Raw genomic sequence first — 115343 nt, forward strand, 5'->3', positions numbered from 1 at the left:
ATAATAGCTTCAAGAATTTCAGGTACTTCCAGCTTAAATAGTTTAACTAGCATCTGGTTATCTACTCTAGACAAGAAAATCTGCGGTCCTTTTGCTTCTTGCCTTACATCCTGTACATATGCTTTTATACGATCATTAGGTTTAAAATGCTCACCCTTAATTAATTGATCTTTTTTTATTATTGCTTCAGCACGATTCAAGTCAACTATTATATCACCGTATTCTATTCTCTTAACTATCCCGTTTATAATTTCGCCTTTTCTATCTTTAAAGTCATGATATTGTTTTTCACGTTCAGCTTCTATAACACGTTGAGTTATCACTTGTTTTGCAGCTTGAGCCGATACTCTAGCATGATCAATCGGCGGTAAATATTCATATATCTCATCACCGATTTTAGCTTCCGGATTCTTTATTAAAGCTTCTTCAAGTGAGATTTGCGTTAAGTAATCTTCTACACCTTCTACTATTTTTAAGATCCTTAAAAGATTTATCTCACCGGTTTTCCTATTTATCTGAGCTTTAATATTATATTCATTACCGTATTTTTTTCGTCCTGCTGCTTGTACCGCTTGTTCAACTGTTGAAATCAAAATTTCTTTTGATATTCCTTTCTCACGGGCTACAGAATCTATAATTTGTAAAATTTCTACATTACCTATACTAGACATACATTATCTCTTATTGCTTTAGCAATTTTTTAAATACTTCTTCAGTTAAAACTAGATTAGCATTTTTAATTAAATCATAATCAATTAGTACTTCTTGTTCTTCACATTTTAAATATATTTTATTATTTTCGGCTTTAATTATTTTACCCTGATAACGAGTTTTGCCATTCAATAATTCTTTAAGTTTGATTTTAACTTCTCTTGCTAAAAATCTATTATAATTTTCAAACTTTACTAACGGACGTTCAAGACCGCTTGATGCTACCTCTAAAGAATATGCAGCTTCTATTAAATCTTCAACATCTAGAATAGCGGAGATAGTCCTACTTGCTTTAGCACAATCTTCCACAGATATTTTTTTGCCGTTTAAACTATCAATCAATATCTCGACTACTTTAGGGTTAACACCTTTACACTTAACAAGAACTAACTCAAACCCCATATCCGTCAAGGATTCTTCTATTACGTTTGTTATTTGTTGTTCAATAGTTTGCATATTTGATATCTATAACAAAAAAGGTGGGATAAACCCACCTATTTATAATTTTTATAATGCTTATCCGTAACAAAAATACACTAATTAGAATATATAAGCAATATTTAACTTTATATTTTTGTAAAACAACATATTCATAAAGGGGCAAATATTCGATAATCCCTCCGCTTAGAGATGGATCATAGTCTCCTCCTGATGAACAAAATGCTTCTACATAAATCTGAGTATACATAACCCCCATTTTCGCTTCTAATATATGCTGCACATGATCGTTAAAAGAATGAGGACTACAAATTTCATCAGTTTCACCTTTTAAAAGGCCTAATAAAAATTCTTCAGCTATTCTACCGGTATGATAATGTATATTATCGTTCTCATTAATATTATTATAACTATCTTGAGTATAAAATTTATCAAATGGCTTTCTCCTGACCCGCTGATGATAAGAACAAGGTCTTTATTGTTTTCTATATCCGATGCAATATATGAAGGGGGTACTTTTACCAGCTGATTTTCAGAATCAAATAGATAATTTGTTACAGTGCCATTAGGATTTTGCTTTATTAAGCATTCATACATCATGACCAGTTTTTTATAACTGTAAATTCACTGTATTTTTCTCCTACTTTAACAGTAATAATTTGCCCATGTTTGTGCGGTATTACTTTTTGTTCATTTTGTCTATAAAATTTTATTTTTGCCGTATTTTTTATCAGCACTTTCTATTTCGATTTTTATTTTATGACTTTTAAAACTCTCTATATTATACTTTGCTTTTAATTCATCATATTGCTTCTTTTCAGCACTTACAAAATGCTTTCCTACTATATTTAATATTTCCGTTACTAGCTTGTTACCCTCATCTACATTTCATATAAGCTCTTCAGCAACAGGTTGATATAACTCTGAAGGTATATTACGCCATACATGTGTATACCAACAATTTTTGATACCGCCCTTTTAAATTTATGATCATTCTCTAATGCTGATTGGATCACTTCTAAAAGATCTACTTCATCTGTTTCGCTATATGCACTTAAAACCTTTAGAATACTAATGTCGGTAAGATTTAAAAAATTTTTCATTGCATTTGGCTGTATTCCTTTCTCAGGTTTTTCAGTATTAAAACTATTACTATTAAAAAATTCATTTACCACTGCTTCATATTTAGTTGCTAAATTTCCATAAAAATTTAATTAAGGATAAACTATAGAAAAATAACCGTTTTCCTTTTTCCGCATATTAAAAACTCTTGATTCCCCTGAGCTCCTAGTATTGGACTTGCTATTATACCAAATATTTTAAAATTATGCTCTTTCTCAAGCCAACCTTTGATTTTATCGCATACTTTTTGATGTAAGAGAGGATTTTTAATAATTCCTCCCTGCTCTACTTCATGCTTTTCGACCTCAAACTGTGGTTTTATTAAAGCAATAAGCATGCAATCTTCTTTAACTAAATTTAGTGCAGTCGGTAATATAGTAGTTAAACTAATAAAGCTGGCATCGCAAACAATTAAATCAGGCTTCGTTATTATTTGTTTATCAGTTAAATATCGTGCATTAGTCTTCTCAAGCACCTTAATGTGTGGATTGTCGCGTAATTTAGGATGAAGTTCGCCATAACCGACATCTACGGCAAAAATTAATTTTGCTTTACGCTCAAGTAACACTTCTGTAAAACCGCCGGTGCTACTACCGATATCAATACAAACTAAATTTTCGGGATCAATTTTAAAATAATCCAAAGCGGCAATTAATTTTAATGCCCCTCTTGAAACATAATTATGCTTCGGTAGCTTTACCTTAATGTCGGTGTCATTTATATTAACCTGTATCCCAGGCTTAATTAACTGCTCATGCTTATTATGTACTTTACCTTGGATAATCAAACTTCGTGCTATGGTAATATCTGTTACAAAACCTTTTTGCAGCAAATATTCATCAAGCCTTATTTTAGTCATTACTGTTTAATTTTGAATTTAACTTATGTTATAAGGGCCCATTAGATAGAAAATATACAATTTGTCTAATTGAAAGTTGCAGTTTCAATTAGACATAATATATTTGAGCCATACAATAATGCTGCAACTGAAGGGAGCATGGTAATCTAGGAAAATATTCAAACCCTAACCAATATATGTCTTTTCTTACCGGCAGAGAGCTTTATAACATTTTTATCGAGTAAGAAATTAGTGTTAATTATCATATTTTCATCTTCGACTAATCTATCATTTATCTTAGCGCCATTCCCTCTTATAAGCTTGCGTGCTTCCGATTTAGAAGTAGCAAGCCCTACTTCATGAAATAATTCATATGCACTAATACCTGCTTGTAATACTTCCTGCTCTAAAACAACGGTAGGTAAATTCTCATCGATTTGTCCTTCTTCAAATATCTTTACTGCAGTTTCTAGAGCTGATTTTGCTGACTGCTCCGAGTGACAAAGCTTAGTTAGCTCATAAGCAAGCTGTTTTTTAGCTGCATTAATATCTTCTGCCGCTAAACTCTCAAACCTATTCAGCTCTTCTGGAGTGAACTCGCTATATAATTTGGCAAATCTAACTATGTCGGCATCTTCGCAGTTACGCCAATATTGGTAATAATCATACGGGCTTAGCAAATCTTCATTAAGCCATACCGCTCCTGCAGCAGTCTTGCCCATCTTAGCACCGGAACTAGTCGTAAGTAGCGGTGTCGTCATACCGAATACTTCTTTGCCGCTTATTTTACGAATTAAATCTGCTCCCATTATGATATTGCCCCACTGATCACTACCGCCAAGCTGCAAGCTGCAATTGTAATGCTTGCTTAAATAGTAAAAATCATAGGCTTGCAATAACATATAGTTAAATTCTAAGAAGCTTAAATGCTGCTCACGCTCAAGCCTTAGTTTTACCGCATCCATAGTCAGCATACGGTTTACCGAGAAATAGCTACCGAAATCCCGTAGAAAATCTAGATAATTGAACGAATCTAACCACTCTGCGTTATCTAGCATAATAGCATCACTTTTACCGTCACCAAATTTGATAAACTTCGACAAAGATTTTTTAATACCTTCGGCATTTTTAGCTATATCTTCTTTGCTTAAAATTTTGCGCACTTCGTCTTTCCAAGTAGGATCACCGATTTTACTCGTACCACCACCGATAATTACAATAGGCTTATGCCCGTGCTGCTGAAGCAATCGCAGAATCATTATCTGCATTAAACTACCGATATGGAGTGATGTAGCAGTACAGTCAAAGCCTATATACGCAGCTATTTTTGTTTCTTTCGTTATAGCAGTTAACCGATCCAAATCGGTACATTGATGGAAATATCCTTTATTTATAAATTCTTCTATAAAACGCATATATTATTTCTTATTTTTTAAAAATTCCTTTTTTGCTTTTCTGCTAGGAAATAAAGTGTTAAGGGAAATAGCATCTTTATCACCTTTTATATAAAGTACTGCATATACTTGCGCAATCATTCGAACATATAAAATTTTTTGACCTTTATATTTCTCTTGATTATGATGTAATTTAATATCTAATAAATTACCGTCAGCAATCGACTGTATTATTTCTTCAAAGCCTATACCACGCTCATGCAATAACTTAACGTTCTTTTCATGATTATATCTATACGTGGTCATAATATTTAGAGTTTAGTAGCGTCTGAATGAATTAGCATATTAAGATAGGTCTGATAAGGCAAACCATGCTTAGAAGCTTTAATTTTTATTGCTTCTATGTCATGTTCTGCAATCCTAATAGTAACAGATCTTTTTTTACTAAGATGTGCTTTTGCCAATTTTTGAAGCAAAGCTATTTCACTTCTATCATCAATTTTTTGCTGCTTTTCAAAATTATCTTCAATATCTTGTTCGTAAGAATCTAGTTTGATACTCATAACACAACCATTTTCAATGTTATAATGTTATAAAGAATGTAAGTACTTTGTCAATACTTGATATATTAGATTATCATGCGAATAGTTGTAAATCTGTACATTGGATTTTGTGAAAGAAATTTAATTTAATCTATTTTTTAGTTCTCTTTGCATCATAGGAAGTAAAATATAAATCAAAACAGGTAATAAAGCAAATTTAAGCAAAAGTGTAAAATTAAATAATATTGTTGAATTTTTTATTATAGGAAAAGTTTTATAAAACAAGAATAACAGAATGAAACTAATAATTATACCTATAGTTTTTTAAGCATTATTTAAGATCAAATCAGAATTATATTTAAACCAAATATATACGATACCATAACCCAATAAAGTTCCTATTGGTAATAAAAGCAGTAAGGGAAAAGGACTGTCTTGCCATAAAAAGAAACATATACCTATCACAAAAGCCAATATATAATAATAAGATTTAGCACTATTTTCTCATCTACTTATTTGTACTTGCATAAAATTACTTCTATAAACTAAAACAATTAACACTCCAAAAATCATACCACCTATAACATCATATATACTATGTACTCCAAGATATAGGCGTGAAAGCATAATATTAATAATCATTGTGATAGATATTATTTTTAACGTTTTTGAATTAAATGATAAAAATATTATCATAAAGAAAACAGTAGCCACCTGTACATCTCCACTAGGAAAACCAAATGATCCATCATTAATAGGTAACATATGTAATGTACTAGGTGGACGAGGAATAGAAAAAGCCTTTTTAATAATAACATTCAATAATGTTGCAAATGATATAAGCCAACCTAAATCCAAAAATAATCTCTTTCTTGGATTTAGCCAGTAAGCAATCGCAATAATTGTAAATAATCACTAGCGAAAAAGGGAAATATTTTAAACCAGTTAGTTAACATTTCACTTCTAAAATTCAATATCCATTCAGGATTTATTTTAAATAACATCATTACATATAATATTTTTTAGAATAGTATAGACATAACCATATATGAGATAGACGGTCAATGATAGAATATAGTTGTTAGGTATTGTAGTAAAAAATTTATATTCTCTCTTGACACGCGACAGTCTATTAGTGCGTAATGCACTTAAGACAAAAAAGGAACTATCAATAACACATTATAATATTCAGTTAGAATATATTAATTATTACTTTTTTAGGTAAAATTAAATTTAATCAAAATTTTTAAAAGGTGGATTATGTTTAGCGATCTATTTAAATACAGTTGCTAATAACATATCACCTGAAAAAGTAGTAAATAATTCGACTACATATGCAGGAGTAAAAATGTCTGAAGCAACATTTGAGTATTTTGCTAATGCTACAGCTCATTTTGCAAATGCTACAGAAGCTGCTGTAGGTTGTGCAACGTCTGCTGCTACAGCAGCTGGTTACGGTTATAGAACACTTGGTAGCGCTTTTATGGGCGCTTGTGCTTATTGAAGTAGGAGCCGGTAAAGTAATGACAGGACACGCTTTTGGATGGGCTATACCTACATTTGTAAAAGCATCAATATCCAATGGCTGCATGGAGATTTTATGCTCACCCTACAGTTGATATGGGGATTTGTGTTGGAGCAGCTCTTGCATATTCGCCGGAGAACACATTTGAGTTATTAAAAAATACGACTTATACAGGAATAGAAGCAACAAAATTTGCTTACGAAAATACAGCAAGGATAGTAAACGACATAGCCGGCTTAGCTCATCTTGTGTATGATAACTTACCAAGCTACAGCAAAACTCCTCAAGTGGATCTCGCCGGTAGCATAGAAATTTCATGGGTAGATGCTGTTGCATAAATCTCTAAAATAGCCAATAACTAAAAAAGCTGATTATGTCATTCCTGCAAACCAGGGACGTTGTTGCATAAATCGGCGCCATTCCCCCAAGACATTGTTGCGTGAATCAGTAAAATCCACTGTGTCATACCGTGATTTGACCACGGTATCCAAAAAAATAACTTAAAACACTGGTGGGCCCGTTGCTGCAGGAAGACATTGCCTGCGTAGATCGATTCCACCATTATCACCCCGTAGCCTGTACCTGCTGCTGGATCCAGTTAAAAATACTAGTATTTTTTTATCATATTTATTAGATCCCGTGCGTGGTCAAGCCACGGGATGACAACAAGAAATCGATCCACACAGGCCATACCTCACAGGAATGACATAGAATAAAAACTGTCTGGTTACCTTACTAATATCTGTTATATTTTATAATAATAAAATTTTATTTCGTTGTTTTTAAATGCATCTTTTTTATTCCTAAAACCCTTTTTCAAAGAGCCACAGGAAAAATTAATATTACCGGCTTGAGCCGTGTCCGGTCCTTCATTTTTTATTTTCTCTATATCCTTACTGCTTGGTACTACAACGGCAATATGCCCTGCTCTTTTTGGATTAGCATTTTTATATACGGATACAACAAAATATCCTTGATTAGCAAATTTTTGTGCTTGAATAAAACTATCATCACGATTTCCTGCTTTAACAACATGCCATCCGTTCTTTATTCCGTCTGTTTCAAGCCACTCAGCTTGCTTATTTGATAAAGTAGGTATAAATTCTTTATCGCTTTCAGGATGAGGAAGTAGAGACTGATTTGGAAGCCCCAAGGCTGCACTAGCAGCATACGCAAAACAACTACAATGAGTCAAACGCTTTAACTTAGGAGAGTTATATTGTTCTGTTTCTTCTAATAAAGTTTCTCCCGACTTACAATTTATTACATTACCTTTTTGCCACTTTTCCTCAACATTTAAAGAGTTAATTACCGCTAAATTTTGTTTAGCACTTTTCCGATATATTGTCTGCTTGTACAGTCATATTAATCCAAAGTAAGTAAATTATGATTAATTTTATTTAATTTCTCATATCAATTTATGAACCTCTTTTATATTTTATTATTCAGAGAAACATAAGAACACTCTATGTTTCTTGACAAATGCTATGCTTTTATATATACTTCTTCGTATGTTAGCAACAAGAAATAAGGCTTAGAAATAAGTACTTCAAACTTAGCACCCGTAGCTCAATTGGATAGAGTATATGACTACGGATCATAAGGTTAGGGGTTCGACTCCTCTCGGGTGCACCATTCTTCAATTCATCTTTCAAATTTGCAGCAATGAGATTTCGTATACTCTCTTCATCGTCTACTATTAAAACATCTAGTTATGACATTACAATTCTTGTACTTTTATGAATGAATCAAACGGGTGGATGCAGCATAAAATCAAGTTTTTCAGGTTTAAGTGTTAGGTTAGCAAAAACTAAAGGTGGTAGAAACACGATGCGAGCAGCATTATATATGGCAACTGTTACGTCTGTAAGATATAATTCTGCAGTTAAACTTTTTTATAAAAGACTTGTAGAAAAAGGAAAAGCCCAAAAGTTAGCTCTTATCTTGACTTCTTAAACACAATTACCTATGTAAAGGATAAAGAACTTAAAGGCTTAGTTAAATGCCGTAAGCTGGAACGGACTATAGAACGAGGTGGATTTAGCTTTACCAAGTGAGATTTAAGCAAAAAAGAAACACATTTATTCCCGGGGAATAAAGATTTTTCTTCTATATAGAGTTATCTCCCAGTTGAGATATTTCTTTTTGACTGATCGTTTAAAGCTTTCCATTGTACCATACTATTACCTTTAGTGCTTGCTCTTATGTTAACCATTCCTGTTGGAATGGCATTTCCAACATTTAAAGCTTTCTGTAGTATTTTTCTAGGTATGTGAAATCCTATATCATGTTTTTTACTGTTTTCTAAGTTTTCCTCTAAATTAACCAGATGACTAGAGCCGACACTTGCAATTACATTATATCCTTTACCACGAATCTCATTAATTATGCTCGTCATATATTGTGCACGATTCTCATTATAAAGTGGTGTATACAGAGCTTGGGGAGTATCTTGAGGTAAGCTGCCAAGTGGTTGAAAGCGGGAAGAAGTAGGATTGAGGCTTTTTGAAGGGACTGCCATAATGTTATCATAAAAATTTATAGGTTTACGGATTATACTTAGTTCTTCGTCGCTGTTATTATCTTTTTCTAGGTTTTCATTTTTTTGCTTTTCAGTCAGCTATCGTTTCATTAGATGCAGGTGGGGATGTAGTTTGCATATCCTCATTACTACTATTAGGACTTAACTGATGATTAGAGTCTCCTGGAGAATTTATATCCTTATTTGGTGTGTTAAGATATGGATCCGGTGTTTCTTTATCACTATTCCTAGGACTCAAATGAGAAGATAAATTGAGAGGATTTACATGTGAAGTCGGGACTGGGATACACTCATTGTATATTCTGCTATTATTTCTTCTAGGGAATCGTAATTAACATTCAGAACATCTGGTAGATTAACAACATCAGCTTTATAAGCAGCTTTTAAATTTATCTTAATTTCCTCAATATTCTTTTTTTCAATATGTGATGTTAGTTTTATCAGTGTTTTAATTTTATCAGGAGCTACAGTATAACTTACACCTTCTATAGGCTTAGTCTCTTTTGATTCATCATATGATATACCAAGAACTTTCTCTAATTTTTCTTTTACCGACTTTACATTGCTTATAGGAGTAGATATTTGATATTTATAGCTATACTCACCTGATTTTTCTTTTATTCCCACAAGGTCCAAATATAATTTAGGCTTATTATATTTAGTAGTCGAGAATGTACTATCTAATATTTCACAGTTCTCCATGCCTAATATTGTTTGAAGCATTTTAAGTTCTTCTTTATGGTAGTCAGAGATGTGTTGCGTTAACTGTGATTCTATCTTCTGATCAAGTAACTGATTATATGTACCAATTACATATTTTTTAAAATTGATCATTTCTTGCTGCTTGTGCTTCAGTAAAAGGGCCAAGTTGTAAAATTTTCAATAAAATTTTTTCTTTTTATTTTGATATATTATTTGGGCATTTTTTAAAGCTATATATACCACAATTAACATCAACGCCCTTATTAGTTAAATGTCCTCCTGGTTCTTTTGAGTTATTTACAATGGGTTTTACAGTTTGACCATTAGAATACATTTCTGCCACTTTCTGAATATCTTTTGGACAATCACCGCCCATAGAAGCTTTATAAAGTAGTACCACTTTGATCATTTCGTCTTTTAAAATAGCAAAGCTTATCCAATGTCCTATCCTTCCAGGTATATGATAAATTCCTATTATAGGCTTTTCTTTGATTAATTTTGGAAATGACTCTTGTATATTTTTTATGTTTTCACTCTTCGTTTCATAATCTGGATCATTTTGATCTTGGAAAAAAATTGCCAAATTAGTTTTTGTTTATTAATGCCGGAGCGATTGTTTTAATACCACGAGCCTCATAAAGATATTTAGTATCATTTTTGTGTTATAAGCATTCTCTTTGTCTTCTGCAGTAATACCGTTAGATTTACTATTTGCTCCTTTTCCTTTATTTAGCTGTTGTTTTTCCGAAATAAGAAGTTGAAGAAATTCTACCGACACATCAGGATGTCTTAACAGCTCCTGGTATAACCCCCGCTGAAAGATTTTTTATGGTATTTTCTTGTGCATAAACAAGATCTGCTTTTGTTTTTTCAAAAGCTAAGTTTTAACTTTTAAGTTACTTCACTGCATCGTTTTTTAGCTTGCAATTTCCTACAAGTGTAATAGACATATACTACAATAGGGTCTTGCTATAAACTCTAGCTTCTTCCAACAATCGCTACAAAATTCACCGCTCTCCCCTAGTATTTCCGCACCGCTTAAACATCTCTGCGGCAAGATATAATCTATAAGACAATTATAAGTCTTTATGAACAATTAAAATCCTCTTGAAGATTCATGGTGTTTAGAAGCATTCGGTGTTGATCGTGATGATGGTGAGCTAGCACCATAACGAACCTCCTTGCCGTGTGACAAATTCTCTTGCATATGTTGTGCTTGCTCATGAGCTTTGTTTTGCTCAGGTTTTACTTTATTGCTAACATTTGGAGTTATAAAAGATTGAGATGTTTCTTCTTTTTTACCGTATATTTCTAAATCACCAAATTGCGATTCAACAAAATAACCGACTCCTGCTTTTACTGCCGATTTAACTTTTTCAAAATTAGTTTTTTCAGCAGGAGGAGCAAATTTAGGTCCCGCTGCAACCTTTGCTCTACTTACATTAAAATGCTCTCTTAGCTGCCCTTCACTTAATTGATCAATTTTAGGGGGTATAGTTAAAAATTCTTCTAATGCTTTGCTATTTTTGCTTGCCTTTCTTTTTCAAGCAAGTCTTTCTTATCTTCATAATTTCCTATTGATGTTTTTAAACTATTTATTTGATTTATTTTATCTTTTTTTTCGCTCCATACGCACTAAATTCGCATCTCCTTCACCTATTACATTAGCTCCTCCTCCAATAGCACCGGCTACCAAACCGCCTATAATGCCGCCTACAGAACTTGCTCATGCTACTAAAGATACCGTCTATAAGGTAGTATCCTTGTATTGCTTTTCAAATCTCTTCAGTTCTAGTTGTATTTAATTTTTCAGGTTCAACTTTTTTTTGGTAAATTTTAGGTAATTAAGTATCCAAGAAATTTTTAAGTTCAGAACTATATCTATTCGAGTAGTAACTACTAACTCTGCTTACTTCACATAATTAGCTTTAATATTTTCTAAAGTTTTTTTCTTTCTATCTAAACGCTTATCTTCTTTTACTTCTAAAGTTTCTGTTCCAACATTATAAGCAACGGCTGATAAAGACAATGCAGCAAGCCCAACCCCGATGGGAGTGGGATTAAGGACTAACGATACTGCAACGCCGCCAATTCTAGCCACACGTCTTACTGCTTTACTACCTAATGTTTTATATGTTTTCTCTAGAACATTTGCTGCAATTTCACCACCGGGTAGTGTCCTGATTTTATTTAATGCCTTATTGGCTAAACCGGGACTTGGGGAACCTTTTGCTTTAATTTTTGCACCTTGCTGAAGTTTATCAACCTGATCATAAGTTTTTTCTACTTTTTCTCCAAAGTTAATTACTCCGTCTACTAATATGAGTAGGACTAGCGATAACTTTACTGCCCTCCTGTACCACTTCGATTGCTACTCCAATTGCAACGATTCCAGCACGAGCAACTCTAGCACCGTAAAGTGCCGTATCCTCTTGCAGCGTTCTTGTTCCTGCTAACTTATTTTACGATTGCCGTTCCCGTTGTGGAGGCTCAGAAGCTTTTGTTTGTGTTGCTTCTAAAAGCTCTACTCTTTCAGGGGTATTTATTGAAGATTTAAGCTTATTATCTTCTGCTGCATTATTCCTGCTTCAGGAGTATTAATAGATGATTTACTGCTTAAATTTTCTTTACTCATGCATATCTCATAAAATTATGTTGTATGTTATTTCACATTCTATGTCATTCCCGCGGAAGCAGGAATCCATTTTTTAAAAAGTATAAACAGACAGTATTTTTATCAATTCTTGATTACTGGATTCCCACTTTCGCGGGGATGACATCAAGAACTAGCTAGAAATGATACAAAAGAACACTCACCTCTGCCCCATCGCATAGCTAGTAATCAAGTTTTTTACAGGTTTAAAATTATTTATTACCTTAAATCCTATTTGTCTTAAACATCTTAAATTTTTGGAATAATTTGAAAAAATATTATTTAACTCATCAGTCAGCTTATACATAATAAAATTATCCTCTTGCCTTAGCTTTTGATATTCTTGTAATGTGCCATTATTACTAACTATCATACTCAAAATCTCTATATCCTTTATGCCCTGATTAAGCCCTTGTCCGGCGAGCGGATGTACTGTGTGGGCAGTGTCGGCAATAAGCACTATACGGTTATGAAAATATCTATTTGCTATACGGGCTTTTAGTGGGAAGCTACTAATCTCACTATCAATAGTAATTTTACCTAGGGAATTACCAGCATTTCTTTGAGTTAAAAATCTAACTTCTTCTACAGGCAAATTAACAATTAAAGCAGCCTGATCAGAAGAAGTTGACCATATTACGGATGAAGCATATTGATCTTTTAAAGGCAGCAAAGCAAAAGGACCAAGCGGCAGGAAATGCTCCATAGCACAATTTTCATGCGGCTTTTCATGCTTAATATTAAATGTAAGAGCAGTTTGATAAGGTTTCTCAATTTCATTAGCAAAATAATGAGACCTCACTTTTGAATTTGCTCCGTCACATATAATTAATAAATTACACTTAATTTGTTTATCATCAAATTTTATAATCGAGTAGTCATTATGGCTTATAACCTCTTGATATTGATTATTATAAATTAATGTTATCAACGGATTATTAGTTATTTTTGACAATAGCATTTTTTTAAAGTCGCTATTCTTAACCACATATCCAAGTACAGCATCAGCGTCATTTCGTAAGTCTAATATCTCTGAAGCCTTATTATCTACTACATATATGTCTTGCATTTCTGCTACAAACTTCTCAAGTTCTTCCCATATATCAATAGAGAATAAGAAATTTTTAGAATGCGGTGTTAAAGCAGTAGTTCTTATATCTTTAAAAAACTCTAGGCTTTGTACCGATTTACTCTCGAATATAGTAGTTTTTATACCCTTTTGTGCAAAAGAAAGCGCCGTTAACATGCCGCTCAGACCGCATCCTAAAATTACCGTATTAGACATCTTCCCAAACTCTACTTCTAGAGGTAATTTGGAAAGATGTCTATCAATCTGTTTTGTTTTCATTCGATTCATTTATGAAATATTTTAAATATCCATTTGTTGCTATAAAGCTTAGAAGAAAATAAATAATTGCTATATCCAAATATGAACTATTGCCTGAGTATAAACCTAAACAACAAATAAATAAACTCGCTAAAGTCGTGAAGCTATTTAAAATTAATAAATTTGTAAAAATATCCGTTTTGCTGATAAATAGGTAGGTTATTAAGCAAATAAATAATGAAATAATAATTAAAAAGATGTTAAGCATAATTTTTAAAATCGGTTTTACTGTTGGATACACAATCGTCGTCATTGCGAGGAAATTACGAAGTAATTGACGAAGTAATCTCAGGAACTTGTTATTATTTCATGAGATTGCCACGTTCCCTACGGTCGCTTGCAATAACGACTTGGATATCCTACCCCTCTCATTATATATAATCATTTATCACACTACAAACTGTAAATAAAATTAATTAAAATTCCTTAAATAATTTTAATATTATGTAATCTTAGCCAACCTTTACATATAAATAGCTATTGTGACAAAAATGTTATAAAAAAATGTTGCTTTCTTTTACATTCGGCATTAACGTATATATTTAGGTTCTTACGTACGATTTCTAAAAAGATTTAATTTTGGCCATTTTTTGCTACAAATTATAAGATTTTTTTGAAATATGAATAACTCATTCTTTCAAAAATCTTTCGCTAAAAAATATCGTAAAATAGTAAATCAATTAGAAATCGTACGTAAGAACCTAGTATTAATGTTTTTAAGGTAAATTGTAATGTCACAACTAGATGTTTTAATAGTAGACGATGAAGAGAGTATACGAAATCTCATTGCTGCAAATTTGAAAGATGAAGGTTTTAACCCTAAGGTTGCCGCTAATAGTACTCAAGCCTTTAAAATACTTTCCGAAAAACCGGTCTCTGCAGTTATACTTGATATTTGGCTTCAAGGAAGCGAAATTGACGGGCTTGGGATTTTAGAGATAATTAAAAAACGCTATCCTTTAATGCCGGTAATAATTATTAGCGGTCACGGTACTATAGAAACAGCAGTAAATGCTATAAAAATGGGTGCTTACGATTATATAGAAAAACCGTTTAATAATGATAAATTAGTTATTTTACTTACAAGAGCTTGCGAAGTAACAAAGTTAAAACGCGAAAATATAGATTTAAAATCAAAGGTTATAGATAAAACTGAATTAGTAGGCGGATGTGCGGTAACTTTAAAATATAAAATGGCAATAGAAAAGGCAGCTAGCTCTAGCAGTCGTATAATGATTCACGGTAAAGTCGGTAGCGGTAAAGAACTTGCAGCAAGATTAATTCATAAACAATCTAAAAGGGTTAATAATCCGTTCATTATTTTCAGCCCTACTTGTATGACTACGGAAAAAATCAATCAAGAATTATTCGGCGAATCGGAAAAGCAGGTAAATAATAATAAACGCCCTACGATCTTAGAATTTGCCAATAACGGTACTTTATATATAGATGAGGTCAGTAATATTCCTATCCCTATCCAAGTAAAATTATTAAAATTCCTTAAAGATCAAACTATTACAAAACCTTGCGGAAAAAATATTAAAATTGATATAAAAATTATCACCGGTACTTCTAAAAATATCCAAGATGAAGTTAATAACGGCAAATTCCTAGAAGATCTATATTATCGCCTTAATGTATCCTCTCTAAAAGTACCTTCATTATATGAAAGAAAAGAAGATATACCACTACTCGTTAAGTATTTTGTTAAGCAACTTTCAAAATTTTCAGGTTTAAAAGAACGTAGCTTTGCCGATGAAACTATCGCTGCTCTTCAATCCTATGAATGGCCGGGCAATATTAGACAATTACGTAACGTTGTTGAATGGACTTTAATTATGAATCCGTTAACTACAGATAATAATGAAATTATCAAACCTTATATGATACCTTCTGAAATATTAGCAAATAGTGCTAATCTTAAAAAACTTGAAGATAGCTTTGATATGTTATCTATGCCGCTTAGAGAAGCTAGAGAAGTTTTTGAGCGTCAATATCTATCGGCACAAATGAGTCGTTTTAATAATAATATTTCAAAAACATCCTCATTTGTCGGTATGGAAAGATCGGCTTTGCATCGTAAATTAAAATTATTAAACTTACATATACCTCCTACAAATAGAATAAATGAAGAAGAATATGAGGAAGCAAATGCTTAAAGTCATATCAATAATTACGATTTATTTGTTATTAAGCAGCTGCTCCGAAGCTACTCGTGATGCGAACGGATTACTTACGGATAGCCAAAGCACGGTAATTCAGAATTACATAATATCGCAAAATTCTAAAAACCTTAAAGTAAACCTTAAAAAGAAGTTCGGTTCAAATTTAAAAGGAGTAAAATTAATAGGAGTACAGCTAATAAATGAAGATTTATCAGGAATAGATTTGACTTCTTGCGAAATATTACGTGCTGATTTTGCAGGTAGCAATTTAGAAAAAGCAATACTTACAAATGCTATAATTCAAGAAAGTAATTTTGCAGATTCGGTAATAAAAAATATTTCCGGATATAATTCTGACTTTCAAGGTTCAATTTTTCACAATATAACATTACAAAATACAAATTTTGTTCAATCAAATTTTAGCGATACTGCTTTTAATAAAACTACTATAATAAATGTCAACTTTGAAAAGTCTAAATTTAGTCATGTATTATGGAGCAATAATACTATCGACGGTGTTAATTTTCAAAAAGCTAACCTAAAGAATAATAGCTTTAAAAATACTAATATAACAAATTCAATATTTTACGGTACAGATTTAGAAAAAAGTATAATAAATAATACCAATTTTACTAATAATTATTTTGAATCTAGCGACCTAAGTCAAACTAAATTAACAGCAGTAATAATTAAGGATTCTAACTTCACACAAAGTATTTTTAATGAAGTAAATTTTAATAACGTACAAAGTAATAACTCTTTCTTTTCATACGCTTCCTTTCAAGATTCAACATTACAAAATATTAGCCTTACTAAATGTGATTTACAAAATAGTACAATTAGTAGTTCAGTTTTAAATCATTTTAAAATCGATAATGCTATATTAAATAATATGAGTCTAAACGATAATAAATTTAATAATTTATCAATAAAAAATAGTCATGCTAATTTTGTAAGGATTAATAAAACTAAAGGCTCAAATATTACTTTAGATAATATTAGCTGTACTAATAATATTTTTAGCAATAATGATTTTAAACAATTTATAGTGATTAATACTGACTTAAACAGTAGTGAAATAATAAACTCAAATATAACTAACGGACAATTTAATAATATAAATTTCTCTAAATCTTTAATACAAAATGTAAATTTTGCAGATGTTAAAATTACTTTAGGCAATTTAAACCAAGTAGCTCTAATAAATTCCAATCTAACAAATACTGCGGTTATTAACTCCGTCCTTTCTAATGCGCAAATAAATAATATTAACTACCAAGCGTATTCCGGTTTTATTAATACTAATGTTTCTAATAATATTATTTTAAATAGTGATAATTCGAGCAAAATTCTACCAAATAATATAGTAATAAATTCGGTAAAAGATTTGCAAAAAATAACTCACTTAGCAAATATGAATTTAACAAATTTTGACTTGAGCAACTTAATATTTGATAGAGTAGATTTTTCAAATAGTATCTTTAAAAATGCTAACCTAACAAACACGGTAATAAAAAATTCTATTTTAAAAGAGGCTAATTTTTCTGCAGCAATACTTACTAAAACAGATTTTTTAAACTCAATATTAACAGATAGTATATTTAAATCAGCTAAAATTGATCAGGCGGGCTTTAATAACTCTGACCTAACAAATGCCGATTTTACCGAAGCAGCAATTAAAGATACTTCGTTTGATAAAGCTAAGACAAGCGGAATGAAAGGAGTAGAATAATCTTTAAATACCTTATCCTTATACAAACATTCAGTATGTCATCCCCGCTTGACATTGTTGCGTGGATCACTAAATGCTCTTTATGTCATTCCCGCGAAAGCGGGAATCCAGTAAAACATATAAAAAATTTTTTATATGCTTATTTTGTTAAAGGTATAATTTTATCCAATATTAAGGGGGCTTTTTCTAGATGCATGCTTTCGCAGGAATGATATAGCATTTACCTTTGGTTGCTCTTGGAAGACCTTGCTTTATTAGTAGGAGTATTAGACGGTGTAAATGAATTATTATTTATAAAAGCAGTAGGACTTTGCTGCTTCATTCTATTAATAATTTGTTGTTTAAGATTATTTATCTTTTGTTTTCCGACTATCCTTATAGATTTAGTAATTTTGGCAGTTTCTACAAATATTTCCTTAGGAGTTTGTAGCTGATCAATTCGCTCATAATGTTTTTTAAGAAACTCTTCTTTTATCTTTGGCTTTATTCCTTTCAAATCAACATATGTTCTATATAACTTCTTTAATTTTATTTGTTGCCTGGCAGATTTGTGAGGAAGTGATTTAATCGAACTAACAAGACTACTACCTATGTCTTTTATAATATTAACTGCAGGCGAAGCTATTTTCTTTATTCCTTCATAAATTTTACCTAACCCACTAGCAATAACATCTAATAGTTTAGGCGCATATTCTTTAGATATAGGGGGTATATCCCTAATAATATCTCTCGCTTCAGTTAGATTATTAGCTAAATGGAGTAATGCTTTTTTCTCCTCTAACTCGGTAGAACGATTAGCATATGAACTAGCTATATCTGCCTGCGCATCTATAGTATCGGTAATTATTGATTTAGTATCATTAAAAGAAAGATCTATAGGTGTCTTTTTTTGCGTTATAGGGCTGTCTTCTCTCAATTTATCTAGCCTATCACGTATTGCTTGGTCTTTTTTATCATTAAGGCTTTTACTTTTTTGTTCTAGTTTAAGCTCAGATTGCAGCTGCTCAATTAGATCGTCTACCTCATTACTGGATTTTTTTGTGGGGATATAAGGTCTATCTTGGAGCTTTGCAAACCTTTCTTCTAATTCTTCAAGTGATGGAGGAGTGCCTTTAAGTTTTGCTAGTCTCTCTTCTAATTCTTTTATTATTTGATCGTCCTGCTTTTTCTTAGACATATATACCTCTATAATAATTCCTAGGTTTTGTAAAAGAACACTAATAAGATTTTTGCAATAATAGTTATTCTTATTTCAAAAAAATCTATAGATTAATTTAATTTTCCGCACGCAAAGCCTAGTTATTAATAACACAAACTACTAACTAAAATAAAGTATTTTTTGATATGAGTTAAGATATAATTATATAAAGCTAGCATTACCCGCGTGGATCAGTTTTGCCATTGTCACCTAATTCCTTGATCACGGGGTCTAGTTAAAAATACTAATATTATTAGTATTTTAAGTTGCTGGATACACACAATTCAGCTAATTCTGCACGTACCTTATTTTCTCATATAACTTTAAACATTTTTCTTTTTTAACCATTCCCTAACTTCGTCAGTAGTGTCAGTTTTAAAACCAGGGGCATTAAATTCTTTGCAAAGCAATTTTAGCATCTTCTGAATCTTCTTATATTTCCTGTAGATAACATTCAATTGCTTTACGTACTATATACCCTTTTGATCTGTCTAAGTTTTTTGCTGACTATGCTAAACTATTATTTAGTTCGTCCGGAATAGTTAAATTCAGTCTTGCCATCTTGTGACCTATCTTTAATTAATAACACATTACGACACATAATAGCACAAACTACAAACTGAAAAAAGCTATAAATACTTATCCAACACGTCCGACATAATTTTACGAGCTACAGGGGCGGCGACTTTACTACCGCCTCCGCCATGATCAATAAAGACGGTAACGGAATAACTAGGATCGTGATAAGGAGCGAAGCCTAAGAACAAGGCATGATTACGCCTCTCCCAAGCAATAGATTTACGACTTAAATCATCTTTAGCATTTAGTTTGCCTTGCACCTGCGAAGTACCGGTCTTACCAGCGAGCTGCCTATTTTTGCCTAAAATTCTATTATAATACGCCGTACCTCCCGCAACATTAACGGTATTATACAAACTTTCTTGGATTATTGTGATATTTTCGGGCTTAATATTGACATTATAAAATTCCGGATCATTTTTTAATATTCTAGGCGTATACAGTTTACCGTTACTTGCAATAGCCGTAATAAACCTTGCAAGCTGCATCGGCGTTACCCCTAGAAACCCCTGTCCGATTGCTAAATTAAAACTATCTCCTATTGACCAAGGAAGCTTTAATTTTTTCTTTTTCCACTCTTTTGACGGTACAAACCCGCGACTTTCAGGAGCTAAATCAATACCGGTTTTTGAGCCGAGGCCAAATTCTTTTGCAACTTCAAGAATTTTATCCGGACCTACTATTCTTGCTAATTCATACATATAAATATTACAAGAATGCTTTAAAGCAGACATCATATCTAACGTTCCGTGTCCGCTATGATTCCAACATCTAAAGCTATTAGTACCAAGAGCAGAGCTACCGTCGCAAAAAACGGTTTTATTAGGATTAATACCTACTTCAAGGGCGGCAAGTACGGTAATTATTTTAAAAACCGAGCCTGGAGGATAAGAATTTTGTATTACCCTATTAATTAAAGGCTTATAAGGATCACTCGTTAAACTTTGCCAATAATTTTCCGATAATTTACTGAAATGATTTGATTCAAAACCCGGGGTGGAAGCACAAATTAGTACATTTCCGGTTTTAGTATCCATAACTATTGCCGAAGAACCTTTAGGATTTAAATATTGCTGGATATTTTGCTGAAGAGACGCATCGATATTTAAATGCATATCTTCACCCGATTTAGTAGGGGTTCCTGCTATTTCTCTTACCTGCTTACCGTAAGCATTTACTTCAACTTTTTTATAACCAAATGCTCCTCGTAATTTGTTATCGTAATATTTTTCAATACCGGATTTACCGATATTAAAATCGCTTAGACTATGTATATTTAATTCCTGCTTCTCTTGCTCATTTATTTGACCAAGATAACCAATTAAATGAGAAGTAACGCTTGAAAAAGGATAAAACCTTAAATAACCTATATCAATAAATATTGAAGCGAGTTTATGCTTTTGTTCTTCAATCATTGATACTTGCTGCCAATCAAGCTGATCAAATATTATTAAAGGAGTGTGGCGACTAGATTTTTTAATTTTTCGCTTAATATAATTATATTTTTCCAGAGATAAATTTAGAATATTACTAATTATTTCTAATTCATCCCTATAATTATTATTAATGCTCCTATCTATTACTAGCTGATAACATGGTTTATTAGTAGCTAAAATATTACCGTCTACATCGTAAATTCTTCCTCTAGTCGGTGGAAGTACAATGAAATTAATACGATTCTTATCCGATAAAGTCTTATATTCTTCGCTTTTAATAAGCTGTAAATAAAACATTCTTATTCCAAGCAACGATAAAAATCCGAGTTTACCTAATCCGATTATAAATGCTCTTCGTGAAATTAACTCACCATGTAGTATTTTCTTATTTAGCATACTTTTTAAAGTAATTCATAGGAGAGTCAAGTATAAGACGAATTATATTATAAGAAAATATAGTTGTTAAAAATTGAAAGAAAATTATTAAATATCCGTCTGCTTCTAGCTTCTTGATTGTTATTAGTAAATATTTAAAATTCAATATAAATAAACAATAAACGCAAAAAATAATGAAATTTATTAAATAGTTTTTAGCTACAAAATATTTTGAAGATAATTTATAAATCGTATATGCTGATACAAAAACTAGCGAATTTGTACCGATAGGCATACCACTTATTTGATCTATAAATAGACCGAGAAAAAATATGCTAAAAATATTTAAGGAATATAACGACATAAAATAATAAATAAATATCATTTCCATCGCCGGAAAGATTCTGCTGTGAATATTTATTTTATAACTCACTAACGGAAATAATATTATAAAAAAACATAGCAAAGCACACAGCAATTTTAATATTATTTGTAAGCTATTTTTATATATTTCCTGTTTTATCTTCAACATAAATAGTTTTTTGTTATATAGTTTTGTACTGTGTCATACCATGACTTGATCGCGGGATCTATATAAACAACATTTTGTGTGGTCATTTTTACTGGCCCCCATGGTCAAGCCACGGGGTGACAATAGAAAAATCGAAGTCACCCAACGACCATATCAACCGTATACAAAATATAAATTAATTTTCTATTTTGTACAGTTTTAAAAAATGAATATGGATTCTACAATAACTCACAACAACTAGTGTTAGGTCTTGTATCATTACCGCTAAGCTCTAATTCTTCTTGTGCCTCGGAACTTGTGGATATAAATAGTTGTTTTAATATAATATTATTTAGATCAAAAGACTTAAGCCGCGGGATAGGTATACTAGGTTTATCTGTTATATTTTTATTTTTTGACATAAAAACCTCCTTTTTAGCTTATAAATGCGTCATTGCCAGAAAATTTAGGCTTTTTGTTGCACAGATCATTTTATGTCATTCCCGCATAGACGGGGATGACATCAAGTAGGTTTTACCGATCTACGCAGCAATGCCTGCTCGCAATGACAAAATCTATAATTATTAGGTAATATTTTAACTTTCTGCCTCACTTTGTTCTATCGGTTCTAAACCATATAAAGATATCATACGTTCAAATACTCTACCGGCAGTAGGGGCAGCCGTCCAGCTTGCAGTTGCAAAGCCAAAGCTTTCTTTAGTCGGTTTCGGCTCATCAAATCTAATAAAAATAATATATTGCGGGTTAGATGCAGGCAGCATACCTAAAAACGATGACGCTCTACTATTTTTTAGATATTTCTTTTTTCCCCCTGCCCCTTGTGAAAGTTTTTCTGCCGTACCGGTCTTACCGCCGATAAGATAGCCTTTGACCTCTGCTCTTTTACCGTTACCTTCTTTTACTACCGCTCTAAATAATTTCTTCATTTGGGTGGAGGTATTTTCACTAAAAACTTTTGTACCTATTACTTTTTCATCCTTTCTTTTTAATAAAGTAAGATCATATAAAGTACCGCCGTTAACAACCGGTAACATTGCTCTAACAAAATGCAAAGGACTAATCGAAATGCCGTAGCCATACGACATAGTAACACTCGTTAACTCATTCCATCTTTTCTCAGAAGGAAATAACGGAGTACCTCGTTCAGGTAATTCTATTTGTAACTGATCTAATAGACCTAATTTCTTTAGGTATTTTTTAAAATTGCTTTTACCGATTTCAAGCATAATTTGACTTGTGCCAATATTTGAAGAATATAGAAAAATCTCAGGTACACTATGCCATCCTTGCCTTGGCGTATAATCCTTAAGCTGGAATCCTCCTACTTTCATATAGCTTATATCATAAGCATCATTCATATTTATTACACCGGTATCAAAGCCGACTGCCATAGTTAATGCCTTAAACACCGAACCCATTTCGTAAATGCCAAGACTTGCTATATTAAACAGTTCTTCCGGTTTGGCTAAACTCGGATAATGCGGATCGAAATCAGGCTTATTTACTAATGCTAAAATCTCGCCATTATTTGGATCAGCAATAATGCCTACTGCTCCTATGGCTTTAAATTGCTTTAAAGTTTTATCAATCTCCTCACTTAAAATACTTTGTAATCTGATATCAATAGATAATTGAAGTGGTTCTTTCCGATTCTTTGGTTCGTTTAATTCATAATCAGAATTAGTTAAATACTTATCATACGCGAGCTCTAAGCCACTAAGCCCTACCGAGTCTCTACCTACATAACCAATAACATGCGACAATAAATTAGAAAAGGTATAAATTCGTTTCTGCTCTTCTTCAAATTCAAAACCAAGTAACCCAAGGCTAGTTATTTTTTCTTGTTGACTAGGTAGTAAATCCCTTTTTACCCATATAAAGCTTTTATTTGACTTAAGTTCTGCAAGTAATTTATCTTTATTAATATCAGGTAGAATTTCTGCTAGCTTTTTTACGGAAGTTTCAGGATCAAGTACTATTTGTGGATTAGCAAATAATGAGGCAGAAGGTAGGTTCACTGCTAATAAATTACCGTTTCGATCAACTATTTCTTTTCTAAATTGATGATTTTTTTTAAAGGAATTAATATTTTTATCGTAAACATTCGTAGCAACGATTATCAATCTGTAAGATAAAGTACAAAAAAGAAAAGCAAAGCCACAAATAACCATTAATAATCGGATTTTTGTATTTTTACTACAAACATTCCAAATTGTTAGACTTTTAATTGTAGGTTTCCATTTTTCCAAAATTTGTTTCATATGTTATTTATGGTGTTTCAAACACTAATATTTCCGCAATCCTTATGTCATGCCCGCGGAAGCGGGAATCCAGTACTTAAAAACCTTTTCAAAACTTGATTTGAAAAGTCAAAAATCTTTGAAATCAAGATTTTTTGAAAAGCTCAATTTATCTCACTTTACCCTAGATTCCCGCCTACGCGGGAATGACATCGAACGCTTTTTCCAAACCATGCAACAATCCTACCAAGATACGAAGATCAACTTCAAAAAGAGCAAGGAATCCACAAGACGAGGAACGGAGCGTATACTTAATACGTGAGTACCGTAGTACTTGTAAGATGACGTAGCCAGTTTTGAAGTTCATCGAGTATCCTTCATTCTACTCGAAACAGTCTGTATATACTTATTATTTGTAATTCTTTTGTAACGCCATTTACCACTCTTGGAAATACTAATATTATGATTAAATTTAATATTTTGATCGATATTTGGCCCTAACGGATCTTTTATCATTTGATAAGATTTAACTGTTTCTAATTTTAAATAAGCCGCCGCAAGTTTTGCCAATCTAGCCGGCAAAAGTAGATAAGCTTGCTCTGCTTTTAAAATATGAATATTATTATTCTCACTATTTATCTGTTTTACAACGCTACTTAATTGATAATCAAGAGTTGAAACTCGCTCCTTTATGCTAAATAAACTACATATTACTATAATTGTTATCAATAATGTTAAATAGTGAAGCTTTCTTATACTCATAATTAATTACTCATATATCGCTTTTGCTGCTCGAAGTTTTGCCGATCTCGCTCTAATATTTAGCCCTACTTCTTTATCTGACGGTGCTAGAGGTTTGTTAGTAATAATCTTAAGCCATTTATTTGGATCAATCGTCATGTCGTCTTTAGCATATTTTGATCTTACTACCGGCTTTTCCGAATTTTCTTTAAAGAAATTCTTAACTATCCTATCTTCTAAAGAGTGAAAAGACACCACAACTAAACGTCCGTCTTTCTTTAATATATTTTTTACATTCACTAAAAACTGCTCTAACTCCCCAAGCTCATCATTTACATAAATCCTAATGGCTTGAAAGGTTTTAGTTGCAGGATCAATTTTGCCTTTTCTAAATCCTATACTACTTCTAACAATCTCAGCTAACTTGCCTGTACTATCAATTCTCACCGTTTTTCTATATTCTACAATTCTCTTAGCAATTTTTCGTGAAAAGCTCTCATCTCCGTATTGGTAAATTACGTCAGCTAGCTCGTTTTCCTCTGCCGTATTTACAAACTCCTCGGCACTAAGCCCTTGCCCGCTCATACGCATATCGAGTGGTCCGTCATGCAAAAACGAAAATCCTCTATCTACTATATCTAACTGCATTGATGAAACGCCTAAATCCAGCACTATCCCATCAAATTTTTTTTCCTTAAGCTTTGCAAAACTATCTGCAAAATTTGTTTCTACAAAATCAAATCTCTCACTATAATTTTGCTGAATTTCTTCGGCTCTTTTAATCACGTTTGGATCACGATCCAAGGCTGTAACATAACAGTTACAGCTTTCTAATATTGCTTTGCTATATCCTCCTGCTCCAAACGTACAATCTAAATAAGACTCACCGTCTTTTGGGCTTAAGGCCTCTAACATTTCATTTAGCATTACAGGCACGTGAGATTGTATCATTAATGAGCATTCCTTAGAGTTAACCGCTTTTCATGAGCAATTTTTTGAGCAGCATTTAAATATTTCTCAAAATTCTGCGGCTGCCAAATCTCGAAAATTACCCCTTTACCTACAAAACATGCTTGCTCTTCGATTCCTGCATGCTTCATTAAAGATTGCGGCAATATAACTCTTCCCTCCCCATCAAAGGAAAGTTGTACAGCTTCCCCGAATATCATAGTCTCAAACGCATCACGCTCCTCGGAATAAGGATCAAGCGTCTCTATCATCTGCCTTAATTTCTCGATATGCGAAATACCACACACCTCTATACAATTATTCCTAATCGACGGATAAGCAATTACACCGTTAAATAATTCTTTCCCTAGTACCGCACGGTAATTCGCCGGTACCGACACCCTACTCTTTTTATCAACACCATTTACATACTTAGATAAAAATACATTCACGGGTATAATTTGGGTTAATTTGGGATTTAATGGGAAATTATAGGATATTATAGGAATATCAAGGAGTCAAGGGTTTTTAACAAGGATGAGGTAAATTATTAAGATGTCATACCGTGGCTTGACCACGGTATCCAAAAAAATAATTTAAAATACTAATATTATTAGTATTTTAGAATGGATTCCGCGATAAAGTCGCGGGATGACAGAGGAGAAATTGATCCACACAACAACACCATACAGGAATGACATCGAACCACACAACAAAGCTTAATCCAATGATTTTATGGATTTTTTTTAAGTGATTTTCACCTTGAAAATTCATATTATTTAATATATTAATTTAAGGTAAATGACGACACCCTAACTCCTATTTCTTCTTCCAATTTTATCCCTAGCATTAGTTTATCGGCCATTCAAGAAGTACCACTGATATCTTCATCTTCTGCACAAGACTCCGGCTACATTACACTAGATAAACTATTCGAACAGTTTCACATCACTTACGAAGCATATTCTTTTTACCAATCCAAGCTTTTTCAAACCGCTCAACTAAAACATCTTATAAAAAAGGTTTTAGATCAAGGTGATGATATCAATATTCAAGATTCGTTTAATCACACAGTTCTACATAAGGCTATTTACCGCAAACTTTATGATATAGCTGAATTTTTACTAGAAAAAGGAGCTTCAACAGAGTTAAAAGATTTAGATGGATATACACCTCTTCAATTAGTTACTCATGAAGGCTACATAGAAATGGTTAAATTACTAATAATATATGGAGCAGATCATCGAGATAAAAAACTAATAGAATTAGTACCTGATGATAAACCTGAATTAAAAGCTTTTTTAAGCCTTGTGCAATAGCGTCTCAAAATAATAATTCTAGCACAATAGATCATTCTCTTGTTACCACTAAAGATATAGAAAAATTAAATGATACTACAAATTTCTATACCGGTTCCAGAATATCTAAAATTGTTGTGGTTGCTGATGAAAATCCTGAAGAGTTGGGACTTAAATTAGCTGGTGAAGTACATGAATAGGTTTCTTAAACATACTCAATAATGACCTATAGAACTATTTTAATATAGGTTAATTTAAAAAATATTGACTTATTAATTTTTATTATGTTTTATTTGAAATAATTATTGATTAATGTTAATAATGATTTTATTTTTTACATAAATAAAGGTTAATTATGCCGCAACTTAAAATAGGTATTTTTAAAATACATAAATATTGTAAAAATATAAAAACTACAACTCAATCAAACGCTAACTATCCCCTAAAGAAAAAAACTACTGAAAAAAAATTAAACCCCACGGTAAAATATATAAATATGATCCCAACCAAGATATTTGGACACTGAATACTGAACTTCTTGGAACAGATTATGACACATAATTATAAATCTAGCATTCTTGACTACATATATATTGTGAACAAATGCTAAGTTTGAGCTTTAAAATCTAATTTATGTTTAATTTACCTATTGATAATATTATCGTATTCATATACTTAATATCTATTCTACTTATTGGTATATATTACCGAGCTAAACATAGTAGTTTTAAGAACTATGCAAATGTTGAAAGTAAAGCGCAAAATAGTAAGCTGTTATTAATAGCTACGATATTTGTAAGTTCTGTCGGAGGAGCCACCACTTTCGGCATTATGGAAAAGGCTTTTTTGGGGCATGAATATTATGCTTACGCTCTTATACTTACAATACCTATAGATATATTAATTGCAATCTATATAGTACCTTTAATTGCCAAACATTACGGAGTTGAAAGCATCGGCGATATCCTGAGTACATATTACGGTAATATAGGTCGTTTTATTGGAGGGGTTAGTGCGGTTATCGTTTCAGTGGGATTTTTGGCTGCTCAAATAAGCGTAAGCGGCTATATTTTTCAATATATCTTAGAAATAAATGATGTAAATGGGGTAATTTTAAGTTATAGTATAGTACTTATATATACTACAATAGGCGGTTTACAATCTATTGTTTTTACTAATTTACTACAATTTTTGGCGATGATCATCGCTATACCAACCATAACTTTTATCAGTTTAAATAAAATCGGTTTTGTAGATTTTATTAATAACCTACCTACGGAAAATACAAATTTTGATCAGAGCAACCTATTTTCTTATACAATTGCAGCAGCTTTAAGCTTTAGCGTCATGAATCTATATCCTACATTCATTCAAAGAGCTTTAATTAATAAAAATCCTACACAAACAACTAAAGCAATATATGCAAAATCCGCTATATATTTTTTCTTCTTGATTTGCATTACTTTAAATGGTTTAATTGCTTATAAGCTTTATCCAAACCAACCATCAAATTTAGTATTACTTTATTTAATCAACCAAATCATCCCGACTTTAATTCAAGGGATAGTAATGAGCGGACTCTTAGCTGCCGTTATGTCTACTGCTGATTCTGATTTAAACGTTACTTCTATAGCTATTGTTAAAGATATAATCAATCCTATTTTTAAGATTAAAAATCAGCAAAAATTATTATTAATTGCTCGAATTATTAACGTTATAATAGGCAGTTTTGCAATAATTGTAGCTTTAAAATTTAGTAATGTAATTGACTTAGTAGTATTTTTCACTGGTTTCTGGGGACCGGTAATATTAGTACCGTTAATAACAACGCTTTTTAGTATCAGAACATCTAAAACTATAATGGTCTTATCATCACTTGGCGGAGCAGCTATCTTCTTAATATGGGAATATTATTCTTTATCATTGCAATATTGCAACCTTAGAGGAGTGTTTATAGGGACGATGGTGAGTCTTGTGATATTTATTCTAGGATGGTGGTATTCTAATGTCATTACAAGGAAAGTCATATAAAATATATTATCTATTTACTTGAAGTTTTAATAATTTAATATATTAACTCAAGATTAATAATTGAATTATGAGGATTTTATGTCTAAGCAAAATAGTATTGAAGGAAAATATAGCATAATAATTCCTATTGAAGACGAGAATGGGAGAATAAAATTTAAGCTTAATTCACGTGATGACGTTAATGGCAGCACTTTAGCTGATATAGCTACGTATAATGATGCTGTTAACTCTTTAATGACAGAAGCTTTAAATTATTCTATTCATGGTACAATGACTCCATATTATCCTGACTTAACTAAATTTAATATTAATGATTTATCTCAGAATGATGCACCTAAATTAATAGGCGAAGCATGCCAAAAATTTAAAGATCCTATTGAGGATATAAAAAGCTAGCCTTATTGCATGAATCCAGAAACCTGCTCGATGTCATTCCTGCGGGAGCGGGAATGCAGTGACCAGTAGGAAAATCGAGCCTTTAATTTTTAAAATTTAGTATGTCTAGACTTTTTAGTGACTGGATTCCCGCCTCCGCGGTAATGACATCACGACTCATACAACTAGGTTTTTCATGAGTTATAATATTAATTTTTTCTGTGCAAAACATTAAAAATCATCTCAGCAAGTGACTTGTTAATACCATTTACTTTAGCAAGCTCATCTATGGTTGCGTCGCATACTGCTTTATACGAACCGAAATAATGCAGTAATGCTTTTTTTCGAGTTTCACCTACACCCTCTATATCGTCAAGGCTTGATATTTTTATAGCACGTGATCTACCTAGTCTATGATTCTTTATGGCAAAATTATGTGCCTCATCTCGCAAGATTTGTAAATATTTCATAACCGGCAAATTCTTATCTAGAGTAAATACTTCCTTACCTATCACATGGAACTGTTCAAAACCGGCATTTCTATCTACTCCTTTTGACATACAAACAAAAGGAATATTCATTTCAAATTTATCCATCACCTCTTTAACGACGCCTAAATGCCCTTTGCCGCCGTCTATAATCATTAAGCTTGGCAATTTATACGGCTCTTGCCTTAACCTTGTAAGCCGCCTTGTTAGGACTTGCCGGAGCATCTCATAATCGTCACCTTTTATGTCACCCCCGCAGTTCTTTATGCCATTCCCGCGAAAGCAGGAATCGATTAACCTTTCTGGATCCCTGCTTTCGCGGGGATGACATACGAGAGAGGGAGCATTGACATTAAAAATCCGATATTCTTTTTTATCAAAACCGACTTTACCAGCAACTACCATCACTCCAACCGCAAACTTACCTTGAATATGGCTATTATCATAAATCTCAATTCTTTCAGGAATTTCAGAAAGACCAAATAGCTCTTTAATTTCAAACATAATCTCTTGATTTTTTGCAAATTTCTTCAAATACTGCTCTAGAGAAAATAAAGCATTTGTCTCGGCATTTTGAACTAATTTAGCCTTACCGCCTTTATTAGGTACTGTAATATTAAGCTGAAGTATATTGTTGATTTTCTTAATCGCCTCTATCACATTCTCTTTATCATTAATTTCATGATTAATTATAATTGCCGCAGGCACGTGTTGTTTTTGGTAAAATTGTAATAAAAAATATTCTAATACTTCTTCTTTGGTACTATTTGCGGTAGAAGTAGGAAAATAAGGGATATTACCGCATGCTTGCCCTGCCCTATATAAAAATACTTCCACGCAATAATGCCCGTTCTTTTCCACAATAGCAATTATATCTGCGTCTTTAACGACATCTGAAACCCCTGCCTTAAGCTGCACATAACTAAGTGCTTTAATGCGATCTCTAATTTCTGCCGCCCCTTCAAAACACATCTGACTACTTAGCTCTTCCATCTTTCTAGATAAGTTCTCTTGGAGTTCTTTAGTGCGACCTTGTAAAAAATCTTTAACCTGAGTTACTAAGTCTCTATAGTCTTCCTTGTTTATTTTACCAACGCAAGGAGCATAACAACGTTTTATTTCATATTGTAAGCAAGGGCGAGTACGTGAATTAAAGTAATTATCCGTGCAGGAACGTAATTTAAAAATTTTTTGTAGTTCGGTCAAAGTAGTATTAACTGCTGCACTCGAGGCAAAAGGACCAAAAAACTTCCCGTCACTTAGAGTTTTACCTCGATATTTTAGTAATTGTGGGAAATCATGATCTAAACGTAACTTAATGAAAGGAAAAGACTTGTAGTCCTTAAGAAGAATATTAAATTTGGGCTGAAATTTCTTGATTAGCTGTGCTTCTAAAAGTAGTGCTTCAACTTCGGAATTAGTGATGCTATACTCTAAAAAACAAGTATTTGCAATCATCCGAAGCGTCTTATTATCTAAATTGCTTTTAATGTAATTAGTAAGGCGTTTTTTTAAATTTTTAGCTTTACCGACATAAATAACTTGCTTGTTAACATCAAACATGCGATAAACCCCTGAATGTTCAGGAGCATCTATAAGTTTAGATTTAATTAACTCACTTCCGGTAATTTCTAGGGTCATGTGTATAGTTTCCTATGTCATTCTTAGCTAAAAGCCGGAATCCAGAAAAAATAACCTTAATATTGATATAAAAATTACACATTAAACCTAAAAAAACAAGTTTTTTATAGGTTTTACTGGATTCCTGCCTTTGCAGGCATGACATAGAAGAGTACACCATGTAACATAACCTTCAATTCCCCGTTTTATTATACGGATTGTCATTTGCGACTTTAACATTCACTATTTTTCGTGTATTGTCATCAAAGAAAAAGGTTATTTTAAACTCATCTCCTACATTTAAATCTACTTTTGGGTCATAAAGCATAATATGCATGCCACCGGGCTTAAAATCAACATTAATATTACCGGCAATTAAAAATGGATAATCCACTTTTACCATTTTACTAACCCCTTGATCATTAATTGTTTGATGAATTTCTATTCCACTTATCTTATCTGAAGATATATTCACTAAATTATAACTCTTACTTCTACTATTTATTAATGTAAAATACATAGCAGAATTGCGAACTTTACCTTGCACATTTGTTGTAGGTCTTGCCCAAGGCTGTACAAAGTGAACGGCTGCCTCTGCAGGTAAATCATCGGACTGATCAGAAGAAGAATTTGTAGAATTAGGATTTTGAGCTGTTTGGTTATCAGCATAGCTTACTGCACAAATTAAAGTTATAAAACTAATTAGTAATGTTTTTAGCATAATAATACCCTTAATAAATTAAAATGAAATATTAGCATAGATTAAATATAAATCTAGTTTTTTAAAAGATATTTTTTGTACAATTCTTGTAGTAATCTCTCTATAGCATAACAAACTGCGGTTCTGGGCATTTGCAAAGTATAGCAATCCAAAAAATCTATTAATTGTTTTTCATCTTTTTTCCTGCTTCACGTAGCATCCAACCTACTGCTTTATGCATTAAATCATGTTTATTGTTTAAGAGTAATGTTGCTATTTCAAAAGTCGTATCTAATGTATTATTTTTAAATACCAAGTAGCACAACTATAGCTATTCGTCTTTCCCACAGAATTGCCGATTTTGTTAGTGTAAAGAGATGATCCTTTTCTTTATCCCATAAATAAGCTCCGATTATATGATGAGCTGATGCATCCATTAAATTCCAATTATTTACGTGTTTTATATTGTTTAAATAAAAATTATACAAAAACTCTTTATCTTGTGCTGTCTGATATTGCATAATCAAAATAGCTAACGCTAAAAATCTCTTTTCATTAAATTCTAAAGTAATAAGTCGGCTTCAATCCTCCATATCCAAATTATAATAACTTTTAGCTATTATACATAAAGTCGGCACGGTAGGTCATGCTCTCCATACTCTCCTTCTCTAGTTTTCAAGAATAGCGTTCTACGTTCTACAGGAATAGTAGCATTCTCAAGTAAAATTCTAATTTGTTGTAAATTTTCTCTCATGTTCAATAAGCCATTTTTTGCGGTCTAGCCCTGAACCATAACCGCCAAGTTCACCGTTATTATTGATGATGCGGTGACATGGAATAATTATAGCAAATTTATTTGCTCCGTTAGCATTTGCAACGACTCTATAAGCTCTTTCCATACCTATTAATTTAGCTTGGGTAAAGTAACTTCTTGTTTCACCGTAAGGTACATTCATTAGCTCTTGCCATACTAATTTCTGAAATTCGCTTCCTAAAAGATATATAGGAGTATTAAATTTTTGCAAAGTACCGCTAAAGTAAGATTTAAGCTCCTCTTCAATTGATATAATCGGTCTAGTGCGATCTGCAGTAATAGCCGATTTTGCGTTAATCTTAAGTCTTTTAATTTTATGCTCTAATCCTTTACTTTCAACAAAATCGAGCAAATAAAGCCTTTCTGTATCACTAATTGCCAGCATAGAACCAAGAGGCGTATCTAGCCAAGCGGATTTTAAACTCATTATTTTACCCTAAATATGATTTTTTATTTAACAATTTTATATTTTTAAAACTAACAATTTATAGGTAATCACTATGATAAAAGCTCATGTTTTTAAACAGGTAATTTTAACCAAAAGGGAACTCGCTATAATAAAATTTAGCGAATACAGCGGACTAAGTATATCGGATATTGCTACTATTGCAAAAGAAGAAGAAAAACCTAACGGAATAATAGATCAGTATAAAACTGGTAAAATAACTACCGCAAAATTTCGTAAGAAAATGAATGAGCTTATACAAGAAAAAACGGTAATCCTATACGAGATAATGAGGTATTTGATCAAGGCTGGAATACTATGTGCAAAATAGAACCTGAAAAGCTAACAGAGCTATATAACTTACAACAGACGCATAAATTTCATATCCACATTATAGGCAATACAAACGAATTACAGCATAATTATATTCAATATAAAATAGAAAAAGCTCCAAATCAATCTACCATTTCTTATACACTTTCATACAAACTTGGTAACTCAAGTGAGAGAGAATTAAAACATTATACAAAACATTTTTTAGCAGCTCACGATTATGAACTGGTATGGCATATGGAAGCTCAAAATGACTATGACCAAAACGTTTTAGACATATTAGGGGAATATTACGATAATACGACTACAGATATTATATCAATATAGTGTTTTTTGTCCAATGAACAATTATTTTCTGCTTAATGATGTCATAGGTATCAAGAGCAATTTGAATGGCATTTTCACACTGATTTTGATCTTTTCGATTCTGTAAGAAGCTAAGTGATTTTCTATAAAAAGCTATTATTGTTTTGTTAGTGCCGAGTTCACTTGGCACATCATTTTTAAATTCAGCTCTTATTTTTTTAACTCTATTTAAAAGATCACTATCTGATAAACGTTTATTATGATGCTGTATTATTGTATTATTTATAAGGGTAGAAAATTTTTGATAAAAGGCAGGATCGATATTGACATAATCCTTAATAATATCTTGTATTTGATTAGCCATATCCATGACCGTGATATCTGTCCTTTTGATAAATTGTTCAAACATTTCATCGTCAAAAATGCTAACCGCTTCAGTTTTAGTAATATAACCGGCAATAACATGCTCATCAAGTAACTTCATGATTTGAGCGATATATATTTTTTTATCCGGTTTTTCTTTATAACGCTTTTCCACTATCTCTTTGAGCTTATTAAATTTTATTCATATTGTAAATTAACTCATTCTTTTTCTTCATAAAATTCATAAGAATTAGAAGCTATAGACATCAAACTTTTAAATTTATTCAACAAGAAAATAAAACTTATTGCATATAGCTTCATCGGCTAAATGCTGTTCGAGCTGTTCAAAATCCAAATCGTTAGGCACATTTATAAAAATATTTTAAATTTCTTGTAGTAACGGAAAAAGTGCTTTCAATTTATCATCTACAAAAAATATAGCATCTTCTAAATCTTCTCTATCAAAATTGTTTACACCATAATTTTCATAAAATTGATGTGCTTGTTTTAATTGATTCACCCTACATAGTCAATTATGTAACCGTATTCTTGAGTTTTCCCTTTTTCTTCAAATAGACGATTCACATGAGCAATTGCTTGTAAAAGATTATGCTCTTTTAATTCTTTGCATATGTAAATAACGACATTACGCGGTGCATCAAAACCGGTTAGTAATCTTGAAACTACAATTAAAATTTCAGAATCATCGGAACTTTTAAATTTTTTAATAATTCTATTATTGAATTTTGCTCCATATTGTTCCCTCATGTTTTTATAAATTTATCTACTTCATTTTCGCTTTCAATATCTTTATAACCGTCCAGGTCATCAGTAGAAGATATAACAACTTCAGAACTTACTTGTCCTATATCATCTAAAATCTTTTTAACCCGTGCCTTTAAACGTTTTTAAATAGTGCGTTGAAATATTCAAATGCTTTGGCATAAATAGCTTCCTTTGTTTGAGCAAGCATCTTTAAGCGACTGAATCTTGTTTTCAAAGCTGCTTCTGCTTCTTTATTTAATTCATTAGTAATCATATCAAAATATTTATCAAGCAATGATTCATCTTCAAGATATTGCCGCATAATACGCCCTTCATAAAATAACTGTATAATCATGTTATCTTTTAACGCATCTTTTATAGTATATTTATGAATTAGCCTACCAAACTTTCTCATAGTGTTTTTTTTGCTCTTTTAAAAGCGGTGTACCGGTAAATGCTATATAACAAGCGTTAGGCAAAATAGTTCGCATGTTATCTGCTAAATCACCGTATTGAGTACGATGACCTGAGTCAATAAGAGCCAAAATCTTATCGTTAGAATCTTTATAATAATCTTCAAGAACTATTTTAAATTTATTAATTACCGTAGTTATAATAGATACATCACTTCTAATTAATTTAATTAGCTCTGCCAATGTAGAAGTTTAGGTTCAAATCCACAAGCTTTAAAAGTACTTTCAATTTGTCCATCAAGTTCAATTCTATCGGTTATAATTATGATACGTGGACTCGCAAGATTAGCGGATTTTAGTAGACATTTGGCAATCATTACCATTGTTAAAGATTTGCCCGTACCTTGCGTGTGCCATTACCCTACCTTTTCTAATGTTATGCTTTTCACGTTCTCCTATCCTTTTTATAGTTGCATGCGTGCTGCAAAATTGATGATGACGAGCTATTTTTCTTACATCATTATTAAAAACACAAAAATTTTTAACTAAATCAAGTCATCTTGCAAGACGACATAGAGCATAAAGGACTTTATCTTGCTCGGGTAGGTTCTACGCTACCTGCTAATTGTTGTTTATCAAAATAATTTCTACAAGTAGCAAAATCACCGGCCTAAAGAAGATTTTTGACCTCTTCAGTTAACGGCTTGTTAATTAAATTACGTATAATATTAATATTTTGTTTTTTCTCCCTCTTCTCACCAAATCTCCAATATTTGTCCGAGCGGCCTACAGCAGCATATTTCGCTTCATTTTTATTTATAACAATTAATAATTGAGCATAATGAAAAAGATGCACATCTGATTTTTGATTACGTATATGCTGAGATATAGCTTGATCTAATGAGTCGATAGGCGATTTACATTCAATTACTACAAAAGTATACCATTAACGAATAATACAATATCACATATACGTATACTACCTTTACGTATTTGACTCTACCGGCATTTCAAAAACAGCATGATAAACATTATTTTTAGGCGTTATACCTACAATCCTATCAGGAAAGGCTGAATCGAAATCAAGTATTGCAATAATTCCTAACTTACTTTTAAGCCTTTTTTATTTAAAGTCTGTTTATAATATCTAACGTCACTACTTGACTTAGGTATATCACCAGTTTGGATAAAAGGAATTTCACCACCATAATATCTAGGGTCATTTCTTGGATGAATAGAAAACTTACCATAATACTGGATTTATTAAATTATTCGAACTAAATATAGGGCCGGTAATATTGCATAAGGTAATATAAAACATAGAAATTAGCTAAAGTCGACAAACCAATCTAATTCCTACGCACCATTTGAACAATCAAAACACAAAAAAGCTAATCTTAATAATTCAAGGAATACTTCTAAAGTGACCCAAAAATCACATAATAGCTGGAAACACAAAACAAAGCTTTTACCAGTAGTTGCTAGCTTAAAATCCTTAATGGAAGGTGGTAGCGGCAGAAACCATATACAAGAAGATAATTCAGACAGTGATTGTGATATTCATAAATGTATGATTTTACAAAATGAACTAAGAACCACACAACATGAAGTCATGACTTTAAAAACCGCACAACATGAATTTACTTCACGTTACATCGGGGGACTGCTTTGTTTTTATGAAATGCTACACAATGATATTACTGAATTCTTAAAAAGTTATATTAAAATTAATACTTGCATTATTTATGTCTAACCTAAGCCATTATAGTAATTCATAGTATCGGTGATACCTAAAACAATATTACTATTAGTATCTAAACTAAAAGAGTGAGTAATATCATCACCTACAGTAACGCCAAGCCAACTATCAAGACCCATGCTTGCTGCTCCCTCTGCATTTATATTTTTTGTTGTACCACTCATATTATGTCCTTATTTTTTTGTTAATTTATAAGAAAATAAGTTGTATTTAATAATTTATTATTCTCTTCACTGCTATAATTTTCTCAAGTAAATAGTAACCTAATCTTTTGAGTATGTAGATTATTGTTTTTGCCTAGATTCTGCTGTTGTAAATACTTCCCATAACCAATAGTAGGTACAGAATATTTTTTTTAGCAAGACATGGAACACAAATGAAAACAAAAGGAACATTCAAAGTTTTACTAAATTTCAAAAAGCTTTGAAACACTTATCGGAAGTGGTGGAGGCAAAGGGAATCGAACCCTTGACCCTCTGCGTGCAAAGCAGATGCTCTACCCCTGAGCTATGCCCCCGATTATTTATTGGCGAGGTTTTTGGAAGCAAAAATATTAAGATAAGCTTTTAACTAATCCCCAAGGTAATGGCTGACCATTGCTCCCTACGACTAAATCTCCAGAAGATTCATATTCGGCAGCTAGAAAAGACTTTTGAGCAGCAATAAGCTTGACCGGTTTGATTTTCTGACCATTATAAAAATATTCCTTAGCCTGTTCCCTAGAAGTCGGGTTATTTTTGGAAGCTGTTTTTGCTTTAGACATATACTATTAACTTTTTCTTAAACTTGTGAAGAATATAAAACTTTTTCCTAAACTTGTCAATAACTACCGTGTCGATAAATAGACATTGCCTAGAAAAAGTTGATAATTTGAAAAGTTTACGTCATTACAAGGAAAATTATAAAGTAATTGACGAAGCAATCTAGTAAAATGCGTAGCATTTTTATCATTTTTCTGGATTGCCACGCTCCTTACAGTCGCTTGCAATGACGATTTGGTATCCATGCAACAGGAGCCTACAGCCGCTTACAATGACGGTATCAACGATTTCTAGGCAATGCCTATAAATATGTTAAGATATCTCAAAACATCATTATTCTTCCGTTATTACTTCACTTTCACCGACGAATACTATTTTAAATTCTACTATTTCTGATATCGTTTTTCCATCATATATACTAAACCCTACTCCTTTAAATTCTACTTTTGCGTTGATATCAGCACCATATGATACTAACAGCTTATATATTTCATCATCCTTAATATCTTTAGAAGTACATCGAACGTTTTTAGCAACCGCATACAAAGGTATTCCTCCGGATTTTCTTTGATCCACCTCAGCTCCGTTCTTAAGTAATAGTTTTGTTACATTAAAGTGCTTACCACTTCATATAAAGGTGATCCTAGCCAAGCTCCATCGTTCCCATTTACGACAGTGCCTTTTGATATTAGATATTCTGCTACTTTATAAGTTCCGTGACGTGCGGCTGAATGTCAAGGAGTATCCTTCAAAATATCACTATACATATTAACATTTGCTTTTTTTCTTCAACTAACCATTTAGCAATTTTTAGTGCATTATTTGTAGATACCGAAAATAGTGCAATAGTAGATACTGCACGTGATTCATTTAAACTCCTTACTACGCCCACTTGATCAAGAAAAATAGACTCTTTTAAAACATTTTCAAAGCTACATTGTTTTACATAATGTTCTATACTTGCACTACTCTTTTGACTTTAGCAACAGAGTTAAATTACTATTTAATAGTTCTTTTATCATATTCTACTTATTTATACTTTGTATTTCTTAAAGGTGATAAAGATCTCATTGTCATTCCTGCAAAAGGCTTGCTTGAATACCCAAATCGTCATTGCGAGCAGCCCGTAGGCTGCGTGGCAATCTTATGAAATAATAACAAACTCCTGAGATTGCTTCGTCAATTGCGATGCAATTTCCTCGCAATGACGATTAGGAAGGCACGCAGACAATACTGAGAACTCCTACTGATTAATCCTTACCGTGCAGATTCTTTCGGTGATTTCTTTCAACTTTTCTACTCTCTGGATGAAGATAAAAAGCATTTTTGTTTAATTCGCCTCTTTCAAATGGATATTTGCAATCAATCAAAAACCCGCATCCACTTTTTTAAAAAGGTTGTATTGTCTTAAGAATTAATGGCTTGTTTTATATCATTCCCGCGAAGGCGGGACTCCAGAAAGTATACAAATCTCGAAGAATTTTTACTTTTTCTAAGAATGTAAAGAAATTTTAAGAAATAGCTATAACCTTTTGATTTTTTCGAGTTTTGCTGGATTCCCACCTTCGCGGGAATGACATAGAGTAAAAATCGTAGGGTATTATAGGTTTTCATCTATTCATTTGCACCATGACAATATTTATATTTCTTGCCTGAACCGCACGGGCATAGCTCATTACGAGATACCCTACCCCAACTAGTAGGATCATCAGGGTTTCTATCTTTTGGGTCAATGCGTGATACGACTGGTTTAAGGTCAGTCTCAAGGCTACTTCCTGCGTTATATTTACTAAATGCCGGATCTTCCCGACTCTCACGCATATTTTTCTGAAGTTTTTTATACTCAAGCGAAACATCTTCTTTTTGAACATGTTTTAAGTCAATATGGAAATGGTATACGGTTTGAATAAATAATTCTTTTAAATTATTAAGCATCTGCTCAAATAAGTTAAATGCTTCTCTTTTATACTCACTTAGAGGGTCTTTTTGGGCATAAGCTCGAAGAGATATACCTTGTCTTAAATGATCTAAGCTATATAAATGATCTTTCCAAACTTGATCAAGGGTAGTTAATAAAATATATTTCACGGCATTATGCATTAACTCGCTACTATAGGCTTCTTCTTTTGACTTATATATATCATAAGCCATTTGTATAACGGTCTTCGTGATTTCTTCTCCTGTTACATCATTTTTACTTACTACATTATGATCAAATTTTATAGAAAAAACACGATGTAATTCTACACTTAAATTCTCTATATCCCAATCTTCTCTATAAGAGCCTACCGGCATGAAAGTTAATACTATCTTTTTGGCGAGTTCCTCAGTAGTACTATTCAAGAAACTGTGACTATCTTTAGATTTAATAATTTCAGTACGTTGCTCGTATATTATCTTCCGTTGGTCATTCATTACATCATCAAAACGTAATAAATTTTTACGCATTTCGTAGTTATGTCCTTCCACTTTTTGCTGCGCTTTCTCAAGTGAACGACTAATCATCGGATGGTGGATAGCCTCTCCGTCTTTCAATCCAAGTGTTCTAAGGACTCCTGATATACGATCTGATGCAAAAATACGCATTAAATCATCATCAAGCGATAGGAAAAACTTAGTTTTACCAGGATCACCTTGTCTACCTGATCTTCCTCTTAGCTGATTATCTATCCTACGGCTTTCATGCCTTTCCGTACCTATCACAAATAAGCCGCCTGCTTCAATAACCTGCTTCTTTTCTGCGGCAAATTGAGCTTTTATTTCAGCTATTTTAGCTTCATAATTATGTTCTTTATCCAGCTGTGCTATTAACATTTCAGGATTACCGCCAAGCATAATATCAGTACCGCGCCCTGCCATATTAGTTGCAATCGTTACTGCCTTAAACCTACCTGCTTGAGCAATAATAAAAGCTTCCTGCTCATGAAATTTGGCGTTTAATACTTTATGAGGGATTTTTTCTTTATTTAAAACGCTTGAAAGTTCTTCTGACTTTTCTATGCTTATCGTACCAACAAGTATAGGCTGGCCACGATCGTAACAATCCTTAATTAGTTTTAAGATAGCATCATATTTTTCTTTTTTACTGCCGTAAATTTCGTCATCAAGGTCAAGCCTTGTAACTTTATTATGGGTTGGGACTGCGACCACATCGAGATTATATATATCTTTTAGTTCCGGTGCTTCGGTCATAGCCGTACCGGTCATACCCGATAATTTAGGATAATTACGAAAATAATTTTGGAAAGTAATAGATGCTAAAGTTTGGTTCTCATTTTGAATTTTCACATTTTCTTTTGCTTCTAATGCTTGATGTAACCCTTCCGAATATCTACGCCCTTCCATTACACGACCGGTAAACTCATCAATAATCATTACTTTACCTTCACGCACCAAATAATCTACATTAACAGTAAACATATTATGAGCTCTTAAGGCTTGGTTAACATAATGTACTAAAGTTAAATTCTCAAAATCATATAAACTGGTATCCGGTTTTATAATATTTTCTTTACTTAAAAGCGATTCTATATGTGTAATGCCGGTTTCCGTTAAATTGATAGTTTTTAATTTTTCGTCTTTTTCAAAATCACTTGCATTAAGCAAACGTACTATTTTATCAATTTTACCGTATAATTCTGCATTATCATTAACCGGACCCGAGATAACGAGCGGAGTTCTTGCTTCATCTATCAAAATCGAATCAACCTCATCGATGATAGCAAAATTCAAAGGACGAAGTACCCGCTCCTGCAAGCTATACTTCATATTATCCCTTAAATAATCGAAACCGAGTTCATTATTTGTTGCATGAGTAATATCGGCGTTATAGGCAGCTCGTTTTACTTCATCAGGCATACCGCCAACAATACATCCAACCGATAAACCTAAAAAATTGTAAATTTTACCCATGGAAGCAGAATCACGGCGTGCTAGATAATCATTTACGGTTACAACATGTACACCTTTTCCAGTTAAAGCATTTAAGTAAGCAGGAAGCGTTGCAACCAAGGTCTTACCCTCACCGGTACGCATTTCGGTAATCATGCCTCGATGTAATATCAGGCCACCTATAAGCTGAACGTCAAAATGACGCATACCACAAATTCTTTTAGCTGCTTCCCTAACTACCGCAAACGCCTCATATACTATATCGTCTAAAGTAGCTCCGTTTTTAAGCTTTTCTTTAAACTCCACAGTTTTATTCTTCAACTCCTCATCTGATAATTTTTGTATAGCAGGTTCAAGCGAGTTAATTTTTGTAATTTCAGCAAATAGTTTTTTTACAGTACGATCATTTGCAGTACCGAAAAGTTTTTTTAAAATAGAAAGCATTAAAGTCCTTATGATATTTTTAATATTTAGTACTTAAGTATAGGTATATTTTATAAAATTATCAAATGTTATAATTTTATTTAAATGAATAGTTTTTTACTACAAATATTTGTAAATTATTATTGATAAATAAAATATTCTCAAATAGCTGTTGACGGTTATATATTATTTTTATAAAATTTAAGCTTATATTTAACACAATTATGAGTCATAAATGAAAAAATTATCTGTTATATTTTTATCAGTTAGCATGCTTTCCGGTATTGCTTTTGCTGATAAAGACAAGGTAGTTGCTACCTATAAAGGCGGTGAAGTAAAAGAATCGCAAATTATGAAAGAATTTAAGCCTCAGCTTAATCTTCAATCAGGTGAAACAATCAAAAATTTTGATGATTTCCCACCACAAGATCAGGAAAAATTAATAAAAATTTATGTCAATAATCTTTTGTTAAAAGAAGAAGTTGCTAAGTCAAATATTACTTCTTCTAAAGAATTCCAAGAAAAACTTGAAAATGCAAAAAATCAATTAGCTCAACAAGAATTACTAGCAAACTACATAAAATCTAACATTACAGATAAAATGTTTGATGACGAATATAATAAATATGTCGGTAATCTTAAAGGTAAAGAACAAATAAAAGTTGCTCATATTTTAGTTAAATCTCAAAAAGAAGCTAATAATATAAAAACCAAATTAAGCAAAGGCGGAAACTTTACTAAGCTTGCAGAAGAGTTATCTCTTGATAAAGCTTCAGCTTCAAACGGCGGCGTTATCGGTTACATTCTACTAAATCAACCTGGGCAGTTAGTACCGGAATTTGAACAGAAAGCTTTTGCTTTAAAAGTAAATGAAGTGTCAACTCCTGTAAAAACCGATTTCGGTTGGCATATTATCAAAGTGCTTGAGAAAAAACCTGTGCCTATTCCAACAAAAGAAGAAGCAAAAGTAACTATTGATAATATATTAGCTGCAGAAGTACTAAAGAAATATATTGCTGATTTAGAAGCTAAAGCTGATTTAAAAATCATGTTACCTAAAGCAGACAGCAAAGCGGGATCGTAATTTATATTTTGTCATTGCGAGAGCGGGCATTATCCATATACCAAGTGTCATTACGAGGAAAAACTGTAAGTTGTGACGAAGCAATCTCAGGAGTTTGTTATTACTGCATAAGATTGCATCGCTTCGCTCCTCGCAATGACGGTTTGGGTATCCACGCAACAATGCCTCCGCAGGAATGACATAGGATTCACACAGTAACGCCTCTATCCAAGGATAATATTATAACTACTCTCAATCACAGCAAATGCTACGCATACAGGGTAATCATCCGCAAGAGAAAGGTGAATATTAAAAGGAGAGAGTTTGTTTGTATAGTTTGAGCTAACTTCTACTATAGGCTTACCTAAATCATTATTTAGTATAGTAATATCTTTAAAATTTATACCTTGACCTATACCGACTCCAAAGGCTTTACTAACAGCCTCTTTAGCAGCAAAACGCTTGGCTAAAAAAGCAGCATGGTTTATTTTCCCCAACAAAGCAAACTGTTTTAATTCCTTTGAAGTTAGAATTTTTTTAGCAAAAAATTCTGGATATAAATGTAATATTTTTTCGATTCTAGGAATTTGTACTATATCAGTACCAACACCGATAAGCATTTACTTATCGGTTTCATAATCTTCGCCATTCTCATCAATAAAGATTTGATCATCTAAATCAGAATAATCTTCCCCGATATAAACTTCAGGTAAATACTCAAATTTTTCTTCTACAGCTTCTGATGCATCTTGATTAACAAGCGGCTCTATCATAGTTCTTGTACGCAGACTATTTATTAAATCTTGTTCTAACTGAGCTACTGATACTTTTCCAGCAGCAATTCTACGTAATGCGATAACAGGAGGCTTATCACGCTTTTCTTTTTTGATTTGATTAGTTTCTACTTTATAATTTAATAATTTAGCATATCTTGTTGCTAGGACAACAAGCCGAAACCTATCCGGTATAATTTTATTACAATCTTCTGCTGTAATCCTTGCCATAATCTTTCTCCATTAAAAATAGTATACCACAAATAAATAGGGGACGAGTATACACAGATCAACTTCAAAAAGAGCAAGGAGTTCACAAGGCAAGGAACGCAGCGTATACTTAATACGTGAGTACCGCAGCTCTTGTAGAACGACGTAGCCAATTTTTGAAGTTGATCGAGTATATTATACCCTTTTTATATCTGCACCGCAATTACTTAATTTTTTTTCTAAATCTTGGAAGCCACGGTCTAAATGATATATTCGGTGTAATACGGTTTTGCTATTAGTACTAAGACCGGCGAGTATTAGCGATACCGAAGCTCTAAGATCACTTGCCATAACTTCTGCGCCTTTTAACATTTCTACACCTCGAACAACCGCCTTATTACCTCGTACTACTATATCTGCTCCCATTCTACATAATTCAGGGACATGCATGAAACGATTTTCAAAAATATTCTCGGTGATCATTGAAACACCGCTACTAAGCGTCATAAGGCTCATAAATTGTGCTTGCAAATCAGTAGCAAAGCCAGGATAGGGATTAGTTTCTAAATCAACTGAATTTAACTTCCCTTCATAAGTTACTTGAACTCCATTATTGATCGGCACGACTTTTATACCCGTTTCGATAAGTTTTAAAGCTATATTTTCTATAATATGGTAATCAATCCCACAAATTTTTACATCACCTTTAGTAATAGCTGCCGCAAACATATAAGTACCGGCTTCAATACGATCAGAAAGTACTTTATAGCTCGCTTTATTTAAAGAATCCTTGCCTTTAATTGTTATTTCGCTAGTGCCAATACCTGCAATATCGGCTCCTATTGTGATAAGACAATTACATAAATCAACTATTTCCGGCTCTCGACCGCAATTAAAAAGTACAGTTTCCCCCTCTGCTAAAACAGCTGCAAGTATTGCATTAATCGTAGCACCTACGGAAACTTTATCAAAAACAAAATGAGTACCTTTTAAACGTCCTTTACTTGAAGCGTTAATATAACCGTCTTCTATTTCAATCGTAGCTCCCATAGCTTTTAATACAGCAATATGCAAATCTACTTGCCTTGCTCCAATAGCACAACCACCCGGAAGCGATACTTTTGCTTTACCGTATTTGGTAAGCAAAGGACCAAGCACCCAAATCGATGCTCTCATTTTACGGACTATTTCATAATCTGCAGTAAAGTTATTTATATTTTCGGCATTAATTATAAGCTCAAATTCATCTTGATGTTCTATTATTTCAATATCTGCCCCGTGACTTCGGAGCAAATCTTTCATAGTACTAACATCCGTTAACTTTGGAACATTAGTAATATGCAGTTTATCGGTAAGAATAGACGCTGCCATAATAGGCAGCACGGCATTTTTAGCACCGCTAATATTAATACTACCTTTAAGAGGTGTACCACCGTGAATAATTAATTTGTGCATAAATTATTTTGATAAAATTGTAACGTCATTGCGAGGAGAAACTGATTAAATTGTCATCCCACAACTGGATCCCGTGGTCAAGCCACGGTATGACACCGATTATACATCCAAATTCACGACATTCAACGCATTTGCTTGGATAAATAACCTGCGAGGTTCAACAACGTCACCCATTAAAGTAGAGAAAATGCCTTCTGCTTCATCAATTTCTGCAACTCTTACCTGAAGCAAAGTTCTTTTTGTAGGGTCAAGAGTAGTTTCCCATAGCTGGTCGGAATTCATCTCACCAAGACCCTTAAAACGCTGAATATTTATACCTCTTTTCCCGCATTCTATAATGGTATTTAACAACTGACTCGGTGTTAAAATATCGAATTCCTGACTTTTCACTATAAGCTTTAATTGCTTACTAAATATATCAAAAATCGTTAAAGCAAGCTTTGATATTTGTACAAACTCAAATGATTCTAACTGCTCTTTCAATAATATTTTACTTTCTTTTAAACCCCTACTAAAGCGGAAGAACTCTATTTTATTTTCATGTTTTAAAACTTCCCAATTAGTCTTATCAGGCGAATCTTCTAAGCTATTTAAAACATCTAAAGCTTTTTTAAGTCTTAAATCACTTTCAGGCTCAAATATTTTGTTATTAAGTAAGTCATTAATCACAAGAATTTCAGTAATTGAGCAATTAAATTTTTTGCTAGCATGGTCAAGCAAGCCGTTAAACTTCACTACTTTATTAATTAGCTCTTCTAAATTATCACCCACTAACTGCTCTTTACCGTCTAGAATTAAGGTTGCATCATTAATAGTTGATTTGATCAAATAATCTTGCAGCGCTTGCTCATTCTTTAAATAAAGCTCGGCTGCTCCTTTCTTTACTTTATAAAGCGGTGGCTGAGCTATATATAGATAGCCTTTATTTATTAGCTCAGGCATATGACGATAGAAAAACGTGAGTAATAAAGTTCTAATGTGCGAACCGTCAACATCAGCATCGGTCATAATAATAACTTTATGGTATCTAAGCTTTTCTAAGGAAAATTCTCGTTCAACACTAATTCCAAGAGCTGTAATTAACGTACCGATTTGGTCCGAACCGAGCATTTTATCAAATCTTGCACGTTCAACGTTCAAAATTTTACCACGCAAAGGCAATATAGCCTGAATTTTGCTATCCCTACCCTGCTTTGCAGTACCGCCCGCAGAGTCCCCCTCAACAATAAACAATTCTGAAATAGCAGGATCTTTTACATGGCAATCTGCAAGTTTACCTGGTAAATTCGAAACTTCTAAAGCTGATTTTCTTCGAGTGAATTCCCTTGCTTTTCTAGCAGCTTCACGAGCATTCGCAGCTTCCATAATCTTAGCTATAATTGCCTTAGCTTCTGCTGGATGCTCTTCAAACCACTCAAGCACCTTTGTATAAACGGTATTCTCAACAACCGGTCGTACTTCGGAGCTTACTAGCTTATCTTTTGTTTGAGAAGAAAATTTAGGATCAGGCACTTTAACGGAAAGCACACAACATAGCCCTTCCCTAGTATCTTCACCGCTAAAGTCATTTTTAGCTTTTTTATTAAGACCCGTAGTATCAAGATACGAGGTAATAACACGTGTTATCGCTGATTTGAAAGCACTAAGATGAGTTCCGCCATCACGCTGTCTAATATTATTAGTAAAGCATAAAATATTTTCATGATAAGAATCGTTCCAATGCATTGCAAGCTCAAGGCTTATACCGGACTCAGCATTCTCCGTATTAACTACTATACATGGATGAATAGCGTGCTTCGCTCTGTCTATATATTTTACATAAGCTTCTATACCGCCCGTATAATAAAACTCTACTTCTTTAACTTCTTCAAAGCGATTATCGACGAGTAAAATCTTTACGCCTGAATTTAAAAAAGCAAGCTCACGAAGACGATGCTCTATAGTGCCGAAATCAAATTCTATATTAGTAAATATTTCTACAGACGGAAAAAAAGTAACTTCTGTACCTTTTTTATCAATATTTTCTTTGACAACCGCAAGTGGAGCTTCCGTTATACCGTTATTAAATCTAATCAAATATTCCTTATTATTACGCCAAATACGTAGCTCAAGCCATTCAGAAAGAGCATTTACAACCGATACACCGACACCGTGTAGACCGCCTGCAACCTTATAAGTGTTCTGGTCAAACTTACCGCCGGCGTGAAGTTGCGTCATAATAACTTCAGCTGCCGATATTCCTTCTTCTTCATGAATTTCAACGGGTATACCTCGCCCGTTATCGGATACGGTTACTGAACCGTTTTTATTTAATGTTACTCGTACTAGATCGCAATAACCGGCAAGCGACTCATCGATAGCGTTGTCGACTACTTCATAAATCATATGATGTAGACCCGACCCGTCTCCAACATCCCCGATATACATTCCCGGTCTTTTTCTTACGGCTTCAAGACCTTTTAAAACCTTTATGGAATCAGCACCGTATGATGATGCGTTAAATTTTTCTTCAATTTCCGACATATTATATATTTGGTATTTGGCTCTATTACTTGTTGCTAGAAATAATAAAAATGACTATAACGTAACTTATTAAAATAGTAAAGTTTCTTGATTTAAAATTAGCGAGATAATAATGAATATATTAAAGTTAAAAAATATTTTCGACGTAATTAATGATTATGACGTGTTTTTATTCGATCTTTGGGGGGTAATAATCGAAGGGGAGCGTACCTATCCGTACGTCGTACAAAATATCAATAAGATTATTGAACGAAAAAAAGTATATTTTGTCACTAATGCTCCAAGAAATATTTTTTCACTGCATCAAACAATTAAATCGTGGGGATTAAATGCAGAACCGGAAATGATCATTAGCTCAGGCGAAATAGCAGTAGAAATGATACTAGAAAGTAAAGAGCGGTTCGGTATAGAAAAACCAGTAATATATCATTTAGGACATTTAGAAAATGATATAATAAACAGAATGCAATGTCCTATCACTGATGATATTAACAAAGCTAATATTTTCTTAATGACTATTTACAGAGACGAAAACGAAAATTTAGATTTAAACGAATTCGATGAATTATTTAAAATTGTTGTACAACGTAAAATGGTCAATATTTGTGCTAATCCTGACCTTGGAATAAATCAGCACGGTGTTTATAGATATTGTAGCGGCTATTATGCCGAAAAAATAAAGCAGCTTGGCGGAAAAGTAATTTATAGCGGTAAGCCATATGAAGAAATATATAGCAAAATTTTAAAAGAATGTCATAATACCCCTAAGAATCGCATGTTAATGATTGGGGACACTGTTTACACTGATATACTTGCAGCAAATCGCCTTGGTATAGACTCTGCCCTAGTGTTAACCGGAAATTCTAGAGAATATCATATTGATTTTGATAATATTGATGAAAAACTAGATAGTTTAATGAAAGCTGCTGTTAAGCAATCGATTACACCTACTTTTGTTGTTGATTTATCTTAAATAGCTTTGCCATCATTGCGAACGACTAAAGGTGTTGTCGCATGGCTAGTTTATGTCATTCCCGCTTCCGCGGGAATGACATAGAAAGGCGGGAATGACATCAAAAGAACCCTATTGATATTTTACTCATAATCTGCTATAGAGTAAAACTTAAGCGGTCGTGGCGAAATTGGTAGACGCGCAGCATTGAGGGTGCTGTTCTGTAAAAAGATTGGAAGTTCAAGTCTTCTCGACCGCACCATTCGCCGGTTTTTCACAAAGTCAAGTTTTGGTCTGTTTCGACACTTCAGATTTTATATTTACTCCTAAGTTCTTCTTGTTAACAAATGTTTGTGCTAATTGTATACTCCTGATAAATGAAAAAGAGTTGAAATAAAAACTATTGCTTATTTGTACTCTGTGATTTATATTGATTAGTAAATTGTACACAATTCTGTGCTAAGCCTAGCTAACCAGCTTTAAATAATTATAATAAGTCTATAAAAACTATTAGGTCCATAGGCTATGCCTAATTTCAATATATTGAAAAGTATCTTACCAGATCATCACGATCAATTTGCTGAAATTTTTGATCAAATTAACGATCTGATTGAAGATCACAATTATGATGCTGCTGCAAGCAGGCTGGCCAAGCTTCATTATGCCGATTTAGCAGATTTCTTAGATAATCTTAACAATAAAACATATAAAATAATTATTCCCTTATTACAGGATGAAATTAAGCCTGAAACGTTAGTATCATTAAATGCTTATAGTAAACCTTTAATAATAGAAACTTTAGGCATAAAAAAATCTGCAGAATTAATCAATAAGCTAGTTATAGAAGATGCTATTGAAGTAGTAATCGATCTAGACGATGATATAAAAGACCTTATCCTAAGTAATCTCACTAAAGAAAAAAAACACCAAATTACCGTAGGTTGTACATATCCCGAAAATACAGTAGGTAGGGTAATTGAGCGAGATTTTATTAATCTTCAAGAAGGATGGACGGTCGAGGAATCATTAAATTTTATCAAGAACGTAAAGAATGACTTTTATGCGGCAATCGTTACAGATAATAAATTACGTCCTATCGGTATTATTTCTCTTAGCACGCTAATTAAAGGCAAAAAACATGAATTGATAAAAGATTTGATGAGCAAAGATTTTAAGCTTGCAGATGCTTTTACCGACTTAAATGAACTAAGCTTCATTTTTAGACAATATGCTTTAACTATTGTACCGGTAGTAAATAAAAGCGGTAAGTTAGTAGGTAGCGTATCAATTGATAATATAATTTATATTATCGAAGAACAAGCCGGTAAAGATATATTATCATTAAGCGGGGTACACACTCAAGATACTTTCTTCAATGTATTTTATACCGTTAAACATCGTTTTCCTTGGCTCTTTGTTAATCTAATCACTGCCTGCATGACCTCACTTATCATTAACCATTTTAACGATACTATTGCAAAACTTGTAACGCTTGCAGCCACTATGCCTATTGTAGCTTCAATGGGCGGAAATGCTGGAACACAAGCCATGACCGTTACGGTGAGAGCCCTTGCTAATAAAGATATTCATTATAATAATGTCAATAAAGTTATATTAAAAGAAATAGCCGTATCAGCTTTTAACGGTTTTGTACTTGCAATTATCGGAGCAGGACTTAGCTTTGTGATGTTGCTTGACTTAAATCTTAGCATTATTTTTGCTATTGCAGTTATTTTAAATTTTTTAGTAGCCGGATTATTCGGCTCTGCTATTCCTATAATACTGCATTATTTTGATATAGACCCCGCTACAGGCTCTGGTGTATTTCTAACAACCATAACCGATGCTCTAGGTTTCCTAACTTTCTTAAGCCTTGCTCATATTTTTTTAGTGTAAAATTTGGTGTTTATTCAAATAAAAATACATACACATTACAGCAAACAGTAGCTATAGCTCCAAGACATTTACATATACCACAACTTGTATCCTGATTTTCAAAGTCGGCAATATTATTCTCATAAGATATATTATGATCTCTTTGTATATTCTGATTATTATTAATATTTGACTCTTTGAACAATAAATTTGCAACAGTTAGTATTAACTCACCCTGTGATGCAATTAGATTAGTATTATTTAAGGAGCTAGCTTGTGCGTACTCTTGTACTTCTAAACTATTACGGTTTGACATAGTTATATTTTGACTTTAGGATTAATATTTAAAATAATATAACAATAATCTTTAGGTTCTGTGAAGGAAAATTAAATTATTTATATTTTTAGATATTTTTTAGCGAAAATTAATAAGATTTTTGCAGTAATAGTTGTTCCTATTTCAAAAAAATCTTATGATTTACAGCAAAAATAGATTAATTTAATTTTTCTTCATAGAACCTACTCGAAATAGTTGATATTGTCATGAGCTAAGGGACTGCAAAGAGCGTGGCAATGACGTAAACTTTTCAAATTATCAACTTTTTCTAGGCAATGCCTAATTTTTTAATTAATAGCCCACAAATTATAATGAAATAAGAAAGGAGTTTTTAGCATATTACCGCAATAAATATAAACAATATAAAACCATAACGGGGCTCCACAATGTATAAAAAAGAAAACTATTGCTGTTGGTTTATTAATTTTTTCACTCCAAATAGGACTTGATTTTAGCCGATTACTATCTATCCCCGCTTGTGCTACAGAGCTGCTCCAAACCAAAATGCAATACGCCAATCAAGTCCAAAAGAAGTAACAAGTGTTCCTACCACCAATGCTACGGTTGCACCTAACATTACAAAAACAACAAGCGAAGCCACCACCCAATAACGTTGAGGAATTTTTGTCATTTCGGCTAGATAAAGCTCGGCACCTACTACCTCCTCTATATAAGGACATCCCCTGAGCGATACGACACGCAGTTACTACAAAAGTCGTCGTAATACCAATTTCGGCATAAGTTTTTATAATTAGCCATTATACAACAACAAAGCGACATTAAAAAAGTTGTAATAATGACCGTTGCCTTACGACCTATAGTATCTTCTATCCAACCGAATATTAAAGCACCGATAGGTCTAAACACATATGTTGCACAATATGCAATGGCAGAATATAGAGAAGCCGCTCATGCATCGGCTTCAGGAAAAAATAGCTTGTTAAGTAGTACCGCCATGTGTACATAGAGCATGAGATCAAAATATTCAAGAAACGTACCTATCAATAGTAGCCCTATTGCTTCTTTTTGATTACGGACTAAACTTTTTTGCTCTTTTGCGTAACTTCCATACTTTTTTACAGATTAGTTAAAATTAATAAAGAACTATACTGTTTTCTATAAAAATAAAAGTCAATTTAACAAAATTAAATTTTATAACATTGCTAACTCAAGACAGGTGTCGTAATGAGCTGAGCGACTGGAGCGTATCAATCTAAAAAAATAATAATAAATTCTAGTTTACAGAGTTTTTAACTAGATTGCTTAGTCAATACACTTTGTAATTTCCTTGCAATGGCGTTAATTTATTAAATAATCTATCTTTATTTAAGCAATATGCCAATAAATTTCTAATTTAATACTTGCAATTTATCTTATAATTACTTATATTCAGATTCGCTTAGCTTAAAAAGCACTAAGGCATTTTATATGTAATTAATTTTGATCCCCTTAAACTTTTTACATTAAAATGCCGTTATTTTATTTAAGCGGGTGTAGCTCAGGGGTAGAGCGCTACCTTGCCAAGGTCGAAGTCGAGGGTTCGAATCCCTTCACCCGCTCCAATGATTTTTTTCGTTTTATGTCATTCCCGCGTAGGCGGGAATGACATAGATCATGCTTTTCGAGCTAAGCAACAATACCCTTTTGCAAATGACATCAGTGTAAGTTTATCATAAATTCAATCTTCTAAACCATATTTTTTCTTAATATCTTCTAATGAAATTACTTCTTCTCCTTTTTCTATACGAGACAAAGCAATTAATAAATCTGCTTTTTCTTCTATATAACTTTCTATTGCTTTACGTATAATATATTCTTTTAGTCTATCGATTTCCTTAGCAACATTAGCAAGTATCATATCTAGTTCATTAGAAATTCTAGTAGTTATAACTGTAAAAATAGCCATTTATCGGTTTTATGATAACTTATATTAGTTTAAAATACATTTAAATATATTTAATATTATTATTTTACCCTTGCATTAAAGCTATTAGGTAGCTATTTTTATTTTATTAGACTTAGTGCATAACCTATCTTATAAAGAGAAACTTTAAGGAAACACGGCACACAGCACCGCAGCATACAAAAAGGTACGCGAGATGCGAGTACCGGATTGATGTATACCGCAGATACTGCAAGATTTGGTACGTCAAATTTTGGGCTTCGCCTTTGCTCACGTAGTTTTCTACGCTCCGCAAGCTCACCACTTATTTGGCTTCCAACTTTTGAAGTATCTGCGGTATACAAATTACTTTTAGAAAGAGGTTATACAGGAAGACTATTGCAACAATTAGGAAATTACATATGTCAGCAAATACGCAAGATAATCAGGCAAATAATAACGACACTATAGAAATACAGGAAACTGAGGTAGTGCCTGTAGAAACAAATTCTTTACAATCGGGGTTAACAAGCTTAATACCGATGGTTTTAATTTTTGCTGTATTTTACTTCTTATTATTACGTCCACAAGAAACACGACGCAAAGAAAGAGAGAAATTAGTAAGTACAGTTAAAAAAGGCGAAGAAGTTCTAACAAATAGCGGCATTTACGGTATTGTGACTAAAGTAAGTGAAAATGACAATAATATTGAAATCGAAATAGCTAAAGACGTACGTATTAAAGCTTTAAAAAGTGCTATTATCGATATAACTAGTCGTACAAAAGAAGTAGCAGTAAAAAAAGAAAACAACAAAAAAGATAAGAAGGTAAGTGGTGCAAAATCTTCCTAAGTGGAAAATTTTTCTTTCAATTATATGTACGGTTTTTGCGGTTATTTGTGCCTTACCTAATTTCATACAGGTAAACTCTAAGTTTCTGCCTCATGATTCAGTAAATCTAGGACTTGACCTTAGAGGAGGAGCCCATTTATTACTCGATGTTGATTTTGACACCTACTTAAATGATTCAATGGAAAATCTTGCCGACACTTTACGCAAAAATTTTCGTGAGAATAAAATCGGCTATAAAAATCTGTTAGTTAGAAAAAATAGCATTCAATTAGAAGTAAGATCGCCTGAGAAATTAAAGCCGTTAAAGAAAATAATTAATAAAATCGATCCAGAAATTATCGCTGAAGTCAATGAAAATAAAATAAAGCTTAGCTACAGCGAATCTAGATTAAATGACTTACTTAATAAGGTAGTAGACCAATCTATTGAGATCGTTCGCATGAGAGTTGATAGTACCGGCACTAAAGAGCCGACCCTACAGAAACAAGGTGATAAGCATATATTACTGCAAGTTCCCGGTGAAGAAAATCCCTCTTACCTGAAGAATATATTAGGAAAAACTGCAAAGCTAACTTTTCATTTAGTTGATGAAAATGCCAATATCGAAGAAGCAGTAAAAGGACATGTTCCAGTAGGTTCAATGCTAGTTAAGGGAGATAGCAAAGGTCATGGGGAGTATTATGTCGTGATAAAGAAAAAAGTTGTTTTGGGTGGGGATCAGCTTACAACCGCTTCAGCTTCTTTTAACCAAAATTCGCAAGCAGTAGTTGCTTTTTCTTTCAACAATTTAGGTAGTAAAATATTTGGTGAAATAACCAAAAACAATACCGGTAAACGCCTTGCTATAGTTTTAGACAATAAATTACTAAGTGCTCCAACGATAAACGGCGCGATTATGGGCGGAAGCGGTATAATAACAGGAAATTTTACCGTTGAGTCGGCAAATGAGCTTGCACTATTATTACGAGCCGGTTCGCTTCCTGCCCCACTTAACATTATTGAAGAGAGAAGTATAGGTCCAAATTTGGGTGCTGATTCTATAGAGTCTGGCAAAAAGGCAGGACTTATAGGATTTATAGCAGTGTGTATATTTATGGTTTGGTCTTACGGTGTGCTTGGTTTATTTGCCAATATAGCCTTAAGCCTTGCATTGTTATATATTTTAGCTTTACTTTCACTTTTTCAAGCGACTTTAACTCTGCCGGGAATTGCAGGAATAATACTCACTATGGGTATGGCTGTTGATGCTAATGTATTGATTTACGAAAGGATTAAAGAGGAATTGCATAAAGGAGTTTCTAATCTTTATGCTATTAGAACCGGTTTTGAATCTGCATTTGCCACTATCCTTGATGCTAACCTAACTACTTTAATCGTTGCTTTTTTACTTTATATATTTGGAGTAGGTGCAATAAAAGGTTTTGCCGTTGCATTAACGATCGGGATTATATCTTCAATGTTTTCGGCGATTATCATTACTAAATTGTTAATAGATATTTGGGTCAAATATTTTAAACCTAAAAAATTAGGGCTTGTGTAAAAGAGTAGACTTTGTTGTATGGTCTTTTTATGTCATTCCTGCTTTCGCAGGAATGACATAAGAGCCATACAGCAGAACCAGCTAGGATGACGCAAGAATGGATAATATCTTATGAAAATACAGTCAAATGTTATAAAAATAATTATCATAATTAGCTTATTAATAGGAGTAGGAGCATTATATTTGTTGTTATCTTTAAGAACACCTGAAAAACCGCTTGCCGGTCAAGTTAATATCTATGAAGATAACGTAAAAATCGGCGGTGATTTTGAACTAATAGACCAAAATGGAGAGATATTTAATAGTGATAAGTTGAAAGGCAACTTAAGCCTCATTTACTTTGGATTTACTAGTTGTCCTGATATATGCCCAACCTCTCTAAATAAAATGACGGAGATTGTAGAAATTTTAAATAAACATAAAATAGATATTCTACCTGTTTTTATCACTATTGACCCAAAACGTGATACTCCTATAGCACTTAAAGAATATCTAAAACATTTTCATCCGAAATTTATAGGTCTTACCGGTAACGAGCAACAAATAAAAGATGTAACTGATAAATTCAAGGTTTTCTATGCTCGTGTGCATGGTGATGATGACGACCTGAACTATATGCTTGATCATTCATCTTTTACATATTTAATCGATGCAAACGGAAAATATCTGAAACATTTCTATTTAGATTCTTCACCTAAGGAAATTATGGAATTTTTAAGAAATGAATAATTATATATCGGTAGCGTATTTATTTACCTTTTTAACCTTAGCGATATTGTTAATTGTAAGTTTTTTAAATTACAAGTCATTGAAAAATAAACAGAACTTTAATGCAAAAGAGAGTAAGCAATAGATTAATAACAATAATTATTTGTTTCTGCTCAGCATGTTTAGGAATTAGTATAATACTGTACAATTTAGAGAAAAATATAGTATTTTTTTTGCCGCCGTCAAAAATTAATGAAATAGAACAAGACAAAGAGTTAAGAGTCGGTGGACTTGTTAAAACAGACTCAATAAATAAAATTGCTGATGATAAGATAAGTTTTGTTATTACCGATAATATTAAGGATTTAGAGATATTATATCAAGGAACCCTTCCGGCTCTATTTCGTAAAGGACAAGGAATTATTGCAATCGGGCAATTATCGAACGGGAAATTTATAGCAAAACAATTACTTGCAAAGCATGATGAGAATTACAGACCGCCGCCATAACAACGTCATTGTGAAGAGTGAAGCGACGTGGTAATCTAGTAAAATAGGCCTGAGATTGCTTCGTCGAATTACGTTGTAATTCTCCTCGCAATGACGAAAAATCACTAAACCAACCAAATAAACAAAAATATGTTTATAGATAAAATCAAAGCAAAAGCAAATAATTACGAAATAAACGTAATTATCGAAATTCCGATGAATAGCGGTCCAATCAAATACGAATTTGACAAAGAATCAGGAGCAGTTTTTGTTGATCGCTTTATGCAAACTACCATGAGCTATCCATGCAATTACGGTTTTATTCCTCATACTCTTTCAAATGACGGTGATCCGGTAGACGTACTTGTCGTAACTCATCATCCGGTAGTGCCTGGGTCGGTTATAAAATGCCGAGCAGTCGGCGTATTGATGATGGAAGACGAATCAGGGCTTGATGAGAAAATAATCGCAGTACCAACTTCTAAGCTCGATATTACTTTCGATCATATTAAAGAGCTAGATGATTTATGTGACATGCTCAAAAAACGTATCGTGCATTTCTTTGAGCATTATAAAGATTTAGAAAAAGGTAAATGGGTTAAAGTTACTGGATGGGAAAATAAATCAAAAGCAGACGCTTTAATCAATGAAGGAATAGATAGGGTCAGCTAGGGATAAGAATTCATGACGTTGCTTGCATGGTGCTTGATGTCATTCCCGCGGAGGCGGGAATCCAGAAAAAGTAGCCTTAATCCCGATCTCAACAATGATACATTAATTAACAAAATAAACCTATAAAAACAAGTTTTTATAGGTTTTACTGGATTCCCGCCTCGCGGGAATTACATCAGAAAAATAAGATAAAAAACAAACAGTGACCGACTTCTTGCATAACGTAGCTAATAAAGAGGAATTTGAAGGAAACACAGAACGCAGCACCGCAGCGTACACTTTAGTACGTGAGGATGTGAGTACCGGATTGACGCACAAATTACCTTTAGAAGCAAGTTATGCAAGAAGTCGATTATTTCGTTCAGGAGTCGTAGTAGCTTTTTTCACATTAATTTCTCGCATATTTGGCTTAGTGCGTGAACAGTTTATCGCATCATTATTCGGCTCTACGCCTATGGGTGATAGCATTAATGTTGCTTTTAAACTACCGAATCTCTTTAGAAGAATTTTTGCAGAAGGAGCATTATCAAGCGTATTCATTCCTATTTATAATGAAAAAATGCTTATTTCTAAGAAAGCCGCTAATAATTTTTCAGGTGAGGTTTTTACCCTTTTACTTCTGACATTAATAGTAATAATAGCATTAATGCAAATCTTCATGCCACAATTAATGCTGTTTATTGCTCCTGGATTTCATGGTAAAAAAGAAAAGTTTGAGCTTACGGTATTTTTATGCCGAATTACAATACCTTATTTAATATTTGTTTCATTAACAGCTTTACTTGGCGGAATATTAAACTCTGTAAAAAAATTCGCTGCATTTGCTTTTTCACCGGTTATTTTAAGTATATGCGTAATAATTTTTACTTTAACATTTGATCATTATATAAAATCTACTATCTCAATAAGCTTATCTTTAATAATGGCCGGAATATTACAAGTTTCTTTCATGTTTGTCTGTGTGAAAAGAGCGGATTTAAACTTTCCGATAATTTTTAATCCAAGCGATCCCGATGTAAAAAAGCTTTTGATTAATATGGGACCGGCAACCATTAGCTCCGGCATACAGCAATTAAACCTTTTCATATCCCAATCTATTGCTAGCTTTATTGAAGGTGCTATTTCTATATTAGCTTATGCCGACCGGATATATCAATTTCCTCTATCAATAATAGGTACTAGCTTCTCTACTATATTGCTACCTGAGCTGTCAAAAATCTATAAATCAAATGATATAGTAGCTGCAAAAAAAATACAGAATAATGCTATTAGAATGGGATTATTATTATCGTTGCCTGCTACATTCGGTATTATAATTCTATCTCATCCGATTATTAATATAATTTATGAAAGAGGAGTATTCACGAGCCAAGATACTACAAATACAGCTGAAGCTATTTCTGCGTTTGCACTTGGGCTTCCTGCTTTTATTTTGGCAAAAATTTTAACTCCTATTTTTTATGCTAACGGAGATACTAAAGCACCGCTCAAAATAACCTTATTTTCAATAATAATTAATACCGGCATGAATCTATTATTAATGGATTATTTGAAACATATCGGTATTGCAGTCGGTACATCTATTGCAGCTTGGTATAATCTAGGTTTATTATATAGCTATACTACAAAACAAAATAAGCTTCATATAGAAGCCGGTATAAAACTTTTCTGCGGTAAAATTTTGTTATGCTGTACATTAATGTCTATTATAATTGCTTTAATAAAGCATTATTATTTAGAATATTTTTATTCGGAATATTTACTGATTAAAGTCTGTATGCTAGGTAGTACAATTGCAGTTGGAATGGGAGCATTTTTCGGCACGGCATATTTATTAAAAGCGGTTAATTATGATAATAACAAACAATAAGCACCAATCAAATTATCAGGATTGGCTAAAAGCCTTAGCTATTATAGCCATGATCATTGATCATGTAGGTTTATATCTATATCCCGAATTAACGATTATACGGATCATAGGTCGTACAGCTATGCCAATATTTTGCTTTTTTGCCGGTTATAATTTTCATGGTGAACCAAAAACCCACATAATAATATTCGGTGTTTTATTACAAATATATACCACTGTACTATTTAAACAGTTTCTTACTACAAATATTCTAATCTCTATCTATTTAGGGCAATGGTATATTTATTATTTTCGTAATTCTTTAACTCGCTTTTTCTATAGCGGTTATTGTCATGCAATTATAATGGTACTATTGTGGTATATTAGCTGGGCTTTGATTGATTACGGGACTCTTGTAATTGCTATAATGATACTTGGATTTATTTCAAAACATGAGCAGGCAAACTTAAAACTTTGCTGTTTTATAGCAATTTTTGCCTTGTTCGTGCACTCAACTCTTTTTACTCTTGCGATTTCCTTTAATGAGTTAAATTTTTCAAATACTGACTTAATTTTAAATCTCACTTTCTTAACAATGACTTATATATTAATGATCCTAAGCAATTATTTACAAAAAATAGCTATAAATCTAAAATGGATAAGTCGCAATGTTTTATATATTTACTGCATACACATTATGATCTTACAATTCATCTTCACCTATAAACACACATATGGTTTTAAAAATTGGTAAATAAACATTAATAATTAGTGACAGCGTAATTTAGTTAATATTAATATATTTAAATAAATTGATAATTAAATATATGAATATAATAGATCGTTTAATTTTGGATAATGAACAATATAAAGAGCAATAAAAAAAACTAACTATTTAAAATTAAGTTAGATAGTACGCTACGAAAAAATAAATTTCTTAAACATTTTTGGATTTGATCAGATGAATTTCAAAAAATGGTATTAGCAAGAGTAGTGTTGTCTGAAACAAAAGAATTTCAACAACTTGCATGGGAGCATCTTACCGATGAATTTGGACATAATATAGAATTATTCCAAAATCTAGAAAATAATGCAGAAACTACAGATTCTATTTTTGAGGCCTCAGTTCTTGGTTTACGCGATGACTCTTGGAGATAGTGAAAGAGCCGTCCTTGTCCATTTAGTAATAGAGTTTTGTGCTACTATATTTTATGAAAAACTAGGATCAATATTTTTGAATCATAAAGCAGCAAAACATTTCAAAACACATATGCATCTTGATCCTGGACATGAACAAATGGGAATAGATTTATTAAAACAAATAAACATTAATGATTCTTCTTTACTCACTATTCAAAAAAAGACTAGGATATGATTGATGCTCTGTTTACTAGACTTGCTGAAATCACACAGGATTAGCTTTAACTTATAGTATTCTAGATTTTCATTTTATAACAAAGCTTGCTTGCACGGTGTGGTTTTTCGTCATTGCAAGCGACTGAAAGGAGCACGGCAATCTCAGGACTTTGGCACGAGATTGCTTCATCGAATTACTGCGTCATTCTTCTCGCAATGACGGTAAAAATCGAACCACGCAACAACGCCAATACCAAGCAGAAATAGCATATTCAAACTAAACCAACTCGCTTACTTGAGATTTGGCGAAGAGCTTTATCTGAAAGTTAACAAAATTTACATTACCTTTTGAGCCTATTTCTGCAAATTTATGCGCTTTAAGAAGTAGGTCATAATCATCCGCTAAATCGACGAAGAAAAATGCGATTTCGCCGCTTTGTTTTACTCCTAAAATCTCACCACTACCTCGAAGTTTTAAATCCTGCTCAGCTATATAAAATCCATCAGTAGTTTGTTTCATTATCTCAAACCTACCTCGTGCAACTTTTCTAAGCCTTTTAGGATTGTATAACAATATACAATATGACTGCAAACTACCCCGCCCTACTCTACCTCTAAGCTGATGAAGTTGAGCGAGACCAAATTGCTCAGCATTTTCAATAATTATCAAAGTGGCTTCAGGTATGTCTATTCCGACTTCAATAACGGTTGTTGCAACTAATATCTTAATTTCACCTTCCTTAAATTGCTTCATTATTTGGTCTTTCTGCTCGTTCTTCATCTTACCGTGAATAATACCGGTATAACCTTGATAGATATTGTCGATAGAGTTAAAACGATTCATCACATCCATCAATAAACTATCCTCTTCCGGCGTTTCTTTCTCTCCCTGCTCTATCAATGGACAAATCCAATATACCCGCTCACCTGCAATAAGCTTCTTATTTATTGCTGCTATAATATGCTCTATCTTATTAACGGACATGGTATTTGTAGCGATAGGTAAACGACTTTTCGGCTTACCCATTAGCTTTGAGATAGTCATATCACCAAACATAGTAAGTGCAAGGCTTCGAGGAATCGGCGTTGCAGTCATAACTAACACATCGGGATTTACTCCTTTATTTATTAAATTCAAACGCTGTTGCACCCCAAATCTATGCTGCTCATCAATAACTATATAACCTAGTTTCTTAAAACGTACTTTTTCTTGAAATAAAGCATGAGTGCCGACTAATATATCAATCTCATCGTTTTCAAGTTGTATCATAATATTTTTACGAGCTGCCCCCAGTATCTTACCTGTAAGTAATCCGACTCTTATATTAGTATTTTTTAAAGCTTTAACAAAAAACTCATAATGCTGATTGGCAAGCAAATCAGTTGGAGCCATAAGCGTTGCTTGAAATCCAGTGGCTACCACATTTACCATCGTCAGCAGAGCTACCAAAGTTTTACCGGAACCAACATCGCCTTGCAACAATCTCATCATTTCTATTTTATCGCTTTGATCACACTCTATTTCTTCTATGACTTGCTTTTGATAAGAAGTTAACTCAAATCCTAGCTCATTTAATATATTTGCTTGAATAGATACAGCTTTAGGGTAAATATTACCTCGTCTTCTACTTATTTGCGTACGTACATTTAAAAGAGATATCTGATTAGCGATAAGCTCCTTAGCTGCTAGTTGTTTTTTGGCGTTAGTATATAAATCGTCATTGCGCAGCCCCTTTAGTGGCTGCGGCAATCTAGAATTTATTAATTTTACATTACTGGATTGCTTCGTCGGCATGCATGCCTCCTCGCAATGACGGGAAACATGCAACATTTGCAAATTCTGCAATATAATATCTAAATAATCTTTTACTTCTTTATCTTCTATACTCTTACACTTCTCTTCAAATATCTCTATTGCTTTTATGATATATGAATATAACTGCTTGTTACTAAGTAAATATGTCAGGGAATAAATCGGCTCTATTTCTTTTGTGAGTTTAGGATTTACAATAAATTCAGGATGCGAAATTTGTAAGTAATGATCAAAAAATTGTACCTTTCCGCTGATAATATGAGAAGTACCAACTTGCAGCTTATTAAAAATAAACGGTGGTGGTTTATGAAAAAACACTAATAACAAAGAACCAGTATCATTGCTAGCTGTAATTTTTAAAGGCTGATTACTTTTCTTTGGTAAATTAATGCTCTCAACTACAATTTCTGTTTGGATTATGTCACCGTCTCTAACTTCAGTTAAATTAGGCGATAATATTTTATTTTGATATGAAACAGGTAGATAAAATAATAAATCACGAATATTGTTAATACCAAGCCTTTTAAGAGCAGATACGGTATCTTCACGTACATTGACGAACGTTTTTACAGAAGAGAATAAGAATTTTTCTAAAATAGTTAGCATATATAGTCATAATTATCTTATATATATATACACTTTATAATAAAAGAAGAATAATAAAACATACAAATTATGACTAATATGTCATTCTTGCGAAAGCAGAAATCCCGTAATTAAACGGTACATACATAGTAAGTTTTTAAAATTAAAAGCTCAATGTATTGCGCTTTTTTCTGGATTTCTGCTTTCGCAGGAATGACATATTAATCATGCAACAAAGCTCTCTCTTATAAATCTAATTTTAACCCTACTCTAACTATAGCTGAGGATTTTAAAGGCATACTTTCTATAAATCCCGCTGTTTTGTAACTGTCTGAGCCGACTCTCTTAAATGTTTCATTTAAGCTAAGCTCAAAATTAACGGCTCCAATTCCACCTTACTTACAACTTTCTTTTAAAGGGGTAGCGGTTAACATTTTAGGCTGATTCCAAAATATTGCTTCTAAAGCTAAACCGATAAATTCAACTTTGAAAGTTATTAGCTTTAACTCTGATACCGTAAGACTTAAATTTTTGATTTTTGCCGTAATTAATATTAATTTAAATATTTGTTATCAACAACAAAATGGTTAACTAAATCACGCTCTAAACCGTATGGAGCAAGTATCGCTCTAGTAGCCGGTAAATATTTAACCGGTCCTAATTCAATCATCGGAATATCATTTAAGTTAGTATTCATTATAAATGAATATCCTGAATAGAATAAAAATGGATCAAATAAATCTAAAGAAGCATATGAACGAATTTTATTTTTAGTAATATAATTTTTACCATATATGGAGTTAATCGCTTTTACATATGCATTTATATCATTACCGCTTTTATCTTTGCCATCAAACTTAGTACTAAAAATATAACTTGCTTGATCTAGTCTTGTCTATAAATAACCTATACCGTAAGTAGGATTAATTTTGTTACTTGCCATGTATCTATCTTTAATATTTTCAGATAACAAATAACTTGCTTGAATTCCCCCTATATCTATAGCAATTTGCTTATGAACTTGCAAAGCATTAAAATCTTTAGTTTTAAAATATGTTGTACCCTCAAAAGGATCTACTATATTTTGTTACTTTTAAATCAAATGCTTTGCTCTTGCTCCATAACCTCCTATTTCATGATTACCTACCATAATCCAAGATGTAGCAGTAAATCTTGTAATATAACTTAAGATCTTCATAGCTATATTATCTGAATCGGCAAACATAGCATCATCTAATTGACGGTAACCTTCAATTAATGACATAGCAGCATCGCTACTCGCTCTTGAGGACATATCTTTATCATAAGTCACTACATAACTATAATTTTTTTTAGAATTTTCTTGAATTGTTATATCATCATCAATATTTGATGCAGTTACTAATACTGTTGATGAATACAAAAAACAAGCAGCAATGGTTAAATTTAATTTCTTGTAAAGTATTTTTTTAATATACTAAACTTGTGTATGTCCTTGACTTCTTGTGAAAATCCTCCTCATTTCTTAAATAATAGATATTAAATAATTTAAAACTTATGAATAAAATCTATCCTTCGGCTGAAGCTGCTCTTGAAGGACTTCTTTATGACGGCATGACTATAATGTCGGGCGGATTCGGTCTATACAGTATTCTTGAAAATTTAATAAATGCACTTCTTAAAAGCAATGTTCAAAATTTAACAGTTATAAGCAATAATTGCGGTGTTGACAATTTCGGACTTGGGCTTCTGTATGTCGGAGGAAATAAGATTTTTGAGTAACAATATCCTGATAAGGTTTTAGAGCTTGAACTAAACCCACAAGGAACTTTAGCTGAACGAATTAGGGCTGCTTGTATGGGAATTCCGGCTTTTTATACTAAAATACAATGCAGAGGAACTTAAAGATGGATTATATGTCAATCTTGGTATAGGTATGCCTACGCATGTAGCAAATTATATACCTTAAGGAGTGAATGTAATATTTCAAAGCGAGAACGGTATGCTTGTTGGTATGGGACCATTTCCTTACGCAGGAGAGGAAGATCCTGATTTAATTAACCGCTTAGGTAGCTGGTCAGAACGTATGACTCAATCTAACCACAAATCTTCTCCTGATATTACTCCTACTCAAGGCGATTTAAAAACTGCTAATTTCTTTGGTAAAAGAATAGTTGAAATAACTAAGAAGTTTAAAGGGTAGATTTATATGGTGTTTTATGTCATTCCCGCGGAAGCGGGAATCCAAAAAATAACTTTAATACTGCTATAAAATTACCATTAATTAAAAAATAAACCTAAAAAACAAGTTTTGTATAGGTTTTACTGGCTTCCCGCTCCCGCGGGAATGACATTTATTATCTAACAAATGATGGTTTTTGTGAGTGCTTATTATTTAGCATTTTTTGAGCATGCACAGTCATTTTAGCATCTCGTTCTCCTTTAGTTTTTAGAACTTTTGATTTATGCTTATTAACACTAACATCACTCCAGTTACCACTATCGCTTTCACTGCTACTACTATCACTCATCTCCATAGCAATTCTTCGTGCTAAAATTGATGCAACTCCATTAGGTTTGTCAACATTCTGAGCAGACTTACTATGAGAATGTGCAACCGGTTTTCCTGTATTAGGGTCAAATTCAACTTTTTTTAGTTTGTGTTCACCTCTTATGGACTGTATCAATAAATCTCTAGGATCTTGTACCTTAACATCCGTTTTCTCAACTTTTTTTAGTTTGTGTTCACCTCTTATGGACTGCATCAATAAATCTCTAGGATCTTGTACCTTAACATCCGTTTTCTCAACTTTTCTTAGTTTTTTTGGCTCTGCTATTTCTCTCATTAAATCAGCAGTATCTATAGAAGGACGTGGTTGATTTTCTGGCGTTTTAACCGTAGTAGCTTCTACAGGCTTAGATAATGTCTCAGCCGGAGCCATCGTAGGCATAGGCGGCGGTGGCGGTGGCGGCGGTGGCGGCGGTGAAATGTTATTTTCTGGTAAAGGCGGCGGCGGTGGTGGCGGTGGCGGTGAAATGTTATTTTCTGGTAAAGGCGGCGGTGGTGGCGGTGGCGGTGAAATGTTATTTTCTGGTAAAGGCGGCGGTGGCGGTGGCGGCGGTGAAATGTTATTTTCTGGTAAAGGCGGCGGTGGCGGTGGCGGCGGTGAAATGTTATTTTCCAAAGGTTTAGCTAGGGACGAATTTGCTAATATTGGTTCTTTTTTTGAAGCCATGTGATTTGTAAGGTTACTTACTATCTTTTGTAACTCCTCATTGTCAGGTAATTTTGCAATTACATCATTAATATTTCTTTCTTTATTTTCAATTAATTCCTCAAATTTATGTTTCGTTTTATATAATTGTTCATCAATCTTTCTAATTGTTCTAGTATTACTCTCTTTGTTTTTTGCTAAAACCTGCTCACTATTATTTACAAAAACATTTTTAACATTTTGCCAAATATTATTTAATTTTTCAAAAAATGTATAAGGTACTTCTGCCCTAATTTCAGCAACCTGTTTTTGTATTTCTTTAAGTTCTTTGATATTAGAATTTTCGGATATTAAATTTTGGATGTTTTGTTTTGTAGCATTTAAAGAATTATATTGTTTCTCTAGTTCTTCAGCATTCATGAATTTTAAGGGATTTGTCATATGTATAGCTGAAAATCTTTCAGGTTTACTCTTATAACTAAAAAATATTTCCGATAATCTTTCTCTTTGATCTTTAGATAAATCTTTCTTTGTTAAATCCTTAAAATTTTTTGCGATTTCTTCTTGTAATTCTTGCTTTAAAGGTGCAGATTTTTCCGCTATATTATATAGCTTATTATCAATATCTTTTAAGATTTTATTATTATACTTTATTGCTTCATTTGTTAACTGTTCTTCACTTTTTATAAAAATATACTTTACATTAGAAACTGTTTTTACAAATCTTTTAAACCAAGGCAGCGATCTATTATGTTCTTTTGCTAGTTCTTTAGTTTCATTTTGTATTTCGATTAAACCTTGCAAATGCTTATTTTGTTCGCATAATTCATTTACTTGGCTTAATATAGTATTTAAAGCATTATTTTCTTGTACTAATAATTTATTTATATCTATTTCTTTAGCCATGCCATACACCTACTATAAATTAATATCAGTATTATAGTAAATTTCTTGTACAAAAGCAACGAGAAAGTTAATTTATATAATGTATTTTTGATAAATAAAAGATAGATAAACGAATATAATTAACGTAATTTTAAGGACGATAAGCCTATAAGAGCAAATATAACTGAAATAATCCAAAATCTTATTACGACTTTTGATTCTGCCCAGCCGTGTTTTTCAAAATGATGATGGAGCGGTGCCATTTTAAATATTCTTTTTCCTTGAGTAGCTTTGAAGTAATATACCTGTAAAATTACGGATGCCGTTTCAATAACAAACAAGCCGCCGACTATAGCTAAAACTATTTCATGCTTAGTAATAACGCTAATAATACCAAGCACACCACCAAGACTTAAACTACCGGTATCGCCCATAAAAACTTCTGCCGGTTGTGCATTAAACCATAAAAATCCAAGGCAGCTACCGACTAATCCCGCACATAACACCGTTAACTCTCCGGTATTCGGTATATAGGTTAGCTGTAAGTAGTTCGAGTAAATTAGATTTCCTACTAAATAACTTATTAAAGCAAAAGCACCGGCAGTAAAGACAATAGGAACGGTAGCAAGACCATCAAGACCATCCGTCAGATTCACGGCATTAGAAGAGCCGACTATAACAAATATAGCAAAAACTATATAAAAATAACCAAGATCCAAACTTAAATTTTTAAAAAACGGTACGTTAAGTAAATGACTTGGACTTTTATCTAGATATTCTAGTAAAACACATATAATGAAGCTAATAATTCCTTGAAGTAAAAGCTTACTTTTTCCTCTTACTCCGTAATGATTATTTTTAGTTACCTTAGCATAATCATCCATAAATCCTATAATACCGAAACTAATAACACCAAATAACGTAATCCAAATATATTTATTAGTTAAATCAGCAAGTAATAAAGTAGAAAGACAACTAGACAAAATAATCATAATCCCCCCCATTGTCGGAGTACCTACTTTTGTTTGATGCGATTCAGGTCCGTCTAAGCGTATAGGCTGACCGTTTTTTTGAAGAGATCGCAGAAATTCTATTAATATCGGACCCGTGATAAAGCTAAGGCTTAGAGTTATAATAATAGCAAGACCGCTACGAAAAGTAATATAGTGAAATAAATTAGCTATATGTGAATTATGGATATGAGGGAGTAAAAGATTGTATAACATTTGTAGATTTAAATTTAAAAGTATATTTTGATGTTATTCATTGTGCATGGATACCAAATCGTCATTGCGAGCAGTCGTAGACTGCTCAGCAATCTCGTCAAACATTCTGAGATTGCTTCGTCAATTACTACGTAATTTCCGCGCAATGATGGGCAACCAAACCACACAATATTAAGAATATCCTAGTGTATTTATTTATAATAATCAACAATCTTATCAAGTTTTACGCCTCTGGACCCTTTTATTAGAATAAGCTCATTACCTTCAAATAAATCCGTAATATGCGTAATTAATTCATCAACATTTTTAAAGTATTTTTTAGCTATTTTGGAAGGTAGTAAATCATCAATATATTTAGTATTTACTCCTACTAAATAGACCTTAGAACAAGCGGCATCTAATATGTACTGCACTAGTGTCTCATGTAATTGTTTAGAATTTTCCCCTAGCTCTAGCATATCACCTATTATAGCAGTTTTATTCTCGGCAGGTACTTGTTTTAAATATTCTAATGCAGCTTTCATTGACTGCGGACTTGCGTTATAGTAATCACAAATTACACGACAATTTTGTATATTGATAATTTTCCCTCTTCCTTTAGTAGGAGAAATATTTGCTAAGTAATTTGCAGCTATCTCTATATCTTTACCTAATATATCGATAATTAAAAGTACACCGGTATAATTTTCAGTAAAATGCCGAGGAATAAACGGTATCGTTACATCTAAGACTTTATTATTTATCTTATACTTTAAGTAGACTTGCTCTCCTAGGTTCTCATATAAAATTAATTCTGCTGAAGTTTTAGATGATCTACCGAAGCTATGTATATCGGTGATAGAAAGGTTTTTTAATATCGATAATATTTTGTTATAGCAATTAGTATCGGCATTAATAACAGCAATATCATTTTTGCTAAAATTTGCAAAAATCTCACATTTAGCTTCAGCTATCTCTTCAAGCGAGTTAAAAAATTCTAAATGAGCCTCCGAAATATTAGTAATCATGGCAATATTCGGCTTTAATATTTGAACCAACTCTCTTATTTCACCTTTATGGTTCATGCCGAGCTCAAAAATAGCATATTCCGTATCATCAGCCATTGAAGCAAGATTAATAAGCATACCGAGTTTGTTATTGAAGTTACCTCGGCTAGCAAAAACTAGAAAATCATGTTGTAATAATACTTTCAGTGCTTCTTTGGTAGAAGTTTTACCGACGCTGCCTGTTATAGCTATAAATTTAGCTTTTGAATTCTCTCGTTTATATAAAGCCATTTTTTGTAGAGCTTCAAAACAATCATCGACTAAGATAATTTTATCTTTATCATTGATCTCTACTCGCTTACTAATAATTACGGCTGCTGCTCCTTTATCTATTGCATCTAAAACATAATCGTGACCATCTCTATTACCGTGAAGTGCTATAAATAAATCACCTTTTTTAACGTCTTTGGAATTAAATTGCACTTCATTATAATTTATAGAATTAGAGATTGTTATACCGAGAACAGCACTTAAAGTTTTAGAGTTCCAGATCATATGTTTTTGTTATTTATGTGTTGTTGTATAGCTTGTTTATGCCATTCCCACGCAGATGGGGAAGCCAGTAAACATATAAAAAGCTTGCTTTTTATATGTTTACTTTATCAAATATGTAACTTCTGTATTAATATTGAAGTTATTTGATCCCCGCTTCCGCGGGGATGACATCAAGTTTTTTTAAACTGTCCGGTATACTATGGGTCCAACCACGGGATGACAAACTTTTACACACTTCCTCACAACCTCAGCATCATTAAAAGGTAATTTCTTATCGCCTATAATTTGGTAATTTTCATGACCTTTGCCGGCAACTAATAAGATATCATCTTGTTTTAAATTATTTATACCGTATTTAATAGCCTCTTCTCTATTTGCTATTTCTGTATAATCTGCTTTCTCTATACCGCTTATGATTTCAGCTCTAATAAGCTTTGGATCTTCATTGCGTGGATTATCATCTGTAATTATGATGGTATCGGCATGTTTTGCAGCTATTTGCCCCATAAGACTTCTCTTTGCCTTATCACGATTACCGCCGCAGCCAAAAACTACGCTTAGCTTATTACTATCACGTAATTTAATATTTTTCAGTTCCGTTAAAGCTTTTTCAAGAGCGTCCGGAGTGTGGGCATAATCAACGAAGATATTAGTGTTATCTATTCTCTCCATTCTGCCTTTTACTGCTTTAACTTCTACTAAAGAATCTATAACATCATCAAAAGCAAAACCAATATAATGAATGCTAAGAACAGCAATTAATAAATTACTAGCCTGAAAGCTACCAATTATTGGGGTATTAAAATTATATTCTCTATTATTAAATGTAAAATTAATATTTTGTCCTTTTAAAGAACCGTTAATTCTAGTTATTTCTAAATCACCTTTTTTCCCAACAGTTATAAATTCAATATTATGATTATGTAGATAATCTTTAACAAACTCTATTTCTTCTATATCAGAATTTAATATTGCGATACCGTTCGGTAATAAATGATTTATAAATAATTTCAGTTTGGCTAATAAATAATTTTCTTTTGTATGGTGGTAATCTAGATGATCCTGACTAAAGCTAGTAAAACATGCGATATTTACTTTTATTTCCCTAAGTCTTGCTTGATCAAGACCATGACTAGAAGCTTCAAAAACTAAATATTCTATACCATTTTCAGCTAAATTATGAGCAATTTTTCTAAAGCTTAAATAGTCTAAAGTTGTTAATTCCGGTACATCATTATTTATAAGATTAACACAGCCAAATATTTCTACCCCTATCGTACCTATAGATGCTGCTTTTTTCCCAAGTAATGAATATGTTTGAGCTATATAGGATACTACCGAGCTTTTACCGTTAGTACCGGTTACAGCTATTAGATCCTTTGGTTTTTTAGGATAGAATATTTCTATGGCTTCATATAAAGCTGCCTGCACATCTTTTACGTAAATTACTTTATCTATAACAATATTTTTTTTATTGTCCGTAATTACTAATACTGCACCTTTACTTAAAGCATCCTTAATAAAATCATTTCCATCCGTATTCCGTCCTTTAATCGCAAAAAAGACGTCTTTATCCTTAACGGTTTTAGAATTAATCGACAAACCTTTTACGTTATGTTGTTGAAATAATTGCTTTAGGTTATGGAACATATTTATTATGTTAAAAATGTGTTACCGTCATTGCAAGGAAATTGCATAGCAATTAACGAAGCAATCTCAGGAGTTTGTTTCATGAGATTGCCACGCAGCCTACGGCTGCTCGCAATAACGGAGCAGGAATGACATCGAGTCTACACCTCTGATAAATTCCAAAGTAGTTGATTTGCCTCAACAATTATATTTTTATCTACTAATTTCTTGATATATACTAATTTATTATCTGGTTTGATTTTTGCCTGATTAGAGTAAGTACTAACAAATTTTAAAATTTTATCAGTCATATCGGCATTTTTATAAAATTTAATCACAAATCCATTATCTCCTGAATCTAGATTTTCAATATTTAACTTAAAGCATAATAGTTTTATTTTTACAATATCAAGTAAATTATTAAATTCAATCGGTAGTAAACCGAATCTATCAATCATCTCATCTTTAAATGTCTCTACTTCTATCTCATTACTTAAATTACCTATTCTTCTATATAGTCCAAGTTTAAGAGCTGCATCGGCTACATAATTATCTGGAATAAAGACGGATAATCCTAAATTAATAGTCGGGATAAAGGGTTGTTCTGAAACAATCGGTTCATCTTTAAAAATAGCTATTTGTTCTTCCAGCATTTCTTGATAGAGTTCTGTACCTACTTCTTTAATTTGTCCTGATTGTTCTTCACCTATCAAATTACCAAAACCTCGTAAATCCATATCACGGCTTGCAATAGTAAAACCTGAGCCCAAAGTACAACTATTTTGTATTATCTCTAAGCGTCTTAAGGAGTGCGATGTCATCTTTTTATGACTTGCTACCGTTAGATAGGCATAACCCCGCATTTTACCTCGACCTATGCGACCACGCAATTGATACAGCTGACTAAGACCCAGCATATCAGCCTTATGTATGATCATGGTATTTGCCTCGGCTATATCAATTCCTGATTCTATAATAGTAGTTGAGACTAGTATATCGAATTTGCCGGCATAAAACTCGCTCATAACCTCATCAATTTTACTCGGAGTCATTTTTCCGTAAGCTATTTTATAGCTTAATTCCGGCACGATTTGTTTTAATTGTTTTTCGATATCCTCTATATCTTTAATTCTTGGGACTACATAAAAGCTTCTTCCGCCTCTAAAATGTTCGCGTAATAATGCATCTCTGATAATAACGGGATCAAACGGCATAACCGAGGTACGAACTTCCAGCCTGTTTAGAGGCGGCGTTGCAATAATGCTAAGTTCTTTTAAACCGGTCATTGACATTTGCAGCGTTCGAGGAATCGGTGTTGCCGACATTGCAAGTACATGGGAAGAGGATTTTAACGACTTAAGAAATTCTTTTTGACTGACACCGAAATGTTGTTCTTCATCGATTATTAACAATTTCAAATTAAAGAATTTTATATTTTTATGTAATAAAGAATGAGTGCCTATTATTATATTTATTTTACCGCTTTCAAGCTCCGATCTTATAATTTTTGCTTCTTTAGAACTAATGACGCTAGATAATTGCTTGATATTTAAACCAAAACCTTTGAACCTTTCTATGAACCTTGAAAAATGTTGACTACATAAAATAGTTGTCGGTACAACTACAGCTACTTGAGGTAAATGTTCATTTAGAGATTTTGCTACCATAAAGACGGCACGCATTGCTACCTCTGTTTTACCAAACCCAACATCACCGCATATTAACCTATCCATTAACATACCGTTTCTTAGATCTTCTTTAACATCGTTTATAGCGGTTAATTGGTCTTCCGTTTCGCTGAAAGGAAAATTAGCACAAAATTTATCATATTCTTCAAGGTCAAATTCAACGGGAGCACTACTATTAAGTTTCCTTTTAGCTGCTATTTGTATTAAATGCAGTGCTATCTCTTTTATACGATTTTTAAGCTTTGCCTTACTTCTTTGCCATGAAACGCTACCAAGCTTATCAAGCTCCGCATTATCATTGCCGTATTTTTTTATTACCTCTATACTTTCAACTGGTATATATAATTTATCATTGCCGGCATATAAAATCTTTAAAAAATCATGTGGTTTGCCTTTGATTTCTAAAGCTTCTAGCTTTAAAAACTGCCCTATTCCATGATCTTTGTGAACAACAAATTCGCCTTCAGCTAAATTATCAAGCTCCAGCAAGATATTTTTAAGTTTTTTGTTAGTGTTTGTAGAGCCAGGTTTTTCTTCTAATAATTCGCTAGCGGTAATAAATAAATATTCTTTCGTATAAAAGCTTTGATTTAAAGGAATTATCCCGATATTTATTATTGAAGCCTTAGCCTCATCTAATTTATTTATCTCATTATATTTATATTCATAATTTTGAATTATGCTTTTAATTCGCTCAAAACTACTTAAAACGCTTGAGCCTATAATAATTTTCTTATGAGAATTTGCTTTAATAACCTCAAATAATTTATCGAAAACCGTTTTCTTTTCTATAAAACTTGTAGCAGCTATATTTTCAATTAAGCTAGCTTGCTCTGAGTTTTCAAAAGTAAGTAGTATATTATTTTTTCGTTCTAGTAATTCTGTTATTTCAGAAGCAGTAAAATATAAGCTAGTCGGTGAAAGGGTGGGATAGAAACTATTAAATTTAAGTTTATTTGCCTCTGACCTTGCCAAATAAAAATCGTTATAACTATGTTCAAATTCTAAAATGGCTTGTTTTGACAAATTATCGAATATGAAAATAGGATCGTTTAAATAATCTATTAAGTTAGAGCAGGAATCGTAAAATAACGGGAGTAATTGTTCATATCCTGTGAATTTTCTTCCAGATATTACCGCCTCATATAAAGCATTATCAGTATGATTAACTCCAAAATTTCGTAAGTAATTATTCTTAAAATTACCTATAGTTTCACTATTTAAAACTATCTCATTTGCAGGACTAATAATAAGCTCCCTGCAGGATTTAGTCGAAATTTGCGTATCAATATCAAATTCTTTTATTGATTCAATATAACCCCAGCTAAAATGAATTCTATAAGCTTTAGGACCGGGCAATATTATATCAATGATTTCGCCTCTAACCGCAAATTCCCCGGCATCGATGCCACTCGCATTTCTTGTAAAACTATTTTCTACTAGAAACATAGCAAGTTCATCCATAGTAAATTTCATTTTAGGGAATAATTTCAAAAAATTTTTAGAAAAAAAATCTTTCGGTGGTAATTTGTTTAATAAGTTCGCTGTATGAGTGATGAGTAATTTGCTATTACTATTATTTGTTGTTAGCTTGGTTAATGTTTCTGCACGTCTAGATGAGATATTGGCATTTGGTGACGTATGGTCATAAGGGATGGTATCATAGCTTGGAAAATAATAAATATTTTCATTAGAAGAAAAAAATAAAGCTTGCTTGTATAATTGCAATGCCTCCTCTTCATTACTCGCACTCAAGATGAAATCTTGCTTAAGATTCTTAGTAAAATTATCAATTGCAAAGAAAGATTTAGCAGCCGCCGGGACTTTTTGTTGTAACATTCTACAGGAGTTTATATTTTTGCTATTTTGCGTAATTTATCAATTATTTCGGCATCTAGATAAGCAGGAGCAGAAGATTTATTATTAATCCAATTATAAAGATCATTATCATTTTGATCAAGTATTAAAGAATAGCTTCCAAGTTTTTGTTCATCCATTAAGGATAGGTACTTTTCGGCAAAGCTACCGAGTATATAATCCATTTCTCTGCAACCGCGATTTTTACTACGGTAAAAAAGTTTCTTTTGTAAAGAATTTTTATTTAATTTATTCATCTATAACATCTTGCAAAATTTTTTTATAATAATATTATTAAAATAATCAAATACCAAGATCATTTTAAAATGCTTTAATAATTCAGCACTCTAATAAATCCATTCTACATGGGTAAAATTCTATTAACTTTTATTATCAATAACAGCAAACAAGCGTAAATATGTCGGTTCAAAATATCTGTTCTACAAAAGCTTATGATATGCTAATTTCAAATGATAATGCTTTTCTTGTAGATGTTAGAACTAGAGAAGAGTGGAAGCAAGTGGGGATACCTCATCTAGATAATAAAAATAAGGTGATCTTTCTAAGTTGGCAATTGAATAAAGATTTTGAAGATAATTTTTTATCTATCGTTAACGATAAAATTCATGCAATAATATTTTTTCTGTGCCGTTCAGGATATAGGTCATTTATCGCAGCAAATTTTATAACTAATATAGGTTATAAAAATTGTTATAATATTAGTGACGGCTTTGAAGGAAATAATCAAGATAAAGGCTGGAAACAAAATAACTTACCGTGGCAGTTTTAAGTGAGTACTAATCAAATAATTTTAACGGATCAAGGTAATAATTATGTAAATGTCTGGAGTCACGTAGCTCAAGATCTTTACAATCATTACGGTGAAACTCTATATAATAGCTGGTTTAGTAAAGTCAATTTTATAGAGTTTTCATTAAATACCGTTATTCTTTGTGCCCCTACTAACTTTGTTAGAGATTGGATAAAATCCAAGTACTCTATGGTCATATTGCAACTATTTCAACATTATAATAATACCATTAAGTCAATTGAAATAATTACTAAAGAGTTACCTGGAACAAACCAAACAGTTATAGAATTACCTACTAAGACTTTTACCGATATCGGCAGCAGTGAGCTTAATTCGGAAAATATCTTTTCAACCCTTGACGTACGTTTTACTTTCGATAATTTTGTGGTTGGAGCCCCAAATGAGCTAGCTTATGCAGCAGCAAGAGCGGTTGCGGAATCATCAGGTGCGGTTTCTGAGTCTAATCCGCTTTTTCTATATGGCGGCGTAGGGCTTGGTAAAACTCATTTAATGCATGCAATCGGTTGGTACATCAAGCAGAATAACCCAAGCCGCAAAGTAATATACATGTCGGCAGAAAAATTTATGTATCAGTTTGTTAAAGCTCTGCGTAACAAAGAAGTAATCTCGTTTAAAGAGAAATTTCGTTCGGTTGACGTATTAATGATTGATGATATTCAATTTATTTGCGGTAAAGATAGTACGCAGGAAGAATTTTTCCATACTTTTAATACATTGATTGATAATAACCGTCAAATGGTTATTTCTTGTGATAGATCACCTTCAGATTTAGATAATATTGAAGATCGGATAAAATCTCGTCTTGGATGGGGTTTAGTTGCCGATGTTCATAGTACTACTTATGAGCTACGACTCGGTATTCTAGAATCTAAGATTGAGCAGATGAACGTTAAAATACCAAAAGATGTAATTGATTTTTTAGCATCTAAAATCGTTTCAAACGTTAGAGAACTTGAAGGAGCTTTAAATAAGGTGATTGCTCATTCTAATTTTACTTTAAAAGAAATTACACTCGAAAACACACAAAATATTTTGCGGGATTTACTGCGTTCTAATGAAAGAATAATTACCGTTGAAGATATTCAGAAAAAGGTAGCTAGCCGTTATAATATTAAGTTATCCGATATGTCTTCATCACGAAGATTACGAGAAGTTGCAAGACCACGTCAAATAGCTATGTATCTTAGTAAAATATTAACGCCGAAAAGTCTTGCAGATATCGGTAAAAAATTCGGGAAAAAAGACCACACGACGGTTATGCATGCTATTAAGAAAGTAGAAGAATTACTGGAAAGCGATATAGAATTACGCGAAGAGATTAATTTGCTAATGAAAATATTGCAGAACTAAATGTCATACCGTGGTCAAGCTGACTTTGTTGCATGGTCCGAAAAACCGACTCGATGTCATTCCCGCAAAAGCGGGAATCCCGGGTAAAACAAAATAAATCGAGCTTTTAATTGTACAAACTTATTGTGTATAACCTTTAAATTACTGAATTCCCGCTTTCGTGGGAATGACATAAACAGCCATACAATAAAACCAAAACGTTGCAGGAATGACATAGATATATATCAAATGCTCTCAAAAAATGATTCAGTAAAAGAAATTTTTTCAAGATTCTCCGGGAAATACCGAATTAACAGAATTATAGATAATTATGGTTACGGTGAGGAGGGGAGCATATTTCTTACTTAAAAGTTTAAACGAATTAATCTATAAAGAGGAATTATAAATTTACTATTACGACTACGATTATCAAATCCACGCTAATCAAGAATATAGATATATTTTTAAGAATAGTAATATTACAAAATATTTTATTGCTCCTGAAAAGAGCTTATTTTATCAATTAAAATTTGTTGATGCAGACAGGGTATACTCAAATAATTTGGAAAATTGGAATGTAAAATGAGAAGCTAGTACGCACAGCCTATACTTAATAGGTGAGCATACGAATCCTCCAAAGTTTTGCAGAAACAATGCTTCAAATCATTTGAGTATACAAGCTACAGGCAGTCATCGATGTGGTAAAGATCAATATAATGCTACCTATGTATTTTTATATCCATTTACTCTTAGCTACCAAGTGCTAGGACCTCAAAAAGACTATAATATTAATACTGTTTTTAATCATATATAGTATTAGTATGTTCTCCAATTAGTTTAAAATATTCTTTCATATATTGTCTATATCAGTTGTTTCCAAAGTTTGATTATTATCTATCTTTTCTTTTAGAAAAGGAAAGTTTTAATCTCTTTTAAGACGAGGTAGGAGAAATAGTTTGATTAAATTTGGGGGTAATATCTTGTAATACATTCTTAGCATATTCAGGCGCATCAATATCATACCATTCTTTTATTTTAGCACATAAAATCTGTATTTCAGGTAGGATTTTTTTTAATTTCTTTCTTGAGAGATGCTTGTTTTTGAGCTAAAAACCCTTCAATATTTTTTAAGCTTTCAGTAAATTCCAAGTAGGTTATTTCAATTAAATCCTTTAAATCTTGAGAAAAAGCCTTTTTTTAAGCAATGTAGTTTTTGTAAGCTTTAAATTGCGTTGTCCTATATTGTTTACTTTAAGAATTAAAGCAGTTAAATTTTGGTCTAATGAATTTAACAAATGTATAGGACAATTCTCTAATTTATGAATTTTTGCTAAAAAAGATTTTATATCATTGCTTTTTACATTATCCATATTTTTGTAAAATTACATTGAAGCTAAGATGTCAAATATTCGTGCTATATAGTTTATAATTATTTAATTTTTTACTAAGCCATTCATTAATATATTACCTTCTTTAATAATTAATAGATTACCATTTTGTACATTTGTGTCATAATCTATTGGATAGGAATTTGGTAACACATATTTATAGTTTTTTAGTATACCTCTTGTTTGAGCAACGGCATACTCAGCATACATAGGAAAAAACTCCTTATATGATAAAAATATACTATTTTTATCAATAAGTTCTAAAAACATAGGAGCCGTAAATAAGGTTGCATTATTGCTATGCGTTGCAAGCATAAATAACAAATGTGTTAACTTTTCTGCAAAGTAATTTAGTTTTCGCGGTAATTCTTCTATATTTTGTGTTGATGCTTTAGCATGCACAACTTCAAATATACGTTTTATAATAGCATGTTTATATTCATGTTCTTACTCATCAAATTTAGATAAAATTTCATCATACTTTCCTAAGCCAGGTACACCTGTTTGTACATTACCGGTTTTATAATGTACTAATATTATGATTAATTGTAAAAGTTTCTTCTTGAGTATTTGAGATCTTACATATAGTAGATAAATCACTATTTATTTCTTCTAAAATCCGGTACTTTAGCTGATTTTTATTATTCCTGCCAATCATTTCAGCAAAAGCTAAAAGTCCTTTAGCATTATGTATGGGTTATTACTTATACTTTTTTAAGTTGATGTTTTGCAATTCTTGTAATAATACTTTCTTTGCATGCTGAGCAGTAATACCGTCTGCTAAAGAAAATATCTTAGGGATAGAGTGATTTGGATTAAATACACAGTGCAATAGCTTTTGATAATCCTTATCACTTATATTTTCTTTGTTATAATCTTTAAATAATTATGTTTATTAAAAGCAGTTTTGATAATATTAAAATTTTCTTCGTAATCATCATTATCTACAACTAATATTTCAGATTTAATTTTTTTATAAATATTGCTAATAGTAGAATATTTAAAAAATCTATCAGCTAAATTATGTAATACTAAACCTAGTTTAAGTTTAAAATCTTCAGAATTATATATATAATTAATATCTAGTATATTTTTAAGTAAAAAATTAAGATACTTAGGTAAAGTATAATTTTCTTTTAACTCTTCATCAGAGGAGCTATCAAAGTTTTCGCATTTTAGCATTATTATTTATAGTAGAATTAGTGTTAAATTATTTAGAAAAAAATATCTCTATAAGGGGGAGTAAAGTACCTAGTGTCTCCGTAAGGGCGCTGAAATCATCTCTATATAATAAATCATTTGTAGTACATCATTCTTTAATATCTATAAGATTGTCCAGTATTTCCCTCAAAACAATACATAAATGCCAAAGCTTCCATAATTTTCTTATCTTTAACAAATTTAAATAATCGTTCTTTTCCATAAGTTATTGTATCTTCAACACCAGCTAAATCTTTCTCTACTCAAGTTTTCTTTACTAATAGTTACAATTTATTTTATAAGTTAAATTTTGTTCAGTTTATACAGATAAGTTTATTGACAAAAGTTAATTTTTATTGTATTTTGCCCTCTTTAGTATTTTTGAAAGGTGGTTATGGTAGATATAAACAATAATAAGATTAGCTTAGCACTATTTGAAGGCGGTGGAGTAAAAGGGAATATCCATTTAGAAAAATTAAAAATAATGGAGCAAATAACCGGTAAGCCTACTTGTGAGATATTCGATTTTACTGGAGGGACCAGTGTTGGAGGACTTATTCCTATTTTGCTTAATTTACCGAATCCTAATAATCCCGGGAAACCTTTATTCAGTGCAGAGCAAGCTCAAGAACTGTTTGAAGAAATGGCACATGATATTTTTCCGGCAGGATTAACTTTTAGAAAATTGTGGAGTTTTAATGGCTTATTCAGCCATAAATTTTCTCCTGAACCATTAGTAAAATTATTGAAAGAATATTGTAAGGATTATACCCTCAAGGATTTAATCGGTGATGTTGTAGTTACAGGTTATGATCTAAATAATAAACAAAATCCTCTTATGACCTTCTCTACTATAGAGGCTAGACAAAGTGAAGAGAATAATTATTACCTTTCAGATATAATACAAGGCATCACTGCAGCACCTGGATATTTCCCCAGCCACAATTTCTGTAATATAACCAATACTAAATTACATAAAATTATTGATGGTGGAGTATATGCTAATGACCCAACTTTACAAACATGGAAATTATTAAAAGACAATAACTATCACATAGACAACGCTGTGTATTTATCATTAAAAGAAGAAAATAATGATGATTACCAAACTGTTTGTTGCGGCGGAGGCATAATAGAACTATTAAAAAATAATATGCCCGGTAAAATATTAGCAGCAACACAACAAGCTGATGAAATAACCGCTCAAAGTATTTTTGGTAATAAATTAATAGAAATAGCTACTTATATTCCGAAAAAACATGCTGAGATGAGTAATTCTAGTACTGAAAATCTGCAAGCACTAAAAGAATTTGCTAAAAAATCTATATATGGAAGCTCCACCTTTAGAGATGCACCTTATAATGAAAAGTTTAAAGAAGCTATTGATAAAATAATAAATAATTATAATGCAAATAACCCTAACGACCAAATTGTTATGAATGATTTTTATAAAGAGTTATTCCATATTAATACTTCTAATAACGCACTTGATAAAAGTTTTGAAAAGGACGAGGATATAACAAACAACGAGGATGCAGTTAATACACCGATAGCTCAAGCTCTAGATTTTAAAGATATAGAACCTAGAAAAGAAGAATTATTAGCAGGTATCAAGGAGTTTTTTAATCCATTCATCGAAAAAAATCCAGAAGCAAAAGCAGATATAGAGAATTTTTTACACGAAATAAAAAATTTGACATTAGCAGAAATTGAAAACGGTATTGTTAGTTTTAAAGAAGCTAGCTTAAAATGGCAAGCCGAGCAGAATAACCTTGATGTATTTAGTAGCTGTAGTATGGAAGCCTTAAAAGAGGATATGACTCTTGAGGGTGAAGAGCATACAGATATACCAGGTTATCTCTAACTTTCTTAATGTCATTCCCCCGTAGGCGAGAATCTAGTCAAAAAAAGTATAAATTGCTAGACTTTTAAAACTAAACGCTCGATTTATCTCTCTTTACCCTGGATTCCTGTTTTCGCAGGAATGACATCGAACGCTTTCTTCGAACTATACAACAACACCCACAGCTGCTCACAATGACGGCACCTGTTTTTAGTTAGGAATATTTGACTTTTTCTTATATAAAATCCAAATACAGTAAAACGAAATAGCAGAGCTAATACTTAACACGAAGCATAATAAAGCAAAATTGCTTATCGTTGCGCTGTGTATTTTAGAAACCAAATAAGTTACAGCAGCGATAACTACGTAGTATATTGCACCAAATATAGATCCTGCTGTACCTGTTACTTTAGCATAATCCTTCAGTGCATAACGAAGCGTCATAGGGATAAGTAGATTATGCCCAACCATATGAATCATCATCGGTGCAAATATCATAGCGATTGCAAGATTATGACTCATTGAAATAACTTCTAATATAAAAGCATTTACCGCAAATAATATACAACCGCACAAACTAACAATAAATCCTAAACCCATAACTCTTTTATCGTGTACATGGCGTTTTTTTATTAAATACCCTCCTAAAAAGCCTCCAAAGATAGCGGCAAAAGATAACAAAAACGCTAATTTACCGTAAAAAGATGGCAAAACTTTCATTTTATCAATAAAAATAAAAGGAGCTTCTATGAAAAAACCGTAATATATGCCGTTAAATGCACCGATGATAAAAGCATATAACCAAAGAATTTTATCTTTAATAATTACCTGCAAAACCTCAAAATATTTACTGCTTTGGGAAAAATCTATATAAGAATTTGTTTCAGGTAAAACTTTATAATATAAAGCTAATAATATAGTACCGGTAAGGCTAAAAAATACAAAAACATAATGCCAGCTTGAATATTCTATAATATAGCCCCCTATAGATGAACCTAGAGAAGGGATCAATAATAGCCACGGAGATAAGCTAGCATAAACATATGATAACTCTGAGCCTTGATAGGAGTCTCTAGCCATAGCTTGCCCAATAACAGAACCTACACTTACACCGAAAGCTTGCACAAAACGAGCTATCATCAGCATTTCTATATTAACTGCAAAAATGCTAATAATTGAAGATACAACATAAATAAAAAGCCCTAATAAAGCTATAGGTCTCCTGCCGTAAATATCCGATAATCTGCCGAATGATAATATACCAAGAGCAAACCCTAGAAAATATAATGTAGACGTAATTTGAGTGAGACCACTGTCAATGCCGAAATATTTGGTTAAGCTCGGTAATCCTGAAGTATAAATTGTTTCCGTAGTCGGTGATAAAATAAATAAGCATAGAAGCATCCATGCCGGAATCTTCGCAATAATTTTCATAAATAATTTTTTATTTCGGTTCATCGAGTTTTATCGATTAATCCGCTCCAAACAAATTTTTTCCGTTATCATTTTTAATCTTTCTACTCTCTCAATCAAGTAAAGTAACTGCTCTCTGCTAATTCTATAATTTTTATCATATCTTGCATCAACGTAAGCTTTTTCTAGTAATTCAAAACATTCTTTTTGTTTAGGAGACGAGTGCAGAAATACTTGTAGTAGTTCAACATTATAATTTGCACAATATCCACCTAGCTTTCTTATAGTGTGTAACTTTGGTTTGTAACAGGCAAAAACTAATAAAATGCTACTGTAAACACTTTCAGTGGCTTGGTGCAGCTCAAAAGCACTTTTACTAAAATCACCTCTTTCTAATGGGTATTACAATCAATAAAAAAACTCTTACCTCTACCAAACCAGTATTCATAATCTTCTTTAGCCATTTCTTTTACTTCACTCCAAAGCAAATTTTTAACTCGAGAAAGCTGCTCACCACTATCATATAAAAGAATACCTTCATTCTTAATATCGGTATAAAAATAACGCCCTTTTTCAAACTTGTCATTTACCTCACTTATAGATTCGCATATTATAGATATCCAAGGTTCTAGCGAAAAAACCTCGGCTTTTCTTAATCCTGTTTGTTCTAACCTTTTTGCTATCTTAGATTCTACCCTTAAAGTAGCATGCTCCTTAAATTCACCTTTTTTTCTACTAAAAAGTCAAAATCACTTATATAACTATAAGTAATATGATCTTCTGTATACATATCTTTAACCCAATCACCTCTAGCCATACGAGCCATACAAGATAATCAGGGCAATTTTATCCTTGGCGACAACCAAAATTTGCTGCACTATATAATCAAGCCTATCTTAAACTTCAAAAGACCGTTTTGGTCAAATTGTTTTCATAGCTGATCATTATTTAAACGTTAAATCTAAAATGTACTATATCCCCATCCTGCATTTTATATTCTTTACCCTCTAAACGCATTTTACCTACTTCCTTGGCTTTTGCTTCACTACCGAGATTTATGTAATCTTTATAGCCGATAACTTCCGCTCTGATAAAACCTTTTTCAAAATCAGTATGAATAATACCGGCAGCAGCCGGTGCAAGTGTGCCGTCTTTAAAAGTCCAGCTATGGGCTTCCTTTGGTCCTATAGTAAAAAAGCTTTTAAGGTTTAAAAGATTATACCCCTCTTTAATGACTTTACTAAGCCCTGTTTCGTCTAAACCTATAAATTTTAAAAACTCTTCCTTTTCTTCCATGCTTTCAAGTAAAGCAATTTCAGCTTCTATTTTTGAAGAAATTACGACACTTTTAACATTTTCTTTCTTTGCTCTTTCTGCTACTAATTTTGTAAATTCATTACCTATAGCTGCATCTTTTTCAAGTACGTTACATATATATAAAATGGGCTTAGAGGTAATTAACTGCAATTGTTTTAAATTATCAACTCCTAAAGCTTCATTTAGCACTCTTGCAGGTTTATCCTCACCTAATACCTTATAAACCTCTTTTAACAGCTCTATCTGCTCTGCCATTGCTTTATCGCCTGACTTCAAGCGTTTTTCACTTGTAGCTAAACGCTTTTCAACCGATTCTATATCGGCAAGTATTAATTCCGTTTCAATAATCTCGAGGTCATGCAGCGGATCGACTTTGTTATGTACGTGCGTTATATCCTCATCTTCAAAACAACGCAGTACGTGCAGTATTGCATCGACTTCCCTGATATGAGATAAGAACTTATTACCTAGCCCCTCCCCTTTGCTTGCTCCTTTAACAAGCCCTGCAATATCGACAAACTCAATATAAGACGGAATAATTTTACCGCTTCCGGCTAAGCTTGCTAGTTTATGCAAACGCGCATCAGGCACTAAAACTTTGCTGCTATTAGGTTCAATAGTACAAAACGGATAATTAGCGGCATCTGCAGCCTTACTTGCCGTTAAGGCATTAAATAACGTCGACTTACCGACATTCGGCAACCCAACAATTCCGAGTTTTAGTGTCATAAATTTTTCCGTAAATAATACATTATTGAATCTTTTTCGCAACCGTGCATAGCAAATTCAATTTTATACCCCAGTTTCTCATAAAACGATTTTGCTTGGAAGTCCATAGTAACAATATGAATAAAATTACAGCCTCGTTCACGTGCTAAATCCTCAGCTTTTTTTGCATTAGTACAGTACCATAATTTTAGTTTCTTATATTTTCATTAACAAAGAGTGAATCAATGTAAAATCCCCCCCAAGAACTTATACCGCTAATGCCTACAACAAAATTTTTCTCCTGATCTAAACAGGAAAATGAAAAAGATTCAATATCTCCTACTAACCACTTTTGTACTCTAGCATCTTTGTTCAAAGCCTCAATTATTATAGTTCTATGAGTTCTATCCATTTCATCAGCATAAATAATTTCAAAATTTTGTGTCATAAATCTTTGCTGTTTAGTTTTAATATCGTTTTCCCATCATTGTAAGGAGATGCGTAGCATCGACGTGGCAATCTCGTGAAGTAGTATAGAATTCCTGAGATTGCTTCGTCAAAACTTACAGTTTTTCCTCGCAATGACGAGTTGGTATCCACACAGCAACACCAATCAAATCGTAGGAATAACATTGAATATATCAAGCTATCTTATTCTTAAATTCTTCTAACTTATGCTCTAATATTAAACCAAAGTTACTAGTGATGCTATCTATAGCTTGCATTACTGTTTCATACTCCGGTTTAGAGAAATTATTAAGTACGTAATCTGCTACATCCTGATTATTTTGCGGTCTACCGACTCCAATCCTAATCCGGTTATAATTATTACCTATAACCCCATCAATCGACTTTAAACCATTATGCCCGCCATTACCGCCACCGGTTTTAAAATTTATTCTACCTGTTTCTAAATCAATATCATCATGAATAACAAAGATTTTTGCTGGGTGGATATTATAATATGTTTTCACCGATATCACTGACTTACCGGACAAGTTCATATAGGTGGCAGGCTTTATAAAAATTATCCTTTGTCCATCACTAATAGTTTCAGCAATTTCACAATTGAATTTTTTCTTTGTACTAAATGATGAATTATATTGGTTTGCTATTTTCTCTATAGCAATAAAGCCGACATTATGCCTCGTATATTGATACTCTTTTCCTGGATTACCAAGACCAATCACAAGAATCATAATAATTTACCTAATAAATAGTAATGGAAAATTTTTGAAGAAATATTGATTTGCAAAAAGTATAGAATAATGTCATTCTTAGCTCAGCATTATTACGTGGATTGAAAAACCTACTCGATATCATACCGTAGTTTGACATGGTGTCCAGAAAAAAAATTCACAAAGACTGGATACCGCTACAAGCTCGCAGTATGACAATTAAAGATTACCGGATTCCCGCTTCTAGCTAGGAATGGCATAAAACGAGCCAAACAACAACGCCTACGAATCCTCGCAATAACGATTTAAGTATCTTATCGTGAGAATTATCTTACTTCCCTGCTTCAGCGGCTTGTTGTTCCCCTTCAGCTTCAGTTTTTGCTCCTCTACGTCCTATAATAGTTGCAAGAACAAATTCTTTTTTTGTAACAAAACTACATCCTTTCGGTAATTCTATTTTTGACGATTTTAGCGAAGTAGCCATAGGCATATTAGTAACATCTATAGTTACGTTTCTTGGGATATTATTAACATCACATAACAAAGTAACTCTTCTTTTTACTATATTAAAGTATCCACCTCTTTTAACGCCTAAAGCTCTTTCTTTCCCTTCATATACTACAGGTACTTCCATTTTTTGGGTTTTCTCTTCTAAAAAGACAAAATCAACATGGCGTACTATATCCGTAACAGGATGTAATTCTACAGCCTTCGGCAATACTTTATATTTTTTCTTATCAATTGTTAAATTAATTAACTGAGAGATAAAAGCCGGCTTTCTATAATATTTAGTCATTTCCTTTTCTTCCAAAGAAATACTAACAGGCGTTTTACCCGCTCCATAAATAATAGCCGGAACACGCCCTGCTCTTCTTAATGCTCTTGCCGCTCCCGTACCGAATTTCGTACGTGGCTCCGCTTCAAGTTCTAATATTTCACTCATTATTACTCCATATTAACTTAATATAAATCTTCATTATCATACTTAAGTACAATTAAAAATTCAAGTAAATTAATTTTTGACTAGAATATAGGCGTAATATATTCCTTAGTTAAAATTCTTTAATTTATTGGATAAAAAAATTTAGTTCTAACCAAAATTATTTTGTAAGGAAATTATGAAACAGATACAACCTAAGCGTATTACAAATCCCTCAAACTGTGGAGAAGAAATTGCTGCCAAGGAAAGGATATAATAAGGATTTTCTCCTTGAATCTATTATGTACTCTTCTGACGCTGACTATATTGGGAGTGACAGCGAAAGTGAAGATAGTGAAGATGACGATTCTTATGCATCAATACTCTTGTTAAAAATTAAAGAACCGGAATGCAAAATTCATTTAGATTTAGTTAGTATATTACATATGTGCTACCAAGCAAATGTTAGAGAACAAGCAGAAAATGCGGAGGTTTCTAATTTAGACAATGAAAAGCAGGTAATTAAATGTAGTACAACTCCAACAATTCTGTACCGAAAGTTCAATTGAATCTATGATAACATCAACATCAAAAAATAACATAGATGCTGACAAAATTATCTTACCTTGTCCTTCTGTAGAATAACAAAGACAATTAGGGAAATTATATCGTTCTGAAAGTGATGGAGCCGGTGCAAATATAATTAAAATTTTTAAAGAGCTTTACCCTTACTAATTCTGACAATGGTAACATTGGAATAGTAATATTATTAGGTGATGAAAAGGGGTCATATGGCGACCTAAATCTATGGGATATTTAAAAATTTATGAGTTTGCAGAGATAATCTAGCACCGCTTTCTAATGCTAATTTTACTGCTAACTCATTATTTTCGCTATTAAGTCTTTGGTTGTTTTGATCCATAGGTTGAATAAAAACCGGTATATTATAAGAAGTTTGCCCTACTTCCGGTATGAGACTATATTCTAAAATATTTTTAGCAACGATAAATTTCACCGCACTAATTTTAGGCAATAAATCTTCTCTTATTTTACTATAACCGGTTTTACCTACCTTCGGCGAACAAATTATAGACACTTCTTTCGGCAAAGAACGATATAACGTACCGTTAGTCTCTATTTGAACTTTAACACCTCGGTCTAATAACTGCTGACATAATAACTCTATAGGTTGACGCATCGGCTCACCGCCGGTTATTACTACTAAACTAATCGATTTTTCATTGTTAGAATTTAATGCCAGGCTTTCTACTTTATTCAAAATTTTATTTATATCTACTAAATCAAAATCTTCAAACTCCGTATCACAAAAATTACAAGCAAGATTACATCCTCCAAGCCTAATAAAGATCGCAGGATAACCTACAAAAATGCCTTCCCCTTGTATAGTCTTAAAAATAGACTGTACCTCTAACTGAGTACCATCACCGTTTAATATGCTTCTTTTAGGATTTTGTCCAAACATTTTTAAATTATTATCGATTGATTAAAAACATTATAGTACATTTTTATAAAAAAATCTTGCAATAACTAATAAAAAACACTATTCTAGGTTTCATCGGTAATGTGGCTTTGGTATGCCTAATGTTTTACCGTTTAAACCTAGAAATACCAATTATAAGGAACAATATGCCTAAATTAAAAACAAAATCTGCCGTAAAAAAACGTTTTAAACTTACTGCTAGCGGCAAGGTTATTGCATCTCAAGCAGGTAAAAAACATTTTATGCGTCGTCGTACTAAAGCTCAAATTCGTAACCTTAGAGGCACTACAATACTTTGTCCTCAAGACGGATATAATATTAAAAAATATTTTTTACCGTACGGTATATAATTAATTAACTAGGAGCTAAAGCAATGACACGTGCAAAATCAGGGAAAATTTCCAAAAACCGACATAAAAAAATCCTTAAATTAGCTAAAGGCTATAGAGGTAGAGCAAATAGCTGTTTTAGAGTAGCTATTGAAAAAGTAGAAAAAGCCCTCCAATATGCTTATAGAGATCGTAGAAACCGTAAACGTGATTTTAGAGGTTTATGGATTCAAAGAATAAATGCAGCAGTAAGAGAACATGGGCTTGTTTACTCTCAATTTATGGGAGCTCTTAAAAAAGCAGAAATCGATATAGATCGTAAAGTACTTGCAGAACTTGCCGTCAATAACAGTGACGGATTTGTAAGTATCGTAGAAAAAGCAAAAGCACATATTTAAGTATTTAATTTCATCCCGTGGTCAAGCCACGGGATGACATATTTATAATAATTAATTTTTATTTTCGTTCGGTATAAATATTATGAAACGTACATTTCAACCTAGTAATTTAGTTAGAAAAAGAAGACATGGTTTTAGATCTAGAATGGCTACTCCAACCGGAAGAGCAATCTTAAGAAAACGTCGTGCTAAAGGTAGACATAAATTATCTGCTTAAAATAATCTGACTTATCAAATTGTCTATTACCTCTTTAAAAAATCAAAAAGAATTTGAGCTTATAAATAAGCTTGGAAAGAAGTTTCATGAAAGATATTTTATTTTGGTAATCGCCACAAAACTTCCAGAAATCTTCCTTGAATCAAAATATAACACCTTTTTAGGAATCAAAGTGAGCAGAAAGCTAAATAAAAAAGCCGTAGTTCGCAACAAAATTAAAAGGCGTATACGACATCTAATTAGAATTATTGTTAGTGATCCTCGCTTTAAGGCTATAAAATTTGCAATGATTATTATTCCGAGAAAAGGATTTGAAGAGATAAACTTCTCACACTTGAATTATGAATTAAGTAAAGTAATTCTAAGAAATATTTAGATTTTATTAGATCTATTCAGAAACTCGCTTATAGATAGGAATTTGAAGGAGACACGGAACGCAGAACCACAGCATACAAAAGAGTACTTGAGGATTCGAGTACCGGATCGACGTACAAATTACCTCTAGAAGTAGAGTTTCCGAAGCTGTCTTTTAAAACCAACAAAATAAATTATAAATTTCAGCAGATACGGGACATTAAAAATATATTCTAATAATTCGCGTAGATAACGATCAGACAAAATAGCATTCACTATACATATTAAAGAAACCCAAAAAGAATATCTAGCTAATTTCTGCAACCAAAATTTAATATTTCTATATCGTATTTAAGTAATATAGTCGTATTATCATCAAGTAAACCGGCATTATTCCATTCATTTAATGCTAAAAAAAGTCTCTTTGCCTGTAATTTAGCAATTTTCATAAGTTAATCTAAATATCTCCAAAATTTTAATAAAAAGATATTGTTAATATAAAATATGTCAAGCATTACTAGATTCTGTGGACAAACTACCTTTAAAAGGAGTATGTGCAATAAGTCTAATGAGTATATAAGCAAATAAGTTTTGTTACTCATTACTTTAATTCTTTCTTTAGACAAAATAAGTATTGTTTTTGAGAAGAGATATAGGAAATTGAAAAAAGAAAAGAAATTATAGTCTTAAAAGCAAACAATTAGTTAAAGATAGTGACAGTAAATATTTGGACTGAGTAATTACTTATATTTGTATAAGTAATATACTAAACTTAGTCTTTAAGGAGGTAATCCAGCCGCAGGTTCCCCTACGGCTACCTTGTTACGACTTCACCCCAGTCGCTAATTTTACCGTGGTTGGCTGCCTCTTGCGTTAGCTCACCACCTTCAGGTAAAACCAACTCCCATGGCGTGACGGGCAGTGTGTACAAGGCCCGAGAACGTATTCACCGCGGCATGCTGATCCGCGATTACTAGCGATTCCAACTTCATGCTCTCGAGTTGCAGAGAACAATCCGAACTGAGATGTCTTTTAGGGATTTGCTCCACGTCGCCGTCTTGCTTCCCTCTGTAAACACCATTGTAGCACGCGTGTAGCCCAACCCGTAAGGGCCATGATGACTTGACGTCGTCCCCACCTTCCTCCGGCTTATCACCGGCAGTTTTCTTATAGTTCCCGGCATGACCCACTGGCAAATAAGAATGAGGGTTGCGCTCGTTGCGGGACTTAACCCAACATCTCACGACACGAGCTGACGACAGCCATGCAACACCTGTGTGTGGTCCAGCCGAGCTGAAGAAAAGCATCTCTGCAATTCGCGACCACCATGTCAAGGGTTGGTAAGGTTTTTCGCGTAACATCGAATTAAACCGCATGCTCCACCGCTTGTGCGAGCCCCCGTCAATTCCTTTGAGTTTTAATCTTGCGACCGTACTCCCCAGGCGGAGTGCTTAATGCGTTAGCTGCGAAACCGAAAGAGAATCTTCCGATATCTAGCACTCATCGTTTACGGCGTGGACTACCAGGGTATCTAATCCTGTTTGCTCCCCACGCTTTCGTGCATCAGCGTCAGTTGTAGCCCAGATGACCGCCTTCGCCACCGGTGTTCCTCCTAATATCTAAGAATTTCACCTCTACACTAGGAATTCCATCATCCCCTACTACACTCTAGATTAGTAGTTTTGAAAGCAATTCCGAGGTTAAGCCCCGGGCTTTCACTTCCAACTTACTAAACCGCCTACGCACTCTTTACGCCCAGTAATTCCGAACAACGCTAGCCCCCTCCGTCTTACCGCGGCTGCTGGCACGGAGTTAGCCGGGGCTTTTTCTGCAAGTAACGTCATTATCTTCCTTGCTAAAAGAGCTTTACAACCCTAAGGCCTTCATCACTCACTCGGTATTGCTGGATCAGGCTTGCGCCCATTGTCCAATATTCCCCACTGCTGCCTCCCGTAGGAGTCTGGGCCGTGTCTCAGTCCCAGTGTGGCTGATCATCCTCTCAGACCAGCTACAGATCGTCGGCTTGGTGAGCCATTACCTCACCAACTACCTAATCTGACGCGGGCTCATCCATCAGCGATAAATCTTTCCTCCGTAGAGAATATACGGTATTAGCTTTTATTTCTAAAAGTTATTCCGTACTGATGGGTAGATTCCCACGTGTTACTCACCCGTCTGCCACTAACTAATTGGAGCGAGCCCTAATTAGTCCGTTCGACTTGCATGTGTTAAGCATACCGATAGCGTTCGTTCTGAGCCAGGATCAAACTCTCAAGTTTGATTCTGTCAGTTTTACTTTAAAAATTGACAGGTTAATTATCACTTTTGTGATATGTACATGTTTACTGTCACTATCTATATCTAATTATTTACTTTTAAAAACAGCTGCGACTTTTGTTCATTTATCGCTTTGGATATGTGTAGTTATATGCAATATCATCAGCTATGTCAACTACAATTTTGAAATTATTTTATTTTTGTTCTATATATCTAATTTAGATCCTTCTTTAACGGTTTATAATCATTACAAAACTTTAGTTAAAATCTAGTCGCCGGTCATGCTCATTATATACTTCGCAGATGTCTATTACTCATTGATATAGTATTTATAAATAGCTATCTCAATCATAATTTTTCATGCTCATATAAAATATCATGAATAATTTGTAAATTCTTAACAGCATCAAGACCATCTAGTGGAGCAACTAAAGCTTTCCATAAAGCCCAATCTCGTGCTCTTGCCCAAGTATCATCATCTAATGCTAGCTGTTCTTTAAAAATTTCTCTTGCTTCATTTTGCAGGAAAGTCCAAATTATTACCAAATCACAAGCAGGATCACCAATACCCATACCTCCAAAATCGATTACTGCATTAAGCTTACCATTTTTTATAATAATATTACCGCTTGCAAAATCACCATGAATCCATACAGTTTTTTATTCCACTGAGAATTTAATGCTTTTTCCCAAACAGATAGAACTTTATCTGCATCAACCAAATCTTTTAAATTTTTAATTGCTATTTTTGTCGCAAGGTCATAAACTGCAAGATCACCTCCACGCCAAAAGTTATGAGTACCTGGAACAGGCCCTTCAATTATATTAATCGTATGTAATTCATTTAGAAATTTTGCTAGATCAGAAGCAATGAGAGATAAATTTAAGCTACTAGTATCAAAGCTATTTGCACTTTTTCCTTCAATCCATTTATATATTGACCAATTCCAAGGATAATTTTTTGAAGGTTTACCTAAAGCTCAAGGCTTAGGGATATAAAATGACAAGTTAGGTGCTAATATTGGTCACCATTTGTGTTCTTTTGAAACCGCACCTACATATTTTACTGCACTTGATCATCTAATTAACATTGCATCACCTAAATGAAAGGTGCTATTATCATGACCAATAAATTCAACCGGTTTGATAGGTAAATGAAACCATTTGGGGGATTGTTCTGCCATAAGCTCTTTTGCTAAAAACTCTGTGATGTCTACATTCATATTAGGTGATAAATAATTGATTCTAAATTTTCTTTAAGAACTTCATCCTCTAGTAAAATACTACATTTCCAAACGCTTAGCCTTTAAATCCAATTCTTTTAAATCAAATTTTATATCGATTATTGCTCCCTCTGCTTCTCTGTTTGCTATATCTAGAATGCCACAATGTTCTTCGACTATTCTTTTAACTATAGCAAGCCCTACTCCCATACCTTTACTGCTGGTCGTAACATAGCTTTCGGTAGCTTTGCCTATTAGCTCAGGCGGGAATCCTTTACCGTTATCCGTTACAATAACGCTAATAAAATCATCTTTAGCATCTATAGTAACTTCTATTTTCCCGGATTCTCGTCCTTCTATTGACTCTTCTGCATTTTTTAACAAATTGATCATAACTTGATTTATTTGGGTAGCATCACACATAAAATCAAATTGTTCTACGTTAGACTCAAATTTATACAAAATATTATCATTAAGTAATTTACGTGCTTCAACAATATGTTTAACTAAATAAACTAATTCACTCTTCGTAAATTTAGGAGCAGGAAGACGTGCAAAAAGAACAAATTCGGATACTATATTTTTAATATCGTTAGTATGGCGAATAATCATTTTTAAATAATTTTCAAATTCTACCCTTGCCTTAATTTCAGGGCTAAATTTCTTCAGCAATCTTTCAGAAGCAAGTAAAATAGGAGTTAACGGATTCTTGATTTCATGGGCTACTTTTTTTGCAACATCCGACCAAGCCATAGCCCTCTGTGCTATAACTAAATCACGCTGCTGGCGAGAAAGCTGCTTAATCATTCTATTAAATGCCACATAAAGCGTGCCTATTTCGTCTTTATCTACTTCATTTTCAGGCACTTGTACCGTTAAATCGCCGTCTTTAACTTTATCGGTTGCAGTAACTAATTTTTTAATAGGTTTTACTATTTTAGCAGTAAATATAACCCCGAAACTTATAGCGACAAAAAGAAGTAATAAGGCAATAAAGATAAACATTATAGAGAACTTAATCTGTATATTATCTATTTCATTTTTAAGGCTATTATACTCGGCAGCTGCTCCGTTAGTTGCATCTACATGGTCGATAATTTTATTATCTACTAATCTACCGACTAATAAATACACATCATTATACTCTTTTAATTTAATCAGCATCCTTATTTTGGTTGGATCGGATTTTACTTCCACCGGTTCACCTAAATCCGCTTTTTTAATTAAATGTGCAGGGATAGTTGCAAATGATAATGAAAAACTTAAATAACTATTAGCTACTATAGTATTAGTAGATTTGTTTAAAACTATAGCCTCATCAAGCGAACGCATCTCTGCTTCAGTATTAAGTGTTTTAGTAAATAAAGCGGGATTGTGAATTAAATCGTAATACATATCGCTTAAATCTTCAGCAACGGCTAAAGCCGTTTCTTTTAGCTGTAATTTATGTTCGGCAATATAAGATTCTGCAACTATCACGGATTGATCCAGAACCGTAGAAATCTTCTTATCAAACCAAGCTTGAACACTAAGATTAAAAAAATAAACAGAAAAAACCGAAACAATTATAGTTGGAATAGCTGCAACTAAACTAAAGGCAATTACAATACGATTTTGTAATTTAGAACTATCGTTATTATTATTTTTAGTAAAAAATTTTTGAGTTAGTAAAACACCTAAAATTAAAAAAATTGCTAAATCAACTAATAAAAATCCAATAATCGTACTAAAATTCTTTGATTCTAAAGATATCACATAAAAAGTAGCACAAGCAAAAATAATAGCTGCTGTTGCTAAAGTAAAAATTAGTACTCTACTAGAAAAATAAGAACGTAAATTTTGTTTAAGATAACTAAGCATAGAGAATGTTTATATGACTATAACAGTTCTTTATAACATAAAAAAAGCTAGAAATATTAATATTTCTAGCTTTATATTTAGTATGAAAATTGTTTGAAATTTTATTCATCAAACATTTTTTTACGAGCAAATTTTCTCTGTCTTCTCGCTGCTTCTTGTGCTTTACGCACACGCTTCGCTGAAGGTGTTTCATAATAACGCTGTTCTTTCATCTTACGAAAATAAAGCTCTCTTTGTAGCTTTTTCTTAAAATTCTTAAGCGTATTATCACAATTACCGGCGTGAACATTTACTAGTATCACTAAAATTACTCTCCTTAAAAGATATTAGATATTGTGGTTTATTGAACTATACCCTATAATTCAGTTATATGTCAAGGTTAAAAATATGAGCATTCAAGAAGAACACCTTATCAAAAAAATAAGCTTCGTACAATCTTTATTAGAATTATTACCGTTTAATGAATGGAATAATAAACTACTCGAAGAAGCAGAAGAAAAATGTGGTTTTGCAAAAGGCTATAGCTTAATAGTTTTTCCAGAAGGTTTATCTGAAATAGTAGGATTCTTGGAAGAGTATTTAGATAAAATGATGCTAGAAAGCTTAAAGATCATAGCAGAACCATTAAAAATAAGAGAGAAAATATCTTTAGCCGTAAAGATTAGGGTCAAAACCGTACTTCCTATTATTCATAGTAAGAATGCCGCTTATTTTGTATTAAACCCAATACAAGGAACTGAAGTTGCATTCCGTAGTTGTGATGCGATTTGGCGTTATGCCGGTGATAAATCTCTTGATTTTAACTATTATACCAAAAGAAGCTTATTGCTCGCGGTTTATGTTTCATCTATTCTTTTCTATATCCAAGACGAATCAGAAAATTATATTGAAACCGATAAATTTATTGAGACTGCTGTAGAAAATATAGTAAAAACTTTCTCACAAATGAAAAAATTACTCGCCCCTTCAAATATTCCCATAGTTAGAATGTTTATGTAGATATGCTTAATGGGTAATATTAACTCCATATCAAATATAAAAATGCTATGAAACTTATAAATAAAGTTAATAATGAATTACATTTAATCACTTGTCATAAGGCTGTAAAAAAAGCTCAAGCATTGTTTAAACAACATGGTTCTAAATCAGAATCATTTGTTGATGAATTTTTAAAGCAGAAATATCAAGAAGCGCATAAAGAAAATTCTAAATTTTAACTTGTAACCCAATAATGTCTTCTCATAACAATAATTCTTGATTCTTCTTCCTTGATGGCTTTACTTGCGGAAGACAAAGGACAGGGGAAAAATTATCCGATATATACAGCAGACAAAACTTGGGCTAGCTTACAATTAAGTTGCAATATTGTTTTGATTCGCTAATTCACATAATATGAAAACTCAATTTAAAAAAGAATGTTCTAATAAAGAACATGAGTTAATAATCAAGTTATCCCTATAAGTTATTTCGGTGAAAATTCAAAAACACTGAAGATACTTTTCTCTAAACTTGCTAAAGCGTACAAAAATAATTTAGATCGTCAAGAGAAGATAAATGATGACAAATATTATTCTTATAAAACAGAAAAGACATATGTAGGTTTAAAAGAAATCTCCTATACCGAAGAACAACAATATTTAGAAAAAGAGCTTATAGAAGGAACTAAACAAATCGAACCGAAGCTAATATATACTGATTCACCTAGGAAAAAATTAAAAACTTATGATGATATTTCTTTAGCAAAACCAATTTATATATCCAACTATTAAATTATAACGTATGTATATAAGGCAAATTAAGGGTTATGAACCAATTTATAAAAAAGCACAGATAGAGAAAGAGATGATAAAGAGCCGTACTGTTACTAAATATAAGAATGTACCTGAGTATAAAGAGATTCAAGTGAAAAAATTTAACGAAGTGAAATATAATAAAGATAACAATAAAGAATTTAATATTTAAAATTTGTGATTTTCTAGCTCTTATGAAAACTATTAATTTAGAGCAAAAACAAAAGCTCCTACTAAATTTAAGTAATAAAGTAGCAAGTGATGCTAAAGCACAGTGCCTTAGCGATTTAACAAAATATACTAGAGTTGAAGTAACGTTTAAATATTTAAACGAAGAGCAGAAATATTTAGGATACGAAGCACAAATATTATCGGTTTATGAAGCTGAAACGATAGGTAGTAACTAATAGTGAAATGAATTGAGTTAGACAAAATTTCTATATCATCTTTTAATCTGTAATACACCTTATTACTTTCTTAAATACCTTAAAAATTCTTGTATTATGACCTCTCTTGCATATAATTAAGATATTTTTAAAAATAATTTCTAAAATAATGACAAATACTAAATATTATCCTGAAGTTAGCTCGAATGCTGATTTTGCAGGCTTAGAGCGAGAGATACTAAAATTTTGGCAAGACAATAATATATTCCAAAAATCTATTGATGATAGGAACGGAGAGTCAGAATTTATTTTTTATGACGGCCCGCCTTTTGCAAACGGTTTGCCGCATTACGGTCATTTGCTTACCGGCTTTATTAAAGACGTATATGCTAGATACCAAACTGTAAAAGGTAAGAAAGTCGAGCGTCGCTTTGGCTGGGACTGTCACGGTCTTCCTGCTGAAATGCAATCAGAGAAAGAACTTGGAATTTCAGGGCGTCTTGCAATAACTAATTTTGGTATAGAAAAGTTTAATGCACATTGCAGAGCTTCGGTAATGAAATATGCTAATGATTGGGAAGAATATGTAACTCGTCAAGCAAGATGGGTGGATTTTAAAAATTCTTATAAAACGATGGATAAGAATTTTATGGAATCCATACTTTGGGCATTTAAGGAGTTATATAATAAGGGGTTATTGTATGAATCTATGCGGGTAATGCCTTATTCATGGGCATGCGAAACACCGCTTTCTAATTTTGAAACAAGACTTGATAATTCTTATCGTGAGCGAGCCGATAAAGCTGTAACGGTGAGTTTTGTACTATGTCATCCCGTGGCTATGACCACAGGATCTTTTAAAGAATACCGTATACTCGCTTGGACGACGACACCTTGGACATTGCCATCAAATTTAGCCTTAGCAGTCGGTAGTGATATAGATTATGCATTAGTCCCTAAAAATGATGTTTGTTATATAATAGCTGCCTCTTCCGTCTCTAAATATGCTAAAGAATTAGGACTTAGCGGTGAAGAAAATTTTGAGATAATTAAAGGCTCAGAACTTCAAGGATTGAACTATAAATCTTTATTCGACTATTTCGAAAATCATCCAAACAGCTTCAAGATATTTGCAGGCGATTTCGTAGTTGAGGGTGACGGCACGGGAGTCGTACATATGGCTCCAGGCTTTGGTGAAGATGACCAAATACTTTGTGAATCGAAAGGTATTGAGCTTGTTTGTCCTGTTGATAATAGCGGTAAATTCACTAAAGAAATTCCTGATTTAGAGGGCTTACAAGTATTTGATGCAAATGACAAAATAATAATCAAACTGAAAGAACAAGGAAATTGGCTAAAAACCGAGCAGTATATTCACAATTATCCTCATTGCTGGCGAACAGATACGCCTCTTATATATAAGGCTGTTCCGTCATGGTACGTAAAGGTTACGCAGTTTAAAGATAGAATGGTAGAGTTAAATCAGCAAATTAACTGGATACCTTTCCATGTTAAAGATAATTTATTTGGTAAATGGCTTGAAAATGCTCGTGATTGGTCGATAAGCCGTAATAGATTCTGGGGAACGCCGCTGCCTGTATGGAAGTCTGATGATCCAAAATATCCACGCATAGATGTTTACGGCTCTATAGAGGAATTAGAGAAAGATTTTGGTGTTAAAGTTACTAATTTACATCGTCCGTTTATCGATGAACTAACAAGACCAAATCCCAACGATCCAACCGGTAAATCAACAATGCGTAGAATAGAAGACGTGTTTGATTGCTGGTTTGAAAGCGGTTCAATGCCATACGGGCAAGCCCATTACCCTTTTGAAAATAAAGAGTGGTTTGAGGATCATTTTCCGGCTGATTTTATAGTTGAGTATTCAGCTCAAACACGCGGATGGTTTTATACTTTAATGGTGCTATCTACCGCTTTATTTGATCGCCCACCGTTTTTAAATTGTATATGCCACGGTGTAATTTTAGACGCTACAGGTCAAAAACTTTCAAAGCGTCTTAATAACTACGCCGATCCGCTGGAGCTATTTGATAAATACGGCTCTGACGCTTTAAGAGTTACGATGTTATCTTCAAACGTTGTTAAAGGTCAGGAGCTATTAATTGATAAAGACGGCAAAATGGTATTTGATACGCTTCGTCTATTTATCAAACCTATATGGAATGCGTACCATTTCTTTACGATGTATGCTAATGCCGATTCGCTTAAAGGCAAGCTTAATTTTAGCTCTAAAAACGTACTTGATGTTTATATATTATCTAAGCTTAAAATAGCCGTACAAAAAATTGAAGCGAGCTTAGATAATTTCGATACGCAAACAGCTTATCATGCAGTTTCAGAATTTTTTGAAGTGTTGAATAACTGGTATATAAGACGAAGCCGAGCTAGATTTTGGAAAAGCGAAAAAGATACAGATAAGCAAAATGCTTATAATACTCTATATTCATGTTTAGACACTATGGCTATTGCGATGTCGGCACTAGTACCTATGATTTCGGAAGCGATATATAAGGGATTACGTCATTGTGAGGAGCGTAACAACACGGCACTCTCAGGAAAATCAAACGTCATTGCGAGGAAAGACACCAGTCTTGACGAAACAATTTCAGGAGTATCTCATAAGAGTGCCACGGCACTTTCAGTGCCTCGCAATGACGCGATTAGCGTACATCTCTGCAACTACCCTACTCTCTCAGACTTTGAAATCAATCACGAGCTGGTTGCTACTATGGATAACGTGCTTGATATTTGCAGTAATAGCCTATTTATCCGAAGCACTGAAAATATCAGGGTAAGGCAGCCACTTGCTAGCATAGCTATTATCAGTAAACATAATAACAACCTCAAAGATTTTGAAGATTTAATTAAAGATGAAATTAATGTTAAGGCGGTCATTTATCGTGACGATCTAGAGAATTACGCAAGCAAAAAACTATCGATTAATTGCCCAATACTTGGTAAACGTTTGCCGCATAAAATGAAAGAGATTATAACCGCTTCTAAAAAAGGTGAGTGGGAAGCTATCGCAGGCGGTTTAGCTATATGCGGTGCAACCTTAAATAGTGACGAATATAAGCTAGTTTTAGAACCGTATTCACATATCAAAGGAGCAGCAAGTTTTGAGAATAATAGTAGCTTGTTAATACTTGATTTAGAGCTAACACCTGAGTTAATAGAAGAAGGATACGCAAGAGACATTGTACGCTTTATACAACAGGCTCGAAAAGATGCTGATTTCTCTATCACTGACAGGATTTTAATTGAGATAATAAGCGAGTTTGATTTATCTAAGATAATTGATAATTATGGAGACTTTATTAAAGAACAAACTTTAGGCGAGTTTGCTAAAAATTTCATGCCTGATTATGTAAGTAAAGTAGAATTAGGGAACCATCAAATACAACTTAAAGTTAAGAAATCGTAATTTTTTACTATCGATTAAGATATTGATAATTTACTTAAATTAATCTATAGTACTAGTACGCACGCTATAAATTAATTGAAGGTAAATTATCATGCACAACTCCTCCACAGCTCCGGGGGGTTCTAAAATTAAAAGAACTACTAAAACAGAAAATGTAATAACTCTAGGGTATTTAAAACAATATTTTGATGCGCTTCATCCTAAAAACGGGACAGCATTAAATATAAGCAAATCTTTTTTAAAGCAATAAACGAAAATAAGCTTGAAATAATTAAAAAATTTTTGAAATATACGGTTTTGATGTTAATACTGAATATCGTTTTAACACACCATTAAGTACCGCAAATTTAAAAAATAGAAAAGAAATTACAAAGTATCTTTTATCTAAAAATGCTAATTTAGATGTAGCTCTAGAAATAGCAATAATATACGGTAATTTAAATGCGGTAAAAACATTATTAGAAGCAGGAGCAAAAAGATTAACGGCAATCAAGATGTATCACCTTTAATGCTTGCATCAGAGCATAGACAGGTCACAATAGTAAAATACTTACTTAAACACGGTGCTAACTATAACGTTAAAGGATGGGAAAAAGATAACTTACATAGCGATGTATCGTATCAACTAACTCAAATCACTAAGCTTTCTACATTGTGTGAAAAAGCTAATAATCCTAACCACAAATATATATTAGAGAGGATATTAAAAACAAGTATATCATCACATGATGACGGATATAAAAATTTATCATCAGAACAAATAAAACAAAAATTTTCTAAATTCAAAAAACAACTATCTAAAGATTTACAAAATTTTGCAGAAATTAAAGCACTGTTAGAAGATTATTCTCGCGGGAAGAAAATTCCAATAAATACAAATACTGTGTAGAAGACGAGGGCTATGTTTCTAATTTTAAGGTTGAAACTGCAAAACCTAACACAGGCTCTAGGTTAGAACATACTCATCAAGTATATTTCGCACTTTTGCCCTTGAGGGACTTGATGAAGAAACATCTTTAGGCGGTGATATAAAAATATTTGATTCTAAGCTTTAATAATGTCATTCCTACAATAAGATTGCTTCATTGCCTACTCTTATGTCATTCCCACATAGGCGTTGTTGCGTGGACCAGTTCCCTAATTTTTACCCTGTGGCTTGTCCACAGGGTCTAGTTAAAAATACTAATATTATTAGTATTTTTAACTAGAGTGCTTCATCAAAACTTACAATTTTTCCTCGCAATGACGACAAAACCTCTTGCACATTTATTAGATACATATATATTACCATGAAACATGAGAATTATATTTCGTGGTAATATATACTTTTTTATAAAAAAAATCTAATCAAAATACGGAGGAACCATGGCTCATCCAAATCTTACGGAAGGAAATAATTATTTTAGGAATGAAAAATATAAAGAAGCTATAGACATGTATAGTAAAATACACAAAAGCTCTAATTATTATAAGGAAAATTAAATTAATCTATTTTTGTTCTTCTTTGCTGCAAATTATAAGATTGTTTTGAAATAAGAACAACTATTACTGCAAACATCTTATTAATTTTCGCTACAAAATATCTGAAAATATAAATAATTGAATTATCATTTACAGAACCTAGTATATCAAGCAAATTCTAATAATACCTGCCCTCTTACAACATTCTCCTTTTCATTAACAAAAATTTTAGCTATTTTACCGTCTCTTTCGGCAAGAATCAGGTTTTCCATTTTCATAGCAGTTAAAATCATAATTTCTTGTCCTGCTGTCACTTCCTGCCCTTCTTTCACCTTGATCGCAGCAATCTGACCGTTTAGAGGAGCTTGTAGTTCGGAACTTTCTTCCACCACTACTTTTGAGACCATCAACGCTTCAAGTTCTGATATACGAGGAGAACGTACAAAGGCTTTTACGCTAATACCGGCATGTGATAATAAATAACCGGTTCTGATATTCTCAATTTTTACATTTGTCTTTTTACCGTTAATTATAGCCGTAAAAAGTTCATTACCTAAATTCCAGTTACTACGAATATATATTCTATCGCTTTCGTGACGAATATTATAGCCGTTTTCAACAGGTGTAATTAATACGGGAAATAGTTTATCATCGATAGTTACTACCCATCTTGTACCTATTTTGTTAGCCTGATTGTTAATATTGCCAGAAATTAAAGAAGCACGTCTTTGCTCCGATATATAAATAAAAATAGCCGTTGCTAAAAATACGGTAGTTACTTCTGAAGTTAAACTAGCTCCGGAAAAACCGTCAGGATATTCTTCTTGAATAAAGGCAGTAGAAATATCACCACTAACAAAGCGTGGATGTAGTATTACCGCTTCTAAGAAACCAATATTATGAGCAATACCGTTAATTATATAAGAACTCAAAGCAGAATGCATTAGCTCAATTGCCTGCTCTCTTGTTTCACCGTAAGTACATAATTTTGCAATCATTGAGTCATAAAACATACTTACTTCGCCGCCAAGCCCAATCCCTGTATCGATACGGATATTAGGACTCTTTGCAGGTTCGGAATAAGCTATAATTCTACCGCTAGAAGGTAAGAAACCTCGGCTTGGGTTTTCAGCACAAATTCGTGATTCAAATGCCCAACCTTTTAATTTTACATCATCTTGCGTAAATGATAATTTCTCGCCGGCTGCGATTTGTATCATCTCTTCAACGATATCTATACCGGTAATTAGCTCAGTAACAGGATGCTCGACTTGCAACCTAGTATTCATCTCTAAAAAATAGAAATTTTTATTGCTATCTACTATAAACTCAACGGTACCGGCCGAATAATATCCCACTTTTTGAGATAAGGATATTACCTGCCGATACATTTCTTGCCTTATATCTTCAGTAATAAAAGAACTTGGTGCTTCTTCAATTACTTTTTGATGGTGACGCTGTATTGAACATTCCCGCTCTCCGAGACATACACTATTGCCGTATTGATCGGCAATTAGCTGAATTTCGATATGACGGGGAGTTTGAATTAACTTCTCAATAAATAATCTATCGTCACTAAAACTATTGGCTGCTTCAAGCTTGGCCGACTCAAAAGCATTGGCCATTTCAGCGGGATTATTCACTACTCTCATACCACGCCCACCGCCGCCGGCAGCCGCTTTTACTATTACCGGGAAACCAATCTCTTTAGCAATATCTATAGCTTGTTTAACATCGTTTATAGTTCCCATATAACCCGGTACGGTGCTAACTCCGGCTTCTATCGCTATCTTTTTTGCTTCGATTTTATCGCCCATTTTTTTAATAGTTCCGGCACTCGGTCCTATTAAAACGACACCTTCCCTTTTAAGAATATTGGCAAAATTTGGATTTTCTGATAAAAAACCGTAACCTGGATGTACTGCACTTGCGCCACTTTCACGAATCGCTGAAATAATATTTTTAATAGATAAATAACTTTCCGTTGCAGGGGAATCACCTATATAATAAGCCTCATCTGCATGCTGCACATACATTGAGTTTGTATCTGCTTCAGAATATACTGCAACCGACTTTATCCCCATCTTTTTTAAGGTACGTATTATCCTAACGGCGATCTCGCTACGATTAGCAATTAAAATTTTATCAAATAATGGTTTATTCATAGTTTTTTGTATCCTAATGTCACCCCGTGGCTTGACCACGGGGCCTTGCGTCACAGACTGTATTCTGAGACCCCGTGGTCAAGCCACGAGATGACAGCTAAAGCGGCAAATTATCATGCTTCTTCCAAGGCAGTTCTACTTTTTTAGTACGCAGGAAATTTAACGCCTTACATATTCGCCATCTGGTATTTTGCGGTCTTATAATATCATCCAAATATCCCCTAGATGCCGCAACAAAAGGCGAAGTTACTACTTTCCTATATTCATCGATTTTTTGTTTTTTAGCTTCAGGGTTTTTACATTCTTCCTTAAATATTATCTCGGCTGCTCCCTCTGCCCCCATAACAGCAATTTCCGAATTAAACCAAGCATAGTTTATATCGCCTCTAAGATGCTTGGAGTTCATAACTATATAAGCGCCTCCATAAGCCTTACGGGTAATTACAGTAATCTTCGGCACTGTAGCTTCCGCATAAGCGTATAACAGCTTAGCCCCGTGTTTAATAATACCGTCATGCTCTTGGGATGTACCAGGCAGAAATCCAGGCACATCAACAAGGCTTACTATAGGAATATTGAAAGCATCACAAAATCTAATAAATCTTGCTGCTTTTCTTGAGGCGTTTATATCTAAACATCCTGCTAAATGCAAAGGCTGATTAGCCACAAATCCTACCGGATAACCTTCCATATAACCAAAGCCAATAATGATATTCTTAGCAAAATCAGGTTGTAATTCAAAAAATTCTCCCTCATCAACGATACGCTCAACAAGTTCTTTCATATCATAAGGCTTATTAGGAGTGTTAGGTATTAACGTGCTAAGAGACATATCAACTCTATCGGCAGGATCAACAGTCGAACGAACAGGAAGAGGACTACGATTGGATGACGGAAGGAAATTAAAGAATTTACGAATTTCAAGCAATGTTTCTATATCATTGTTGAATGCAAGATCGGCAACGCCGCTTTTAGTGGTATGCATCCTAGCGCCACCGAGCTTTTCTTGGCTTACTTCTTCACCCGTAACGGTTTTTACTACATCGGGACCGGTGACGAACATATAAGAACTATTCTTAACCATAAATATAAAATCGGTTAAGGCAGGAGAATATACCGCACCACCGGCACAAGGTCCCATAATTAGGGTAATTTGAGGGATGACACCTGACGCTAAAACATTACGCTGAAATAATTCACCGTATCCGGCCAGAGCATCAACCCCTTCTTGAATTCTTGCTCCCCCTGAGTCGTTAATACCGATTACGGGAGCACCGGTTTCTATAGCTTGATCGATAATATCGCAGATTTTCTTAGCATGATATTCGCCGAGAGAACCACCGAGTACGGTAAAATCTTGGCTATAAATAAATACCAACCTACCGTTTATCGTACCATGTCCCGTTACAACGCCGTCACCTAAAAACTTTTTATCCTGCATCCCAAAATTATCGCATCTATGGGATACAAACATACCTGTTTCGGTAAAGCTATTCGGATCTAATAATACTTCTATGCGTTCTCGTGCAGTTAACTTACCTTTTTGATGTTGTGCATTGATCCTAGCTTCACCGCCCCCTTGCCTTGCAATACTTCTTCTCTCATCCAGTAACTCAGGAGAGATTATATTACTTTGATTCATAGATTATTTATAGTTTTATTTTCTAAAATATCCATAATATAATATAATAATGCTACTGTGAAAAGATAATTATTTATGTCATCTACCAAAGATATCAAAGAAGCACCGAAAAAAGCCAAATCACCGGCTAAATTTGATAATTTATCAACTGCCTTAAAAAAGAATTTACAAAGAAGAAAGAAAGTTAAAACGAAAGATACTACAAGCCAAGCTTTATCTGCATTACAAACAATAGTAAAAACTTACACTGATTCTACAGACGAAAAAATTTCTCTTGTAGATGAATTAATAAAATCAAGACGCTTAGAAACAGAAAGTAAATAAGCACCACATTTGACATATTAATATAAATTGCTAATATTTGGGGAATTTAGGTTTTGTTGCATAGCTCGCTTATGTCATTCCCGCATAAGGCGGGAATCCAGGGTAAAGCGAGATAAATCGAGTTTTTAGTTTTAAAAACTTACTGTACTTATATTTTTAATTACTGGATTCCTGTTTTCACGGGAATGACATAAGAGTCACCTAACAAATTGGCATTTAAAATATTTTATATCATGGATACAAACAAATTATATCTTTTCAAAGATAGACGATTTTTACCGAATTTTATAGTGCAGTTATGCGGTTGTCTTAATGATAATATATTAAAAAATGCTCTGGTAATCCTTATAACTTATGGTATTTCAGGAGCTTTAAGTAAATATAATAATCTACTTGTTTTAATTGCTAATGCTATTTTTGTATTACCTTTTATAATATTCGCAAGCATAGCAGGACAAATTGCCGATAAATATGAGCGTGCAAATCTGATTAAAATTATTAAGATTTGTGAAATCGGTATAATTGCCTTTGCAATTTACGGATTTCATCACAATAATCTGCTAATCCTGTTTTGTTCTATTTGCTTAATGGGTATACATTCTACTTTTTTCGGTCCAATCAAATATAGCGTATTACCTGATAACCTAAATAAAGATGAACTACTTGGAGCTAATGGCTTTGTTGAAGCCGGAACTTTTATCGGTATTTTTATCGGTACTATAATCGGCAGCTATTATACAATCAGCAATAATTTTATAATTTATTCCTTAATTACCATCGCTTTTCTTGGCTTTATTACAAGCCTTTTTTCCCCAAAATCTAAAAATGCAAATCGTAATATTAAAATAAATTTTAATATTATAGATGAAAGCATAAATATGATTAAATATGCCAAAGCGAAAAAACAGATATATTTAGCTATACTTGGTATTTCATGGTTTTGGTTTATCGGAGCTGCTATAATTTCTCAAATACCTTCACTTGCTAAGATAACTTTTAAAGCTGATGAGAATGTTGCTAATTTATTTTTAGCGGTTTTCTCGCTTGGTGTTGGGGGTGGTTCGTTTTTATGTAGCAAAATATTTGAAGATGAGATTACCGTTAAATATCTATTTATTTCAGCCCTAGGCATTAGTATTTGCGGTATTGATTTGTTCTTTGCAAGTAGAATTAGCTCAGTTAACTACGAACCTACTCAGCTAAAAAGTATTTTAGTATTTTTATCGAAAAGACATAATTGGCGAATAGTTATAGATTTATTGTTCTTAGCGGCAATAGGCGGATTATATATCGTTCCTCTTTTTGCGATATTACAGCATTACGCAAACCCTGCTCATCGTAGTCGAATTATTGCCGTTAACAATCTTATCAATTCCATTTTCATGGTGGGATCAACAATAATTCTATCTTTATTATTTTACCTAAATCTCACTATACCCTGGATTATATTATTTATTAGCCTAGCTAATATAATCGTTACTATACATATTTACCGTTTAATACCTGAAGTTAAAATTATTCCGTTTAAGCTATTGCGAAGAATATTCCAAATCTGTTTTGATCTTATGTATAAGGTTGAAGTTAAAGGATTTGAAAATTTTCAAAAAGCAGGTAAAAAAGTAGTAGTGGTCGCTAACCATATTTCATATCTAGATCCGCCGCTAATTGCTACTTACTTACGAGCAGAAATGACTTTTGCAATTAGTCCCGATATACAAAAAATATGGTGGATTAAACCGTTTTTACGTATGGCAAGAACTTTGCCGGTTGATCCAAGTAACCCAATGGCAATAAAGACTTTAGTAAAAGAAGTACAAAAGGATCAGAAAGTAGCAATTTTCCCTGAAGGTAGAATAAGCGTTACCGGCTCTTTAATGAAAATATACGAAGGACCGGGAATGATTGCCGATAAAGCCGGTGCTACCATTTTACCGGTTAGAATAGATGGTACTCAATTTACTCATTTATCAAAATTAAAAAACATATTAAAAAGAAAAATATTTCCTAAAATTACTATAACCGTTTTACCGCCGGTAAAATTCGCTAATATGGATGCTATAAGCAATCAAGAACGACGCAGTTATATATCTAGGACTCTTTATGATATCATGGCTGACATGATGTTTGAGAGTTCAGACTATAAAAATACTGTATTCTCATCTCTTATAGAAGCTGCTAAAATTCATGGATTTAAGAAAAAAATAGTTGATGATTTTGAAAATAATGTGGTTACTTATCGAGATTTAATATTAAAATCTTTTATCCTAGGTGATTTAATCAAAAAGAATAATATCTTTGGCAGAAATTTAGGCTTAATGTTGCCTAATACCACGAATATGTTAATTACTTTTTACGCTATGCAATCTAGCGGTTATGTCCCTGCTATAATTAACTGGAGCAGCGGCATAAGTACTATTATTAACTCCTGTAAACTTGCACAAATTAAAGTAGTTTACACTTCAAAACAATTTATTGAGAAAGCAAATTTACATGAATTAATAACTAACTTATTAGATTTCGGTATTAAAATAATATATTTAGAAGATTTTAAAAATCAGATTGGTACAGCTCTAAAACTAAAAGCAAAAATAGGAAGTTATTGTGCCCAAACTTATTACAATTATTTTTGTCGTAATCGTGATGACGAAAAACCGGCAGTGATAATTTTTACTTCGGGTACTGAAGGTGAACCTAAAGCCGTATTATTATCTCACAGAAATTTACAAACTAATAGATATCAAATAACTGCTAAAGTACCTTTTAACCCTGAAGATATAGTATTTAATGCGCTACCGCTATTTCATTGTTTTGGTCTTAGTGGTGCAATTATTACAACTTTAAACGGTATTAAACTGTTTCTATATCCTTCTCCACTAAATTATCGTAGCATTCCTGAAGTTATATACGATATTGGAGCAACTATATTAATTTCTACCGATACTTTTTTAAATGGTTATGCTAATTACGCTCACCCATATGATTTTTACTCATTACGCTATATATTTGCCAGTAGTGAGAAATTAAAAGAATCTACAAGACAATTTTGGCTTAATAAGTACGGCATACGTATTTTTGAAGGATATGGGATTACAGAAGCCTCACCTATTATAGCTTGCAATACCCCTATGCATAATAAAGCAGGCACAGTAGGAAGATTATTACCGCAAATCGATTATAAGCTTGAGAAAGTAGAGGGAATAAATGAAGGGGGACGTTTATTCATTAAGGGTCCTAACATCATGCTTGGTTACTTGAACTTAGAAGGTCACCGTACTTATAAAGAATGGTACGACACAGGTGATATAGTCAAAATCGATTCTGAAGGATATATAACAATTTTAGGACGTTTAAAACGCTTTGCTAAAATAGCAAGGGAAATGATATCTCTTACAAAAATTGAAGAACTTGCAAGCGAAATTGATCCTGATTCCTTGCACTCTGCTATTTCTATTCCCGATAAAACGCACGGAGAAAAGATTATTTTACTTACTACCAGTTCTGATATAAATAGAGAGAACTTTGCAGATGCTGTATCTAAAGCTCAAATTTCTTTACTACATTTACCGGAAGTAATTATTACCGATACAGAAATACCTCTACTTACAAGCGGCAAAATTGATTATCTTGAGATTATGAAAAACGTGGATAGATTCTAACGTCATTGCAAGCGACTGCAAGGAGCGTGGCAATCTCAGGGATCTTGCCTGAGATTTCTTCATCGACGCCTATGGCGTCTTCTCACAATGATGGGAAAAAACGCCATACACAACAACGCTGGTCAAGCCACGGGGCGACATTTATTTTTTCTTTTGACTATTAATAGTAGCATTCAAAACTAATTTACACCACTTACCTAATAACTCTTGATCCTCCATAATTTCAGGTCAGTCACACCTTCCAATATGATAAAGTTACAAGTTTACCTTTACTTTGATATACAAATGACTCAGAACCGAAAGATTGAAAATATTCATAAGTGCTTAGGTCTGACTTAAAATATAATTCATTGCTCTTAATAATTCCTATCATAACACCACCCTTATATATACCATATCCACCAAACATTGCACGAACGGCTACTAAACCATATGGTTCTAACAATTCTTTGACATATTCAGTAAATTCATTTTTGTTCATAATAATCGCTTTAAATACAACAAACCATAAATAAACGTACCTAATATAATAAACAATGGAGTTAAAGGTAAATCAAAGTAGAAAGAGCTAAATGCGGCACAAAAATTAATAAATAAAGATATAAGAATTGATATTATAATCATCTGGGAGGGGCTATATGCTATAAACCGTGCAATCATTGCAGGAATAAGTAAAATAGCAGTTACCATAAGTACTCCGACAATCTTTATAGCAGAAAATACCGATAATGAGAGAAGAAGTAAAAATATTAGCTCAATAATATTAACTTTTAAACCTTTTATGATGGCAATATCTCTATTGATAATGATAAGAAGAATTTGATTATAAAAATATACTATAAAGCCTATAATAGTTATTAGCACTATTGCAAGTATCATCAAATCATTAAAAGATACGGATAAAATATCCCCAAACAACAAATTCACTATATTATTCTGTAAAGAAGTAAAATAATTAATAACTAAAGCAACAGCTAGCATAAAGCTAGAAATCAAATTAATCACTGCGTTTTTTTCAGCATTATTTTTAAAAATAAAAACAAAAAACGAAAACAGCATTGCAACTATTATGCCTGCATATATTAATGGAACATGTGCTATAATACTTATGCTAGCTACTAAAAAACTACTATGAGCAAGCCCGTCCCCGAAATAAATATATCTCTTCCATAAGGCAATGCAGCCAAGCGGGGCAAATATACAGCTAATTAAAATTAATGCTAGTATTATTAAAGTCATCTGAGTATATTATATATGTTTGTTGTATGGCCTCTTGTTATCCCGTGGCGTGACCACGGGATCTACTAAAGTTCTTAGGCTGTACTTATGGAGCCCGTGGTCAAGCCACGGGATGACATTGGAAAGAATCATAGACTATGTCTTCAATCGATAAAAAAGAATTAGAAAAATTTGAGAAAATTTCTCATAATTGGTGGAATAAGGACGGAGAATTCGGTATCTTACACCGAATAAACCCTATTCGCCTTGAATATATAATAGAGAAAATAACTACGCATTACAATAGACACCTTTCCAAACTTGCTTATAGAGAGGAATTTGTAGGAAACATGCAGCACAGCACCGCAGCGTACATAGAAGTACGGGAGGATGCGACGAGCAACGGACTGACGCACAAATTACCTCTAGAAGTAGAGTTTGAGAAGATGTCTAACGATATTTCTAAATTAGAAATATTAGACGTCGGTTGTGGTGGGGGGTTAATTGCAACGCCTTTAGCGGCTCAAGGTTTTAACGTTACAGCCATTGATGCACTGCAAAGTAATATTGAAACGGCAACTGCTTATGCTAAGGGAAACGGCGTAAAGATAAATTATTTAAAATCTACTATAGAAGAATTAGAAAGTGACCAGCTATATGATGTGGTAATTTGTCTTGAGGTTATTGAACATGTAGAAAACGTACAGCAATTTATACTAAATTTGGTGAAGCATATTAAGCCAAACGGTATGGCAATAATTTCTACGATTAACCGTACTAAAAAAGCTTATATACTTGGAATAATAGTTGCCGAATATATTTTAGGTTGGGTACCAAAAAACACTCATGATTATAGCAAATTCCTAAAACCGTTGGAAATTTACGAAATGCTTACGGATACCGAAATTGAAATTAAAGAGCTGAAAGGCTTGGTATATGATCTGGCTAAAAATGAGTGGAAATTAAGCGATGATATAGATGTAAATTATTTTATGTGTTTGGGGAGAAAGAGTATGTGTTATCCTAGCTAACTTGATCAGCCTTGTTGCATGAATACCGAATCGTCATTACGAGCGACTGTAAGTAAGGAGTGTGGCAATCCAGAAAAATAATAAAAAAATGCTAACTTTAGCATTTTTTACTGGATTGCTTCGTCAATTGCTATGCAATTTCCTCGCAATGACGCAAAAACTGATCCATACAACAAAGCCGACTTGATTGCAGGATCCCATTAAACATACTAATATTATTAGTATGTTTAGTTGTTTTCTGGATACCGTGGTCAAACCACAGTATGACACAGTTCTTAGTATATATTTAAAAAAGATAATAAATGACTAATAACGTAATTACTCGATTTGCTCCGTCACCGACGGGGTTTTTACATATAGGTTCGGCAAGAACCGCCCTTTTTAATTATTTGTTCGCAAGGCATCATAACGGTAAGTTCTTGCTGCGCATTGAAGACACTGATAAAGAAAGGTCAACTAAAGAAGCGGTAGAAGCTATATTCTCAGGTCTAAAATGGCTAGGGCTTGATTGGAACGGTGAGGTTATATTCCAGTCTAAACGTAATAATCTTTACAAAGAAGCTGCACTAAAATTACTGCAAAACGGTAAAGCATATTATTGTTTTACTAGCCAAGAAGAAATAGAAAGACAGCGACAACAAGCTTTAGAAAATAAACAGCATTTTATTTTTAATAGCGAGTGGCGTGACAAAGATCCATCTATCTATCCTACTGATATTAAGCCGGTAATACGTCTAAAAACTCCAAGAGAGGGTAGCATAACAATTCATGACACCTTACAAGGTGAGGTAGTAATTGAAAACTCTCATATAGACGATATGGTACTATTAAGAGCAGACGGCACTGCTACTTACATGCTAGCCGTTGTAGTAGACGATCATGATATGGGTATAACTCATATTATTAGAGGTGACGATCATTTAACCAATGCAGCAAGGCAACTCGCTATTTATCAGGCTTTCGGATATGCAGTACCGAGCATGACCCATATACCGTTAATTCATGGAGCAGACGGAGCAAAATTATCCAAAAGGCATGGAGCATTAGGCGTTGAAGCTTATAAGGATATGGGATATTTACCGGAAAGTTTATGTAATTATTTACTGCGTCTTGGATGGAGTCATGGCGATGATGAAATTATCTCAATGACTCAGGCTATAGACTGGTTTAATCTTGATTCACTTGGTAAATCACCTTCTAAGCTTGATTTTGCTAAGATGAATAGTCTTAACGCTCATTACTTAAGAATGCTTGACAATGATAGCTTAACTTCAAAGACTGTAGAGATATTGGAACAAAATTATAATAAACTTCTTCGGAAGCTCGCTTATAGGAAGAAATTGGAAGGGAACACGGAACGCAGCACCGCAGCGTATATAGACATACGTGAGGATGCGAGTACCGGATTGACGTACAAATCCCCCCTAACAGTAGAGTTGCCAAAGAAGTTTAAGGTTAGTGAGCAGGAAATAGGCTATATCAAACAAGCAATGCCAAGCTTGTTAGTTAGAAGTGAAACATTACTAGAACTAACACGCCTTGCTCAAATTTATCTAGTAGATTCGCCTATCATCTACAACCAAGATTCAAAAGAAATTATAGAAAATTGTGATAAGAATTTAATCAAACAAATTATAGAAAACTTAAGCGAACTTGAGCAGTTTGATAAGGAATCCGTACAGAATAAATTTAAAGAAATAGCAGCAGCAAACGACTTAAAGCTGAATGACATTATGAAACCGGTAAGAGCTTTAATAACAGGTATGACTGCATCACCTAGCGTATTTGAGATTGCAGAAATTTTAGGAAAAGAAAATATTTTAAAAAGGTTAAAAATTATATGAAAGATTGTATAAAAAAAATTGCTTTTGTTTTTAGTGGATTATTTATAATAACCGGCACTTTTGTTTTGTATAGCATAAGAAACGTCAACGCATCAACAGCACCAAAAAAGTACGGAGCTTGGACTTTAAATTGTACTCTTAATAATGAGGAAAAACAACTTTGCTTCTTATCACAACAAATTAATAATCTAGAGACAGATAAAGAAAAGGAAATATTAGCCATCTATCACATAGGTTATTTCAATGGAGAACAAGAATTAAAAATAATAGAAATAGTCCCGTCAAATGTTCAAATTCCGGCAGGTACAGTTATTAATAGCGGTGACAAACGAATAGCAGCCGGGAAATACGTAAATTGTACAGTAAACGGCTGTCAGGCTTTAGCTATTATTACAAAAGACGATCTAGACATGATTTTATCAAACGATAATTATATAGAACTAATTACCGCAGACGGCAAACAAGCTAAAATTTCATTTATAAAAGACGGCTTAAAGGAAGGCCTAAAAGCTTTGAGTAGATAGTAATGCAAGAATTTAAGCTTTGTTGCGTGGA

General features: G+C 32.8%; 118 protein-coding genes, 4 tRNA genes, 1 rRNA gene and 18 pseudogenes (1 of these 141 cut by a window edge). 52 read left to right on the plus strand and 89 right to left on the minus strand.

Annotation, left to right across the window (positions count from 1 at the left end):
- The 10 genes and pseudogenes from nusA to ACPKKV_RS05720 form a co-directional block, all read right to left on the minus strand.
- Positions 1-671 carry the 5' end (the start) of a transcription termination factor NusA gene (nusA, locus tag ACPKKV_RS05675; RefSeq protein WP_392506632.1) on the minus strand. The gene continues 841 nt to the left of window position 1, outside the view, so 671 of the gene's 1512 nt are visible here — the first part of the coding sequence; it begins with the start codon at positions 669-671; its stop codon lies beyond the left edge, outside the window.
- Positions 672-681: 10 nt separating this feature from the next.
- The gene (gene rimP, locus ACPKKV_RS05680) at positions 682-1167 is read right to left on the minus strand and encodes a ribosome maturation factor RimP (RefSeq protein WP_392506633.1); all 486 of its coding nucleotides are present in this window, start codon (positions 1165-1167) and stop codon (positions 682-684) included.
- 210 nt (positions 1168-1377) lie between these two features.
- A pseudogene (locus tag ACPKKV_RS05685) lies at positions 1378-1579 on the minus strand (hypothetical protein); the annotation flags it as partial.
- Positions 1580-1745: 166 nt separating this feature from the next.
- Entirely contained in the window at positions 1746-1886 is a 141-nt protein-coding gene (locus ACPKKV_RS05690) for a hypothetical protein (RefSeq protein WP_424492215.1), read from the minus strand.
- Positions 1887-2030: 144 nt separating this feature from the next.
- A complete protein-coding gene (locus ACPKKV_RS05695; RefSeq protein WP_392506634.1) occupies positions 2031-2324 on the minus strand; it encodes a hypothetical protein in 294 nt (97 codons plus the stop codon).
- A gap of 50 nt (positions 2325-2374) precedes the next feature.
- Positions 2375-3130: a TlyA family RNA methyltransferase gene (locus ACPKKV_RS05700; protein WP_392506636.1), complete on the minus strand. Its 756-nt coding sequence runs from the start codon at positions 3128-3130 to the stop codon at positions 2375-2377.
- Between the two features lie 158 nt (positions 3131-3288).
- Entirely contained in the window at positions 3289-4524 is a 1236-nt protein-coding gene (gene tyrS / locus ACPKKV_RS05705) for a tyrosine--tRNA ligase (RefSeq protein WP_392506638.1), read from the minus strand.
- Between the two features lie 3 nt (positions 4525-4527).
- The gene (locus tag ACPKKV_RS05710; RefSeq protein WP_392506639.1) at positions 4528-4809 is read right to left on the minus strand and encodes a hypothetical protein; all 282 of its coding nucleotides are present in this window, start codon (positions 4807-4809) and stop codon (positions 4528-4530) included.
- A gap of 5 nt (positions 4810-4814) precedes the next feature.
- Entirely contained in the window at positions 4815-5066 is a 252-nt protein-coding gene (locus ACPKKV_RS05715; RefSeq protein WP_392506640.1) for a CopG family antitoxin, read from the minus strand.
- A 483-nt stretch (positions 5067-5549) separates the two neighbouring features.
- Entirely contained in the window at positions 5550-5903 is a 354-nt protein-coding gene (locus ACPKKV_RS05720; RefSeq protein ID WP_392506641.1) for a phosphatase PAP2 family protein, read from the minus strand.
- A 490-nt stretch (positions 5904-6393) separates the two neighbouring features.
- Between ACPKKV_RS05720 and ACPKKV_RS05725 the strand changes: the two genes are divergently transcribed.
- Together ACPKKV_RS05725 and ACPKKV_RS05730 are read left to right on the plus strand one after the other, a co-directional pair.
- Positions 6394-6549, plus strand: a complete 156-nt coding sequence (locus tag ACPKKV_RS05725; protein WP_392506642.1) for a hypothetical protein — start codon at positions 6394-6396, stop codon at positions 6547-6549.
- 46 nt (positions 6550-6595) lie between these two features.
- A pseudogene (locus ACPKKV_RS05730) lies at positions 6596-6908 on the plus strand (hypothetical protein).
- 407 nt (positions 6909-7315) lie between these two features.
- Here the strand turns inward: ACPKKV_RS05730 and ACPKKV_RS05735 are convergent.
- A complete protein-coding gene (locus tag ACPKKV_RS05735) occupies positions 7316-7765 on the minus strand; it encodes a hypothetical protein (protein WP_392506643.1) in 450 nt (149 codons plus the stop codon).
- A gap of 363 nt (positions 7766-8128) precedes the next feature.
- On the opposite strand from ACPKKV_RS05735, the gene ACPKKV_RS05740 reads away from it, so the two are divergent.
- Together ACPKKV_RS05740 and ACPKKV_RS05745 are read left to right on the plus strand one after the other, a co-directional pair.
- A tRNA-Arg gene (locus tag ACPKKV_RS05740) sits at positions 8129-8205 on the plus strand.
- A gap of 108 nt (positions 8206-8313) precedes the next feature.
- Positions 8314-8526 (plus strand): transposase, encoded by a 213-nt coding sequence (locus ACPKKV_RS05745; RefSeq protein ID WP_392506644.1) that lies wholly within the window; start codon positions 8314-8316, stop codon positions 8524-8526.
- A gap of 163 nt (positions 8527-8689) precedes the next feature.
- Here the strand turns inward: ACPKKV_RS05745 and ACPKKV_RS05750 are convergent, their stop codons facing one another.
- The 9 genes and pseudogenes from ACPKKV_RS05750 to ACPKKV_RS05790 form a co-directional block, all read right to left on the minus strand.
- On the minus strand, positions 8690-9091 hold the full coding sequence (locus ACPKKV_RS05750; RefSeq protein ID WP_392506645.1) for a hypothetical protein: 402 nt from the start codon (positions 9089-9091) through the stop codon (positions 8690-8692).
- A gap of 282 nt (positions 9092-9373) precedes the next feature.
- The gene (locus ACPKKV_RS05755) at positions 9374-9946 is read right to left on the minus strand and encodes a hypothetical protein (protein ID WP_392506646.1); all 573 of its coding nucleotides are present in this window, start codon (positions 9944-9946) and stop codon (positions 9374-9376) included.
- A 64-nt stretch (positions 9947-10010) separates the two neighbouring features.
- On the minus strand, positions 10011-10397 hold the full coding sequence (locus ACPKKV_RS05760; protein ID WP_392506647.1) for a hypothetical protein: 387 nt from the start codon (positions 10395-10397) through the stop codon (positions 10011-10013).
- 15 nt (positions 10398-10412) lie between these two features.
- Positions 10413-10592 (minus strand): hypothetical protein, encoded by a 180-nt coding sequence (locus ACPKKV_RS05765; protein WP_392506648.1) that lies wholly within the window; start codon positions 10590-10592, stop codon positions 10413-10415.
- A 153-nt stretch (positions 10593-10745) separates the two neighbouring features.
- Entirely contained in the window at positions 10746-10910 is a 165-nt protein-coding gene (locus ACPKKV_RS05770; RefSeq protein WP_392506649.1) for a double zinc ribbon domain-containing protein, read from the minus strand.
- Positions 10911-11723: 813 nt separating this feature from the next.
- A complete protein-coding gene (locus ACPKKV_RS05775; protein ID WP_392506870.1) occupies positions 11724-12053 on the minus strand; it encodes a hypothetical protein in 330 nt (109 codons plus the stop codon).
- Positions 12054-12185: 132 nt separating this feature from the next.
- A pseudogene (locus tag ACPKKV_RS05780) lies at positions 12186-12449 on the minus strand (hypothetical protein).
- 178 nt (positions 12450-12627) lie between these two features.
- Positions 12628-13815 (minus strand): 2-octaprenyl-6-methoxyphenyl hydroxylase, encoded by a 1188-nt coding sequence (gene ubiH / locus ACPKKV_RS05785; RefSeq protein ID WP_392506871.1) that lies wholly within the window; start codon positions 13813-13815, stop codon positions 12628-12630.
- Positions 13796-14062, minus strand: coding sequence for a monovalent cation/H+ antiporter complex subunit F (locus ACPKKV_RS05790; RefSeq protein ID WP_014392375.1), 267 nt, complete (start codon positions 14060-14062; stop codon positions 13796-13798). Before ACPKKV_RS05790 ends, ubiH begins: the two co-directional genes overlap by 20 nt.
- Positions 14063-14585: 523 nt before the next feature.
- On the opposite strand from ACPKKV_RS05790, the gene ACPKKV_RS05795 reads away from it, so the two are divergent.
- Positions 14586-16013, plus strand: coding sequence for a sigma-54-dependent transcriptional regulator (locus ACPKKV_RS05795; protein WP_392506651.1), 1428 nt, complete (start codon positions 14586-14588; stop codon positions 16011-16013).
- On the plus strand, positions 16006-17751 hold the full coding sequence (locus ACPKKV_RS05800; RefSeq protein ID WP_392506653.1) for a pentapeptide repeat-containing protein: 1746 nt from the start codon (positions 16006-16008) through the stop codon (positions 17749-17751). The genes ACPKKV_RS05795 and ACPKKV_RS05800 overlap by 8 nt, the downstream gene beginning before the upstream one ends.
- A gap of 220 nt (positions 17752-17971) precedes the next feature.
- Here ACPKKV_RS05800 and ACPKKV_RS05805 read toward each other — a convergent pair whose 3' ends face one another.
- The 8 genes from ACPKKV_RS05805 to mraZ all read right to left on the minus strand — a co-directional run bounded on the left by ACPKKV_RS05805 (position 17972) and on the right by mraZ (position 26252).
- Positions 17972-18928, minus strand: coding sequence for a hypothetical protein (locus tag ACPKKV_RS05805; RefSeq protein ID WP_392506654.1), 957 nt, complete (start codon positions 18926-18928; stop codon positions 17972-17974).
- Between the two features lie 650 nt (positions 18929-19578).
- Positions 19579-21360, minus strand: a complete 1782-nt coding sequence (gene mrdA, locus ACPKKV_RS05810) for a penicillin-binding protein 2 (protein ID WP_392506655.1) — start codon at positions 21358-21360, stop codon at positions 19579-19581.
- On the minus strand, positions 21350-21871 hold the full coding sequence (locus ACPKKV_RS05815) for a hypothetical protein (RefSeq protein ID WP_392506656.1): 522 nt from the start codon (positions 21869-21871) through the stop codon (positions 21350-21352). The genes mrdA and ACPKKV_RS05815 overlap by 11 nt, the downstream gene beginning before the upstream one ends.
- Positions 21872-22089: 218 nt before the next feature.
- A complete protein-coding gene (locus ACPKKV_RS05820) occupies positions 22090-22272 on the minus strand; it encodes a hypothetical protein (RefSeq protein WP_392506657.1) in 183 nt (60 codons plus the stop codon).
- Between the two features lie 174 nt (positions 22273-22446).
- Positions 22447-24132 (minus strand): peptidoglycan D,D-transpeptidase FtsI family protein, encoded by a 1686-nt coding sequence (locus ACPKKV_RS05825; protein WP_392506658.1) that lies wholly within the window; start codon positions 24130-24132, stop codon positions 22447-22449.
- A gap of 342 nt (positions 24133-24474) precedes the next feature.
- Complete coding sequence (gene ftsL, locus ACPKKV_RS05830; protein WP_392506659.1) at positions 24475-24873, minus strand: cell division protein FtsL; 399 nt, start codon at positions 24871-24873, stop codon at positions 24475-24477.
- Between the two features lie 6 nt (positions 24874-24879).
- Positions 24880-25803, minus strand: coding sequence for a 16S rRNA (cytosine(1402)-N(4))-methyltransferase RsmH (rsmH, locus tag ACPKKV_RS05835; RefSeq protein ID WP_392506661.1), 924 nt, complete (start codon positions 25801-25803; stop codon positions 24880-24882).
- Positions 25803-26252 (minus strand): division/cell wall cluster transcriptional repressor MraZ, encoded by a 450-nt coding sequence (gene mraZ / locus ACPKKV_RS05840; RefSeq protein ID WP_010977464.1) that lies wholly within the window; start codon positions 26250-26252, stop codon positions 25803-25805. The genes rsmH and mraZ overlap by 1 nt, the downstream gene beginning before the upstream one ends.
- A 597-nt stretch (positions 26253-26849) precedes the next feature.
- Between mraZ and ACPKKV_RS05845 the strand changes: the two are divergent.
- The 3 genes and pseudogenes from ACPKKV_RS05845 to ACPKKV_RS05855 form a co-directional block, all read left to right on the plus strand.
- Positions 26850-27005, plus strand: a pseudogene (locus ACPKKV_RS05845) (ankyrin repeat domain-containing protein); the annotation flags it as partial.
- 726 nt (positions 27006-27731) lie between these two features.
- Complete coding sequence (locus ACPKKV_RS05850) at positions 27732-29129, plus strand: sodium:solute symporter family protein (protein WP_392506663.1); 1398 nt, start codon at positions 27732-27734, stop codon at positions 29127-29129.
- Positions 29130-29207: 78 nt separating this feature from the next.
- Positions 29208-29525 carry a hypothetical protein gene (locus ACPKKV_RS05855; RefSeq protein ID WP_392506962.1) on the plus strand — a complete coding sequence of 106 codons (318 nt, stop codon included), beginning with the start codon at positions 29208-29210 and terminating at the stop codon, positions 29523-29525.
- Positions 29526-29713: 188 nt separating this feature from the next.
- Here ACPKKV_RS05855 and uvrC read toward each other — a convergent pair whose 3' ends face one another.
- The 6 genes and pseudogenes from uvrC to ACPKKV_RS05885 all read right to left on the minus strand — a co-directional run bounded on the left by uvrC (position 29714) and on the right by ACPKKV_RS05885 (position 33553).
- Positions 29714-31633, minus strand: coding sequence for an excinuclease ABC subunit UvrC (gene uvrC, locus ACPKKV_RS05860; RefSeq protein WP_392506664.1), 1920 nt, complete (start codon positions 31631-31633; stop codon positions 29714-29716).
- A 172-nt stretch (positions 31634-31805) separates the two neighbouring features.
- Complete coding sequence (locus tag ACPKKV_RS05865) at positions 31806-32333, minus strand: copper chaperone PCu(A)C (RefSeq protein ID WP_392506665.1); 528 nt, start codon at positions 32331-32333, stop codon at positions 31806-31808.
- Between the two features lie 160 nt (positions 32334-32493).
- Positions 32494-32628 carry a DNA alkylation repair protein gene (locus ACPKKV_RS05870; protein ID WP_392506667.1) on the minus strand — a complete coding sequence of 45 codons (135 nt, stop codon included), beginning with the start codon at positions 32626-32628 and terminating at the stop codon, positions 32494-32496.
- On the minus strand, positions 32618-32833 hold the full coding sequence (locus ACPKKV_RS05875; RefSeq protein ID WP_392506669.1) for a DNA alkylation repair protein: 216 nt from the start codon (positions 32831-32833) through the stop codon (positions 32618-32620). The genes ACPKKV_RS05870 and ACPKKV_RS05875 overlap by 11 nt, the downstream gene beginning before the upstream one ends.
- A gap of 60 nt (positions 32834-32893) precedes the next feature.
- A pseudogene (locus tag ACPKKV_RS05880) lies at positions 32894-33066 on the minus strand (DNA alkylation repair protein).
- Positions 33041-33553, minus strand: coding sequence for a methylated-DNA--[protein]-cysteine S-methyltransferase (locus ACPKKV_RS05885; protein ID WP_392506670.1), 513 nt, complete (start codon positions 33551-33553; stop codon positions 33041-33043). The pseudogene ACPKKV_RS05880 and the gene ACPKKV_RS05885 overlap by 26 nt, the downstream one beginning before the upstream one ends.
- 262 nt (positions 33554-33815) lie before the next feature.
- Here ACPKKV_RS05885 and ACPKKV_RS05890 point away from each other — a divergent pair.
- A pseudogene (locus ACPKKV_RS05890) lies at positions 33816-34003 on the plus strand (hypothetical protein); the annotation flags it as partial.
- Positions 34004-34217: 214 nt separating this feature from the next.
- Here the strand turns inward: ACPKKV_RS05890 and ACPKKV_RS05895 are convergent.
- The 7 genes from ACPKKV_RS05895 to ACPKKV_RS05925 form a co-directional block, all read right to left on the minus strand.
- Positions 34218-34748 carry a type I restriction enzyme endonuclease domain-containing protein gene (locus tag ACPKKV_RS05895; RefSeq protein ID WP_392506672.1) on the minus strand — a complete coding sequence of 177 codons (531 nt, stop codon included), beginning with the start codon at positions 34746-34748 and terminating at the stop codon, positions 34218-34220.
- Between the two features lie 207 nt (positions 34749-34955).
- Entirely contained in the window at positions 34956-35093 is a 138-nt protein-coding gene (locus ACPKKV_RS05900) for a hypothetical protein (protein WP_392506673.1), read from the minus strand.
- Positions 35090-35341, minus strand: a complete 252-nt coding sequence (locus tag ACPKKV_RS05905) for a type I restriction enzyme subunit R domain-containing protein (RefSeq protein WP_392506674.1) — start codon at positions 35339-35341, stop codon at positions 35090-35092. The genes ACPKKV_RS05900 and ACPKKV_RS05905 overlap by 4 nt, the downstream gene beginning before the upstream one ends.
- A 130-nt stretch (positions 35342-35471) precedes the next feature.
- Positions 35472-35753: a hypothetical protein gene (locus ACPKKV_RS05910; protein ID WP_392506675.1), complete on the minus strand. Its 282-nt coding sequence runs from the start codon at positions 35751-35753 to the stop codon at positions 35472-35474.
- Entirely contained in the window at positions 35737-35994 is a 258-nt protein-coding gene (locus tag ACPKKV_RS05915) for a hypothetical protein (RefSeq protein WP_392506677.1), read from the minus strand. The genes ACPKKV_RS05910 and ACPKKV_RS05915 overlap by 17 nt, the downstream gene beginning before the upstream one ends.
- Positions 35982-36134: a restriction endonuclease subunit R gene (locus ACPKKV_RS05920; RefSeq protein WP_392506678.1), complete on the minus strand. Its 153-nt coding sequence runs from the start codon at positions 36132-36134 to the stop codon at positions 35982-35984. The genes ACPKKV_RS05915 and ACPKKV_RS05920 overlap by 13 nt, the downstream gene beginning before the upstream one ends.
- A 287-nt stretch (positions 36135-36421) precedes the next feature.
- The gene (locus ACPKKV_RS05925) at positions 36422-36679 is read right to left on the minus strand and encodes a type I restriction endonuclease (protein WP_392506875.1); all 258 of its coding nucleotides are present in this window, start codon (positions 36677-36679) and stop codon (positions 36422-36424) included.
- A gap of 495 nt (positions 36680-37174) precedes the next feature.
- Here ACPKKV_RS05925 and ACPKKV_RS05930 point away from each other — a divergent pair, with 495 nt between their 5' ends.
- Positions 37175-37504, plus strand: coding sequence for a hypothetical protein (locus ACPKKV_RS05930; RefSeq protein ID WP_392506679.1), 330 nt, complete (start codon positions 37175-37177; stop codon positions 37502-37504).
- Here the strand turns inward: ACPKKV_RS05930 and ACPKKV_RS05935 are convergent.
- The 5 genes from ACPKKV_RS05935 to secA all read right to left on the minus strand — a co-directional run bounded on the left by ACPKKV_RS05935 (position 37501) and on the right by secA (position 42606).
- Entirely contained in the window at positions 37501-37674 is a 174-nt protein-coding gene (locus ACPKKV_RS05935) for a hypothetical protein (RefSeq protein ID WP_392506963.1), read from the minus strand. The two genes, ACPKKV_RS05930 and ACPKKV_RS05935, sit on opposite strands and share 4 nt — an antisense overlap.
- Before the next feature lie 278 nt (positions 37675-37952).
- Positions 37953-38027 (minus strand) — tRNA-Ala (locus ACPKKV_RS05940).
- A 36-nt stretch (positions 38028-38063) separates the two neighbouring features.
- A complete protein-coding gene (locus ACPKKV_RS05945) occupies positions 38064-38273 on the minus strand; it encodes a hypothetical protein (RefSeq protein WP_392506681.1) in 210 nt (69 codons plus the stop codon).
- A 331-nt stretch (positions 38274-38604) separates the two neighbouring features.
- Positions 38605-38847, minus strand: a complete 243-nt coding sequence (locus ACPKKV_RS05950) for a hypothetical protein (RefSeq protein WP_392506682.1) — start codon at positions 38845-38847, stop codon at positions 38605-38607.
- A 1038-nt stretch (positions 38848-39885) separates the two neighbouring features.
- Complete coding sequence (secA, locus tag ACPKKV_RS05955) at positions 39886-42606, minus strand: preprotein translocase subunit SecA (RefSeq protein ID WP_392506683.1); 2721 nt, start codon at positions 42604-42606, stop codon at positions 39886-39888.
- A gap of 214 nt (positions 42607-42820) precedes the next feature.
- Between secA and ACPKKV_RS05960 the strand changes: the two genes are divergently transcribed.
- Entirely contained in the window at positions 42821-43669 is an 849-nt protein-coding gene (locus tag ACPKKV_RS05960) for a foldase protein PrsA (protein WP_392506684.1), read from the plus strand.
- A 203-nt stretch (positions 43670-43872) separates the two neighbouring features.
- Here the strand turns inward: ACPKKV_RS05960 and acpS are convergent, their stop codons facing one another.
- From acpS to gyrB, 4 genes are all read right to left on the minus strand, one after another.
- On the minus strand, positions 43873-44268 hold the full coding sequence (gene acpS, locus ACPKKV_RS05965; RefSeq protein WP_392506685.1) for a holo-ACP synthase: 396 nt from the start codon (positions 44266-44268) through the stop codon (positions 43873-43875).
- On the minus strand, positions 44269-44652 hold the full coding sequence (gene rpoZ, locus ACPKKV_RS05970) for a DNA-directed RNA polymerase subunit omega (RefSeq protein WP_392506686.1): 384 nt from the start codon (positions 44650-44652) through the stop codon (positions 44269-44271).
- A 174-nt stretch (positions 44653-44826) separates the two neighbouring features.
- Complete coding sequence (gene murA / locus ACPKKV_RS05975) at positions 44827-46086, minus strand: UDP-N-acetylglucosamine 1-carboxyvinyltransferase (protein ID WP_392506687.1); 1260 nt, start codon at positions 46084-46086, stop codon at positions 44827-44829.
- A 99-nt stretch (positions 46087-46185) separates the two neighbouring features.
- Complete coding sequence (gene gyrB / locus ACPKKV_RS05980) at positions 46186-48609, minus strand: DNA topoisomerase (ATP-hydrolyzing) subunit B (protein ID WP_392506688.1); 2424 nt, start codon at positions 48607-48609, stop codon at positions 46186-46188.
- A 112-nt stretch (positions 48610-48721) separates the two neighbouring features.
- Between gyrB and ACPKKV_RS05985 the strand changes: the two genes are divergently transcribed.
- The 3 genes from ACPKKV_RS05985 (at position 48722) to mgtE (ending at position 51457) form a co-directional block, all read left to right on the plus strand.
- The gene (locus ACPKKV_RS05985) at positions 48722-49582 is read left to right on the plus strand and encodes a TIGR01459 family HAD-type hydrolase (RefSeq protein ID WP_392506689.1); all 861 of its coding nucleotides are present in this window, start codon (positions 48722-48724) and stop codon (positions 49580-49582) included.
- A 154-nt stretch (positions 49583-49736) separates the two neighbouring features.
- Positions 49737-49823 (plus strand) — tRNA-Leu (locus tag ACPKKV_RS05990).
- A 263-nt stretch (positions 49824-50086) separates the two neighbouring features.
- Positions 50087-51457, plus strand: coding sequence for a magnesium transporter (gene mgtE, locus ACPKKV_RS05995; RefSeq protein WP_392506690.1), 1371 nt, complete (start codon positions 50087-50089; stop codon positions 51455-51457).
- A 10-nt stretch (positions 51458-51467) separates the two neighbouring features.
- Here the strand turns inward: mgtE and ACPKKV_RS06000 are convergent, their stop codons facing one another.
- The 3 genes from ACPKKV_RS06000 to ACPKKV_RS06010 form a co-directional block, all read right to left on the minus strand.
- Complete coding sequence (locus tag ACPKKV_RS06000) at positions 51468-51752, minus strand: hypothetical protein (RefSeq protein ID WP_392506691.1); 285 nt, start codon at positions 51750-51752, stop codon at positions 51468-51470.
- A gap of 502 nt (positions 51753-52254) precedes the next feature.
- The gene (locus tag ACPKKV_RS06005; protein WP_392506692.1) at positions 52255-52404 is read right to left on the minus strand and encodes a hypothetical protein; all 150 of its coding nucleotides are present in this window, start codon (positions 52402-52404) and stop codon (positions 52255-52257) included.
- A gap of 35 nt (positions 52405-52439) precedes the next feature.
- Positions 52440-52640, minus strand: a complete 201-nt coding sequence (locus tag ACPKKV_RS06010) for an MFS transporter (RefSeq protein WP_392506693.1) — start codon at positions 52638-52640, stop codon at positions 52440-52442.
- Here ACPKKV_RS06010 and ACPKKV_RS06015 point away from each other — a divergent pair.
- Together ACPKKV_RS06015 and ACPKKV_RS06020 are read left to right on the plus strand one after the other, a co-directional pair.
- Positions 52570-52740 carry a hypothetical protein gene (locus ACPKKV_RS06015; RefSeq protein WP_392506964.1) on the plus strand — a complete coding sequence of 57 codons (171 nt, stop codon included), beginning with the start codon at positions 52570-52572 and terminating at the stop codon, positions 52738-52740. The genes ACPKKV_RS06010 and ACPKKV_RS06015 overlap by 71 nt on opposite strands.
- A gap of 520 nt (positions 52741-53260) precedes the next feature.
- Positions 53261-53335 (plus strand) — tRNA-Gly (locus ACPKKV_RS06020).
- Between the two features lie 116 nt (positions 53336-53451).
- On the opposite strand, the gene ACPKKV_RS06025 is transcribed toward ACPKKV_RS06020, so the two are convergent.
- Together ACPKKV_RS06025 and ACPKKV_RS06030 are read right to left on the minus strand one after the other, a co-directional pair.
- Positions 53452-53679, minus strand: coding sequence for an antitoxin of toxin-antitoxin stability system (locus ACPKKV_RS06025; protein ID WP_392506694.1), 228 nt, complete (start codon positions 53677-53679; stop codon positions 53452-53454).
- A 215-nt stretch (positions 53680-53894) separates the two neighbouring features.
- A pseudogene (locus ACPKKV_RS06030) lies at positions 53895-54035 on the minus strand (palindromic element RPE5 domain-containing protein); the annotation flags it as partial.
- Between the two features lie 42 nt (positions 54036-54077).
- Here ACPKKV_RS06030 and yajC point away from each other — a divergent pair.
- The 8 genes and pseudogenes from yajC to ACPKKV_RS06070 all read left to right on the plus strand — a co-directional run bounded on the left by yajC (position 54078) and on the right by ACPKKV_RS06070 (position 61182).
- Positions 54078-54506 carry a preprotein translocase subunit YajC gene (yajC, locus tag ACPKKV_RS06035; protein ID WP_392506695.1) on the plus strand — a complete coding sequence of 143 codons (429 nt, stop codon included), beginning with the start codon at positions 54078-54080 and terminating at the stop codon, positions 54504-54506.
- Positions 54490-56046, plus strand: coding sequence for a protein translocase subunit SecD (secD, locus tag ACPKKV_RS06040; protein WP_392506876.1), 1557 nt, complete (start codon positions 54490-54492; stop codon positions 56044-56046). The genes yajC and secD overlap by 17 nt, the downstream gene beginning before the upstream one ends.
- Before the next feature lie 111 nt (positions 56047-56157).
- Entirely contained in the window at positions 56158-56775 is a 618-nt protein-coding gene (locus ACPKKV_RS06045; RefSeq protein ID WP_392506696.1) for an SCO family protein, read from the plus strand.
- 101 nt (positions 56776-56876) lie between these two features.
- Positions 56877-57263 (plus strand): cytochrome c maturation protein CcmE, encoded by a 387-nt coding sequence (gene ccmE / locus ACPKKV_RS06050; RefSeq protein ID WP_392506697.1) that lies wholly within the window; start codon positions 56877-56879, stop codon positions 57261-57263.
- A gap of 129 nt (positions 57264-57392) precedes the next feature.
- A complete protein-coding gene (gene ppa, locus ACPKKV_RS06055) occupies positions 57393-57914 on the plus strand; it encodes an inorganic diphosphatase (protein WP_014014544.1) in 522 nt (173 codons plus the stop codon).
- Positions 57915-58221: 307 nt separating this feature from the next.
- Positions 58222-59784 (plus strand): murein biosynthesis integral membrane protein MurJ, encoded by a 1563-nt coding sequence (murJ, locus tag ACPKKV_RS06060; RefSeq protein ID WP_410528173.1) that lies wholly within the window; start codon positions 58222-58224, stop codon positions 59782-59784.
- Complete coding sequence (locus tag ACPKKV_RS06065) at positions 59765-60517, plus strand: TraX family protein (protein ID WP_392506699.1); 753 nt, start codon at positions 59765-59767, stop codon at positions 60515-60517. Before murJ ends, ACPKKV_RS06065 begins: the two co-directional genes overlap by 20 nt.
- Positions 60518-60590: 73 nt before the next feature.
- Positions 60591-61182, plus strand: a pseudogene (locus ACPKKV_RS06070) (hypothetical protein).
- A 214-nt stretch (positions 61183-61396) separates the two neighbouring features.
- Here the strand turns inward: ACPKKV_RS06070 and ACPKKV_RS06075 are convergent.
- The 4 genes from ACPKKV_RS06075 to ACPKKV_RS06090 all read right to left on the minus strand — a co-directional run bounded on the left by ACPKKV_RS06075 (position 61397) and on the right by ACPKKV_RS06090 (position 64919).
- On the minus strand, positions 61397-63538 hold the full coding sequence (locus ACPKKV_RS06075; protein WP_392506700.1) for an ATP-dependent DNA helicase RecG: 2142 nt from the start codon (positions 63536-63538) through the stop codon (positions 61397-61399).
- Between the two features lie 532 nt (positions 63539-64070).
- Positions 64071-64214: a hypothetical protein gene (locus ACPKKV_RS06080; protein ID WP_392506702.1), complete on the minus strand. Its 144-nt coding sequence runs from the start codon at positions 64212-64214 to the stop codon at positions 64071-64073.
- Positions 64215-64412: 198 nt separating this feature from the next.
- Positions 64413-64544 carry a hypothetical protein gene (locus ACPKKV_RS06085; RefSeq protein ID WP_392506703.1) on the minus strand — a complete coding sequence of 44 codons (132 nt, stop codon included), beginning with the start codon at positions 64542-64544 and terminating at the stop codon, positions 64413-64415.
- Positions 64545-64610: 66 nt separating this feature from the next.
- Positions 64611-64919, minus strand: a complete 309-nt coding sequence (locus ACPKKV_RS06090; RefSeq protein WP_392506704.1) for a hypothetical protein — start codon at positions 64917-64919, stop codon at positions 64611-64613.
- A gap of 134 nt (positions 64920-65053) precedes the next feature.
- Between ACPKKV_RS06090 and ACPKKV_RS06095 the strand changes: the two are divergent.
- The 3 pseudogenes from ACPKKV_RS06095 to ACPKKV_RS06105 form a co-directional block, all read left to right on the plus strand.
- Positions 65054-65380 (plus strand): annotated as a pseudogene (locus ACPKKV_RS06095) (CoA transferase subunit A); the annotation flags it as partial.
- A pseudogene (locus ACPKKV_RS06100) lies at positions 65373-65558 on the plus strand (CoA-transferase); the annotation flags it as partial. The pseudogenes ACPKKV_RS06095 and ACPKKV_RS06100, both read left to right, overlap by 8 nt.
- A pseudogene (locus tag ACPKKV_RS06105) lies at positions 65541-65699 on the plus strand (transcriptional regulator); the annotation flags it as partial. The pseudogenes ACPKKV_RS06100 and ACPKKV_RS06105, both read left to right, overlap by 18 nt.
- Before the next feature lie 154 nt (positions 65700-65853).
- Here the strand turns inward: ACPKKV_RS06105 and ACPKKV_RS06110 are convergent.
- The 6 genes from ACPKKV_RS06110 to ACPKKV_RS06135 form a co-directional block, all read right to left on the minus strand.
- A complete protein-coding gene (locus tag ACPKKV_RS06110) occupies positions 65854-67617 on the minus strand; it encodes an Arp2/3 complex-activating protein rickA (protein ID WP_392506706.1) in 1764 nt (587 codons plus the stop codon).
- A gap of 119 nt (positions 67618-67736) precedes the next feature.
- A complete protein-coding gene (gene mraY, locus ACPKKV_RS06115) occupies positions 67737-68822 on the minus strand; it encodes a phospho-N-acetylmuramoyl-pentapeptide-transferase (RefSeq protein WP_392506707.1) in 1086 nt (361 codons plus the stop codon).
- A gap of 191 nt (positions 68823-69013) precedes the next feature.
- The gene (locus tag ACPKKV_RS06120; RefSeq protein WP_392506708.1) at positions 69014-70363 is read right to left on the minus strand and encodes a UDP-N-acetylmuramoyl-tripeptide--D-alanyl-D-alanine ligase; all 1350 of its coding nucleotides are present in this window, start codon (positions 70361-70363) and stop codon (positions 69014-69016) included.
- Positions 70364-70543: 180 nt separating this feature from the next.
- Positions 70544-72013 (minus strand): UDP-N-acetylmuramoyl-L-alanyl-D-glutamate--2,6-diaminopimelate ligase, encoded by a 1470-nt coding sequence (locus ACPKKV_RS06125; RefSeq protein WP_392506709.1) that lies wholly within the window; start codon positions 72011-72013, stop codon positions 70544-70546.
- Between the two features lie 140 nt (positions 72014-72153).
- Complete coding sequence (mfd, locus tag ACPKKV_RS06130) at positions 72154-75519, minus strand: transcription-repair coupling factor (protein ID WP_392506710.1); 3366 nt, start codon at positions 75517-75519, stop codon at positions 72154-72156.
- 11 nt (positions 75520-75530) lie between these two features.
- Positions 75531-75794, minus strand: coding sequence for an FAD assembly factor SdhE (locus tag ACPKKV_RS06135; RefSeq protein WP_392506711.1), 264 nt, complete (start codon positions 75792-75794; stop codon positions 75531-75533).
- A gap of 161 nt (positions 75795-75955) precedes the next feature.
- On the opposite strand from ACPKKV_RS06135, the gene ACPKKV_RS06140 reads away from it, so the two are divergent.
- The 3 genes from ACPKKV_RS06140 to ACPKKV_RS06150 all read left to right on the plus strand — a co-directional run bounded on the left by ACPKKV_RS06140 (position 75956) and on the right by ACPKKV_RS06150 (position 78512).
- Entirely contained in the window at positions 75956-76327 is a 372-nt protein-coding gene (locus ACPKKV_RS06140) for a rhodanese-like domain-containing protein (protein WP_392506712.1), read from the plus strand.
- Positions 76328-77719 carry a chromosomal replication initiator protein DnaA gene (gene dnaA, locus ACPKKV_RS06145; protein WP_392506714.1) on the plus strand — a complete coding sequence of 464 codons (1392 nt, stop codon included), beginning with the start codon at positions 76328-76330 and terminating at the stop codon, positions 77717-77719.
- A 646-nt stretch (positions 77720-78365) separates the two neighbouring features.
- Complete coding sequence (locus tag ACPKKV_RS06150) at positions 78366-78512, plus strand: DUF6314 family protein (protein ID WP_392506716.1); 147 nt, start codon at positions 78366-78368, stop codon at positions 78510-78512.
- A 358-nt stretch (positions 78513-78870) separates the two neighbouring features.
- Here the strand turns inward: ACPKKV_RS06150 and ACPKKV_RS06155 are convergent, their stop codons facing one another.
- The 5 genes and pseudogenes from ACPKKV_RS06155 to ACPKKV_RS06175 all read right to left on the minus strand — a co-directional run.
- On the minus strand, positions 78871-79068 hold the full coding sequence (locus tag ACPKKV_RS06155) for a hypothetical protein (protein ID WP_392506717.1): 198 nt from the start codon (positions 79066-79068) through the stop codon (positions 78871-78873).
- 63 nt (positions 79069-79131) lie between these two features.
- Positions 79132-79488: a hypothetical protein gene (locus ACPKKV_RS06160; RefSeq protein ID WP_392506718.1), complete on the minus strand. Its 357-nt coding sequence runs from the start codon at positions 79486-79488 to the stop codon at positions 79132-79134.
- Between the two features lie 45 nt (positions 79489-79533).
- Entirely contained in the window at positions 79534-79686 is a 153-nt protein-coding gene (locus ACPKKV_RS06165; protein WP_392506719.1) for a hypothetical protein, read from the minus strand.
- Between the two features lie 255 nt (positions 79687-79941).
- A complete protein-coding gene (locus ACPKKV_RS06170; RefSeq protein WP_392506720.1) occupies positions 79942-80268 on the minus strand; it encodes a hypothetical protein in 327 nt (108 codons plus the stop codon).
- 28 nt (positions 80269-80296) lie between these two features.
- A pseudogene (locus tag ACPKKV_RS06175) lies at positions 80297-80549 on the minus strand (hypothetical protein); the annotation flags it as partial.
- A gap of 131 nt (positions 80550-80680) precedes the next feature.
- Here ACPKKV_RS06175 and ACPKKV_RS06180 point away from each other — a divergent pair.
- Positions 80681-82150 carry a patatin-like phospholipase family protein gene (locus ACPKKV_RS06180; RefSeq protein WP_392506721.1) on the plus strand — a complete coding sequence of 490 codons (1470 nt, stop codon included), beginning with the start codon at positions 80681-80683 and terminating at the stop codon, positions 82148-82150.
- Between the two features lie 189 nt (positions 82151-82339).
- Here ACPKKV_RS06180 and ACPKKV_RS06185 read toward each other — a convergent pair whose 3' ends face one another.
- The 8 genes and pseudogenes from ACPKKV_RS06185 to ACPKKV_RS06220 form a co-directional block, all read right to left on the minus strand.
- Positions 82340-83563, minus strand: a complete 1224-nt coding sequence (locus tag ACPKKV_RS06185) for a Bcr/CflA family efflux MFS transporter (RefSeq protein ID WP_392506723.1) — start codon at positions 83561-83563, stop codon at positions 82340-82342.
- Positions 83564-83593: 30 nt separating this feature from the next.
- Positions 83594-83902 carry a HEPN domain-containing protein gene (locus ACPKKV_RS06190; protein WP_392506877.1) on the minus strand — a complete coding sequence of 103 codons (309 nt, stop codon included), beginning with the start codon at positions 83900-83902 and terminating at the stop codon, positions 83594-83596.
- Between the two features lie 337 nt (positions 83903-84239).
- A pseudogene (locus tag ACPKKV_RS06195) lies at positions 84240-84408 on the minus strand (nucleotidyltransferase domain-containing protein).
- A gap of 82 nt (positions 84409-84490) precedes the next feature.
- Positions 84491-85588, minus strand: a complete 1098-nt coding sequence (gene ychF / locus ACPKKV_RS06200) for a redox-regulated ATPase YchF (RefSeq protein WP_392506724.1) — start codon at positions 85586-85588, stop codon at positions 84491-84493.
- A pseudogene (locus ACPKKV_RS06205) lies at positions 85585-85752 on the minus strand (GNAT family N-acetyltransferase); the annotation flags it as partial. The pseudogene ACPKKV_RS06205 and the gene ychF, both read right to left, overlap by 4 nt.
- 31 nt (positions 85753-85783) lie before the next feature.
- Positions 85784-86015, minus strand: a pseudogene (locus ACPKKV_RS06210) (acetyltransferase).
- 193 nt (positions 86016-86208) lie between these two features.
- Positions 86209-86766 carry an aminoacyl-tRNA hydrolase gene (gene pth / locus ACPKKV_RS06215; protein WP_392506725.1) on the minus strand — a complete coding sequence of 186 codons (558 nt, stop codon included), beginning with the start codon at positions 86764-86766 and terminating at the stop codon, positions 86209-86211.
- A gap of 310 nt (positions 86767-87076) precedes the next feature.
- Positions 87077-87688: a 50S ribosomal protein L25/general stress protein Ctc gene (locus ACPKKV_RS06220; protein ID WP_392506727.1), complete on the minus strand. Its 612-nt coding sequence runs from the start codon at positions 87686-87688 to the stop codon at positions 87077-87079.
- A 278-nt stretch (positions 87689-87966) separates the two neighbouring features.
- Between ACPKKV_RS06220 and ACPKKV_RS06225 the strand changes: the two genes are divergently transcribed.
- Complete coding sequence (locus tag ACPKKV_RS06225; protein ID WP_392506728.1) at positions 87967-88233, plus strand: hypothetical protein; 267 nt, start codon at positions 87967-87969, stop codon at positions 88231-88233.
- Positions 88234-88469: 236 nt separating this feature from the next.
- Here the strand turns inward: ACPKKV_RS06225 and ACPKKV_RS06230 are convergent, their stop codons facing one another.
- On the minus strand, positions 88470-89147 hold the full coding sequence (locus ACPKKV_RS06230; protein ID WP_392506730.1) for a 7-carboxy-7-deazaguanine synthase QueE: 678 nt from the start codon (positions 89145-89147) through the stop codon (positions 88470-88472).
- 164 nt (positions 89148-89311) lie between these two features.
- On the opposite strand from ACPKKV_RS06230, the gene rpmI reads away from it, so the two are divergent.
- The 5 genes and pseudogenes from rpmI (at position 89312) to ACPKKV_RS06255 (ending at position 90700) form a co-directional block, all read left to right on the plus strand.
- Positions 89312-89515, plus strand: a complete 204-nt coding sequence (gene rpmI / locus ACPKKV_RS06235; RefSeq protein ID WP_392506731.1) for a 50S ribosomal protein L35 — start codon at positions 89312-89314, stop codon at positions 89513-89515.
- 23 nt (positions 89516-89538) lie between these two features.
- Complete coding sequence (gene rplT, locus ACPKKV_RS06240; protein WP_014392580.1) at positions 89539-89892, plus strand: 50S ribosomal protein L20; 354 nt, start codon at positions 89539-89541, stop codon at positions 89890-89892.
- A gap of 82 nt (positions 89893-89974) precedes the next feature.
- Positions 89975-90109 carry a 50S ribosomal protein L34 gene (gene rpmH / locus ACPKKV_RS06245; RefSeq protein WP_011270688.1) on the plus strand — a complete coding sequence of 45 codons (135 nt, stop codon included), beginning with the start codon at positions 89975-89977 and terminating at the stop codon, positions 90107-90109.
- 19 nt (positions 90110-90128) lie between these two features.
- Positions 90129-90485, plus strand: a complete 357-nt coding sequence (gene rnpA, locus ACPKKV_RS06250; protein ID WP_392506732.1) for a ribonuclease P protein component — start codon at positions 90129-90131, stop codon at positions 90483-90485.
- Positions 90486-90490: 5 nt separating this feature from the next.
- Positions 90491-90700: pseudogene (locus ACPKKV_RS06255) on the plus strand (palindromic element RPE1 domain-containing protein).
- Positions 90701-90774: 74 nt separating this feature from the next.
- On the opposite strand, the gene ACPKKV_RS06260 reads toward ACPKKV_RS06255, so the two are convergent.
- From ACPKKV_RS06260 to rpsU, 6 genes are all read right to left on the minus strand, one after another.
- Positions 90775-90912 carry a hypothetical protein gene (locus ACPKKV_RS06260; RefSeq protein ID WP_392506733.1) on the minus strand — a complete coding sequence of 46 codons (138 nt, stop codon included), beginning with the start codon at positions 90910-90912 and terminating at the stop codon, positions 90775-90777.
- A 331-nt stretch (positions 90913-91243) separates the two neighbouring features.
- Positions 91244-92742: ribosomal RNA gene (locus ACPKKV_RS06265) — 16S ribosomal RNA — on the minus strand.
- Positions 92743-93088: 346 nt separating this feature from the next.
- Entirely contained in the window at positions 93089-93388 is a 300-nt protein-coding gene (locus tag ACPKKV_RS06270) for a phosphotransferase (protein ID WP_392506878.1), read from the minus strand.
- 428 nt (positions 93389-93816) lie between these two features.
- Positions 93817-93963 carry a hypothetical protein gene (locus ACPKKV_RS06275; RefSeq protein WP_392506734.1) on the minus strand — a complete coding sequence of 49 codons (147 nt, stop codon included), beginning with the start codon at positions 93961-93963 and terminating at the stop codon, positions 93817-93819.
- Positions 93964-94023: 60 nt separating this feature from the next.
- Positions 94024-95823 (minus strand): sensor histidine kinase NtrY-like, encoded by a 1800-nt coding sequence (locus ACPKKV_RS06280; protein ID WP_392506736.1) that lies wholly within the window; start codon positions 95821-95823, stop codon positions 94024-94026.
- Positions 95824-95924: 101 nt separating this feature from the next.
- The gene (gene rpsU / locus ACPKKV_RS06285) at positions 95925-96125 is read right to left on the minus strand and encodes a 30S ribosomal protein S21 (RefSeq protein WP_012148483.1); all 201 of its coding nucleotides are present in this window, start codon (positions 96123-96125) and stop codon (positions 95925-95927) included.
- Between the two features lie 85 nt (positions 96126-96210).
- Here rpsU and ACPKKV_RS06290 point away from each other — a divergent pair, with 85 nt between their 5' ends.
- From ACPKKV_RS06290 to ACPKKV_RS06325, 8 genes and pseudogenes are all read left to right on the plus strand, one after another.
- Positions 96211-96822, plus strand: coding sequence for a COQ9 family protein (locus ACPKKV_RS06290; protein WP_392506737.1), 612 nt, complete (start codon positions 96211-96213; stop codon positions 96820-96822).
- Between the two features lie 47 nt (positions 96823-96869).
- Complete coding sequence (locus ACPKKV_RS06295) at positions 96870-97040, plus strand: hypothetical protein (RefSeq protein ID WP_392506739.1); 171 nt, start codon at positions 96870-96872, stop codon at positions 97038-97040.
- Positions 97041-97602: 562 nt separating this feature from the next.
- Positions 97603-97785 (plus strand): hypothetical protein, encoded by a 183-nt coding sequence (locus tag ACPKKV_RS06300; protein WP_392506740.1) that lies wholly within the window; start codon positions 97603-97605, stop codon positions 97783-97785.
- 22 nt (positions 97786-97807) lie between these two features.
- Positions 97808-98020, plus strand: coding sequence for a hypothetical protein (locus ACPKKV_RS06305; protein WP_392506741.1), 213 nt, complete (start codon positions 97808-97810; stop codon positions 98018-98020).
- Positions 98021-98168: 148 nt separating this feature from the next.
- On the plus strand, positions 98169-101447 hold the full coding sequence (ileS, locus tag ACPKKV_RS06310; protein ID WP_392506742.1) for an isoleucine--tRNA ligase: 3279 nt from the start codon (positions 98169-98171) through the stop codon (positions 101445-101447).
- A 91-nt stretch (positions 101448-101538) separates the two neighbouring features.
- Positions 101539-101697 (plus strand): hypothetical protein, encoded by a 159-nt coding sequence (locus ACPKKV_RS06315; RefSeq protein WP_392506744.1) that lies wholly within the window; start codon positions 101539-101541, stop codon positions 101695-101697.
- A 103-nt stretch (positions 101698-101800) separates the two neighbouring features.
- Positions 101801-101956: pseudogene (locus ACPKKV_RS06320) on the plus strand (hypothetical protein); the annotation flags it as partial.
- Positions 101956-102150 (plus strand): annotated as a pseudogene (locus ACPKKV_RS06325) (ankyrin repeat domain-containing protein); the annotation flags it as partial. The pseudogenes ACPKKV_RS06320 and ACPKKV_RS06325, both read left to right, overlap by 1 nt.
- A 925-nt stretch (positions 102151-103075) precedes the next feature.
- Here ACPKKV_RS06325 and ACPKKV_RS06330 read toward each other — a convergent pair.
- Together ACPKKV_RS06330 and ACPKKV_RS06335 are read right to left on the minus strand one after the other, a co-directional pair.
- Positions 103076-105073, minus strand: a complete 1998-nt coding sequence (locus ACPKKV_RS06330; protein WP_392506746.1) for an acetyl-CoA carboxylase biotin carboxylase subunit — start codon at positions 105071-105073, stop codon at positions 103076-103078.
- Positions 105074-105170: 97 nt separating this feature from the next.
- Complete coding sequence (locus ACPKKV_RS06335; protein WP_392506747.1) at positions 105171-106715, minus strand: acyl-CoA carboxylase subunit beta; 1545 nt, start codon at positions 106713-106715, stop codon at positions 105171-105173.
- Between the two features lie 75 nt (positions 106716-106790).
- Between ACPKKV_RS06335 and ACPKKV_RS06340 the strand changes: the two genes are divergently transcribed.
- From ACPKKV_RS06340 to ACPKKV_RS06350, 3 genes are all read left to right on the plus strand, one after another.
- Entirely contained in the window at positions 106791-107039 is a 249-nt protein-coding gene (locus ACPKKV_RS06340) for a hypothetical protein (protein WP_392506748.1), read from the plus strand.
- A gap of 233 nt (positions 107040-107272) precedes the next feature.
- Entirely contained in the window at positions 107273-110695 is a 3423-nt protein-coding gene (locus ACPKKV_RS06345; RefSeq protein WP_392506749.1) for an acyl-[ACP]--phospholipid O-acyltransferase, read from the plus strand.
- Between the two features lie 26 nt (positions 110696-110721).
- Complete coding sequence (locus tag ACPKKV_RS06350; protein WP_424492216.1) at positions 110722-110859, plus strand: hypothetical protein; 138 nt, start codon at positions 110722-110724, stop codon at positions 110857-110859.
- A gap of 68 nt (positions 110860-110927) precedes the next feature.
- On the opposite strand, the gene ACPKKV_RS06355 is transcribed toward ACPKKV_RS06350, so the two are convergent.
- Together ACPKKV_RS06355 and ACPKKV_RS06360 are read right to left on the minus strand one after the other, a co-directional pair.
- Entirely contained in the window at positions 110928-111176 is a 249-nt protein-coding gene (locus ACPKKV_RS06355; protein ID WP_392506750.1) for a TfoX/Sxy family protein, read from the minus strand.
- Positions 111173-111934, minus strand: coding sequence for a metal ABC transporter permease (locus ACPKKV_RS06360; protein ID WP_392506751.1), 762 nt, complete (start codon positions 111932-111934; stop codon positions 111173-111175). The genes ACPKKV_RS06355 and ACPKKV_RS06360 overlap by 4 nt, the downstream gene beginning before the upstream one ends.
- 137 nt (positions 111935-112071) lie before the next feature.
- Between ACPKKV_RS06360 and ubiG the strand changes: the two genes are divergently transcribed.
- From ubiG to ACPKKV_RS06375, 3 genes are all read left to right on the plus strand, one after another.
- Positions 112072-112944, plus strand: a complete 873-nt coding sequence (gene ubiG, locus ACPKKV_RS06365; protein WP_392506752.1) for a bifunctional 2-polyprenyl-6-hydroxyphenol methylase/3-demethylubiquinol 3-O-methyltransferase UbiG — start codon at positions 112072-112074, stop codon at positions 112942-112944.
- Positions 112945-113246: 302 nt separating this feature from the next.
- Positions 113247-114788 (plus strand): glutamate--tRNA ligase, encoded by a 1542-nt coding sequence (gene gltX, locus ACPKKV_RS06370; protein WP_392506753.1) that lies wholly within the window; start codon positions 113247-113249, stop codon positions 114786-114788.
- Positions 114785-115312 (plus strand): invasion associated locus B family protein, encoded by a 528-nt coding sequence (locus tag ACPKKV_RS06375; protein WP_392506754.1) that lies wholly within the window; start codon positions 114785-114787, stop codon positions 115310-115312. Before gltX ends, ACPKKV_RS06375 begins: the two co-directional genes overlap by 4 nt.
- Positions 115313-115343 lie beyond the last annotated feature (31 nt).

Source organism: Rickettsia finnyi (genome assembly GCF_049668125.1).
Classification (GTDB): Bacteria; Pseudomonadota; Alphaproteobacteria; order Rickettsiales; family Rickettsiaceae; genus Rickettsia; species Rickettsia kotlanii.

Bases quoted from the DNA above. Each gene is read 5' to 3' on its own strand.
- ACPKKV_RS06110 (WP_392506706.1), bottom strand. From the start codon at position 67,617: ATGGCTAAAGAAATAGATATAAATAAATTATTAGTACAAGAAAATAAT.
- ACPKKV_RS06315 (WP_392506744.1), top strand. From the start codon at position 101,539: ATGCACAACTCCTCCACAGCTCCGGGGGGTTCTAAAATTAAAAGAACT.
- gyrB (WP_392506688.1), bottom strand. From the start codon at position 48,609: ATGTCGGAAATTGAAGAAAAATTTAACGCATCATCATACGGTGCTGAT.
- ACPKKV_RS06135 (WP_392506711.1), bottom strand. From the start codon at position 75,794: ATGAATAAATTAAATAAAAATTCTTTACAAAAGAAACTTTTTTACCGT.
- rplT (WP_014392580.1), top strand. From the start codon at position 89,539: ATGACACGTGCAAAATCAGGGAAAATTTCCAAAAACCGACATAAAAAA.
- ACPKKV_RS06220 (WP_392506727.1), bottom strand. From the start codon at position 87,688: ATGAGTGAAATATTAGAACTTGAAGCGGAGCCACGTACGAAATTCGGT.
- ACPKKV_RS06295 (WP_392506739.1), top strand. From the start codon at position 96,870: ATGAAACTTATAAATAAAGTTAATAATGAATTACATTTAATCACTTGT.
- yajC (WP_392506695.1), top strand. From the start codon at position 54,078: ATGTCAGCAAATACGCAAGATAATCAGGCAAATAATAACGACACTATA.
- mfd (WP_392506710.1), bottom strand. From the start codon at position 75,519: ATGTTACAACAAAAAGTCCCGGCGGCTGCTAAATCTTTCTTTGCAATT.
- ACPKKV_RS06075 (WP_392506700.1), bottom strand. From the start codon at position 63,538: ATGCTAACTATTTTAGAAAAATTCTTATTCTCTTCTGTAAAAACGTTC.
- acpS (WP_392506685.1), bottom strand. From the start codon at position 44,268: ATGCTTATCGGTGTTGGTACTGATATAGTACAAATTCCTAGAATCGAA.
- ACPKKV_RS06375 (WP_392506754.1), top strand. From the start codon at position 114,785: ATGAAAGATTGTATAAAAAAAATTGCTTTTGTTTTTAGTGGATTATTT.
- ACPKKV_RS06140 (WP_392506712.1), top strand. From the start codon at position 75,956: ATGTCGGTTCAAAATATCTGTTCTACAAAAGCTTATGATATGCTAATT.
- ACPKKV_RS05960 (WP_392506684.1), top strand. From the start codon at position 42,821: ATGAAAAAATTATCTGTTATATTTTTATCAGTTAGCATGCTTTCCGGT.
- ACPKKV_RS06300 (WP_392506740.1), top strand. From the start codon at position 97,603: ATGTATATAAGGCAAATTAAGGGTTATGAACCAATTTATAAAAAAGCA.
- ACPKKV_RS06280 (WP_392506736.1), bottom strand. From the start codon at position 95,823: ATGCTTAGTTATCTTAAACAAAATTTACGTTCTTATTTTTCTAGTAGA.
- ACPKKV_RS05795 (WP_392506651.1), top strand. From the start codon at position 14,586: ATGTCACAACTAGATGTTTTAATAGTAGACGATGAAGAGAGTATACGA.
- ACPKKV_RS05910 (WP_392506675.1), bottom strand. From the start codon at position 35,753: ATGAGAAAGTTTGGTAGGCTAATTCATAAATATACTATAAAAGATGCG.
- murA (WP_392506687.1), bottom strand. From the start codon at position 46,086: ATGCACAAATTAATTATTCACGGTGGTACACCTCTTAAAGGTAGTATT.
- ACPKKV_RS06225 (WP_392506728.1), top strand. From the start codon at position 87,967: ATGTACTCTTCTGACGCTGACTATATTGGGAGTGACAGCGAAAGTGAA.
- ACPKKV_RS06025 (WP_392506694.1), bottom strand. From the start codon at position 53,679: ATGGCTATTTTTACAGTTATAACTACTAGAATTTCTAATGAACTAGAT.
- ACPKKV_RS06000 (WP_392506691.1), bottom strand. From the start codon at position 51,752: ATGTCAAACCGTAATAGTTTAGAAGTACAAGAGTACGCACAAGCTAGC.
- ACPKKV_RS06015 (WP_392506964.1), top strand. From the start codon at position 52,570: ATGACCGTTGCCTTACGACCTATAGTATCTTCTATCCAACCGAATATT.
- ACPKKV_RS06355 (WP_392506750.1), bottom strand. From the start codon at position 111,176: ATGAACAAAAATGAATTTACTGAATATGTCAAAGAATTGTTAGAACCA.
- rsmH (WP_392506661.1), bottom strand. From the start codon at position 25,803: ATGATACAATCTCACGTGCCTGTAATGCTAAATGAAATGTTAGAGGCC.
- ACPKKV_RS05755 (WP_392506646.1), bottom strand. From the start codon at position 9,946: ATGATCAATTTTAAAAAATATGTAATTGGTACATATAATCAGTTACTT.
- ppa (WP_014014544.1), top strand. From the start codon at position 57,393: ATGTTTATAGATAAAATCAAAGCAAAAGCAAATAATTACGAAATAAAC.
- ACPKKV_RS06330 (WP_392506746.1), bottom strand. From the start codon at position 105,073: ATGAATAAACCATTATTTGATAAAATTTTAATTGCTAATCGTAGCGAG.
- ACPKKV_RS05825 (WP_392506658.1), bottom strand. From the start codon at position 24,132: ATGAAACAAATTTTGGAAAAATGGAAACCTACAATTAAAAGTCTAACA.
- ACPKKV_RS05715 (WP_392506640.1), bottom strand. From the start codon at position 5,066: ATGAGTATCAAACTAGATTCTTACGAACAAGATATTGAAGATAATTTT.
- rpoZ (WP_392506686.1), bottom strand. From the start codon at position 44,652: ATGGCAAGGATTACAGCAGAAGATTGTAATAAAATTATACCGGATAGG.
- ACPKKV_RS05905 (WP_392506674.1), bottom strand. From the start codon at position 35,341: ATGAGGGAACAATATGGAGCAAAATTCAATAATAGAATTATTAAAAAA.
- ACPKKV_RS05790 (WP_014392375.1), bottom strand. From the start codon at position 14,062: ATGCTTAACATCTTTTTAATTATTATTTCATTATTTATTTGCTTAATA.
- tyrS (WP_392506638.1), bottom strand. From the start codon at position 4,524: ATGCGTTTTATAGAAGAATTTATAAATAAAGGATATTTCCATCAATGT.
- ACPKKV_RS05945 (WP_392506681.1), bottom strand. From the start codon at position 38,273: ATGTCTAAAGCAAAAACAGCTTCCAAAAATAACCCGACTTCTAGGGAA.
- ACPKKV_RS05805 (WP_392506654.1), bottom strand. From the start codon at position 18,928: ATGTCTAAGAAAAAGCAGGACGATCAAATAATAAAAGAATTAGAAGAG.
- ACPKKV_RS05710 (WP_392506639.1), bottom strand. From the start codon at position 4,809: ATGACCACGTATAGATATAATCATGAAAAGAACGTTAAGTTATTGCAT.
- ACPKKV_RS05875 (WP_392506669.1), bottom strand. From the start codon at position 32,833: ATGCAATATCAGACAGCACAAGATAAAGAGTTTTTGTATAATTTTTAT.
- ACPKKV_RS06045 (WP_392506696.1), top strand. From the start codon at position 56,158: ATGAAAATACAGTCAAATGTTATAAAAATAATTATCATAATTAGCTTA.
- pth (WP_392506725.1), bottom strand. From the start codon at position 86,766: ATGATTCTTGTGATTGGTCTTGGTAATCCAGGAAAAGAGTATCAATAT.
- ychF (WP_392506724.1), bottom strand. From the start codon at position 85,588: ATGACACTAAAACTCGGAATTGTTGGGTTGCCGAATGTCGGTAAGTCG.
- mrdA (WP_392506655.1), bottom strand. From the start codon at position 21,360: ATGCTAAATAAGAAAATACTACATGGTGAGTTAATTTCACGAAGAGCA.
- uvrC (WP_392506664.1), bottom strand. From the start codon at position 31,633: ATGACCCTAGAAATTACCGGAAGTGAGTTAATTAAATCTAAACTTATA.
- mgtE (WP_392506690.1), top strand. From the start codon at position 50,087: ATGCCTAATTTCAATATATTGAAAAGTATCTTACCAGATCATCACGAT.
- ACPKKV_RS05700 (WP_392506636.1), bottom strand. From the start codon at position 3,130: ATGACTAAAATAAGGCTTGATGAATATTTGCTGCAAAAAGGTTTTGTA.
- ACPKKV_RS06155 (WP_392506717.1), bottom strand. From the start codon at position 79,068: ATGGATAATGTAAAAAGCAATGATATAAAATCTTTTTTAGCAAAAATT.
- ileS (WP_392506742.1), top strand. From the start codon at position 98,169: ATGACAAATACTAAATATTATCCTGAAGTTAGCTCGAATGCTGATTTT.
- secA (WP_392506683.1), bottom strand. From the start codon at position 42,606: ATGCTTTCTATTTTAAAAAAACTTTTCGGTACTGCAAATGATCGTACT.
- ACPKKV_RS06170 (WP_392506720.1), bottom strand. From the start codon at position 80,268: ATGCTAAAATGCGAAAACTTTGATAGCTCCTCTGATGAAGAGTTAAAA.
- ACPKKV_RS06335 (WP_392506747.1), bottom strand. From the start codon at position 106,715: ATGAATCAAAGTAATATAATCTCTCCTGAGTTACTGGATGAGAGAAGA.
- ACPKKV_RS06305 (WP_392506741.1), top strand. From the start codon at position 97,808: ATGAAAACTATTAATTTAGAGCAAAAACAAAAGCTCCTACTAAATTTA.
- ACPKKV_RS06275 (WP_392506734.1), bottom strand. From the start codon at position 93,963: ATGAATGTAGACATCACAGAGTTTTTAGCAAAAGAGCTTATGGCAGAA.
- ACPKKV_RS06290 (WP_392506737.1), top strand. From the start codon at position 96,211: ATGAGCATTCAAGAAGAACACCTTATCAAAAAAATAAGCTTCGTACAA.
- gltX (WP_392506753.1), top strand. From the start codon at position 113,247: ATGACTAATAACGTAATTACTCGATTTGCTCCGTCACCGACGGGGTTT.
- rimP (WP_392506633.1), bottom strand. From the start codon at position 1,167: ATGCAAACTATTGAACAACAAATAACAAACGTAATAGAAGAATCCTTG.
- ACPKKV_RS05865 (WP_392506665.1), bottom strand. From the start codon at position 32,333: ATGCTAAAAACATTACTAATTAGTTTTATAACTTTAATTTGTGCAGTA.
- ACPKKV_RS05815 (WP_392506656.1), bottom strand. From the start codon at position 21,871: ATGTTGAAGATAAAACAGGAAATATATAAAAATAGCTTACAAATAATA.
- rpmI (WP_392506731.1), top strand. From the start codon at position 89,312: ATGCCTAAATTAAAAACAAAATCTGCCGTAAAAAAACGTTTTAAACTT.
- ACPKKV_RS05725 (WP_392506642.1), top strand. From the start codon at position 6,394: ATGTCTGAAGCAACATTTGAGTATTTTGCTAATGCTACAGCTCATTTT.
- ACPKKV_RS05820 (WP_392506657.1), bottom strand. From the start codon at position 22,272: ATGTCAAAAAATAAAAATATAACAGATAAACCTAGTATACCTATCCCG.
- ACPKKV_RS05855 (WP_392506962.1), top strand. From the start codon at position 29,208: ATGTCTAAGCAAAATAGTATTGAAGGAAAATATAGCATAATAATTCCT.
- ftsL (WP_392506659.1), bottom strand. From the start codon at position 24,873: ATGAGTATAAGAAAGCTTCACTATTTAACATTATTGATAACAATTATA.
- ACPKKV_RS05885 (WP_392506670.1), bottom strand. From the start codon at position 33,553: ATGAGTTTAAAATCCGCTTGGCTAGATACGCCTCTTGGTTCTATGCTG.
- rpmH (WP_011270688.1), top strand. From the start codon at position 89,975: ATGAAACGTACATTTCAACCTAGTAATTTAGTTAGAAAAAGAAGACAT.
- ACPKKV_RS06005 (WP_392506692.1), bottom strand. From the start codon at position 52,404: ATGACAAAAATTCCTCAACGTTATTGGGTGGTGGCTTCGCTTGTTGTT.
- ubiG (WP_392506752.1), top strand. From the start codon at position 112,072: ATGTCTTCAATCGATAAAAAAGAATTAGAAAAATTTGAGAAAATTTCT.
- ACPKKV_RS06340 (WP_392506748.1), top strand. From the start codon at position 106,791: ATGTCATCTACCAAAGATATCAAAGAAGCACCGAAAAAAGCCAAATCA.
- ACPKKV_RS06260 (WP_392506733.1), bottom strand. From the start codon at position 90,912: ATGAAAATTGCTAAATTACAGGCAAAGAGACTTTTTTTAGCATTAAAT.
- ACPKKV_RS05745 (WP_392506644.1), top strand. From the start codon at position 8,314: ATGAATCAAACGGGTGGATGCAGCATAAAATCAAGTTTTTCAGGTTTA.
- ACPKKV_RS05920 (WP_392506678.1), bottom strand. From the start codon at position 36,134: ATGGTAATGATTGCCAAATGTCTACTAAAATCCGCTAATCTTGCGAGT.
- ubiH (WP_392506871.1), bottom strand. From the start codon at position 13,815: ATGAAAACAAAACAGATTGATAGACATCTTTCCAAATTACCTCTAGAA.
- ACPKKV_RS06345 (WP_392506749.1), top strand. From the start codon at position 107,273: ATGGATACAAACAAATTATATCTTTTCAAAGATAGACGATTTTTACCG.
- ACPKKV_RS06125 (WP_392506709.1), bottom strand. From the start codon at position 72,013: ATGTTCCATAACCTAAAGCAATTATTTCAACAACATAACGTAAAAGGT.
- ACPKKV_RS06065 (WP_392506699.1), top strand. From the start codon at position 59,765: ATGATAATAACAAACAATAAGCACCAATCAAATTATCAGGATTGGCTA.
- ACPKKV_RS05750 (WP_392506645.1), bottom strand. From the start codon at position 9,091: ATGGCAGTCCCTTCAAAAAGCCTCAATCCTACTTCTTCCCGCTTTCAA.
- ACPKKV_RS06230 (WP_392506730.1), bottom strand. From the start codon at position 89,147: ATGTTTGGACAAAATCCTAAAAGAAGCATATTAAACGGTGATGGTACT.
- ACPKKV_RS05850 (WP_392506663.1), top strand. From the start codon at position 27,732: ATGTTTAATTTACCTATTGATAATATTATCGTATTCATATACTTAATA.
- ACPKKV_RS06360 (WP_392506751.1), bottom strand. From the start codon at position 111,934: ATGACTTTAATAATACTAGCATTAATTTTAATTAGCTGTATATTTGCC.
- ACPKKV_RS05935 (WP_392506963.1), bottom strand. From the start codon at position 37,674: ATGAGTGGTACAACAAAAAATATAAATGCAGAGGGAGCAGCAAGCATG.
- ACPKKV_RS06120 (WP_392506708.1), bottom strand. From the start codon at position 70,363: ATGATCTGGAACTCTAAAACTTTAAGTGCTGTTCTCGGTATAACAATC.
- mraY (WP_392506707.1), bottom strand. From the start codon at position 68,822: ATGTTATACAATCTTTTACTCCCTCATATCCATAATTCACATATAGCT.
- ACPKKV_RS05800 (WP_392506653.1), top strand. From the start codon at position 16,006: ATGCTTAAAGTCATATCAATAATTACGATTTATTTGTTATTAAGCAGC.
- ACPKKV_RS05985 (WP_392506689.1), top strand. From the start codon at position 48,722: ATGAATATATTAAAGTTAAAAAATATTTTCGACGTAATTAATGATTAT.
- ACPKKV_RS06185 (WP_392506723.1), bottom strand. From the start codon at position 83,563: ATGAAAATTATTGCGAAGATTCCGGCATGGATGCTTCTATGCTTATTT.
- ACPKKV_RS06080 (WP_392506702.1), bottom strand. From the start codon at position 64,214: ATGAATACTAACTTAAATGATATTCCGATGATTGAATTAGGACCGGTT.
- ACPKKV_RS06180 (WP_392506721.1), top strand. From the start codon at position 80,681: ATGGTAGATATAAACAATAATAAGATTAGCTTAGCACTATTTGAAGGC.
- ccmE (WP_392506697.1), top strand. From the start codon at position 56,877: ATGCAAAAGAGAGTAAGCAATAGATTAATAACAATAATTATTTGTTTC.